Below are 111,638 nucleotides of genomic sequence, written 5' to 3'. Positions count from 1 at the left end.
GCTTGGCGGCTGGGAGCAAAACTGGCTGGGCGATCCGGCGCTGGCGCTCTATTCCGTGGCCTTCACCCAGGTCTGGATGTTCACCGGCTTCACCTGTGCCATCTTTCTGGCCGGCTTTGCCGGCATTCCCGAAGAGATCAACGAAGCCGGGCGGCTCGAGGGCGCATCCTCATAGCAGCGCTTTCGGTATCTCGAGCTGCCGCTGCTGGGGCCGTCGATCACCGTCTCGGTGATGCTGACAACCATCGGCACGCTCAAGACCTTCGAACTGCCGTTCATCCTGACCAAGGGCGGGCCGGATGGTGCCACTCGGCTGTTGTCCATCGACATCATCGACAACCTCTTTGGCCAGTACAAGTTCGGCTTTGCCAGCGCGCTGTCGATCGTCATGCTGGTGATCGTGCTGGCGGTGGCCTTCCTTCAGAACAAGATCCTGCGGGATCGGGAGCACGCGCAATGAGCATGACAGATGTACACAGCGCGCCGCGCGCAAACCATGGTGCGGACTGGGACCAAATCCGGCGCAGGGCGAAATCCATCCTCGTGCATGGTATCGTGCTGGCCCTTGTCGGTCTTATGCTGCTGCCGCTGGTCTACATGGTGATGATGTCCTTCAAGACCTCGACCGAGATCGCGCAGGACCCGCTGGGCCTGCCTGACAGCCTTTACTGGGGCAATTACATGGCGGCGCTCAGCTCGATGGGCTATCTTCGGTCGGTGCTGAACTCCCTGGGCATCACGCTTTCGGTGATCGTCGTGGTGGTCTTTGCCGGCGCCATGGCCGCCTATCCGCTGGCACGCCTGGAAAACCGCATCAGCCGCGTGATCGTCATGGTCATGGCGCTGGGGCTGGCGACGCCGAATTTTGTCACCATCACCCCGATCTACGTGATCTTCCGCGATCTCGGGCTTCTCGACAGCTATCTCGGCATCGTGCTGGCCTTTGCCGCGCTGAAACTGCCGCTGGCGGTATTCTTCTACACCAGCTTCATCGCCGCCATTCCGATCGAGCTGGAAGAGGCCGCGCGGCTCGACAATTGCAATAACTGGCAGATCTTCTGGCACGTGATCCGGCCCTTGCTGGCGCCGGTGACGGCCACACTGTCGCTTTTCGTGATGATCATGGTGTGGAACGATTTCATCTATCCGCTGCTGCTGCTGACCGACAAGGACAAGCTGACGGTGATGATCGCGGTCTACAAGTTCGTCGGCAACACCGGGATAGACCCGACCAAGCTGTTTCCGGCCGCAGTTCTCGGCTCGCTGCCGCTGCTGATCATGTTTGCCCTGTTCCAACGCAAGATCATGGCCGGGGCCACGGCGGGAGCGGTGAAATGAACCTCGACGGCAAGCACATCATCGTCACCGGCGCGGGGGCGGGCATCGGCCTGGGCATTGCCCGCGCCTGCCGGGCGGCCGGGGCCGAGGTGACCGGTTTCGATGTAAATGTCGCGGGCCGGGACAGGCTGGAGGCACTCGGCGCGCGTTTCATGCAGGTCGATGTCACCGACCTCGACGGGTTCGAGGCTGCGATTTCCGAGGCCCATTCCCGTGAAGGCCGGCTCGACGGCATGGTCAACAACGCCGGTGTCACCATCAAGGTGCCATTCCTCGACATGACCCGCGCGCAGATGGAAACGCTCTGGACGGTCAACCAGCGTTCGGTGCTGGTCGGCTGCCAGGCGGCGGGGCGGATCATGACCGGGGCCGGGGGCGGGGCGATCGTCAACCTGTCTTCGGTCCACGCCCGCGCCACCAACCCCGGGCACGAGGCCTATGCCGCCACCAAGGCCGCCATTGCCGCGATGACCCGCGCCATGGCCTGGTCGCTGGGTCCGCAGGGCGTGCGCGTCAATGCGATCTGCCCGGCGCTGGTGCGCACCGAGATCGTCGATGCGGCGATGCAAGACCCGACCCTGGCGGCGCAGTTCCGGCGTTACAACCCCGAAGGCACCGTCACCACGGTGGACGAGATCGGTGCGTTGGCGGTGTTCCTGCTGTCGGATGCGGGCGCGGCGCTGAACGGGTCTGAGGTGATGGCCGACCGCGCCATGTCGGCGCTTCTGGATGTATTCGATGTGAGGAGGGATTGAGATGGCCGAACTGGCGCTCAACAACGCGATCAAGCGCTACGGCGCGACACAGGTCATCCACGGGGTGGATTTGCAGGTCGAGGATGGCGATTTCTGCGTCTTTGTCGGCCCCTCGGGTTGTGGCAAGTCCACGCTCTTGCGGATGATCGCCGGGCTCGAGGACACCACCGAGGGCCGCATGACCATCGGCACCCGCGATGTCACCCATGCCGATCCGGCCCGGCGCGGCGTTTCCATGGTGTTTCAGACCTACGCGCTCTATCCGCATATGACGGTGCGGGAGAACATGAGCTTCGGGCTCAAGATCGGCGGCACGCCCAAGGCAGAGATCACCCGCAAGGTCGATGAAGCGGCGCAGATTCTCAAGCTGACCGACTATATGGACCGCAGGCCCAAGGCATTGTCCGGCGGCCAGCGCCAGCGGGTCGCCATCGGCCGTGCCATCGTGCGCCAGCCCGATGTGTTTCTGTTCGACGAACCCCTGTCGAACCTCGATGCGGAACTGCGCGTGGAAATGCGGGTCGAGATCGCCAAGCTGCACAAGCAATTGGGCGCGACGATGATCTATGTCACCCATGATCAGGTCGAGGCGATGACAATGGCCGACAAGATCGTGGTGCTGCGCGATGGGCGGATCGAACAGGCCGGGCCGCCGGCCCGGCTTTACGAAGACCCCGACAATCTCTTTGTGGCGGGGTTCATCGGATCGCCGCGGATGAATTTCTTTGAGGGCGTGGTGGAGCGGACCGAGAGCGGCCAGGCGCTGGTCTCCTTGCCATGTCTTGGCGGCGTGGCCGTGCCGGTCGCCGTCACAGCGGCGTTGCGGCCGGGGCAGGCGGTGAAAATCGGCCTGCGGCCCGAGCATTTCGAGCCCGGCGGCCAGATACAGGTCGATCTGAACATCGAGGTGATCGAGAATCTTGGCGGCGTGTCTTATGCCTATGCGGCCGGCGCGCAGGACACCCATCCGGTGATCGTCGAGATGCGCGGCACGTCCAGGCCGACCGAGGGCGGCGCGCTGACCATGGGCTTCGATCCCGCCGTCGCCCTGCTGTTCGACAGCGAGACCGGGCTGCGCCTGCGCTAGCCTGCCGGTCTCAGCCCGGCCAGTGCGCGCGGTAGGGCGCCGTGCCGGGCACCGCCATCTCCACCGCGAACAGCCCGCCGGCCTGGGGGTTGGCGGCTTTCTCAGCCGCGCTCATGCTGAAGGTGCCGGTGGTGATGTAGAGCGTGCGCAGATCGTCGCCGCCAAAGCAGCAATTGGTGACGATTTCACAGGGCAGGTCGATCCGGGCCGTGATCTCGCCGTCGGGTGTCAGGCCCAGCACCTGGCCGCGGTCGCAGATCGCCACCCAAAGGGTGCCCCGCGCATCCACCGCCATGCCATCCGGTTTGCCGGTGAGCGCGTCAAAGGCCCGCAGGACTCGCCAGGCGCCGTTTTCCAGCACATGCATCACACCAGGTACGCTGTCGACAAAGTAGAGCCGGCTGCCGTCCGGGCTCCACCCGAGGCCGTTCGAGATCGTCGTGCCCGTCATCATCGCGCGCGGCCGGCCGGCGTCATAGCGATAGAGGCTGCCGGTCGGGCCTCTGGCGCCCTCGGACATGCTGCCCACCCACAGCGCCCCGTCCGGCCCGGCGATCATGTCGTTCAGCCGGTTTCCCCGGCTCTCGGGTTCGGGATCATGCAGGAGGGCAATCTCGCCCGTCGCCGGATCGACCCGGCCCAGCCCGCGGGCCGTGGCGATCAGCAGGCCGTCATTCTGGTCCAGCGCCAGGGCGCTGATCAGCCAGGGCAGGGCGATGCGCCTGGCGCGACCGGTGGCCGGTTCGTAGCAATGCAATGCCTCGCCCGAGATGTCGACCCACCACAGGCAACCTCGCGTGACGTCCCAAAGCGCGCCTTCGCCGCATCCGGCCTTGGCCGCGTCCACGCATCTGGGTACGGGCATTCCGATATCCTTCTTGAAATAATGTACGAAAAGTTATACTTCATGCGTAAACTGGCGAAAAGCCTTGGCGTCAAATTTTCCTCGATCTGCGGATTCTCATGAGCAACACCGGTCCCATAGCAATTGCCGCAGAAAAGGAGGGCACCGGCACGTCCTCTTCCTCGATCTACGACGCGATCCGGCACGACATCCTGTCAGGCGCGCTGGAGGCGAATGCGCGCCTCAAGGTGTCCGAACTGGCCAGAACGCACAACACCTCGACCAACCCGGTGCGCGAAGCGCTGCAACAGCTGCGGGGGGAAGGGCTGGTGCTGATCACGCCGAACCAGGGCGCGCGGGTGCGGCCGATCGACATGGAGTTCGTGCGCGACGTGGCCGAGGTCGGCTATCAGCTCGAGCCCTATCTGCTGCGGTTCTTTGTCGAAACCGCCAGCGCCGAGGACATCGCCGAGCTCGAGCGCATCCAGTCCGAGATCGAGGCGCTGAACTTTTCCGACAAGGCGCGGCATACCGAACTCAACCATCAGTTTCACGAAACGATGTATGACCGGCATTACAACCGCGTCGCCTTTGGCGTCTGGAGGCAGCATCGCGAAATCCTCGGCTCGATCAGCACGCGGATCCCGATCGCCATTGGCCGGCAGGAGGCGATCATCACCGAACACCGGGCCCTGATCGCGGCGATCAAGGCGCAGGATGTGGCGGCAGCGGTGACCGTGCTGGATCAGCACATTCAGGATGCCGGGCGCCATGTGGTGGACCAACTGCGCATCGCCGAGGCCCGGGCGTCGCACAGACGTATCGGGTGACGGTGCGGCCATCTGCGCGGCGGGCCGGAATGCACCTGCCAGCGCTGCGGTAAATGGCCGGTGGCGCTGTCGCAATCGCGGCCCGACAGCCGGTTCTGGCAGGACGATCCCGAGGCGGCGGCGAAATTCGTCGATGCGGTCTACAAGGCCAATGAATTCATCCGAGACAATCCGGACAAGGCGGTCGACCTCGCGCCGCTATATTACGCCGACACCGGCATCGAGGGCGACAAGGAAACCGCCGCCTATGCCTTCAGCCTGCGCGATTTCCAGACCCTCGACGAAGCCATCGCCGACATGCAGTCGGGCGCCACGATAGACACGCTGATCGCCGGGGCCAAAGTGCTGGTGGCGGCGGGCGCCTATGACGATGTGCCCGATCTCGAATCCATGCAGCCGGTCGCGCTCGAGGTGCTGATGGCTGCCAAGTCCCTGCGAAACTAAGGCCTCAGGCCCAACCAAGGAAAGACATGATGAGCATCACGAGCGATACGGTGACCGAAGATTTCAAGGGCCAGATCGGCCGGGCCTACCGGGGCTCAACCCCCTGGTGGCCCTAGGTCAAGCGGGCCCGGCCTGACAGTCCCAATGTCCTCGTGATCCTCTTCGACGATCTCGGGTTCGGCAGCCGCGCCTACAGCGATGCGGTGATCTCGGCGCTGGCGCTTGACGGGCTGCGGCATCTGCTACCGCCGATTGTCGATGGCAGTGAGACCGCGCATTCGCTGGGGGCCGCTGCGGCGGCCGAGACCGGGTTGCCCGAGGGCCTTACGGTCTGCCTCGGCTATATGGACATCGTGACCTCGGGGATCGCTTCGGGGCTGTGTGACCCGCATACCCGGCCGGGGCTGTCGATCCTCGGTTCGACCGGGGTGCACACCCGGTTTGCCGCCGGCGCCGATGAGATCGTGCTGAACCCGGACCGGACCGGTTATACCGTGGCGCTGGCCGGCGACGCCTTTGGCCAGGTACAGACCAACATGGCGGCGGCGATCAACATCGACTGGATCGCCGGCATCGCGCGCGATGTGCTGCACGCCGGCGGTCGGCCGGGCGACAGCGCCGAGATCCTCGCCGGCTTTGACGAACTGGTCGCCGGCGCGCGGCCGGGCGCGGTCACCTATCATCCCTACATCGCGACGACGGGTGAACGCGGGCCGTTTTCCGATCCCTGCGCGAGGGCCAGCTTTACCGGGCTCGACCGCAGCGTCGGCTGGGCCGAGCTGCTGCGCGGCGTCTATGAGGGGCTGGCGATGGCGGCGCGCGATTGTTACGCCGCCATGGGCGAAACGCCGGCAGAGATCCGGGTGGCCGGTGGCGCGGCGCGCTCGGCGCAACTGGTGCATATCCTGGCCGCGACGCTGAACCGCCCGGTGCGCGCGGTGGCGCGGGACGAGGCCGGCGCCGCCGGGGCGGCGATGATCGCGGCGGTGCAATCGGGGGTCTTTGCCTCGCTGGCCGAGGCAGATGCCGCCTGGGTCAGGCCGCTGCTGCGCGCGCCGGTCCGGCCCGATCCCGATCTCGGCCCGCTATACGACAGGCTTTACCCGGCCTTCCGCGAGGGGCGGGCCCTCATGCAGCCGCTTTGGCACAGCCAGGCCAGGAACAGCCAATCCAGCACAAGGAAACACATCACATGACGACGCAAGTGGCGATCATCGACGACCGGTTCATGCTGTCGGAAACCTTCGAAGAGCACATCCTGTCGGCCTGCGGCGACCGGGTTTCGGTGCGCCGGATGGATTACGACTGGCCAGACGCGCCGCTGGAACAGGGCTATCAGGGCTCGCGCATCGCGGGCATCCTCGAATTTCAGGGCGACCCCGACGAGGTGGTTGCCCATATCGGCGGCGCCGAAGTGGCGGTGATCCGGATTCGACAGCGGTGTTCCGAATGTCGTCTCTCCGGTTTATCGCCGTCTTCAGGCCCGCACCGGCTTGCCCGAGAGCTTGCCCGCCGCGACCAGCGATTGCACCTCGGTCATGATGACGTCGTGCACCACCTTGGTGGCCGGCGCCAGATCCCGGACCGGCCGGTGGCAGAGCGAATGCACCCGCGAAACGCCGGGCTCGGTCACCAGCCGCGCCGAGACCTGGCCCGAGGCGATCCGGTCCAGCCAATGGGTCATCGGCACGATGCTGGCCACCATGCCGCGTTCGACCATGGCATCGATCACGTTGATGCTGCCGGTTTGGTATTTCACGTTCAGCGTCACGCCGATGCTGCCGGCGGCCTCCTCGATGCGACGGCGCAGGTCGTGGCTGCGGAACGGCAGCACAAGCGGATGTTCGGCCGCTTCCGACAGCCGGATCGTGCGGGCCGGGGCGCGTGGCGTGGCCTTGGTGAGAAAGTGAAAGCTTTCCTCGAACAGCGGCCGTGAACGGAGCTGCGGGAATTCCGTTGCGGCGTTCGGCATGACGGCCAGATCGGCCTCTTCGTTCAGCAGGGCCTGGCCGGCGCGTTCCGAAGGGAAATCGACGATATGCAGTGAGATGCCGGGATATTCCTGCTCCAGCCGCGGATAAAGCTCGGTCGCGAGGGTGGGGGCGAGCGAGGAAATGACGGCCACCACCACCTTGCCGGTCACATCTTCCGCTTCGGTGTGGATCGCCTGCCGGATCGCCTCCATCCGCCGGATCAGCTCGGCCGCCTCCTGCCGCAGCTTCTCGCCCGCGCGCGTCAGCGTCACACCGCGCGAATGGCGCTGGAAAAGCTGCGCATCCAGCTCATGCTCGAGCTGCGACATCTGCTTGCTGAGCGCCGGTTGCGCGATCCCCAGCTCCCGTGCCGCACCCGACATCGTGCCGTGACGACAGATGGCGAGAAATTGTCTGAGAAGGCGAGGGCGCATGGCGGGCTATAACCAGTTTGGCATACCTAACATAAGTAACTAATATTTCCGTGTCTATGAAGGCTGTTTTATGGTGTTTCCATTCGACACTGTCGAACTTTGGGAGGACACATGAAAACGCTCGTCACCACCGCCGCCGCGGTGTTTCTTTCCGCATCCGCCGCCATCGCCGACTGGGCGCCGACCGGGCCGGTCAAGGTCCTGATCGGCTTTGCCGCCGGCGGCGGCGCGGATTCGCTCGCCCGCCTGATCGCCGAGGACATCGAGGCCGAATACGGCTGGACGCTGATCCCCGAGAACCTGCCGGGTTCGGGCGGGGCGGTCATGGCCCGCGCCGTCAAGGACGCCGCGCCGGACGGTCAGACCATCGGCGTCGGCATCACCGACACCTTTGCCTATGGGGTTCTGGCCGCGCGCGATCCCGGCTATACCACCGGCGATTTCACCTACCTCAGCACCATCGCCGGCACCCAGATGGGCATCGTCGCCAAATCCGAGCGCGGCTGGACCACGATGTCGGAGGTGATCGAGGCCGCCAGATCGGGCGCGAGTATTTCCTTTGGCACCATGACCCCGCGCCTTGCCGATGCGGCGTACTACATCGGCAAGGTCAATAACGTCGAGTTCAACATCGTCTCGGGCTACAAGGGGGGCCGTGCGGTGCTGAACGCGATCACCGCCGATGACGTGGATATCGGCTGGGTCGCCGGCCCGCAGAAGGCCGGGGTCGAATCCGGCGATCTGCGCAATCTCGCCAATGGCGAGGATCAGCCGTTGGCCGTTTCGCCCGACGCGCAGGAGCTGAGCGAGATCGGGGTCGATTTTGCCTTTGGCGCCACCTTCGTGGCCATTGCCCCGGCGGGTCTCTCCGAGGCGGCGCAAGGCGCCTTGTCAGAGGCCATCGCCACCGTGATCGGCTCCGAGGGCACCAAGTCCAACGCCTTCATCACCCGGGTCTTTGCCTTGAAGGTGAAAACCGGCGAGGCGGCGCGCGGCTTTGTCGAACAGGAGCTGGCCGACGCCGAAGCCCTGCTTGACGCCACCGCAGAATAAGCCATCGCAGCCAGACCGGGAGCATCGCCATGACACCTAGAGGACACCTCCGCAACCTCGCGGTCGCCCTGACGGGCTGCGGCTTTGCCCTGCTGGCGCTGGCCGTCTGGATCCCGCTCGACGTCGACACCGGCGTGATCGACGTCTGGCGCCGCAATGTGCGGATCGGCGATGCCATGCTGCCGGTGTTCTCGGCGGCGGGCATGGCGCTGGCGGGGGCGGTGATCGGGGTGCGCAGCCTGCTGCGCGATGCCGAACCGGCGGCCGGCCGCATCGATCCGCGCTTTCTTGCTTGGCTCGCCGCCACCCTGGCGGCGGGGCTGGCGCTGATGCTGCTGACCGGGCCGATCCTGGCCTGGATCGTCACCGGCGGCGAGACCCCGTACCGGGTGCTGCGCGCCACGGCGCCGTGGAAATACCTGGGCTTCGCGCTGGGCGGCACGGTGATGACCTTCGGCCTCATCGCGCTTTCGCAGCATCGCCCAAGCTGGCGATTGGCCGCCTTGGCCTTCGTCGCGACGCTGGTGATCGCGCTGCTTTATGACCTGCCGTTCGACAATCTTCTGCTGCCGCCGAACGGTGATTTCTGATGGGTGTGTTCGACTATATCCTCGCCGGGGTCTTCGAGGCCTTCACCGCCAACCCGGCCCTGGTGCTCGGACCGCTTGTCCTGTCGTGGCCGGTGATCCTCGTGGCGCTGGGCTTTTTCACCGGCGTGCTGATCGGCGCGACGCCGGGGCTCTCCGGGCCTTTCGTCATGGCTCTGGCGCTGCCGATCCTGATCTCGATCTTCGGCTTCACCCCGGATGCGCTTCTGCCGGTGCTGGGCTTTCTCGTCGGCGTCATGAAGGGCGCGACGCTGGGCGGCGCGGTGCCGGCGATCCTGTTCAACACGCCGGGCACGCCCGATGCCTTCATGACCACGCTCGACGGCCACCCGATGGCCAGAAACGGCCAGGGCGGCAAGGCGCTGCGGGTGGCGCATTTCGCCTCGGTCAGCGGCGACAGCTTTTCCGATATCGTGCTCTTTGTCTGCGCGCCCTTCCTGGCGATCAGCATCGAGGCCTTTCTCGGCCTGCCCGAAAAGGCCGCGCTGATGATCCTGTCGCTCTCCTTTGTCGCCGTGGTGGTGGGCAAGGACACCTGGAAAGGCCTGCTGGCCGCCTGTTTCGGGCTCTTCGTGGCGTCGATCGGCACCGGCACCGACAGTTATCCGCGGCTGTCGCTGGGCAGCGACGTACTGGCGCCGGGCCTGCCGACCATCGCGGTGGTGATCGGCGTGCTCGTGGTGGGCGAGATCCTTGTCTCGCTGCAAGAGATGTACCTGTCGAAACGCGCCCGCCGGGCGGCAGCCGAACAGCTCGCGCCGGGTGACAGCGCGCTGAGCCTTGCCGAGCGCCGCAGGCTCTTGCCCTTCATCGGCGTCTCGATGAGCATCGGCACGATGATCGGCGCGCTGCCCGGAATCGGCACGACGCTGGCCGCCGCCATGGGCTATACCGCCGGCCGCAAGATGCACCGCGGCACGCCCGCTTTCGGCCAGGGCGCGCCGGAGGGGATTGCCGCCACCGAGGCCGCCAATTCCGCCGTCTCGGGCGCCAACCTGATCCCGGCGCTGTCGCTCGGCATTCCCGGCAATGTCGCCGCCGTCTTCATTATCCTCGCCGCCGACACCATCGGCGGGTTCAATCCCGGGCCCGCAGTATTCCGCTTTTCCGCCGAGGAGGTGAACCCCGAACTGGTCGTGGCCTTTGCACTCTTTACGCTGATGGTGGTGGCCAATCTGCTGAACTGGCTGACCGGCGCATGGTTCATGCGGCTGCTGGGCGGGCTGATCCGCATTCCCAAGCAGGTGCTCCTGCCGATCGTGCTGCTGCTGACGCTTACCTCGGTCTATGTCGAAGGCAGCGCGATGAGCGATGTCTACATCCTGCTGGGCTTTGGCGTCCTCGGCTACCTGATGCGCCAGTCCGGGGTGCCGATCCTGCCCTTCGTCATCGCCTATATCCTCGCAGGCCCGCTGGAAACCGCGATCCGAAACGCCTTCGAGGCATCGGGCAGCGACCCCTGGTTCCTGTTTTCCAGCCCCGTTTCGCTGCTGTTCCTGGCCCTGTCCGCCGCCATCGTGCTGGGCGCCGGCTGGCTGCGCGGTACGCCAACCCCCGATTGCTGATCCCCCGTTAGGAGACCCCATGACCGAAGAAAAGCCCCGCCCGAACATCCTCTTCATCACCTCCGATCAGCAGCGCGGCGATTGCTACGGCTTCCGCGGCCGCAAGGTGCAGACACCGCATCTCGACCTGCTTGCCAGCGAGGGCACCAGCCTCGAGACCGTGGTGACGCCCTGCGTCGTCTGTCAGCCCGCGCGCGCCTCGATCCTGACCGGACTTCTGCCGCGCACCCATGGGGTGCATGACAACGGCATCGATCTTGACCCGGAGCTCGGTGAAAAGGGCTTTGCCGGCTCGCTTTCGGCCGCGGGCTATCACACCGCCAAGATCGGCAAGGCGCATTTCGCCACCTATCACGTCTTTGGCGACAGCGACACGGTCGAGTCGATCCCGGGGTCGGCCCGCGTGCCCGCGGGCTGGCGCGGGCCCTACATGGGGTTCGACCATGCCGAGCTGGTCCATATCGGCCACAACTGGTGGCTGCCCGAAGAGCCGCCCGCCGGGCTGGCCTATGAGGAATGGTATTACGGCGACGGCCGCGGCGCCTGGAAGAACAAGCTGCTGTGGGAAAGCACACGCGATCACAAGGGGGCGCCGCAGACCTGGTCGTCGAAGCTGCCGGTGGCCTGGCACAACTCGACCTGGATCGCCGACCGCGCCGTCGATTTTCTCAGGCAGGACCATGGCAAGCCCTTCTGCCTCTGGGTCTCCTTTCCCGATCCGCACCACCCGTTCGACTGCCCCGAGCCCTGGGCCTCGCTGCACCGGCCCGAGGATGTCGACCTGCCCGAGCATCGGACCCGCGATTTCGAGGGGCGCCCGTGGTGGCACCAGGCGGCGGTGGAAACCGAGATCCCGGCGGAGCACGCCGAGATCCGGGCGAAATATTCCCGTCTGGCGGAAATGTCCGACGCGCATCTGCGCGAGGTCATCGCCAACACCTATGGCCAGCTTGCGCTGATCGACCATTCGGTCGGCCGGATCCTCGCCGAGCTCGAGGCGCAGGGTTTGGCCGACAACACCTATATCGTCTACACCGCCGATCACGGCGACTGGCTGGGCGACCATGGGCTGGTGCTGAAAGGGCCGATGCCCTTCGAGGGGTTGCTCAACGTCAAGGCCATCATCAAGGGGCCGGATGTGCCGGTGGGCCGCGTCAGTCACGAGCCGTTGTCGACGCTCGATCTGGGCGCCACCTTCATGGATTGGGCCGGCGCCGACAGCCTGATGGACACCCACGGCCGGTCGATGCGCGACGTGATCTCGGGCGAGGGCACCCGCGGCGGCGCGCTCAGCGAATGGGAACTGCTGCCGGGGCGGGTGGGCGTCGGCCTCAGCCTGCGCACGGTGCGCTCGAAGACTGCCAAACTGACCATGGATCTGCAATCCGGCGCCGGCGAGATGTATGACTTGGCGGCCGATCCGCAGGAATTGTACAATCTGTTCGACAACCCGGATCATGCGCGGCTGCAATCCGACCTGACCGATATCCTGATGTCGCGCCCCGACGACATCCAGCCCAACCGCGTCCCCGTGGGCATGGCGTGAGGCGCCCGGCATGACAATCACCTGCACCGAGGATTTCCGCCAGCTCTACAAGGCCCGCGTGCCGAAGATGTTCTATGACTACGCCGAAAGCGGCTCTTATTCCGAGAGCACTTTCCGCCGCAACGAGAGCGATTTCGCCCGGCTCAACATCCGCCAGCGCGTGGGCGTCGATATTTCCGAGATCGACACATCGGCGCGGATGGCGGGCGAGGCGGCGGCGTTGCCGGTGGCCTTTGCGCCGGTCGGCATGCTGGGCATCCAGAACATCGGCGGCGAGATCAAGGTAGCCAAGGCCGCACAGCAATTCGGCGTGCCCTTCATCCTGTCAACCATGTCCATCGCCTCGGTCGAAGAGGTGGCCGAGGCCACCGGCGCGCCGTTCTGGTTTCAGCTCTACGTGGTCAAGGACCGCGAGTTCGTGCACGACCTGATCCACCGCGCCAAGGCGGCGGGCTGTTCGCAACTGGTGGTGACGATGGACCTCGCGATGCTGGGGCAGCGGCACAAGGACGTCAAGAACGGGTTGTCGATCAAGCCCGGCCTGAAGAACCTGATCAATATCGCCACCAAACCCCGCTGGGCCTATGACATGGTGACCGGGCCGAAGCTGAGCTTCGGCAATGTGGTCGGCCATGCCAAGGGGGTCGACGATCTGGCCAGCCTGCTGACCTGGGCGGCGGAAATGGTCGATCCGGCGCTGGACTGGGACGACGTGGCCTGGATCTGCAAGGAATGGGGCGGGCCGGTGATCCTCAAGGGGGTCATGGACGTCGAAGACGCCCGCATTGCCGCCGACATGGGGATCGAGACCATCGTGGTGTCGAACCACGGCGGCCGGCAACTCGACGGGGCGGGCAGCTCCATCTCCTGGCTGCCGCAGATCGCCGATGCGGTGGGCGACCGGGTCGAGCTGATACTCGATTCAGGTGTCCGCACCGGCATGGATATCTTTCGTGCCCGCGCCCTGGGCGCATCGGGCGTTCTTCTGGGCCGGGCCATGGTCTATGCGCTGGGGGCGATGGGGCAGCCGGGGATCGAAAAGCTCCTGACCCTGCTGGAGAAGGAACTGCGCACCACCATGGGCCTCGCCGGCAAGACGCGGGCCGGCGACATCGGACGCAGCGACGTCTATCGGGCATAGATCATCCGCGGCGGCAGGAGGCATGGCTCCCGCCCGAAGGCCCGCCACCTGCTTTCAGCCGGCGGGCCGCCGTCTCCGGCTCAGGCGCGGTGCCATTCCCGGTCGCCCTTTGCATCCTTGACCCGGGTGGGCAGGCCGATCCGGTCCAGCAGGGCAAAAAGCGGCTTGGGGGCAAGCTCTTCGACATTCATCATGGCGCCGTGGTCATAAGTGCCATCGGCCACCAGCATCGCCATCGCCACCGGCGGCACCCCGGCGGTGTAAGAGATGCCCTGGCTGCCGACCTCGGCATAGGCCTTTTCGTGGTCGGAGACATTGTAGACAAAGACTTCGACCTCTTCGCCGTCCCTGGTGCCCTTGACCAGATCGCCGATACAGGTCTTGCCGGTGTAATTCGGCGCCAGCGTCGAAGGATCGGGCAGCACCGCCTTGACCACCTTGAGCGGCACCACCTCGAGCCCCTCGGCGGTGGTCACCGGCTGTTCCGACAGCAGCCCGAGGTTTTGCAGCACGGTAAAGACATTGATGTAGTGATCGCCGAAGCCCATCCAGAACCGCACATCCGCCTGCGGATAGTTCACCGCCAGCGAATGCACCTCGTCATGGCCAGACATATAGGCCCTTTGCGTGCCGACCACCGGCAGTTCCCAGTCGCGGCCGACTTCGAACATCTTGTTGCTCTGCCAGGCGCCGTCCTGCCAGCTGTAGACCGTGCCGGTGAATTCGCGGAAATTGATCTCGGGGTCGAAGTTGGTCGAGAAATACTTGCCGTGATCGCCGGCGTTGATGTCGACGATGTCGATCGATGTCACCTCGTCCATGAATTCGTCGATGGCAAAGCGGGCAAAGGCATTGACCATGCCGGGATCGAAGCCGGCGCCGAGCAGCGCGGTCACCCCGGCCTTGGCGCAATCCTCGCGGCGCTTCCATTCGTAGTTGGCATACCACGGCGGGGTTTCGCAGATCTTGGCCGGGTCTTCATGGATCGCGGTGTCGATATAGGCGGCCCCGGTGCGGATGCAGGCCTCGAGCACGGTCATGTTGACGAAGGCCGAGCCGACATTGATCACGATCTGCGCGCCGGTCTTGTCCAGAACCGCCGCGACCGCATCGCTGTCCATGGCGTCGACCGCATGGGCCTCGAACACGCCGTCCTGTTTCATCGCCTGTTTGTCATGCACGCTCTGTATGATCGCGTGGCATTTCGAAACCGTGCGGCTGGCGATATGCAGATCGCCCAGCACATCGTTGTTCTGCGCGCATTTATGCGCCACGACCTGTGCGACGCCGCCGGCACCGATGATTAGAACATTGCGTTTCATGTGTTCAACAGACCTCATGTATTTGCCAGAAGGGGTTTCCCGTCTCAGGAAAGCGCGGACCGGAAATCCGCGTAATCGAAGTTGCGCACCCTGGTGAGGCTGCCGTCGAGTTCACGGATCGCGATGCCGGGCATCTTTACGCCGTTGAACCAGTTTTTCTTGACCATCGTGTAACCGGCGGCATCCTGAAACGAAATCCGGTCGCCAGGCGCGAGCGGCGCGTCGAAACGGAATTCGCCGAAGATATCGCCCGCAAGGCAGGATTTGCCGCAGATCATCCATTCATGCGGGCCGGTGTCGGGCGCGACTTTGGCGTTCTCGCGGTAGATCAGCAGATCGAGCATATGCGCCTCGATCGAACTGTCGACGATGGCCAGGTTCTTGCCGTTGAAGAGCGTGTCGAGCACCGTGACTTCGAGCGTCGCCGCCCCGGTGATCGCCGCCTCGCCGGGTTCGAGGTAGACCTGCACGCCGAAGCGCTCGGAGAACTGCCGCAGCCGGGCGGCCAGCCGCTCTAGCGGATAGCCCGCCCCGGTGAAATGGATGCCGCCGCCGAGGCTGACCCACGCCATCCGGTGCAGGGTCTCGCCAAAGCGCTCTTCGATCAGGGTCAGCATCGCGTCGAAGCGGTCGAAATCCGCGTTCTCGCAATTGTTGTGGAACATCAGCCCGCTGATCCGGTCGGCCACGGCGGCGATGCGCGCCGGGTCATGTTCGCCCAGGCGGCTGAACGGACGCGCCGGATCGGCCAGATCGAAATCCGAGGTCGAGACGCCGGGATTGACCCGCAGGCCACGAACCCGGCCTTCCGAGGCCGTGTCAAACCGGTCGAGCTGGCCGATGGAGTTGAAGATGATCTTGTCGCAATGCGCCAGCACCTCGTCGATCTCGTCATCGGCGTAGGCCACGGAATAGGCATGGGTCTCGCCGCCGAATTTTTCGTGGCCCAGCTTCACTTCGTAGAGCGAGGACGAGGTCGATCCGTCCATGTACCCGGCCATGAAATCGAACACAGACCAGGTGGCGAAACATTTCAGCGCCAGAAGCGACTTGGCCCCCGAGGCCTCGCGCAGCCAGGCGATCTTTTTCAGGTTCGACAGCAGGCAGGACTTGTCGATCAGATAAAAGGGGGTTTGCAAGGCAAAATCCTTTCCGTGGGCCGATCCCTCTGGCGGGGAGTCCCGATTAGAGCATGTCGCCGGACAACGCAAAGCCCTTGATCGCCAACCGCCGCAGCGGAGCGCGGGCCCGCCGGAACGGCCGGGCTTTCTCGGGCGGTCCGGGGTGGTCCTGGTGGGGAGGGGACCTGCGCAATGAAGCCCGCCAATTCGGCCTCCTCGGGCGGCCCGCGGCGGCGGGCAGCCTGCTGCGCGGTGATCCTGTCAAAATGTTCCTTCTTCACGGTCATGAAGAAGAAGTCGGCTCGTGTGCGACGAATTTTGTTCCGGGTTCGAATGCCGCTGTCCTCGGTTCGGTCCGAGCGCGAAGGGAGGTGCCTCATGGGGCTGTCCGCGCAACATGAAGTCGCGGTGTCCTGTCGGCGCCGGTGTGCTACACGGTGGCAATCCAGAATCGAAATCCCCGGAAACCCGCGCAGAACGTGCTACATGTGGCTCACCCGGTGTTGAGGTTAAGACGTTGAAACGTAATGTTGAAAATGCTGCCCGCCTGTCCGTCGCCCCGATGATGGACTGGACCGACCGCCATTGTCGCTACCTTCACCGCCTGCTCAGCCGTGAGAGCCTGCTTTATACCGAGATGGTGACGGCGCCGGCGCTGGTGAGGGGCGGGGCGGTGCATCTGCTCGACTTCTCGCCCGAAGAACATCCCGTCGCGCTGCAACTGGGCGGGTCGGATCCGGCAGAACTGGCCGCGGCCGCGCGGCTGGGAGCCGAGGCGGGGTATGACGAGATCAACCTCAATGTCGGCTGCCCCTCGGACCGGGTGCAATCGGGCACCTTCGGCGCGGTGCTGATGAAGCAGCCCGAGCTGGTGGCCGAGTGCTGCTCCGCGATGCGCGCCGCGGTGGATGTCGAGGTGACGGTGAAATGCCGCATCGGTGTCGATGACCAGGAGCCGCGCGAGGTGCTGCCGGCGTTTCTCGAGACGGTGGCGGCGGCCGGGGTGGGCCGCTTTGCGATTCACGCCCGCAAGGCCTGGTTGCAGGGGCTGTCGCCCAAGGAAAACCGCGATATCCCGCCGCTGGACTACCCGCTGGTGCAGGAGATGAAGGCGGCGTTTCCGCAGCTGCATCTTTCGGTCAATGGCGGCATCGCCTCACTGGCGCAGGCGCGGGCGTTTCTCGATGCCGGGCTCGACGGGGTGATGATCGGGCGCGCCGCCTATCACCAGCCCTGGGATGTCCTCGGCACGGCCGACGCGGCGATCTTTGGTCAGGCCGACGGGCTTGCGGGGCCGGATGCAGCGGTGCGCGCCATGCTGCCCTATATCGAGGCGCATCTGGGGGCGGGCGGCCGGTTGCACCAGATCACCCGGCACATGCTCGGGCTGTTCGCCGGGCGGCCGGGGGCGCGGCAGTGGCGGCGGGTGCTTTCGGAAGGGGCCTCGCAAAAGGGCGCGGGGCCTGAACTTGTCCTGCGCGCATTGGCCGAGGTCGAGGGAGTGGCGGCCGCGGGCTGAGCGGCTTTTCCTTTGCCGCCCAACGGTGTATGGCCAGCCGACCCTTTAGGAGACAGGCCATGCCCGACACGATGCTGCTGATCCAGATGTTTGTTCTGCTGACCGTGATCGGCGGCTTTGCCGGCGTGCTGGCCGGGCTGCTTGGCGTCGGTGGCGGTATCGTGCTGGTGCCGGCGTTTTTCTACGCCTTTCAGACGCTTGGCTATGACGGGCCGCAGCTGATGCAGATGTGCCTGGCGACCTCGCTGGCGACGATCATCGTCACCTCGATGCGTTCGGTGCTGAGTCACAACCGCAAGGGCGCGGTGGATTGGGGCATTCTGCGGACCTGGGCGCCGGGCATCGCCATCGGCGCGGTGCTCGGGGTGCTGGCGGCGGCGTCCTTGCGGTCGGTGACCTTGCAGGCGCTGTTTGGCGTCCTGGGCATCGTGATCGGGCTCTACCTGGGCTTTGGCCGTGCCCATTGGCGGCTGGGGGATGCCATGCCGGGCGGGCTGCGGCGGGCGGTGATGTCGCCGGCGATGGGCTTTCTCTCGGTGCTGATGGGGATTGGCGGCGGCAGCTTTGGCGTGCCCTTGATGAGCCTGTACAACGTGTCGATCCACCGGGCGGTGGCGACGGCGGCGGGCTTTGGCGTGATCATCGCGGTGCCCTCTGTGGCGGGGTTCCTGTTCCTCGAGATCGCGCCGGACAACCGGCCGCCGCTGACTTTTGGCGCGGTCAACCTGGTGGCCTTCGGCATTGTCATCGCCATGACCCTGATCACCGCGCCGCTGGGCGTGCGGATTGCCCATGCGATGGATCCCAAGCCGCTGAAACGGGTGTTTGCCGCCTTCCTGATCCTGGTGGCGCTCAACATGCTGCGCAAGGCGATCTGGGGCTGACCGGCCGGCAAGCCCGGCGGCGCATTTCTGCCATATCCTGAACCGAAACAATCTCATTTCCGTCCAATTCGTCCCCAATTGCCTGCCTAATTTGGCGCAGAGGCAAAAGGAGAGACCCATGCTGGAAATGCTTATGCTGTTGGGAACCGGGCTGGCCGCGGCAGGTATCGCCGGCATGACCGGCATCGGAAGTCAGTCGGAGGATTCGGCGGCGGAACCTGCATCGGCCGCGGCCAAGGATTACGATCTCGGCGAGGATTACGAAGGCGGCGAGGGCGAAGACCTGTTGAGCCAGGTGCGCCGGATGGGCGCCTCGCTCGATCTGGCCAAATTCATGCCGGGTTCGGCTGGCGCCGATTCCGCTGGCGGCGATGACGCCGCCGGGGAGACGGCCGCAGACGCGGACAACGCGCCGGAAGAAGACGAGACGTCGGTCGACTGGGAGGCGCTAATGGTGCCGCCCGAAGGCCTCGACGCTGACGATTATCCGCAAGAGATCGCGGAAGACGTGGCCCAGGACGATGCAGCCGTGCAGCCGACCCTCGATGAAGACGCGGCGTCAGAGCCCGAGAGCGACACCGTGGCGCCAGAGCCCGAGAGCGACACCGTGACGGAGGAGGCCGAGAGTGTTGCCGAGCCGGCCGAGGACGACGACGTGCCGGTGATCTCCGATTTCGCCGCCGGGGCCGAGCAGCTTCTGCTGATGCTGCCGGAGGGCATGGGCGAGGATACCAAGGTCAGTATCGAACCCAGCGGCAGCGAAGGCATGGATGCCGCCGTTGTGCTCGAAGACGACCAGGGCGGGTTGACCGCCGTCTTCGTCGCCGGCGCCTACGGCACCTTGAACGCTGCGGATGTGGTGCTCGAACGCGACGGCTGACCGACGCTCAGCCCTTGCGCCCTTGACGTGCCGCGCGCCCGCCGCGACGCTTTTTCAGGTGGCCGCGCCGGTTGGGCAGCTCGTCCATGATGGCGCGGCGTTCCTCCGAGTGCATTTTTGACCAGCGGGTGATTTCCTCGACCGAACGCAGGCAGCCGGCGCAGATTCGCGCCTCGGGATGGATGACACAGATCTGCACGCAGGGGCTTTCGATCTCGTCGCGTTTCCAGATCTCGTCCTTCATCCGATCTCCTCTTGTCATGCGCCCCCCAAATGGCGCATCCGGTCCAGCACCCCTTGCAGGATATAAGAGGCGGCGACGTGATCGATCACCTCGGCGCGACGTTTCCGAGACGTATCCGCCTCGAGCAGCGCCCGTTCGGCGGCGACGGTCGAAAGGCGTTCATCCCAGAATCCGATCGGCCCGTCCCAGAGCCGCGAAAAATTGCGCGCAAAGGCGCGAGTGGATTGGCAACGCGGCCCTTCGGAGCCGTCCATGTTGCGCGGCAGCCCCAGGATCACCCCGCCAATGCCGCGCGCGGCAAGGATCTCTTGCAGCCGGGCGGCATCCAGCCCGAATTTCTTGCGCCGGATGGTTTCCAGCGGCGTCGCCACCGAGCGGAAGCTGTCGGACACGGCCACCCCGATGGTCTTGTCGCCCAGGTCAAGCCCGGCAATCGCCGTCATCGGCGGCAGGGCTTTGGCGAAATCTGCGATATCTTCCACGATCATACACCCCTCTAACGCGCCGGGCGGGCAGGGGAAAAGCCTGTAGGGCCCACCATGTCGTGATTGATCGGCATTGTGGCGGATTTGATAGGCGGGCAGACTGGCCTAGTCTTCTAGAACCACCACAGAGAGAGCCCCGACAGGCACAATTGGGATTCGAGCCAGATGAAGCGATATTCAGCCTTTGCCGTCGCCCGCGAAGCCGCGCGCTATCACCTTGGATGGGAGCGCGCCTGGGCCTCACCGGAGCCGAAGAAACACTATGATGTGGTCATCGTCGGCGCCGGCGGACACGGGCTGGCGACCGCCTATTACCTTGGCAAGAATTTCGGCATCACCAATGTTGCGGTGATCGAAAAGGGCTGGCTCGGCGGCGGCAACACCGGCCGCAACACCACGATCATCCGCTCGAACTACCTGCAAGATCCCTCGGCCGCGATCTACGAAAAGGCGCGGTCGCTCTATGAGACAATGAGCCAGGACCTGAACTACAACGTGATGTTCAGCCCGCGCGGCGTGATGATGCTGGCCCAGACCCAGCACGAGATCCGCGGCTATCAGCGCACCGCCCATGCCAATGCCCTTCAAGGGGTGCAGACGGAGTGGATCTCGCCCGCCCGTGTCAAGGAACTGGTGCCGATCATCGAGCTCAAGGGGCCACGCTATCCGGTGCTCGGCGCGCTTTGGCAGGCCCGGGGCGGCACCGCGCGCCACGATGCGGTGGCCTGGGGCTATGCCCGTGCCTGTTCGGCCATGGGCATGCACATCATCCAGCAATGCGAAGTCACCGGCGTGCGCCAGCAGGACGGACGGGTCACCGGCGTGACCACCTCGAAGGGCGAGATCGCCTGCGACAAACTCGGCCTGGTGGTTGCCGGCCATTCCGGCGTGCTGGCCGAGATGGCGGGGTTCCGGCTGCCGGTGGAATCGGTGGCGCTTCAGGCGCTGGTCAGCGAGCCGATCAAGCCCTGCATGGATGTCGTCGTGATGGCCAATACCGTGCATGGCTACATGAGCCAGTCCGACAAGGGCGAGATGGTGATCGGCGGCGGCGCCGACGGCTACAACAACTACACCCAGCGCGGCAGTTTTCATCACATCGAGGAAACCGTGCGCGCGCTGATCGAAACTTTCCCGATGATCTCGCGGCTCAAGATGCTGCGGCAATGGGGCGGCATCGTCGACATGACCGGCGACCGTTCTCCGATCCTGTCGAAAACCCCGCTCGAGGGCTGTTTCATCAATTGCGGCTGGGGCACCGGCGGCTTCAAGGCGATCCCCGGCTCGGGCTGGGGCATGGCCGAGCTGATGGCCAAGGGCCATTCGCCGCTGACCGAGGCCTTCTCGCTCGATCGCTTCCGCGAAGGGAGGTTCATCGACGAAAGCGTCGCGGCGGGGGTGGCGCATTGATCGCATCGGCGGAGTTCCGCACTGCGGCGCGATTTCGTCGGGCCGCCGGGAACCCCGGGCACCGGCCTGACGTTTGCCCTGTGAACGAACGCTTCACAGGAGACCTGACATGGTTGACCACACCGACCGCGAACGCCTTAACACCACGACGACAACCACCACGAACAGCTCGGGCGGCAACAGCGGCCTGGCCTTTATCGTCGGCATCCTGGTCGTTGTCGTGGCGATCATCGCCTGGTTCCTCTTTGCCGGCGGCGACGTGCCCGGCCCGGCCGGCGGCACCAATGACGTCAATGTCACCATCGAAGGCGCCGGCGAGGCCATCGAAGGTGCGGGCGAGGCCGTCGAAGACGCCGCCGAAGGCCAGTAACGCCTGGCGCAGTACGGCGAAAGGCCCGGCGGCGCTGCCGTCACCGGGCCTTTCGGCGTGGGGTCAGCGGGTGGACGCCCGAGGCGCTGGGACGGTCCCGGGGCCGCAAACCGGCATGGCTTCGGCCAAAGCCGGCCTATTTTTCGGGTGCGCATCCGCGAAATCCGGCTCATCGCCCGCCAGGACCGCGCGCCTCCCTGTCCGGCCCCCCCTGGGCGACCTATCTTTTGCAGTGCGAAAGGAGGATTTCCCATGCCTGACCCGATCCCTCGGACCGACCCGCTGCGCACCCGCGCACCGCGCGGCCGCCCTTGGATGTGGATTGTCGCTGCCTTGCTGGTGCTGCTGCTCATCCTCTGGGTGGCTTTTGCCGGCACCGGTGGCAACATCACCGGCGCCGAGGCCGTCGATGCGCCTGCGGCCACAACAGAGCCGCTGGCCGATGATGCCGCGCCCGTCGCGGCCGACTGACCCGATCCAGATCCACCAAGCTGCAAGGCGGGCGTCGCTTGGCGCCCGCCTTTTGCTGCGCCAAGACCGGAGCCTGCCATGCTGACCCTGCATTGCCCCTATTGCGACGTCCAGACCGATGAAACCGAGCTGACCCCCGGCGGCGAGGCCCATCTCACCCGCCACGGCCCCGGCTCGGATGACGACGCCTTTCACGACTACCTGTTTTCCCGCGCCAACCCGCGCGGCGTGCATTTCGAACGCTGGCGCCATGGCTATGGCTGCGGCAAGTGGTTCCTCGCGGCGCGCGACACCCGGACACTCGAGGTTTTCGGCACCTACGAAGCGCAGACCACCGAGCCGCCCGACCACATCCTTGCCGCCATCCGCGACAAGCGCCCGGGCTGGACCCGCGCCTCCTGATGCCTTCACTTCTCGTCAATACGCATGTCAGCGGCCAGCCCCGCACGAAAGGGTCCGACACATGAGCACACGCCTCGCCACCGGCGGCCGGTTGATCGACCGCTCGAAACAGCAGAGCTTCACCTTCAACGGCAAGCGCCTGACCGGCCATGCCGGCGACACCCTCGCCTCGGCGCTGCTCGCCAATGACCAGATGCTGGTGGGCCGCTCGTTCAAATACCACCGTCCGCGCGGCATCGTGGCCTCGGGCGGCGAAGAGCCCAATGCGCTGATGGGGCTGGGCGAGGGGCACCGGTTCGAGCCCAACCAGCGCGCCACCACCACCGAGCTTTTCGACGGGCTGAGCGCGCAGAGCCAGAACCACTGGCCCAGCCTGGAAACCGATATCGGCGCGGTCAATGCCGCCTTTTCGGCCTTTCTGCCGGCGGGGTTCTATTACAAGACCTTCATGAAGCCGCGCGCCTTCTGGAAACACGTCTACGAGCCGTTCATCCGCAAATCCGCCGGTCTGGGGCGCGCGCCGGATGCCGAGGCCCGCGATCCCGACACCTACGAGCATTTCCATGCCCATGTCGATACGCTGGTGGTGGGCGGCGGCCTCGCCGGGCTCGAGGCGGCGAAACGCGCGGGCGCGGCCGGCGGCCGGGTGCTGCTGGTCGAGCAATCCGCCCATTGGGGCGGGCGCGCGCCGGTGGATGGCGGCGAGATCGACGGCCATTCGACCGAGGCCCATGTGGCCCGGCTGCTGGCCGATCTCGAAGCGATGGAGAATGTCACCCTGCGCAGTCGCTGCATGGGGGCAGGGGTCTATGACCATGGCTATGTGCTGGCCTACGAGCGTCTGAGCGATCATGCACCGCAGGCCAAGGGCCCGCGCCACCGGCTCTGGCGGATCCGCGCCGGGCAGGTCATCACCGCCACCGGAGCCATCGAACGGCCGCTGCCCTTTGCCGGCAACGACATTCCCGGCGTGATGCTGGCCTCGGCGGTGCGCGACTATGTGGTCAACTGGGCGGTCAGCCCCGGCGACCGCACCGTCGTGGTCACCAACAACGACGATGCCTATCGCACCGCTCTGGCCCTGCGTCGCGCCGGGCTCGCCGTGCCGGCGATCATCGATGCCCGTGTCCTGCCGAAAGACAGCCCGCTGATGGCCGAGGCCCGCGCCAAGGGCATCCGCATCCTGCAAGGCCATGCCATCGACCATGTGATCGGCGGCAAGCGGGTGCGCGGCGTGGCGATTTGCAGCCATGCCGGCGAAGGCGGTGCGGTGATCGAGGAAATCGCCTGCGAGGCCGTGGCCATGTCGGGCGGCTGGTCGCCGGTGGTGCACCTCTGGTCGCATTGCGGCGGCAAGCTGATCTGGGACGAGAGCCGCGTCATGTTCCGGCCCGATCCCGACCAGCCGCCAACCGGTGAGAAGGGCCGGCCGATGGTCACCGTTGTCGGCGCCGCCAATGGCGCGTTGAGCCTGCAAGAGGTACTCGACGATGCCGCGCGCCTTGGCGATGAGCCGGCGCCGCAGGCCAGCGCCGAGGCGGAAGCGCCGCTGGCGCCGGTCTGGATGATGCCGCAGGGTGCCAGCATCAAGCACCGGATGAAGGCCTGGCTGGATTATCAGAACGACGTCAAGGTTTCTGACGTTCAACTGGCTGCCCGCGAGGGATTCGAGAGCGTCGAACACGCCAAGCGCTATACCACGCTGGGCATGGCCACGGATCAGGGCAAGCTGAGCAATATCAACGGGCTGGCGACGCTTTCGGGTGCGCTTGGCGCGACGATACCCGAGGTCGGCACCACCACTTTCCGCCCGCCTTACACGCCGATCTCCATGGGCGCGATCGCCGGTCAGGCCCGGGCCGAAATTTTTCAGCCGGTGCGCGAAACCCCGATCCACGGCTGGCTTGACGCCAATGGCGCCGAATGGGAGCCGGTGGGCCAGTGGCGCCGGCCCTACGCCATCCTGCGTCCCGGAGAGAGCACGCACGACGCGGTCATGCGAGAAGTGACCAACACCCGCGAAAACCTCGGGCTGCTCGACGCCTCGACCCTGGGCAAGATCGTCGTCAAGGGACCGGATGCCGGAAAATTCCTCGACATGCTCTACACCAACATGATGTCGACGCTGAAACCCGGCAAATGCCGCTATGGGCTGATGTGCAACGAAAACGGCTTTCTGATCGATGACGGGGTCGTGGCGCGGATCGATGATGAAACCTTCCTCTGCCACACCACCTCGGGCGGCGCCGATCACATCCACGCGCAGATGGAGGATTGGCTGCAATGCGAATGGTGGGACTGGCTGGTCTATACCGCCAATGTCACCGAGCAATTCGGCCAGATCGCCGTGGTCGGCCCCAAGGCGCGCAAGCTGCTCGAGGCGATCGGCGGCATGGACGTCAGTCAGGAGACACTGCCCTTCATGGGCTGGGCCGAGGGCGAGTTGGGCGGCATTCCGGTGCGGATCTACCGCATCTCGTTTTCCGGTGAGCTGAGCTTCGAGATCGCGGTCAAGGCGGGCTATGCGCGCCAGCTCTGGGATCTGCTGATGACCGTTGGGCGGCAGTTCGACGTCATGCCCTATGGCACCGAGGCGCTGCACATCATGCGCGCCGAAAAGGGCTTCATCATGATCGGCGACGAGACCGACGGCACGGTGATCCCGCAGGATCTCGGGCTGGACTGGGCGATTTCCAAGAAGAAAACCGACTATCTCGGCAAACGCGCGCAGCAACGACCCGACATGACCCGCGACGACCGCTGGAAGCTGGTCGGGCTCGAGACTGTCGACGGCTCGGTGCTGCCCGATGGCGCCTATGCGGTGGACGAGGGCGAAAACGCCAATGGCCAGCGTAACGTGCAGGGGCGGGTGACTTCATCCTATCATTCGCCGACCCTGGGTCGCGGCATCGCCATGGGGCTGGTGCGGCACGGGCCCGACCGGATGGGCGAGGTGATCCGCTTTGCCAAATCCGACGGCACAACCATGATCGAGGCGCGGATCGTGGATCCGGTCTTCTACGACAAGGACGGGGAGAAACAGAATGTCTGAGGCGCTGGCAACACCGGTCACCGCCCTTGGCGGGGCACAGTTCGACGGTCTGGTCTCGGTCCGGGAAATGCCGGCGCAGGGCATGATCTCATTGCGCGGCGATCTGGCCATGCCGCCGCTCAAGAACGCCGCGACCGGCGTCGCCGGGGTCGACATGCCGGCCCAGCGCGCGGCCGAATGCGAAGGGGCGCGCGGCCTGTTGTGGATGGCGCCCGACGAGCTGCTGGTGCTCTGCCCCTATGACGAGACGGCCGAGGCCGTCGCCTCGATGGACAAGCTGCTTTACAGCTACCATGCGCTGGTAACCGACGTTTCCGATGCCCGCGCGATGTTCGAACTGCGTGGCGGCGGGTTGCGTGACGTGCTGGCCAAGCTGACGCCGGCGGATATGTCGGTCGCCGTCCTGCCGCCGGGCGAGCTGCGCCGCTCGCGGCTGGCGCAGGTGCCGGCGGCCTTCTGGCTGAGGAGCGAAACCGCGGCGCAGGTGATCTGCTTCCGCTCGGTCGCGCGCTATGTTTTCGACCTTTTGAAGACCGCGGCGCAGCCGGGATCGGCGGTCGGATTCCACTAGGCTGACCACGGGGCAGGCGCGGCCGACCCGGCGCGCCGCTTCTTCGGACGGCGAAGGGCGTCAACCCGCTCGGCAGGGGTTGACCTCTCCGCCGCACGCGCTCACTTATACCGGGAACGCGACCATCAAGAAAAAGGGGTGTACCCATGGCTTTCGAACTTCCCGATCTTCCCTATGCGCACGATGCCCTTGCCGGCCAAGGCATGAGCAAGGAAACGCTCGAGTACCACCACGACATCCACCACAAGGCCTATGTCGACAACGGCAACAAGCTGATCTCGGGCACCGAGTGGGAAGGCAAGACGCTCGAAGAGATCGTCAAGGGCACCTATGACGCCAACGCCGTGGCGCAATCGGGCATCTTCAACAATGCGTCGCAGCACTGGAACCACATGCAGTTCTGGGAAATGATGGGCCCGAACAGCGCCAGCCTGCCGGGCGAGCTGGAAAGCCGCCTGAAGGATGGCTTCGGCTCGGTCGACGAGTTCAAGAAGCAATTTGCCGCCGCCGGCGCCGGTCAGTTCGGCTCGGGCTGGGCCTGGCTGGTTGTCGATACCGACGGCTCGCTGAAAGTCACCAAGACCGAAAACGGCGTCAACCCGCTGTGCTTCAACCAGACCGCGCTGTTGGGCTGCGACGTCTGGGAGCACTCCTATTACATCGATTTCCGCAACAAGCGCCCGGCGTATCTCGACAACTTCCTCGACAACCTGGTGAACTGGGAAAATGTCGCGGAACGTCTCGCAAGCGCCTGATATTGCTTCTGAACGCTGAATTTTGGCCCGCCCGTTTCCCACGGGCGGGCCTTTTCGTTGCAGCTGTCCGGGCCAAAGCCGGACGGGATCAGCGCCCCAGCGCGGTGCGCAGCTTGGCCACGCAATCGGCGACGTTTTCGGCCGGTTCCCAGAAGGCGCGCAGCGAGGCTTCGGCAAAGCCCTGATCGATCACGTGATCGAGCAGCGCCAGCAACGGGTTCCAATAGCCCGCCACGTTCAGCAGGATCACCGGCTTGTCATGCAGGCCAAGCTGCGCCCATGTCAGCACCTCGAAGAATTCGTCGAGCGATCCGGCGCCGCCGGGCAGCAGGATGACCGCATTGGCGTTCATCAGCATGACCTTCTTGCGCTCGTGCATGGTTTCGGTGACGACAAAGGTCGAGAGATCGCGCTTGCCGACTTCGACATCCAGCAGGTGTTTGGGGATCACGCCAAAGGTCTCGCCGCCGCTATCCTGCGCGCTGCGCGCCACGCGCCCCATGAGGCCGACGTCACCGGCACCGTAGACCAGCCGCCAGCTCTCGTCGGCCAGCGCCCGGCCCAGCGTTTCGGCGGCCTCGGCATAGGCCGGATCTGAGCCATCACGCGAGCCGCAGTAAACGCACACAGAGATGTCGGTCATTGTCACTCGCTCCTGCCTCGGTCGTCCTGTAATCTCTGGACATGTTGCGCGTGCAGCATGGGAAGTCAACGCACCCGGCCGGTCCTGCGGCGCGCGCAGGCCGCTGCGGGGCGGAGGGTGTCCGAAAATGTCGCCGGAAATCCACATTTTGACCGTGATGACCGCCCCTGCTAGTGTTTTGTACGTTTTTTCCCAGTGGTTTCACGGTTAATTGAGGACATCTGCCGGGAATTAGGGGGCCGCGCGCTCCGGACTGCCCAATGCGCGCAAAGGGGACCAAAATGGCGAAATGGATCGGATATCTGGGCGGAGGCGCGGCCGGCGCGGCTGTGGCCATTGCGGGGTATGTGGTCATGACGCTCTATGGCGATCCCGAGACGCCTCGCGAGACCCCGGCGGCACTGATCACGCCCGAGCCCGCGAATACGCCGAAGCCCGAGAGCGACGCGGCGCAAGACGAGGCGCAAGACTCGGGGCCCGCGCCGGTCGTCGAGAGCGTTGACAGCGACCCGGCGCCGGAGGCCGAGCCTGCCAAAAAGCCGGACCGCGACCCCGCACCGGAAGCCGAGCTTGCCGAGCTGCCCGACAGCGACCCCGTGCCGGAGGCCGAGCTAACCGAGGTGCCGGATAATGGCCCGGCGCCGGAGGCCGAGAGCGCCGAGATGCCGGACGACGAGCCAACGCCGGAGGCCGAGATCGCCGAGCTGCCGGAGGAGGAGCCTGCGCCGGTGGCCGCGCCAGAGCCTGCACCGGACGCCGGCGCCGCGCCGGAAAACGCGGGCGCAATCGCCTCTGACCCCGACCCGGCACCGGACGCCGAAAGGGCCGAGGCCCCTGAGGCCGTGCCAGAGGCCGAAACTGCCGAACTGCCCGACAGCGACCCCACACCGGATCCTGCAACCGCAGAGCCGACGCCGCCAGAACCCGAGCCCGTGGACAAGGCCGCGCCGCCGCTTGTGCCGCCGACCTTCGATCTGGTGCGGATCGAGCCCGACGGCTCGGCGATCGTGGCGGGCGAAGGCGCGGCCCGGGCGCCGGTGCGGATCTTTCTCGATGGCGGCGAGATCGGCGAAACCACCTTGGGCAGCGACGGCCGTTTCGTCAGCCTGCTGCGCATCCCGCCCAGCCGCCAGCCCCGGCTGATGACCCTCGCCACGGGGCTGGCCGACACGGAGGTCTTTTCCAAGACCGAGATCATCGTCGCGCCCTTTGGCGCGGTGGACAAAGCCGCGCCCGATGAAGCGGCCCCGGCGCCCGAGGCCGTGGCCGAGAAGACACCGGTGGAATCCGAACCGCGTGACCGCGCCGCTCTGCCCGACGCGGAGGGCGCCGAAACGGCAGCGGATGCGGAAATCGCGCCCGCCGGCGACATCGCGGAAGTCGTAGAACCGCAACCTGCCGGTTCCGATGGCGGCGCAGCGGCGGACGCAGGGGAGACCCCGAGCGCAGAAGTGGTGGCCGAGCGCCCTGTTGCCGGGGCAGCAGACGAAAGCCCCGAGCCGGAACGCACGACAGAGGCCGTGGCCGCGCTGGACGTGCCCGAGGGCGCCGCCGCCAGCCCGGAGCAGATCGACCCCCCGGTGCAGACCCCCGCCGCGCCCGAGCCCGTGGCGACAGCGGCCGTAACGGAACCGGCTCCGGACGAGGCAGACCCCGCAGTGCCGGATCGCCCCGCCGCGGTGGACACTTCGGCGCCGGCATCCGCCGGCGCGGACCGGTCCGAAGACATCGCCGCCGCGGATACCTCCGAGCCGCCCGCCGGGGTCGGCGCCGCCCCGGTGCTGGTTGCGCCCGCGCCCGCGGCAACCGCGGCCGATCCGGTGGCCGAAGTGGCCGCGACGGTCAGCCGCGACACCGACCCGCTGCGCGCGGTGCCGGAGGCGGTGGAGATCCCGGCGGCGCCGGAACCCGAGACGCCACCGACCTTGCTGGCCTCGGACAATGAAGGAGTGCGGGTGCTGACCGGGCCGGAGGTGCTGGACCGGGTGGCAATCGACACGATCAGCTATGACAACGCCGGCGATGTTGCGCTTGCCGGGCGCGGCACCGGCGGCGAGGCCGGCGGATTTGTCCGGGTCTACCTGGACAACACGCCGATCACCACGTCGCGGGTCCGCGCCGATGGCTCCTGGCGGGTGACGCTGCCACAGGTCGACAAGGGGGTCTATACCCTGCGCGTCGACGAGGTGGACGGGGCGGGCGAGGTCACCTCGCGCGCCGAAACACCATTCCTGCGCGAGGACCGCGAGGCGCTGGACAAGGCGTCAAACGCCACCGAGGGCGACGGGCCGGTCAGGATCGTCACCGTTCAGCCGGGCAATACCCTCTGGCAGATCGCCCGCGACCGCTATGGCGAGGGCATCCTTTATGTGCGGGTCTTCGATGCCAACCGGGGGCAGATCCGCGATCCCGACCTGATCTATCCGGGGCAGGTGTTCGACCTTCCGGCAGAGGAGGCGGCGGAGTAGGCGCGCCGCCCACGTAAACGCTTCTCGGCCCAAGTGGCCGGGGCCTCAGGCGGCGTCGGCTTCCGCCTGTTGCCGCCGCCAGAGGCTGGCATAGCGGCCGTCGCGCGCCAGCAGGTCGGCATGGGTGCCGCGTTCGACGATCTCGCCGTCCTGCAACACGATGATCTGATCGGCCTCGGCCACGGTCGAGAGCCGGTGCGCGATCATCAGCACCGTGCGCCCCTCGGCGGCGCGATCCAGCGCGCCCTGGATTTCCTGTTCGGTCTCGCTGTCGAGCGCCGAGGTGGCCTCGTCCAACAGCAGGATCGGCGGGTTCTTGAGCAGGGTGCGGGCGATGCCGACGCGCTGTTTCTCGCCGCCCGAGAGCTTGAGCCCGCGTTCGCCGACCATGGTGTCATAGCCTTCGGGCAGGCTCTTGATGAAGTCGTGGATCTGCGCGGATTTCGCGGCGGCGATGATCTCGTCGCGGCTGGCCCCCTCGCGGCCATATTCGATGTTGTAATAGATCGAGTCGTTGAACAGCACCGTGTCCTGCGGCACCACGCCGATGGCGTCATGCAGACTGTCCTGGGTCACGTCGCGCACGTCCTGGCCGTCGATGGTGAGCGACCCGTCGGTGACGTCGTAGAACCGGAACAGCAGCCGGCCGATGGTGCTCTTGCCAGAGCCCGAGGGGCCGACGATGGCCACCTTTTGGCCCGCCTGCGCGGTGACCGATACCCCCTTGAGAATGGGCCGGGCCGGATCATAGCCGAAATGCACGTCATTTAGCGCCACCGTGCCGCCGGCAACATGCAGCGCCGGCGCGCCGGGCTTGTCAGCGATCTCGGCCGGTTGTTCGAGCAGGCCGAACATCTCGCCCATATCGACCAGGCTCTGGCGGATCTCGCGGTAGACGGTGCCGAGAAAGTTCAACGGCATGGTGATCTGGATCATGTAGGCGTTGACCATGACGAAATCGCCCACCGTCAGATCGCCGTTCTGCACCCCGAGCGCCGCCATCACCATGACCCCCACCAGCCCGGCGGTGATCAGGAAGGACTGGCCGAAATTGAGGAAGGCCAGTGAATAGGAGGTCTTGAGGGCCGCGCGTTCGTACCCTGCCATGGCCTGGTCATAGCGCGCCGCCTCGCGGGCTTCGGCGCCGAAATACTTGACCGTTTCGAAGTTGAGCAGGCTGTCGATCGCCTTCTGATTGGCGTCGGTGTCCTGATCGTTCATCTGGCGGCGCAGTTTGACCCGCCATTCGGTGACCTTGAAGGTGAACCAGACATAAAGCGCGATGGTCACCGCCACCACGGCCAGGTACCAGACGTCGAACAGGAAAAACAGCACCACGGCGATCAGCAGCAGTTCCAGCACCAGAGGCCCGACCGAGAACAGCATGAAGCGCAGCAGGAACTCGACGCCCTTGACCCCGCGTTCGATGATGCGGCTCAGCCCGCCGGTCTTGCGGGTGATGTGATAGCGCATCGACAACCGGTGGATATGGGTAAAGGTCTCGAGCGCCAATTGCCGCAGGGCACGCTGGCCGACCGCCGCAAAGAGCGCGTCGCGCAGCTGCTGAAAGCCGTTGGTCATCAGCCGCGCCATGCCATAGGCCACGGTGAGCCCCACCGCGCCGAGCAGCAGGGTCGAGCCTTCGCCTCCGAGGGTGTCGACCGCCGCCTTGTAAAGCATCGGCGTGCCGACGGCGATCAGCTTGGCCAGCACCAGCACCGCCATGGCGGCGATGACGCGTTTCTTGACCCAGGGGTGATCGTCGGGCCAGAGGTAGGGGGCGACGCGGTTGATGGTGCGCCAGCCGGAACGGCGTTCCTCCCGGGCGATGGCGGCGTTGGCGTCCTCGGCGGGCTGCGCGTCGGTGGCTGTCATTTGCAAGTCTTTCGGTCGTCTGATGGGGCGGCGCAGGATATGTCGGCGGATCCTGCCTGAATTCCTGAGAATTCAGGGCCGGATTCTTCGAGGCTCCGGCCCTCCGCTCATTCCGCCGCGCGCAGCGGCAATTCGGGTTGCGTCTCGGCCGGCGCGGGCGCGGGCGGCGCGGGATCGTCGACCCAGAGGATTTCCGGGTGCTTGATCCGCCGCGCCTTGCGGTTCAGTGCCCAGTCGCGGGCGGCCCGGCTCGACCGGCCCTGACCCAGCCGCGCCAGCAGACGGGCGAACCAGAACACATAGGTCCAGAACCAGACCCGCATCGCCAGCATGGCGGGGGTGAACACCAGCGTCAGCACCGTGGCGATGCCAAGGCCAAAGACCACGGCAGTGGCCAGCTGTTTCCACCAGAGCGCGGTGGGGCTGTCGATGGAATAGCCGCCGGCCCAGAAATCCAGGCTGAGCCCGAACATCATCGGTGCCAGGCCCGCCATGGTGGTGATCGTGGTCAGGAGCACCGGGCGGATGCGGTCCTCGGCGGTGCGCACGATGGCCTCGATCCGCGGCATGTAGCGCGAATATTCCATATAGGTGTCGATCAGAACAATGTTGTTGTTCACCACGATGCCGGCGAGGGCGACGATGCCGGTGCCGGTCATGATGATCGAGAAGGTCTGATCCATTACCAGCATGCCGATCAGCACGCCGGTGGTCGAGAGCACCACGGCCAAGAGCACCAGCACCGAATTGTAGAAGCTGTTGAACTGCGCCAGCAGGATGATGAACATCAGCCCCAGCGCCCCGGCAAAGGCGGACATCAGGAATTGCTGGCTTTCCTCCTGATCCTCCTGATCGCCGGTCCATTCGGTCTCGATGCCAGGCCCCAGCGGCGCGGTCCCGAGCCAGTCTGTAAGCTGCGCGATACGCTCATTGGCGGTCAGCGGCACGGCGCGCAGATCGGCGGTCTTCAGCGTCTCGAGCGTCTGGCCGTCGCCATAGCCCTCGATCAGATAATCGGTGGCACCGACGGTCAGGTCGCCGGTCTCGCCCTCCGGGACGGCCCGGCCATGGGCGAGGATCCGGGCGGATTCGCCGTCGCCGGTGACAAAGGTGGTCAGCCCGGGCCGTACGGCGGCCTTGACGTCGAAATAACGTTTCTGGTCAACACGCGCGATCTCGGCCAGTTTGGCGACCGGCTGGCGGGTGACGAAATTCGACAGCGGCACCAGGCCATCGGCGGTGCGGACCTTGAGCGTATCGAGCGTCGACAGCACGCGGTCGGCTTCGGGCAGGCGGACGCGAATGTCGATCTCTTCGTCCGAGCTGTCCACCCGCATGGTGTCGAGCAGGATGCCGCGGGTCACGAGCTGCACCATGGCGCCGACGGTAGCCACATCGGCGCCGAAGCGGCCGGCCTTTTCGACATCGACGTCGATCTGCCAGTCGATGCCGGGCAGGGGCAGCGTGTCTTCGACCAGGTGCAGCCCCGGGGTCGCCTCGAACCGCGCGCGGGCGGTTTCGGTGGCGGCGATCAGGTCTTCCCAATTGTCGCCCTTGAGACGCAGATGCACCGGCTTGGCGCTGGCCGGGCCGCGCGCCTGGGCCAGGATCTCGATGCGCACGCCGGGGATTTGCTCGAGCTCGGCCTGCAATTCCTCGAGGATGATATCGCCGTCGAGATCGGGGCGGTCGGTGCGGTCTTCCCAGGGGATGGTCTCGAGCTGGACCTGGCCGATGGTTTCCTTTGGCGGCTCGGCGCCGCCGGTGTTGGAATTCAGCCCGCCGTCCCCGGCAAAGGCAAAGGCATTATCGACCCCGGGATGGGCCAGCACGATGTCCTCGGCCTGGCGGACGATGGCATCCTTTTCCTCGAGCGAGAGATTGCCGCGCGCCAGCACATAGACGATGGCCTGTTCCGGCTCGCTTTCGACAAAGAATTCGACGCCCCTGTTGTTCTCGCCGAAGTAGCCAAAGACCGACATCACAAAACCCAGCACCGCCGCGGCGGTGACGATGGGCATGATCGGGTTGCCGGCGATCAGCTTGATGAACCAGCCAAAGAGCGTGCGGCGGCGGCCGGCGCGGATACGCTTGCGCTGCCAGTGAAACTCGACCGCGCCCAGCGTGACCGAGGCCATGAAGGCGCCGGCGAGAAAGATCGCCGCACCGGGCAGCACCGCCAGCGCGCCTTGCAGCGGCGTGGCGAAGAGATAGGCGGGGTTGAGCACCTGCATGGCACCGACAAAGATCACCATCAGCGAGACCGGCACCAGCGCGGCGCGGACGATCCACGGGAAACGCCGCTCGAGCCAGTCGGACGAGCGGGCGAACATCCGGCTCATCCGCCCGGTCACGCCGCCCATCACCGGCAGGTAGATCAGCGCCACGATCAGCGAGGCCGAGAGCACGAAGATCAGGGTGACCGGCAGCATGCCCATGAACTCGCCGGGAATGCCGGGCCAGAACAACATCGGCAGGAAGGCACAGAGCGTCGTGGCGGTGGACGACACGATCGGCCAGAACATCCGCTTGGCCGCCTCGACATAGGCATGCATCGGGCCGACGCCGTCGCGGATGCGCTTGTCGGCATATTCGACCACCACGATGGCGCCATCGACGAGCATGCCGACGGCAAGGATCAGCCCGAACATGACGATGTTCGAAATCGTGATGCCCATCACGCCCAGAAGCACGAAGCAGAGCAGGAACGATGTGGGAATGGCAAATCCGACCAGCAGCGCCGGCCGTGTACCGAGCGCCGCCAGCACCACGATCATCACCAGCGCGATGGCGGTCAGCACCGAGCCCTCGAGCTGGCTGACCATCGATGCGACAACCCGGCTCTGGTCATTCGAGGTGCCCACTTCGACGGCGGCGCGCAATTCGTCCGGCCAGTCGGCCTGCGCGGCGGCGACCTCTTCCTTTACCTGAGCTGCGGTGTCGATCAGGTTGAAACCCTTGCGCTTTACCACCTGAAGGGCCACCGTCTCCTCGCCGTTGAAACGGGCGGTGCCAAGCCGGTCTTCGAAGGTGAGCTGGATCTGCGCCAGATCGCCCAGCGTCACCACGCGGTCGCCGTTTGTCTTGACCGGCAGATTGAAGATGTCCTGCGGCTCGTCAAAGGAGGAGGGGATCTTGACCGCGAAGGTGCCCTGCGCGGTTTCGACCTCGCCGGCGGCAATCAACTGGTTGTTGTTCTGCACCACGCCGATCAGCTCGCCGGCCGTGACGTTGTAGGCCTCGAGCCGCAGCGGATCGATCACCACCTCGAGCATCTCGTCGCGCTTGCCGGCGATCCCGGCCTCGAGCACGCTGTCGAGCCCCTCGATCCGGTCCTGCAAATCCTCGGCGACGCGTGCCATGGTGCGTTCGGGCACGGCGCCGGTCAGGTTGACGATGACGATGGGAAATTCGGAAAAGTTGATCTCGTTGATGGTGTATTGCTCGGCGCCATCGGGAAAATTCGCCTCGGCCGATTTCATCGCATCGCGGACGTCGGCCATGACCTTGGTCTTGTCCCAGCCGAACTCGAACTCCAGCGCCACGCCGGCATAACCCTCGGCGGCGGTGCCGGAGAGCGTCTCCAGCCCGTCGAGATCGGAAAGCTCGGTTTCCATCGGTTTGACCAGCAGCGTCTCGGCATCGGCGGCGGAAATCCCGGGGAAGGGGACCGAGACAAAGAGCGCCGGGATCTCGATATCCGGCTCACCCTCTTTCGGCAGCCCCACATAGGCAAAGCCCCCCGCCAGAAGCGAGAGGGCAATGAAGGCCAGAACCATCCGCGCGCGGTCAGCCGCCCAATCGACCATGCCGGTCATTGGCTGACCTCCGCGGTTGCCTCGCGATAGGTGGGGATCACCCTGACACCGTTTTCGACATATTCCTGCCCCAGGGTGATGACATCGACCGTTTCGGGCAGCCCGGCCAGCCAGACGCCCTCGCGCGTGTCGCGCAGCAAAGTGACCGGCAGAAAGGCGGCGGTGCTGTCCGAGGTGACGCTGCGGATGCCGAGGGTGCCGTCATCGTTCAGCGTCAAGACCGAGGCGGGCAGGAGATGCGCGGCAACGCCGGCGGTGGAAATGGCGATCTCGGCGGTCTGACCGTCACGGATCTTCAGATCGGGATTGGCGGCGGTGATCTCGACCCGGAAGGTGCGGGTGGTGGGATCGGCCGAGCGTGACAGGAAAGTGACCTGGCCGGCCACGTCGCGGCCTTCGGCCAGTTCGGCCCCGGCCAGGGCGCCAAGCTCGACGCGGGCAACTTCGGTTTCCGGGACATAGGCCACCAGCTTGATCGGATCGAGCTGGATGATCGTGGCGCAGAGCGCGCCGGGCTGCATCAGCGTGCCAAGCTCGGCCGCGTCCGATTCCAGCAGGCCAGCGAACGGCGCCCTGACCTCGAGCCGGTCGATTTCCTTGCGGGCGGCGGCGACGGCGGCCTCGGCGGTGCGGATCGAGGCCTGCGCGCCCTTGAGGCCGGATTTCGCGATCTCGAGCCCGGCACGGGCCGCGCTGACCGAGGCTTCGGCGCTGCGCACGGCGGCGGCGGTCGCGGCGACGCGGGTGTCGGTGGAAAAACCGTCTTCCTTGAGCGCCTTGGCGGCGCGGGCATTGATTTCGGCCTCGTCGAGACGGGCCAGCGCCTCTTGCAGCCGGGCTTCGGCCTCGGGCACCCCGGCCTCGATGCCGGGCACCCGCGCCTCGGCCTCTTCCAGCCGCGCCAGCGCCTCGTCGAGCGAGGCGCCGCGGGTGCCGGGATCAAGCTCGCACAAAAGCTGGCCCTGTTCGACAAAGGCGCCCTTGCGCAGTGGGTCCGAGACAACAAGACCGCTGGTTTCGGCCATCACGTTGACTTCGCGGGCGGCCTCGGTCTGGCCGCGCAGGATCACGGCGGTATCAACCACCTCGGCCTGCGAATGCCGCGCGACCACGCGCACGCCCTGCGGTGCCGGCGTTTCCGGGACGGGCTCCGGCTCTGCCTCCGGCTCGGACGCGGCGGCCTCGTCCTCAGGGGCATCGCCCAGCACCAGCGCCAGGTGATTTTCGCGCGCGAAATCGAACAGGGCGTCGCGTTGCAACACGGCAACCACCAGAAAAGCTGACACGGCAATTGCCGTCAAAAGTGGGATAAGTCGCATACCATGCTTTCTTCGAGTCTCACACACCGCAAAATCCGGCGCAGCAGATCACTCTCCTGCGCTTACCGAGGTCATATAAGGATGATACGCTGAACAGACCAGTTCAGTTTATACTTTTCCTTGCCAGGCTGCAATAAAGCCGCAGCGCCGCCGGGATTCGAAGCGGTTGCCCGGCCCTTGGCACTTGCACCGGGCCGGGGTAAGAGGGGCGGGATCGACCCGCTCGCCGCACCATCGGCGCAAGACATGAGGCAGTGACGTGAGCCAGACCGACAGTTTCATCGAAGAAGTGACCGAAGAGGTCCGCCGCGACCGGCTTTTCCTGCTGCTCAAGCGGTACGGCTGGATCGGCGTGCTGCTGGTGCTGCTGATCGTCGGCGGCGCGGCATGGCGGGAATATTCCCGCGCACAAGAGCAAGCCGAGGCCGAGGCGCTTGGCGATTCGATGCTGGCCGCGCTCGAGACCGAAGAACCCGAGGCCCGGATTGCCGCCCTTGGCGAGGTCGCGCCCGGCTCTGCCGGTGGCACGGCGCTTCTGGCCCTGCTGACCGCTGCCGAACAGGCGAGTGCCGAGCAGGAGGCCGCCGCCGCCGAAACCCTTGCCGCGATTGCCGCCAATGGCGAGGTGCCGCAGATCTATCGGGACATCGCGGCTTTTCGCATGCTGCTGCTGCAATCCGACAGCCGCGAGGCCAGCGAACGTCGCACTTCTTTCGAGGCGCTGGCCCGGGCCGGCAGCCCGCTGAGGCTGCTGGCGGAAGAGCAGATCGCGCTGATCGAGGTGGAAACCGGTGACACCGAAGCCGCAATCGCGCGGTTTCAGTCCATCCTCGCCGATGCCGAGGTGACGGCGGGCTTGCGCCAGCGGGTCTCTCAGGTGATTGTCGCCTTGGGCGGAGAGCTTGACGCCGCCTGAAGCGTGTGAGGTCAATGGTTTGGCCGACGAAAGGCCGACCGGTAAAAGAATGACGGGGACGGGTTTGGTGAAAACGGCAAGGAACAGGACGGTGTTGGGCGTGGCTGCGCTTTGCTTGGTTGCGGCCTGTACGCAGAACGAGGTGATCCTGCCCGGCGAGCGCGAGCCGATCCGCGCCGAAGAGGCTTCGCTTGCGCCCGAGACGGCGCCTGCGGACGCGCTGGCGCTGCCGGCGGTACAACGCAATGCATCCTGGCTTCAGGGCCATGGCACACCCGCCACCCGCACCGATCATCCGGCCTTCGGCTCTGCGCCGCGCACGCTCTGGACCGCGCCGATCGGCAAGGGCGACACTCGCAAATTGCGCATCACCGCAGATCCGGTGATCGCCGACGGCCGCATCTTCACCCTCGACAGCGAAGCGCTGGTCAGCGCCACGTCGACGGCCGGCAAAACCCTCTGGACGCGCAATCTCGCACCGGCACGCGATGGCGCCGGGCAGGGCTCGGGTGGCGGGCTGGCGATTGGCGGCGGGCGGCTTTATGTCACCTCCGGCTACGGCACGGTCACCGCGCTCGATCCGGCCAGCGGCGCCGAGATCTGGAGCCAGAAGTTGCAGGCCAGCGGCACCGCCGCGCCAAGCTATGACGGCGAGATCGTCTATCTGGTGGCCGGCGACCGCACCGCCTGGGCGCTCGAGGCCGACACCGGCCGCATCCGCTGGCAGATCGACGGGCTGGAAGATGTCAACAACGTGCACGGCGGCCCGGCGCCGGCGGTGACCGATCAGTTCGTGATCTTCGGCTATGGCTCGGGTGACGTGCAGGGCGCCTTCAAGAAGGGCGGTCTGCGGATGTGGAACGCCACGCTGGCGGGCAACCGCAACGGTTTTGCCATCAACCGGGTCAGCGACATCACCGGCGATCCGGTGGTGGTGGGCGATACGGTCTATGTCTCGAACCACAGCGGCCGGCTGGTGGCGCTCAACGCGGTCTCCGGCTCGCGCAAGTGGACGGTGCGCGATGCAGCGCTGCAACCGGTCTGGGTGTCCGGTGGCGCGGTGTTCTTCATCTCCGACCGAAATGCGCTCAAGCGGGTCAACGTTTCGGACGGAGCCGAGGTCTGGTCTGTCGAACTGCCCGGCTATACCACCCAGCGGCCGCGCAAACGCGACGAGATCCATGGCAACTACGGGCCGATCCTGGCCGGCGGGCGGCTTTACGTGGCCGGCGGCGACGGGCGCCTCCGGGCCTTTGATCCTGACAGTGGCGCGCTGCTCGGCACCGCCGGAATCCCCGGCGGCGCGACCACCAATCCGGTGGTGGCGGGCGGTGTCATGTATATCGTGACGAAAAACGGCCAGTTGCAGGCCTTGGGCGGCTGATGTATCGGGGCGTCTGATATGTTCCGGAGCCGTGTAGACAGATGTCCTTTACCCTCGCCATCGTGGGCCGCCCCAATGTGGGCAAATCCACGCTGTTCAACCGCCTTGTGGGCAAGCGCCTGGCGCTTGTCGACGACCAGCCGGGCGTGACCCGGGATCTGCGCGAAGGCGAGGCGCGGCTGGCCGACCTGCGGTTTACCGTGATCGACACCGCCGGGCTCGAGGATGCCACCGACGACAGCCTTCAGGGCCGGATGCGGCGGCTGACCGAGCGTGCCGTCGACATGGCCGATGTCTGCCTGTTCATGATCGACGCCCGGACCGGGCTGACACCGGTGGACGAGATGTTCGCCGAGATCCTGCGCAAGCGTGCCAAGCACATCCTTGTCGCCGCCAACAAGGGCGAGGGCGCCGCCGCCGATGCCGGTGTGATCGAGGCCTGGAACCTCGGGCTGGGCGAGCCGATCCGGCTGTCTGCCGAACATGGCGAAGGGCTCAATGATCTCTACACCGCGCTGCTGCCGATCACGGAAGAACTGGCGCTGACCCGGGTCGAGGATGCGCCCGACACCGATGTGGCGGTGGATGTCGACGCCGAGGCGGCGCCGGACCATGCGCCGACCAAAAGCAAACCCTTGCAGATCGCGGTGGTCGGCCGGCCGAATGCGGGCAAATCGACGCTGATCAACCAGATTCTCGGCGAAGATCGCCTGCTGACCGGCCCCGAAGCCGGGATCACCCGCGACGCCATTTCGCTTCAGATCGACTGGAACGGCACGCCCTGCCGGATTTTCGACACCGCCGGCATGCGCAAGAAGGCGCGGGTGCAGGAAAAGCTCGAGAAACTCTCGGTCTCGGACGGGCTGCGCGCGGTCAAATTCGCCGAGGTGGTGGTGGTTCTGCTCGACGCCGCCATCCCGTTCGAACAGCAGGACCTGCGGATTGCCGATCTGGCCGAACGCGAGGGCCGGGCCGTTGTGGTCGCGGTCAACAAGTGGGATGTGGAGCCGGAGAAGCAGCAGAAGCTGCGCGATCTCAAGGAGGCCTTCACCCGGCTGCTGCCGCAGCTCAAGGGCGCGCCTCTGATCACGGTTTCGGCCAAGACCGGCAAGGGGCTAGACCGGCTGCACGCCGCGATTGCCCGGGCGCATGACATCTGGAACCGCCGCGTCACCACCGCCCAGCTCAACCGCTGGCTCGAAGGCATGGTCGCCGCGCATCCGCCGCCGGCACCTCAGGGCCGCCGGATCAAGCTGAAATATATGACTCAGGCCAAGACCCGGCCGCCGGGCTTCGTGGTGATGTGCTCGCACCCCGACAAGATGCCGGAAAGCTACACCCGCTATCTGGTCAACGGGTTGCGCGAGACATTCGACATGCCCGGCACGCCGATCCGGCTGACGCTGCGCGGGCAGGGCGACAAGAATCCCTACAAGGGCCGCAAGAAACCCGGCCCCTCGAAGCTGCGCAAGCACCTTGGCAAGGGCCGGGCCGACGACCGGTAGCGGCTTTCGACACCTCGATTTTGACGGCTGAAACCCGCCGGAACCGCGCCTCGGTTCCGGCGGTCTCTTTTTGCGCGGGGACCGGCCGATTTGGGTGGCGGAGGCTTGCCGCCGGCCCGGTGTATCGCAACCCAAAGGCGATTTTTCGCGCAGATTTTCGGCCGAAACTTGCCACCGTATGGCAAGGCTTTGCCAGTCGAGAGTTTTCCGATTTTCTTGGGTAAACAGAGGGTTGTGGGTCAAAGTGAAGGTAGCCAGATTGACCGGGACAGCGCAGATCGCTGTCTGTTAGTGAAACCACAGGAGTACCATTATGACCACCAAATCCCTCACTCTCGCAGCCTTTGTCCTCGCCGCAGCAAGCCCTGCGCTGGCCCAGGTGACGGTCGAAGACACCGACGCGGATGGCAGCTTCTCGATGCAGGAGTTGCAGGCCGCCTATCCCGAGATGACGGTCGAGGTGTTCGCCCAGATCGACGTCGATCAGAGCGGTGATGTCAGCGAAGATGAGTTGTCGGTGGCGCTCGAGGCCGGGCTGCTCACGGAATGACCCGGACACCGGTTTCGGGTGGGGGCCTGTGCCGGCCGTCGATGACGGCGGGCGCAGGTCGGGCCCTCGGGTCCTGACCGAAACCGGGGGGCGGCGCCTTCGTCATGAAGGGCGTCGCCCCATGTTACCCCGTCGGCTGCGCCCGGCGCAGCACCGCCAGACCGGCAAGGGCGAGAGCCCCGATGATGACCACCACCAGAACCGCGACCGGCCCATCCTGCCAATTGGCCACCAGCACGCCGATCAACGCCCAGATCACCGCGATCGGAAAGCCCGGCGCATCCGGCCGGTGCAGGATCACGCCTCCGGCCAGCACCACCGCCAGAGGGAGCGTCAGCAGCGCCGCCAGCAGCGCATCGGTGACGCCGTAGCCCGCCAGCAGCAGCGCCAGAGAGACGCAGGAGGCCGCTGTCAGCCACCCGGCATAGAGCCCCACCGGCCAATGCCCGAACGCGCCGTCCCGGACTGGCGCACGCAGCAGCGCCAGCACCGCGCCGCCCCACATCACCCAGATCAGCAGGGTTGCCCAGAGCGGGCTGACCTGCGCCACCGCGAGCCAGGGCGCGCCGACCACCAGCGAGACGATGAGCGGCAGGCGCATCGGTGCCCAATCCGGTGCATCGTGGCGCCTGAGAAGCTGAAACCCGGCGCCGAGGATGAGCCAGACATAGATCGGCCCCCAGATCGCAAAGGCGTAGCCCGCCGGCTGGGCCGGCGGATTTTCCTGCGGAACGGGGAATTGGCCGGCGTCAAAACCGTTGAAGCCGGGCGCGGCGAACGGACCAAGCGCAAAGGCGATGGCGGCGGCAAACAGCAAGATGGCAAGGGCACGTGTCATGCCCTAACCATTTAAGTCAGGCTTTTGATCAGACCAGTGCGCCGTCGGCAGAAAGTGTCGTCTTGCCACGAAGGTAGGGGTGCAGCACCTCCGGTAACGTCACCGAGCCGTCGGCCTGCTGGCCGTTCTCGAGCACCGCGATCAGCGTCCGGCCCACCGCAAGCCCCGAGCCGTTGAGCGTGTGCAGGAACTCGGGCTTGCCGCCGTCCGCCGGCTTCATCCGGGCGTTCATCCGCCGCGCCTGGAAATCGCCGCAGACCGAGACAGAGCTGATCTCGCGATAGCTGTCCTGACCGGGCAGCCAGACCTCGATGTCATGGGTCCGCCGCGCGCCAAAGCCCATGTCGCCGGTGCAGAGCACCACGGTGCGATAGGGCAGGCCCAGCCGCTCGAGAATGCCCTGGGCGCAGCCGGTCATCCGGTCGAGCTCGTCGCGGCTCTTTTCGGGGTGGGTGACCGAAACCATCTCGACCTTTTCGAACTGATGCTGGCGCAGCATGCCGGCGGTGTCACGCCCGGCGCTGCCCGCCTCGGAGCGGAAGCACTGCGAATGCGCCACGTAGCGGCGGGGCAGATAACTTTCGGCCACCGTCATGCCGTTGACGATATTGGTCAGGGTCACTTCCGAGGTCGGCACCAGCCACCAGCCATTGGTGGTCTGATAGCTGTCTTCGCCGAACTTGGGCAGCTGGCCGGTGCCATACATCATCTCTTCCTTGACCAGCACCGGTGTCCAGGTTTCGGTCAGGCCGTTTTCCTCGACATGGGTGTCGACCATGAACTGCGCCAACGCCCGGTGGATGCGGGCGACCGCCCCCGAAAGCACCACGAAGCGGCTGCCCGACAGTTTGGCGGCGGTCTCGAAATCCATGCCGTCGGCGACGCCCGCGAGGTCGTAATGCTCCTTCGGGGTGAAATCGAAGCTGCGCGGCGTGCCCCAGCGGCGGATTTCGACGTTGTCGTCCTCGTCGGCGCCCTCGGGCACATCGTCATACGGCAGGTTGGGGATCGACATCAGCGCATCGGTGAGCTGCTGGTCCAGTTCCTTGGCGCGGGCCTGCATGTCGGAGACCTCGGCCTTCTTTTCGCCGACCAGCGCGCGCAGCCGTTCGAATTCGGCCTCGTCGCCCTTGGCCTTGGCGGCGCCCACCTGCTTGGCGGCGGCCTTCTGATCGGCCTGCGCGGTCTCTGCCGCATGGATGGCGGCGCGACGCGCCTCGTCGATCTCGAGCAGGGACGACGAAGCGTTTTCCACTCCACGGCGGGCCATGGCGGCATCAAAAGCAGCCGGATTTTCGCGGATGGCGCGGATGTCGTGCATCTCTTCGTCCTCTGTTTGGTGTGAGTCGCGCCGAGGTTATGCAACACCTGAGCGCAAAGCGGTAGGGGCCGCCTCAGTCCAGCAGCGGCGCGCCCGAGACTACGGCCAGCGCGATCACCACATAGGCGATCCGGCGATAGGCCGTTTCATAGGCCGGGTCGAACAGACGCTGGCCGATCAGTGCGGTCGCCACGTAAGGCACCCCCAGCGCCACGGCCACGGCGATCATCGCCGGGTTCGACAGGCCGGCGAGGATCAGGTTGGCAAAAACCACCACGTCGAGCAGCGCCAGATAGAGGATGGTATTGGCCCGCACCACCCGCGCGGCCTTGAGCCCGGCGAGGTAAAAGAGGATCACCACCGGACCGGTGAGCCCGGTCATGCCGCCGATCAGCCCGGCCGCCAGCCCGATCATCCCCAGCCCGACGCGCCCCAGCGTGCCGCGAAAGCGCCAGCCGGTCATCAAGGCCAACAGCGTGCCGCCCGAGATCGCGGTGACCACCCAGCGGATCGAGGTCTCCGGCAGCGCCTGCATCGCCTGTACGCCCAGCGGCACCGTCAGCACGGCACAGAGCGCCATCAGTCCGACCTCGGCCTTGTCGGCATCCTTCCAGGCGCGCGGCAGCAGTGCCACGGTCGAGCCGACGCCGGTGAGAGTGATGAGCAGGATGACATCGGCCGGCGGCAGGAACTGGCCGGCCACCGGCACGAAGATCAGCGCTGTTCCGAAGCCGGTAAAGCCGCGGACGACGCCCGCGGCCGCGATGGTAAAGACCATCCAGCCCAGCCCCGGCACGGCAAGCACCGGAGCGAGCCAGTCAGGCATCCACGTTGCCGAACTGGTTGCCGGTGGTGTCCTGCGATTTGCTCCAGTCGCGCTTGACGCCCAGCATCAGCAGCACGGTCGAGGCCACGAAGATCGAGGAATAGGTGCCGACCACGACGCCCCAGATCATCGCAAAGACAAAGCCCCGGATCACGTCGCCGCCCAGCACGAAGAGCGCGATCAGCGCAAGCAGCGTGGTCAGCGAGGTCATGAAGGTCCGGCTCAGGGTCTCGTTGATCGAGAGGTTCAGCACCTCGCGCAGCGGACGTTTCTTGAACTTCATCAGGTTCTCGCGCACCCGGTCAAAGACCACCACGGTATCGTTCAGCGAATAGCCGACGATGGTGAGCAGGGCGGCGATGATGGCGAGGTCGAACTTGATCTGAAGCTCGGAAAACACCCCGATCGTCAGGATCACGTCATGCACCAGCGCCGCCACCGCGCCAAGCGCGAACTGCCACTCGAAGCGCAGCCAGATGTAGACCAGCACCGCCGCGATGGCGAGCACCACGGCAATCGCCGCCGTCTGGATCAGCTCGCCCGAGACCTTGGGCCCGACCGATTCCACCGAGACGAAGCGGATGTCGGATGCCACGGACTGAAGCGCGGCTTCGACCTGGGCCACGACCTCGGCGGTCACGCTTTCCTGGCCTTCCTGCGCCTGGATGCGGACCATGGCGACATTCTGATCGGCATCGAAGGTCGGATCGAAGACCTCCGAGATCACCACATCCCCCAGCTCGAGCGGCGTCAGCGCATCGCGATAGGCGCCGACATCCACCGGCTGGGCGCTTTCGGTGCGGATCGTCGTGCCGCCACGAAAATCGATGCCATAGTTCAGCCCGCGCAGGCCGAAGGAGACAAAGGCCAGCACGATCAGCACGACAGAGATGCCAAGCCAGAGCTTGGGACGGGAAAAGAAATCCCAGTTGGTCTCTTGCGGAACTAGTTTCAGACGCATGGGCCTATACCTCGATGGTTTTGGGGCGGCGGCGTTCGAACCACATCACGATGATCAGCCGCGTCACGAAGATCGCGGTGAAGACCGAGGTGAGAATACCCAGACCCAGCGTGATGGAAAAGCCCCGCACCGGGCCGGAGCCCACGGCAAACAGGATCACGGCGGTGATGAAGGTGGTGATATTGGCGTCGACAATCGCCGAGAGTGCCTTTTCATAGCCCAGCTCGATCGCCCGGGCCGGGCCACGCGCGGTCTTGAGCTCTTCGCGGATGCGTTCGAAGATCAGCACGTTGGCGTCCACCGCCATGCCCACCGTCAGCACGATGCCGGCAATGCCCGGCAGGGTCAGCGTGGCTCCGATCAGGCTGAGCAGGCCAAAGATCAGCGCGATGTTCAGGATCAGCGCGACATTGGCGAAAATGCCGAAGAGACCATAGCTCAGCGCCATGAAGACCAGGACGGCGGCAAAGGCCACGATTGTGGCGATCTTGCCGGCCTCGATGCTGTCGGCCCCCAGTTCCGGCCCGATGGTCCGTTCCTCGAGGAAGTCGAGCCCGGCAGGCAGGGCGCCGGCGCGCAACAGCACGGCGAGGTTGGTCGATTCCTCGACGGTGAAATTGCCGGTGATGATGCCCGAGCCGCCGGGAATGTGGCTCTGGATCACCGGGGCGCTGATCACCTCGTCATCGAGCACGATGGCAAAGGGATTGCCGATGTTCTCGGCGGTGTAATCGCCGAACTTGCGCGCGCCCGACGGGTTGAAGCGGAAGTTGACGGCCGGGCGGCCGTTCTGATCGAAGGACGGTTGGGCATCGGTCAGCTCTTCGCCGGTGACCACCGGGTTTTCCTCGAGCACATAGAACACGCCGCTTTCATCCAGCGACGGCAGAACCTCCTCGCCGATGCCGGCGTCGGTGCTGCCATCGGTTGTGCGGCTGATGACCGGCTGAAAGGTCAGCTGGGCGGTGGTGCCGATGATGTCCTTGAGCTCCTGCGCCGAGCCGAGGCCCGGCACCTGGATCAGGATGCGGTCGCTGCCCTGGCGCTGGATGGTGGGTTCGCGGGTGCCGACCTCGTCGATCCGGCGGCGGATGATTTCCAGCGATTGCTGCACCGTGCGCTCGTCGGTGGCGAGCTTTTCGGCGTCCGAGAGGCTCACGATCAGCACGTCGTCCTGGCCGCGGACCGTCAAATCCTGTTCGCCGGCCGCGGTTAGCGAGACCACCGGCTGCGCCAGTGCCCGCACGGCGGCCATGGCCGCCTGCATGCCGGCGGGGTTGCCGATCTTGACGTGCAGCTCGTCGGCTGGCGCGTTCTGCCGGCGGATGGTGCCGACCTCGCTGCGCAGCGGCCGCAGGGTGTCGCGCACCTCGGGCCAGAGCGCGGTGATCCGGGCCTCGTAGACCTCGTCGACGCGCACTTCGGCCAGCAGATGGGCGCCACCGCGCAGGTCGAGCCCGAGGTTGACCAGAGAGGCCGGCAGGAACGACGGCCAGCCTGCGGCCTGGTCGGTCAGTTCGGCGGTTGCGCCCTGAAGCTCGATGGCGGCGCGGGCGTCATTGACGCCTTCCACCCGGCTGTAAAACGCATTCGGCAGGGCCATGAAAAGCCCCGCCGCACAGAGCGCCCAGATGAGCACCCGTTTCCAAAGATCGATTTGAAGCATTCGCCGCTCCCCTTTCAGAGGTCAGGAATTGGCAGGCTCGGTCTTGTTGAGCACCTGGGCGATGGTGTTCTGAACCACGCGCACCTTGACGCCATCGGCGATTTCGACCTCGATTTCGTTGCCGTCATCCTTGACCTTGGTCACCTTGCCGATCAGCCCGCCCTGGGTGACCACCTGGTCGCCGCGGCGCAGGGCGCTGACCATGTTCTGATGCTGCTTCATCTTTTTCTGCTGCGGGCGGATGAGCAGGAAATACATGATCGCAAAGATCAGGATCAGCGGGATGAATTGCGCGATCGCATTGCCTTCCATGGAGGCGTCCTTTCAAGATGAGGGGCGACAGGGAGAGCCCCCGCCGAATTTTGCCGGAACCTATGCGCGGCAGGGGCGGTTTGCAAGCGAAGCGGCGGGAGAAAGTCGCGGATTTGCCGCCGGTCCGGGGCTCCGCTCAGCCAGGCCGCGTGACGATGACCGGCGCGCTGCGGGTGGCCACGACCGTGTGCTCGTATTGCACGGTTGCGGCACGGGGTTGGCTGAACAGCGTCCAGCCATCGTGACCCTGGGTGGCCATATGCCCGCCCCGCGACAGGAACGGCTCCACCGTCAGCACCAGGCCGTGATGCATGCGGCGCCGGTCGCGGTTCGGCCAGGTGGCGATTTCCTCGGGATATTCGTGCAGAGCCCGCCCGACCCCGTGGCTGGCGAGATTGCGGATCAGCGTATAGCCCTTGGCGGCGGCAAACCGGCCAATCGCCGCTCCGATGCCTGCGAGAGGCTTGTCATGGCCGAGCTGCGCGATGCCCCGTTGCATGGCGCGCCGCCACCCTATCAGCGCGGTGCGGCGTTGTCCCGCAAACCTGCCGCGTCCCCCTGCCGCTCGGGCCCTGCGGAATTTTCCGCGGATCTTTTCTTTGCCTGCCGATACCGCTATCTCTTGCCCATGCGACTGAACGAGATCTCCTACACCGACGCCGAACCCGTCGATGGCTATGGCCCCGGCTTCTTCCGCATCGGCGGCAAGGTCCATCGGGGCCATGTGATCACCGCCGCCTCCGGCACCCGCCTCTGGCAGGGGCTCGACGATGCTGCGCCGCTGCTGGCCCTGGCCGGGCAGACCGATGTGCTCTTCATCGGCACCGGCGCCGAAATCGCGCATCTGCCGGCCGACTTGCGCCAGCAACTTGAAGCGGCCGGGATGGGCGTCGAGTGCATGGCCTCGCCCGCCGCCTGCCGCACCTACAACGTTTTGCTGTCTGAAGGCCGGCGTGTGGCCTTGGCAGCCTTGCTGGTGGCAGCGGCAGAGTGACGCCGGCGCGCGTCTGCGCTTGCTGGCGGCCGATCTTTTCGGCAAGTCTCGCGCCATGATCTTGCAGGCCGATACGCTGACCGTCACCCGTGGCGGCATTCCTGTGCTCGAAGAGGTGAGCTTTGACCTGCCGCCCGAGCGCGCGCTGGTGCTGCGCGGGCCCAATGGCATCGGCAAGACGACGCTGCTGCGGACCGTCGCCGGGCTGCAACCGCCGCTCAAGGGCACGCTGACCGGCGCCGAGGACCGCGTGGCCTATGCCGCCCATGCCGACGGGCTGAAATCGACCCTGACGGTGGCCGAGAACCTGACCTTCTGGGCGCGGGTCTTTGGCCGGGACGAGATCGCACCGGCGCTCTCTGCCTATGAGCTCGACGCCTTGCAGACCCGCGCAGCGGGGCAGCTTTCGGCCGGACAGAAGCGGCGGCTGGGGCTGGCCCGTCTGATGGTGACCGGACGTCCGGTCTGGGTGCTCGACGAGCCCACGGTGTCGCTCGACCGCGACGCCGTGGGCCTTTTTGCCGCGGCGGTGCGGGCGCATCTGGCCGCCGGTGGCGCGGCGCTGATCGCCACCCATATCGATCTGGGGCTCGACGGCGATGCGCTGGATGTCAGCCAGTTTCGCGCCCGGCCGCAGGCGCATGACGATTTCGACGAGGTCTTTTTGTGATCCCACTCCTGAAACGCGACCTGGCGCTCGCGGTGCGGGCGGGGGGCGGCTTTGGCCTGGGCCTGGCCTTTTTCCTGATCGTGGTCACTCTGGTGCCCTTCGCGGTCGGGCCGCAATCGGAGCTTCTGGGCCGGATCGCGCCGGGCATCCTCTGGCTCGGCGCGCTTCTGGCCTGCCTGTTGTCACTCGATCGCATTCTCGCGCTCGACTGGGAGGATGGCTCGCTCGACCTGCTGGCCACGGCGCCGCTGCCGATGGAGGGCATCGTCTCGGTCAAGGCCCTGGCGCACTGGCTGACCACGGGTCTGCCGCTGGTGATCGCCGCGCCGGTCTTTGGCGTGTTGCTGAACCTGGCAGCGCCCGGGTTTTTCTGGCTCACCCTGTCGCTGCTTCTGGGCACGCCGGCGCTGTCGGTGATCGGCACCTTCGGCGCGGCGCTAACCGTGGGGCTGAAGCGCGGCGGGCTGCTGCTGTCGCTCCTGGTGCTGCCGCTCTATGTGCCGACACTGATCTTTGGCGCCGAGGTGGCGCGGCGGGGGGCCGAGGGCATGGGCGTCGAGACCCCCTTGATGATGCTGGCGGGGATCTCGCTGGCGGTGATTGCACTCTTGCCCTTTGCCTCGGCGGCGGTGCTGCGGGTGAACTTGCGGTGAGATGCCTTGGGGTGAACTCCCGCGCTTGGGCAGGGGCGGCAATCGGCGCTCGTCGGGGCGGGGGGCTACGAAATTGTCACTGGCGCCCACACACATTCACGAATAGGTATGCGTCATGACCTCGATCTGGGAATATGCGAACCCGAAAAAATTCATCGACACCAGCGACCGGGTGATCCCGGCGCTCTGGGTGCTGTCGCTGGGCACGCTGGCCATCGGGCTGATCTGGGGGTTCTTCTTCACCCCGGATGACTACCGCCAGGGCTCGACCGTCAAGATTTTCTACCTGCATGTGCCGGCGGCGCTGATGGCGATCAATGCCTGGTTCATGATGCTGGTGGCCTCGCTGATCTGGATCATCCGCAGGCATCACGTCAGCGCTCTGGCGGCCCGGGCGGCGGCGCCGGTGGGTATGGTGATGACGCTGATTGCGCTGCTGACCGGGGCGATCTGGGGCCAGCCGATGTGGGGCACCTGGTGGGCCTGGGATCCGCGGCTGACCTCGTTCCTGATCCTGTTCCTGTTCTACCTCGGCTATATCGCGCTCTGGGCGGCAATCGAGAACGATGACACCGCCGCCGATCTGACCTCGGTGCTCTGCCTCGTGGGGTCGGTCTTTGCGGTGCTGTCGCGCTATGCGGTGAATTTCTGGAACCAGGGACTGCACCAGGGCGCGTCGATGTCGCTGGATGCCGAGGAAAACGTCGCCGATGTCTTCTGGTGGCCGGCGCTGGTGGCGATGGCAGGCTTTGTGCTGCTGTTCCTGTTGCTGGTGCTGATCCGCACCCAGACGGAAATCCGCGCGCGCCGGATGCGCGCTCTGCTGGCACGGGAGCGGATGCAATGATCCCTGAACTTGGCAAATATGCGGGCGCCGTGCTCTCGGCTTACGGGGTCAGCTTTGTGCTGCTGGCGCTGATCGTGGGGGCCAGTGTCTGGCGGGCACGGAACATCCGCGCCCAGCTCAAGGATATCGAGGACCGGTTGAAAGCTCAGCGCTCGCAATAGGCGCCGGGCTGATTGACCGGGCAGGAGGCGCGCTGGCTGTCATCGCCCTGCGCCCCGATCACGGCGAGCATCAAAAGGATTGCCGCCTGTACTGCTACCAAAACCATTCTCATCTTGTGACTTCCATGTTTTGCCTCTTGCGCCCAATTCTACGTGGGCTGAGGGCAGATAAACGGGGAAAGCCCGACCTGTCGCCTCACGAATACGCGATGGGCGGGCGGGTGCGCAAATTTCCGGCAGGACTTGCGGAAAACCGTCAAATGCCGCCGCCGCGCGCATTTCGTGTGACGGCCGGAGGGCACTTCCCGACGGGCGGCCCTCCTGCCTGGCGGCCCGCTGGGCCGGCCGCGCAACGGGGCAGCGAAGAGGGGGCGATCATCCGGCCAGGCTGTTGGGCGGCGCTGGCGCCCGGCTGCCAAGCAGCGCCTTGATCGCTCCGGGCACCAGCCGCCCGGCGCTGATCCGCGGCAGGGGCATCTCGTGGATCACCCGTTCGGCGCCATAAAGGTCGAGGTATTCCTGGTAATTGTCGAAGCCGCACCGGTCGAGGTAGTCGATGAAGGTTTCGGCCGCGGCCCCTTCGGCGAGGATGACATCGTGGTTCTCGGTCTCGACGTGGTAATAGGTGACGCTGTCGTCCAGCTCGGCCAGCGGCACCCAATTGATCGTGGTGCCGTTGACCAGCGCCGCGGCATTGATCACCAGCCCCTCGAACACCAGGCCATGCTCGCCGGTGACCGTCAGATCGCGGTGCGGCAGGCCGTCGCCCAGGGCACCGGCCTGGATGCGCACGGGCTGGATGCGGGTGCCGTTGAGAAACTTGCGGAGCGTCTGGCGCCCGAGCCATTTGACCGCGACGGTCTTGCCGTCCGCCGTGAGAACCGCGTCGCCGATGCTCAGATTTTCCACCGGCTGCGCGCCGGAGGGTGTGGCGATCAGCGTGCCGGCGGCAAAGCAATAGGTGTAGGGCGCCGAGTTCGGGGTGACCGGATCGGACTCTCGCGTGCCGTCGTTCGACAGGACGAAACGCACGCCGGAATCGAAATCCTCGACAATCGGTTCGTTGTTCTGGGTCAGGGCGATGTAGGTGAACGGCCCGGTAAAGCCCGAGGACGACCAGTCGATCTCGTCCCCCGGAGAGGTGCTGCCATCGATGCCGCCGGTGTCCGACGCAAGCTCGACCAGGGTGGTGGATATGCTCTGGGCCGGTCCATGGGTGGCACCCGGGGCCATGCCCTGGACTTCGTAAAAGAAGGCAAAGGTTTCTTGAGCCATGTTAATATCCCTCGGAGACTATGGAATCTGTCGCAATTGCTGCCCGTAAAGCCGTTGACCGGAAAAAAATATTCCGGCCGGCACAGGCGATAAAGACCATCAGGCTAGCGCGGCTTCGGTCATCAGACAAGGTCTGGTTTCGGCGGCCTCCGGTTCCGCCTTGCGGCGGAGCGATGGCGCGCGGATACTTGCCGCAAGTTGCCGCGTCGCGGTGTCGGCGGCGCGGAAGGCCCGATGGAGCGCGTGTTGGACGTTTTGATTTTTGGCGACGGGCCGGCCGCGCGGCTGGCGGCGATCGCGCTTTCGGGGCTTGGCCTGCGGGTGGTGCGGGCCTTGCCGCGTCCGGGCCTCGGGCCACCGCCCACCGCGCGGCATTCGCATATCCTGGCGACGACGATGGGACCGGCCGCAGCGGTGCTGGACCGGTCCCTGGCGCAGGAGATCGCGGCGCGGACGGAGCCGCAGTGCCGCTGGCGCAGCTTTTCCGGCCCGGATTGCGCGGAGTATACCGCGCCGCGCCTGTCCCGCGCGGCGGTCGATGCGGCCCTGGACATCTGTATCGGCCGGCGCCCGTTCGAGACCTGGCGGGACGTGCAGATCACCGGCCGCGAAGGCGCGCGGCTCTGCGCCGGCAGCCGGCAGGGGCAGGGGTGCTTCGATCTGGTGATCGACGCCACCGGGGCGCATCGGGCAACGCTGCCGATGCTGGCCCGGCTGGGCCTGAAGATCGGATACGAGGACACCGGCAGGGTAAAGCTCTACCAGACGCTGGAGCTGGCGCTGCTCGAAGCGCGGCCGGGCGTGCAATGGTCCGGTCCGGCACTCGATGGCCCCTGCGGCGCGCTCTATGGCGAAATTCGCGGCCATCGCCTGCGGATCACGGCGTCGCGCGGGCGCGGTGGGGCACGGCCGATCACCGCGGTGAGCGACATCGCGCAGGTTTTTCCGGAACGGATCGCCGCGCTGGTGCCGTCGGGGGCGCGGCTGGTGCGCCGCACCTCGACCATCGCGCCGCAGTACCGCCGCCTGCGCCTGCCAGAGCGCGATATGGTGAACTGGATCGCCTTGGGCGATGCCCGCGCGCAATGGCCGCCGCGGCTGGGCACCGGGCTGAACGCGATCTTCCGGCAGTGCCGCGTGCTGCACAGGACGCTGGCAGAGGGCGGCGGCCCGGTCGAGGTGCGGCGCGCGCTCGACGGGGTGATCGACGAGATCTGGGCCGGGCGCGCCACGGATCTGGCCTTGCGCCAATAGGTGCGGCGGCCCGGGACAGGCGGCGAAGAAACAGAAACGGGCGCCGATTGGCGCCCGTTCCGATTGCGTCTGAAAGCCTGTCTCAGGCCGATTTTGCCAGGTTGCGCAGCACGTAATGCAGCACGCCGCCGTTTTCGATGTACTCGATCTCGACCGCGGTATCGATGCGGCACTTCAGGGTGATCTCCTTGCTGCTGCCATCGGCGAACGTGATGGTGCAGGGCACCATCTTGCCCGGCGTCACATCGTCGAGCCCGTGGATCGCGACCTCTTCATCACCGGTCAGACCCAGCGTCTTGCGGGTATCGCCATCGGTGAACTCGAAGGGGATGACGCCCATGCCGACGAGGTTGGAGCGGTGGATACGCTCGAAGCTCTCGGCGATCACGGCCTTCACCCCCAGCAGCGCGGTGCCCTTTGCAGCCCAGTCGCGCGACGACCCGGCGCCATATTGCTCGCCACCGAAGATCACCAGCGGTGTGCCCGCCTCCTGATGCGCCATTGCCGCGTCAAAGATCGAGGTCTGTTCGCCGTCGGGGCCCTTGGTATAGCCGCCTTCGACGCCGTCCAGCATCTCGTTCTTGATGCGGATGTTGGCGAATGTGCCGCGCATCATGACTTCGTGGTTGCCTCGACGCGAGCCGTAGGAGTTGAACTCACGCACCGGCACCTGACGTTCGATCAGGTACTGACCGGCGGGGGTGGTGTCCTTGAACGACCCGGCCGGCGAGATGTGGTCGGTGGTGATCATGTCGCCGAGCAGCGCCAGAACCTTGGCGCCTTCGATGTTCTCGATCTGCTTGGTGTCCATGGTGATGCCCTGGAAGTAAGGCGGGTTCTGGACATAGGTCGAGGCGGCGGGCCAGTCGTAGGTCTTGGCGTCGGTGGTTTCCACGCCCTGCCATTTCTCGTCGCCCTTGAAGACATCGGCGTATTTCGACTGGAAGGCCTCGCGGGTCACGGTCTGTTCCACCAGATCGGAAACTTCCTTGGCCGAGGGCCAGATGTCCTTGAGATAGACGTCGTTGCCGTCCTTGTCCTGGCCGAGCGGATCGGAGGTGATGTCGATATTCATGTCACCCACCAGCGCATAGGCCACCACCAGCGGCGGCGAAGCCAGGTAGTTGGCGCGGACGTCCGGCGAAATCCGACCTTCGAAGTTACGGTTGCCCGAGAGCACCGAGGTCGCCACCAGGTCGTAATCGTTGACCGCCTTGGAAATCGGCGCTTCCAGCGGGCCGGAGTTGCCGATGCAGGTGGTGCAGCCATAGCCCACGAGGTTGAAGCCGATGGCGTCGAGGTCGTCTTGCAGGCCGGCGGCTTCGAGGTAGTGCGACACCACCTGCGAGCCCGGTGCCAGCGAGGTCTTGACCCAGGGCTTGCGGGTCAGGCCCAGCTCGCGCGCCTTGCGGGCGACGAGACCGGCGCCGATCATCACATAGGGGTTCGAGGTGTTGGTGCAGGAGGTGATCGAGGCGATCACGATCGAGCCGTCATGCAGCTGATAGGCGCCGTCGTCGGTCTTGTACCAGCCTTTGTTGTGATGGCCTTCGTCGCCGGGGATGTCCTGCGGCTCGGGCGCGCCGCCTTCGCCTTCCCAGCGCACTTCCGAAGTCGGAGTGGTGTCTTTCGCGTCGCGCAGGCCCTTGATGTATTTGGCAAATTCGGTCGAAGCGGAATCGAGCGCAATGTAGTCCTGCGGCCGTTTCGGGCCCGAGATCGCCGGCACGATGGTGCCCATGTCAAGCTCGAGCGTGTCGGTGTAGACCGGGTCGTAACTCTCGTCGCGCCACATGCCGTTTTCCTTGGCATAGGCTTCGACAAGCGCCACGCGGGCCTCGTCGCGGCCGGTGTTGGTCAGGTAGCGCAGGGTCTCGTTGTCGATCGGGAAGAAGCCGCAGGTGGCGCCATATTCCGGCGCCATGTTGGCGATGGTCGCCCGGTCGGCCAGCGGCAGCTTGTCGAGGCCGTCGCCGTAGAATTCGACGAACTTGCCGACAACACCCTTGGCGCGCAGCATTTCCACAACCTTCAGAACGAGGTCGGTGCCGGTGGTGCCTTCGACCATGGCGCCGGTCAGCTTGAAGCCCACGACCTCGGGGATCAGCATCGAGATCGGCTGGCCCAGCATCGCGGCCTCGGCCTCGATCCCGCCCACGCCCCAGCCCAGGACGGCGGCGCCGTTGACCATGGTGGTGTGGCTGTCGGTGCCCACCAGCGTGTCGGGATAGGCCACTTCCTCGCCGTTCTGGTCAACATCGGTCCAGATGGTCTGCGACAGGTATTCCAGGTTCACCTGGTGGCAGATGCCGGTGCCCGGCGGCACGACGCGGAAGTTGTTGAACGCCGACTGGCCCCATTTCAGGAAGGTGTAGCGCTCCATGTTGCGCTCATACTCTCGGTCGACGTTCATCTGGAAGGCGCGCGGGTTGCCGAATTCGTCGATCATCACCGAGTGGTCGATGACCAGATCGACCGGGTTCAGCGGGTTGATCTTTTCCGGGTCGCCGCCCAGGGCCACGATGCCGTCACGCATGGCGGCGAGGTCGACCACGGCGGGAACGCCGGTGAAATCCTGCATCAGCACGCGGGCCGGGCGATAGGCCAGCTCGCGGGTGCCCTTGCCGCCGTCCTTGGCCCAGTCGCCAAAGGCCTTGATGTCGTCGGTGGTGACGGTCTTGCCGTCCTCGAAGCGGAGCATGTTCTCCAGCACCACTTTCAGCGCGGCGGGCAGCTTGGAGAAATCACCAAGCCCGGCCTCCTGCGCGGCGGGGATGGAATAAAAGGACAGGCTCTTGCCGCCCGCCGAGATCGACTTGCGGGTCTTCGAGCTGTCATGACCGACTGTAATGGGCATGGAATGGCTCCCTTCCGATGATGCCAAGGGGTTTCGCTGTGTGTGCAATAGACCTGTCGGGGGTGTGCAATCAAGGGGGGTGCGGCACTTTGTATGCGATTGTATGCAACTATTTCGACACGGGCCGCGGCCCTGACCATCGCGGAGATATCGCAAAACCTTGATTGGTTATTTCAACTGCCTGCCTTTAGGTAGACATATGCGACGAAACGGGGAAATTGAATGCGGTTGAACTTGATCCTTGGCGCTGCGGCCTTTGGGGTGGCAGGGGTTCTGAGCACGGGACAGGCGCGGGCGCAGTCCGAGGCCGAACCCGGAACGCCGGTGGTGGTCGAGCTATTCACGTCGCAGGGATGTTCCGCCTGTCCGCCCGCGGATGAGTTGCTGCATAAACTCGCGGCGCGCGACGATGTCATCGCGCTGGCGTTGCATGTGGATTACTGGGATTACATCGGCTGGAAAGACCGCTTTGCCCTGCCCGGGCACACTCGGCGCCAGAAGGGCTATGCCAAGGCGGCGGGGCGGCGGATGATCTATACGCCGCAGATGATCATCAACGGCGTCGATCACGTGGTCGGCAACCATCCGATGGATGTTAGCGATCTGATCGCGTTGCACGAGGCGCGGTCGCGGCCTGTGGCGCTCGAGCTCGAGACGGCGGGGGGCAAGACCATTCTGACCCTGCGCGCCACCGGTGAGGTGAGCGGCGAGATCCAGGTGATGCTGGTGGATTACGATCCCGAGGCGACGGTCGAGATCACCCGGGGCGAGAATGCCGGGCGCACGATCAGCTATGCCAATATCGTCGAGAGCTGGCAGGAACTGGGTGTCTGGGACGGCAGCGCCGAATTCCGCACCGAGCTTCCCGAGGTGAGCTCTGCCGCGATCCTGGTGCAAAAGGCGGGTTACGGCCCGATGCTGGCGGCCCGCAACCTGCCGTGATCACGCCGGTTTGGCGTGGGTCTCGCGATACCAGACGTAAATTCCCGACACTACGATGATCGAGGCGCCCAGGATGGTGGCCCTGTCCGGATATTCGCCAAAGATCAGCGCACCCCAGAGGGTGGCAAATAGCAGACCGCAATAGGTGAAAGGCGCCAGGGTTCCGGCCTCGGCGATCTGAAGCGCGCGGATCAGCAGAAGCTGGCCGGCGGCGGCAATCCCGCCGATCACCGCGATCAGCCCGAAGGACGTGGCGTCGCTGGGCATTTCGCCGACAACCGGCAGCAGACCCGTCATCACCACGCCGCCGAAGGCCGCGGTATACAGCAGCGAGGTCCAGGCATCCTCGTCGCGGCCGACAAACCGGGTGAGCAGGGCATAGGCCGAGAAGAACAGCGCCGCGCCCAGCGGAAAGATCGCGGCCGGGCTGAAGACATCGGTGCCGGGGCGGATGATGATCAGCGCGCCGATCAGCGCGGCGCCGATGCCCAGGGCGCGGCGCAGCCCGATCTTTTCGCCCAGAAACAGCGCGCCGCCCAGGGTGATCAGCACCGGGTTCAGATCCATGATTGCTGTGTTTTCGGCCAGGCCGATACGGGCCAGGCCGTTGAAAAAGCAGAAAGTCGCGGCAAAGAGGCAGATCGAGCGCAAAAGCTGGAGCAGCGGATACCGGGTGCGCAGCGTCGCGCCCAGCCGGGGCAGGACCAGAAGAAAGACGATCATCGTCTGCCCGGCATAACGCGCCCAGAGCGTGGTCGGCACGCCGACCCGGGTGGTCAGCTCCTTGGCGCAGGCATCCAGGATGGAAAACAGCAGCATGGTGCCGATCATCAAGAGGATGCCGCGCGCGGCGTCCGTGCGGGGACGGGGGATCTGTGCGAAAGCCATGCGTCAGGCTTACGGCGCTTTTCCCGGGGTGTCCATTGGCGCTGACGCCGTTTGGTATCAGGCCTCTTCCTCGTCGGTGATCAGGGTGATGGTGCCGGCATCGGCCTGCCGCCGGATCACGGCCACCACCGCATTCATCGCCGCCTCCGCCGCCTTGGGTTTCTGATCGCCCACCTCGTTCATTTCGTCGCGCAGGCTTTCGGCCATGCGTTTCGACATGTTGCCGAGCAGGAATTCGACGATCTTCTCGAGCCCACCGGCGCTGGCGGCGGCCAGCGCGGCGGCCAGGGTCTCGGCATCGACCTCGCGCATGATGACGGGAACATCGCCGGGACGGACCCGGTCGCCGATGTTCTCGAAGGTAAAGATCGCCTTGCGCACCTGCCCGGCGAAAGTCTCGTCCTGTTCCTCGAGCCCGCTGAGCAGGGCGTCGCGGGTGGCGGCGGGCGAGGAGTTGAGGATGGCGCCGACCCGGGCCACCGGCGCCGCCTTGAAAGCGCGCACCGGATCACGGTCGAGCTGGCTGGCCAGCGACAGCCCGATCCGGTCCACCGCCTCGGGCGTCACATTGGCGGTGCGCGAGACCGCATAGGTGATCCGCCGCGCCTCTGGCCCCGCCATCTGCGACAGGATGTCCGCCGCCATCGCGGTGTCGAGCTTCGACAGCAGGACCGCCGCGACCTCGGTGCTTTCGCTGGTGATGAAGTCGAGCAGGCGCGGCGCGGGCAGGGCGCGGATGCGCATCCAGGGATCGCCGGTCTGGCGCACCCCGGCCTCCTTGCGCAGGCGGGCGGCGGTCTGAGGCGAGATCTTGCCGTCGAGCGCCGACAGCGCCCCGGCGATGCCGCCGGCGAAATGCAGGCCGATCGATTCCAGCTCGTCGGCGAATTCGCTGACCACATCGGCCAGGGTCGCCCGGTCGACATAGCGCATGGCGCCCATCTGCTGGGTCAGATCCTCCTGCAAGCCTTCGGGCAGTTCGGACAGCGGCACCTCGGTGCCCTCGTTGACCAGCAGTCGCACAATGATCGCGGCCTTCTGCTTGCGCGACAGGCTGGTGGCGCGCGAGCGACCGGCATTGGCCCCGACCGTGGCGCCGCGGACCGATGGCAGATTGTTCGTGGTGGCGAGTTCGCTCATCCCTGGGTCTCCGGCAGAATCTGGGGTTCAGATAGCCGGAGAAGGGTGAAGAAATGCTGAAGCCGCACCGATGGCGGCGCGGCTTGCTGTCAGCTTGTCGTCCGTTCGACGCAGGCGCCGGCTGCCTGATCCCAGACGGTGCCTTCGGCGCAGGACATCGCCTGATGGCCACCAAAGCAACTGGCATAGCCGATCACCGGAAGCGCGGTCAGAAACACGGCACAGATTACGGATTTGAACATCGAAACTCTCCCTGGGTGCGGGCGGAGCGGGCTCCGCCGTTCCCCAAGGGTAACATGGACTGGGATTCGCTCAAAATCCCCGGGCGCATCAGCCTTCGCCGAAGACCCGCTTGAAGATCGTGTCGACATGTTTGGTGTGATATCCCATGTCGAATTTCTCCTTGATGCCGTCCTCGCCCAGCGCCTCGACGACCGCATCGTCGGCCAGAAGCTGTTCCTGGAAATCGACGCGCTCTTCCCAGACCTTGAGCGCATTGCGCTGCACCATGGCATAGGCATCCTCGCGCGAGACGCCGGCCTGGGTCAGCGCCAGAAGCACCCGCTGGCTCATCACCAGGCCGGGGAACTTGTTCATGTTGTCGAGCATGTTGTCGGGGAAGATCAGCATCTTCTCGACCACGCCGGCCAGCCGGTGCAGGGCAAAGTCAAGCGTGATCGTGGCATCCGGGCCGATGGCGCGTTCGACCGAGGAATGCGAGATGTCGCGTTCGTGCCAGAGCGCCACGTTTTCCATTGCCGGGATCACCGCCATGCGCACCAGACGCGCCAGGCCGGTCAGGTTCTCGGTCAGCACCGGGTTCTTCTTGTGCGGCATCGCCGAAGAGCCCTTCTGGCCCATCGAGAAGAATTCCGCGCCCTCCAGCACCTCGGTGCGCTGCATGTGGCGGATTTCCACCGCGATGTTTTCGATCGACGAGGCGATGACGCCGAGCACGGCAAAGAACATGGCGTGGCGGTCGCGCGGGATCACCTGCGTGCTGATCGGCTCGGGCGAGAGACCCATCTGCGCGCAGACATGTTCCTCGACCGCCGGGTCGATATTGGCGAAGGTGCCGACGGCGCCCGAGATCGCGCCGGTGGCGATCTCTTCACGCGCTGCCACCAGGCGGGCGCGGTTGCGGTCCATCTCGGCATAGAAGCGTGCGAAGGTCAGCCCCATGGTGGTGGGCTCGGCATGGATGCCGTGGCTGCGGCCGACGCGCACGGTGTCCTTGTGCTCCAGCGCGCGGGTCTTGAGCGCGGCCAGAAGCCGGTCCATGCCTTTGAGCAGCAGGTCGGAGGCGCGCACAAGCTGCACGTTCAGCGTGGTGTCGAGCACATCCGACGAGGTCATGCCCTGATGCACGAACCGCGCCTCTTCGCTGCCCACGTGTTCGGCCAGATGGGTGAGAAAGGCGATGACGTCATGTTTGGTGACCGCCTCGATCTCGTCGATCCGGGCGACGTCGAATTCCACGTCCTTGGCCTTCCACACCGCATCGGCGTTCTCCTGCGGGATCACGCCGAGCTTGGCCTGCGCGTCGCAGGCATGGGCCTCGATCTCGAACCAGATGCGGAACTTGGTGGCGGGCTCCCAGATCGCGGTCATCTCGGGGCGGGAATAGCGGGGGATCATCTGGTCGTCCTCTCGGGCTGGTCACGGGCGTTTGCGCGGCGTCATACGCCCAAGCTGACGGGGGGACAAGAGGACGTGGCATTGCTGCAAGTTTCGGGGAATTTTCCCCAAAGCGGCGACGGCCGGCCCCATTTTCGCCCCATTGTTGCGGAAATGAAGTCAGTGACCGCAAAAAAGGCGAAGAGGATAAGGGCATGTCCGACGCAACGCTCACCGCAGGCCATGAGACCGGGGCCATCGTGGCCCGCGATCAGCAGAGGTATTCCGCCAAACACGAATACAACAAGACCGAGCTGATCGCCCATGCGGCGCGGGCCTCGGGGCGCGGCGCCTTCGGTATCGGCATGGAAGCGGCCAAGTTCCGCAAGGGGCGGCAGAAGATCGAGCTCGACGAATACGTCAAGTTCCGGCTCTACGATGCCGAGGCCCACAGCGAGCAGGAGCGCGGCGAATTCATCTCATGGCTGTTGCAGAACGCCATCATCCACGAAGTCAACGACTTGCACTGGTTTGCGGTGACCGAGGACAAGTGGCTTTCGGCCAAGCTGCTGGAGGCCGACGGGCTGCCGGTGCCGCAGACCCTGGGGGTGATCGACCGGACCGGCCGCGCCTATCACGGCAGCGCGCCACTATCCGGCCCGCAGACATTGCGCGCGGCAATTGGCGGCGGGCTCGATGGTCCGCTGTTCGGCAAGAACATGCGGGGGCTGGGCTCGGTCGGCGTCTTCACCATCCTGTCGGCCGACTGCGAAGGGCTGATGCTGCGCGACCACGGTCCGATGTCCTACGAGCATTTCTTTGCCAGCATCATCGGCGAAAACGCCTTCATCTTGCAGAAATTTGTCAGCAATTGCGGCTTTCTGCGCGAGTATACCGATACCACCGCCACGGTGCGGGTGGTCAACATGGTGGATGGCGACGGCGTCTTCGTGCCGGCGGCGGTGCTCAAGTTGCCGTCGCAGCGCAACCAGGCCGACAATTTCTGGCGCGACGGCAACATGCTCTGCGATATCGACCCGGAGACTGGTGAAATCCGCACGCTGGTGCAATCCGAAGGGCCGGAACTGCGCCATCTCGAAGCCCACCCCGAAACCGGCAAGGCGATCCTCGGCCAGCGCCTGCCGCATTGGGAGGCGCTGCGCAAGGTCAACGAACGGGTGGCGCGCCTGCATGCGCCGCTGCGCTATCAGAGCACCGACATCGCGCTGACCGATGCCGGCCCGGTGGTGATCGAGGTCAACGCCGGCTCGTCCTTCACCCTGCCACAATATGCCAAGGGCAAGGGCTTCATGACGCCGAAGGTGCGCCAGCTGTTCCGCAGCTGGGGCAGCAAGATCGTCTGGGAATAGGGCGCCGGGGTTTCCGGGGGCGACCCGATCCGTCAATGGCTCAGTGCCGATCTGTCGACGGATCGGCCGGCGGTCACTCCGCCGCCTCGGTGATCACCACCGAGGTCCGCTCCAGGGTCCGGTGCACCGGGCATTTGTCGGCGATCTCTAGCAGCTTGGCGCGTTGCTCCGCGCTCAGGTCACCCTCCAGCCGGATCAGCCGCTTGAAGTGATCGGCCTTGGTGTCGCTGCGGGACTGCGCGTCCTGTGCATGCACCTTGTCATGACAGACATCGACGCTGACATGGGTCAGCGGCCAGCCCTTGCGGCGGGCATACATGCGGATCGTCATCGAGGTGCAGGCGCCGAGACCGGCCGAGAGAAAGCCGTAAGGCGACATGCCGCGATTGGTGCCGCCATAGGCCTCGGGCTCATCCGCCAGAACGTGGTGGAACGGGCCGTCGTTGACGTCTTGAAGAAAGCCATCGGCATCGGCCTCCGCAACCCGCACGATGCCCTCGGGCGCGCCGGGGGGCGGGGCGGGCGGCTTGAGGTCGAGATAACGCCCGGTCCAGGCGGCGATCACCTCGGCGGCATATTCCGCGTCACAGGGACGGCTGAGCAGATGGTCGGCATCGTCGAGGGTGACGAAGCTCTTGGGATGTTTCGCGGCCATGAAGATATTGGCGGCATTCTCGATCCCCACCACCTCGTCCCGCGGTGCATGCAGCACCAGAAGCGCCCGGCGCAGCCCGGCGATGGCCGGCGCGAGCGACTGCGCCGAGACATCCTCGACGAAGTCGCGGCCGATCTCGATGCGGTGGCCGCCAAGCGTGACCTCGGCCGCGCCGGAGGCGGCGATCTCGTCCAGGGCGCCGCCGAAATTCTGGGTGACATGGCCGGGGTCGAATGGCGCGCCCAGCGTCGCCACCGCCTTGACCGACGGCAGCCGCTCGGCCGCGCGCAGCACCGCCGCGCCGCCCAGCGAATGGCCGATCAGCAGCGAGGGCGTCAGCCCGCGATCGGACAGCGCGGCACAGGCAGCCTCCAGATCCTCGATATTGCTGGAAAATGTGGTCTCGGCAAAGCTGCCCTCCGACTGGCCCAACCCGGTGAAATCAAACCGCAACACGGCGATGCCCATGGCCGCCAGCCGGCCGGCGATGCGGCGCGCGGCCGGAATGTCCTTGGAGCAGGTGAAGCAATGCGCAAAGAGCGCCGTGGCCAGATGCGGCCCGTCCGGCAGATCGAGCCGCGCGGCCAGAGGCGCGCCGGAGTGACCCGTGAAGGTGAAACGTTCGGTGGGCATGGCGGTCCTTTCCAGGGGGCGATACCCGGAGACTAGGGGGCCGGCGGGCACGGCGCCATGATCATGTCAGTGCTGTCACGAGGGTTTGAGAACGCGCCGAGGAGCCGGGGCGCGATGTGCTAGACTGGGGGTTTCATGGTCGACAGGAGGCACAGCATGATCATGCGCATATTTCAGGTCACCACCCATCCCGGCAAGGAAGCGGAGTTTGCCCGGTTCTTTCATGACACCGCCATTCCGTTGATGCGGGCGACCGACGGCATCGTCGAGGTGCTGCCCGGCGCGCCGCGCGCCGATCATCCGCGAGACTTCGCCTTCGTGATGGTCTGGCGCGATCTCGACGCGCTCAAGGCCTTTGTCGGCGAGAATTACGACAGCCCGCATATCGCCCCGGAAGAGGCCGAGCTGGTGGCGGCGCGCCGTATCGCGCATTACGATCTGGTTCAGGCCTGACGGACGCAGTTGCGGGCCTCCGCGACCCGATACGGAGACTGCCGTCGGGCCTTACCGCCCGCGCCAGATCCAGCCGCCGCCCAGCACCCGTGTGCCGCCGGTTTCGTAGAAAACGCAGGCCTGTCCGGGCGAGACGCCTTCCTCCGGCGTCAGCAGTTCCACCTCGGCCTCGGTCTCCGACAGCGGCCGCAGCAACGCGGCGCGCGGCGGCCGAGTCGAACGCACCTTGACCGAGATCTCGCGCTCTTGCATGTCGGCAAAGCCGCCACCGCCCAGCCAGTTGACCTCGCGCACCGGGATGGTGCGGGTCGAGAGCATCTGCTTGGGGCCGACAACCACCTGCTTGGCCTCGACATCGAGCCTGACCACGTAAAGCGGCTCGCTCAGCCCGCCGATGCCCAGGCCGCGACGCTGGCCGATGGTGTAATGGATCACCCCGGCATGGTCGCCCAGCACCCGGCCATCGGCATGCACGATCTGCCCCGGTTCGGCCGCGCCGGGGCGCAGTTTTTCGATAACCGATGCGTAGTTGCCGTCTGGCACGAAGCAGATGTCCTGACTGTCGGGTTTGTCGGCCACCGGCAGCCCGTGTTTGGCCGCCAGCCTGCGGGTGTCTTCCTTGCTCTCCAGATGGCCCAGCGGAAAGCGCAGGTAATCGAGCTGTTCCTGGGTGGTGGAGAACAGGAAATAGCTCTGATCGCGCACCGTATCGGCGGCGCAATGCAGCTCGGCGCCAGCCGCGCCCATCTTGCGCTGGATGTAATGGCCGGTGGCCATGCAATCGGCATCGAGATCGCGCGCGGTTTCCAGCAGATCCTTGAACTTGACCCGCTCGTTGCAGCGGATGCAGGGCACCGGGGTGGCGCCGCCCAGGTAGCTGTCGGCAAACTCGTCCATCACCGCATCGCGAAAGACGTTCTCGTAATCCAGCACGTAATGCGGAAAGCCCATTTCCTCGGCCACCCGGCGGGCATCGTGGATGTCGCGGCCGGCGCAGCAGGCGCCTTTCTTGGCCAGGGCCGCGCCGTGATCGTAGAGTTGCAGGGTGATGCCCACCACGTCATAGCCCTCGCGCGCCAGCTCGGCGGCGACGACAGAGCTGTCGACCCCGCCCGACATCGCCACGACGACGCGGGTCTGCGAGGGGGGCTTGGCAAAGCCGAGGGAATTGAGCGTCTCGGTGGCAAGGGCGGACATGCGAATCTCCATTTCGGAAGTCCGCGAGAATATAGGAAAATCCGAGACACTCTCAAGACCGGCTTTCACCGGCGGTTAAACACCTCCGCCCATGCTCGGGACAAATGAGCTGGACGAGAACGCCATGTACCTGAAGAAAGTCGATGGTCCCCGTGCCGTCACCTTGCCCGATGGCACGGTGATGACGCGCGCCGATCTGCCCGCGGCACAGACCCGCCGCTGGGTCGCTTCGCGCAAGGCGGCGGTGGTGCGCGGGGTGATCTACGGGCTGATTTCGCAGGAAGAGGCACAGAAACGCTATGCAATCTCGGCCGAGGAATTTAGAGAATGGGTAACGGCCGTCACACAGTTCGGCGAAGACGCTTTGAAAGCAACCGCTGTGCAGAAATACAGACAACCGTGAGTTGTGCTATGCATGTTCTCCTGCTACGGTAACGGTCGGTTAACCTTTCTGCCACAGGTTATGATGATAACCGGGCTGTTGATTGGAGACAAGAAAATGCGAGTGTTGCTGGTTGAGGACGATCCAACGACGGCCAAGAGCATCGAATTGATGTTGACCCATGCCAATCTCAATGTCTATTGCACCGATCTCGGGGAAGAGGGGATCGATCTTGCCAAGCTCTACGACTACGATCTGATCCTCCTCGATCTGGGGCTGCCGGACATGAACGGCCATGAGGTGCTGCGCCAGCTGCGCCTGGCGCGGGTGGAAACGCCGATCCTGATCCTTTCGGGCGCCGACGATACCGACAACAAGCTCAAGGGGTTCGGCTTTGGCGCCGACGATTACCTGACCAAGCCGTTTCACCGCGAAGAGCTTGTGGCCCGCATCCACGCCATCATCCGCCGGTCCAAGGGGCATTCGCAATCGGTCATCCACACCGGCCAGGTCTCGGTCGACCTCGATGCCAAGACGGTGGAGGTGGCGGGGCGGCCGGTGCATCTGACCGGCAAGGAATACCAGATGCTCGAATTGCTCAGCCTGCGCAAAGGCACGACCCTGACCAAGGAAATGTTTCTCAACCATCTTTATGGTGGAATGGATGAACCGGAGTTGAAAATCATCGACGTTTTCATTTGCAAACTTCGCAAGAAACTCAGCAATGCCACCGGTGGCGACAATTACATCGAGACCGTCTGGGGCCGGGGCTATGTGCTGCGCGATCCCAGCCCGAGCGAGCTTGACGGCGGCGACCGTCTTGCCATCGGCGCCTGACCGGATACCGCGCAAACCGACTGGACCCTGTGCCGCCCGCGCCCTATCACTTGGGAAGCTTTGCGGGGGGTTAGATGACGCGCGAGATTGCAGTTTCCGAATTGACCGAAGATCAGGCACGCGAGGAACTCGCGGCGCTGGCCGAGGCGCTGACTGCGGCCAATCTGGCCTATCACGGCGCCGATGCGCCGGAGATCACCGACGCCGATTACGATGCGCTCAAACGCCGCAACGCCGAGATCGAGACGCGATTCCCGGAATTGAAACGGGCCGACAGCCCCTCTGATCAGGTCGGTGCCGCCCCGGCCGAAGGCTTTGCCAAGGTCCGCCACCAGGTGCGGATGATGAGCCTCGGCAATGCCTTCGACGATGCCGACGTGCTGGAATTCGACGCCAGCATCCGCCGCTATCTGAACTGGCCCGCCGATGCCCAGCTGGCCTATACCGCCGAACCCAAGATCGACGGCCTCTCGCTCTCGCTGCGCTATGAAAACGGCACGTTGGTCACTGCCGCCACCCGAGGCGATGGCGAGACGGGCGAGAATGTCACCGTCAATGCCCGCACCATCGACACCATCCCCGAGGTGCTCACCGGCGCGCCCGAGGTGCTCGAGGTGCGCGGCGAGGTGTACATGCGCCACGCCGATTTCGAGGCGCTCAACAAGCGCCAGGTCGAACGCGGCGGCAAGACCTTTGCCAATCCGCGCAATGCCGCCGCCGGCTCGCTGCGTCAGCTCGACCCCGAGATCACCCGCGACCGGCCGCTGGCCTTTTTCGCCTACAGCTGGGGCGTGCTCTCGAACCCGCTGGCCGAAACGCAATCGGGCGCCATCGAAAGGCTGGCGGAGCTGGGGTTTCAGACCAATGCGCTCACCCGCCGCTGCGACACCCCGGCAGAGATGATCGCCCTCTACCGCGAGATCGAGGAACAGCGCGCGACGCTGGGCTATGACATCGACGGTGTGGTCTACAAGATCGACCGGCTCGACCTGCAAGAGCGGCTGGGGTTCCGCTCGACCACGCCGCGCTGGGCCATCGCGCATAAATTCCCTGCCGAACTGGCCTGGACGCGGCTCGAGGCGATCGACATCCAGGTCGGTCGTACCGGCGCGCTCAGCCCGGTGGCGCGGCTGACGCCGGTAACGGTGGGCGGTGTCGTCGTCTCCAACGCGACGCTGCACAACGAGGATTACATCGCCGGGCGCGACAGCCGCGGCGGCGAAATCCGCGGCGGCAAGGACATCCGGATCGGCGACTGGGTGCAAATCTATCGCGCCGGCGACGTGATCCCCAAGGTGGCCGATGTCGACCTGTCCAAACGCCCCGAGGACACCGCCCCCTATGTCTTTCCGGAGACGTGCCCGGAATGCGGATCGGAGGCCGTGCGCGAAGAAGGCGACGCCGTGCGCCGATGTACCGGCGGGTTGATCTGCCCGGCGCAACAGATTGAAAAGCTGAAGCATTTCGTTTCGCGCTCGGCATTCGACATCGACGGTCTCGGCGCTAAACAGGTCGAGCAATTCTATCGCGACGGCTGGATCGCCGAGCCGGCCGATATCTTCACCCTGCGCGCGCGTTTTGGCCAGGGCATGCAGCAGCTGAAAAATCGCGAGGGCTGGGGCGAGAAATCGGCGCAGAAGCTGTTCGATGCCATCGACGAGCGGCGCAAGATTGCGCTGGGCCGGGTGATCTTCGGCCTTGGCATCCGCCATGTCGGCGAACAATCGGCCAATCTCCTGGCCAGCCATTATGGCGCCTGGGCCAGCTTTGACCGCGCGATGACCGAGGCGCAGCCGATGGAGGGCCCGGCCTGGGACGATCTGCTCGGCGTCGATGGCGTGGGCCAGGTCATGGCTGCCTCGCTGGTCGCCGCCTTCGGGCAAGAGGCCGAGCGCGCGGCAATCGACAGGCTGGTGGCGCAGCTTGATATCCAGGACGCGGCCAGGCCCGCGGTCGAGGGCAGCCCGGTGGCCGGCATGACCATCGTCTTTACTGGCAGCCTCGAAAAGATGACCCGCGCCGAGGCCAAGGCCCGGGCCGAGGCCCTGGGCGCCAAGGTCTCGGGGTCGGTGTCGAAAAAGACCGATCTGGTGGTCGCCGGGCCGGGGGCCGGATCGAAGGGCAAGAAAGCCGCCGAACTGGGGATCGACATGCTCGACGAAGACGGGTGGCTGGCCCTGATCGGCGCATGAGCAGCCGGCCCGAGCCGCTTTTTCCGCTGTTTGCGGATCTCGAGACGCTGCCCGGTGTCGGCCCCAAGATCGCCAAGTCGCTGGCCGGGCTGGCGATCGAGGCCCCGCGCGACCTGTTGTTCACCCTGCCGCATTCCGGCATCGACCGGCGCAAGCGCGACACGGTGCAGGGCGCCGATCTGCCCGGCGTGGTCACCGTCGAGGTCGAGATCGGCCGCCATGCCGCGCCGCGCAGCCGTTCCGGCGCCTATCGGATCACGGTGCAGGACGCGCAGACCTCGTTCCAGCTCGTCTTTTTCCATGCGCGGGGCGATTATCTGCGTAAAATTCTCCCCAGTGGCGCGCGCCGCGTAGTCTCGGGCAAGGTCGAATTGTTCGACGGCATCGCCCAGATGGTGCACCCCGATCACATCCTGCCGGTGGAAGAGGCGCATGACATCCCCGATTTCGAGCCGGTCTATCCGCTGACCGCCGGGGTGACGCAGAAGGTGATGCACAAGGCGGCGCAGGGGGCGCTGGCCCGGGCGCCCGAGCTGGCGGAATGGATCGAGCCCTCGCTTCTCGGGAAAGAGGGCTGGCCTTCCTGGGGCGAGGCGCTGAGCCAGGCGCATGCCCCGACGGATGCGGCGACGCTTTCACCGGGGCATCCGGCGCGGGTGCGTCTGGCCTATGACGAGCTTTTCGCCCATCAGATGACCCTGGCACTGGCCCGGCAGAACCGCCGAAAAGCGGCCGGGCGGGCCAGTTCCGGAACCGGGGGCTTGCAGGGCAAAGTATTGAAATCCTTACCTTATGCGCCCACCGGAGCACAGACCCGGGCGATTGCGGATATCGCCGGCGATATGGCGCGCGACAAGCGGATGAACCGGCTGTTGCAGGGGGATGTGGGCGCCGGCAAGACCCTGGTCGCCTTCATGGCGCTGCTGATCGCGGTCGAGGCGGGCGGGCAGGGCGTGATGATGGCGCCGACCGAAATCCTGGCTCGGCAGCATCTCGAGGGGTTGCAACCCTTGGCGGCAAGCGCCGGTGTGGTGCTCGAGCTGCTGACCGGGCGGGACAAGGGCGCCGAGCGGGCGGCCAAGCTGGAGGCGTTGAAAAACGGGAAAATTCAGGTGCTTGTCGGCACCCACGCGGTGTTTCAGGAGGATGTGGCCTTTTGCGATCTGCGCCTGGCCGTCATCGATGAACAGCACCGCTTCGGCGTACGGCAGCGGCTGGCGCTGGGGGCCAAGGGCATTCTGGCGGATGTGCTGGTGATGACGGCGACGCCGATCCCGCGCAGCCTCGCGCTGGCGCAATATGGTGACATGGATGTCTCGGTGCTTGACGAAAAACCGCCCGGGCGCAAGCCGATCACCACTGCGCTGATCTCGACCGAACGGCTGGAGGAGGTGGTGGGCCGCATTCGGGCGGCGGCAGACGACGGGCGGCAGGTCTATTGGGTCTGCCCGCTGGTCGAGGAAAGCGAAACCTCGGACATGACCGCCGCCGAAGAGCGGTTCAAACGGCTGCGCGCGGCGCTCGGCGAGGCCCGGGTCGGGCTGGTGCACGGCCAGATGCCGCCGGCCGAGAAAGACGCGGCAATGGCACGGTTCCAGGCCGGCGAAACCTCGGTGCTGGTGGCGACCACGGTGATCGAGGTCGGCGTGAACGTGCCCAATGCCACCATCATGGTGATCGAACGCGCCGAGACCTTTGGCCTGGCGCAACTGCACCAGCTGCGCGGCCGGGTGGGCCGTGGCGATCAGGCCTCGACCTGCCTGCTGCTCTACCAGGCGCCGCTTGGCGAAGGCGGGCGCAAGCGGTTGGAAACGTTGCGCAATACCGAGGACGGTTTCATCATCGCCGAAACCGATCTGGAGATGCGCGGGGCCGGTGACGTGATTGGCACGGCGCAATCCGGTCTGCCGCGGTTTCGGGTGGCGGATGTGGAAAGCCAGACCGGTCTGATGGCCACGGCCCAGACCGACGCCCGCGCCTTGCTGACCACCGATCCGACGCTCGAGAGCGGCCGGGGACGGGCGGCGCGCGTTCTGCTCTGGCTGATGCGGCAGGATGAAGCCATTCGTTTGATATCAGTGGGTTAGCGTCTCCATTAGCGGTTTGTTCTCGGATGTTCTCAAAAAGTTCTTTACAGACCGTTGTCCATATGAGAACAAAGAGACAACACCGCAACGGAGACACGCCATGCACAAGAAAGTGACCAAGAGCCGCCGTCGTTTCGATCACAGCTTTCTGCACGACGCCATGGGCGCCGTTTCGCTTGTGTTTCTGTTGGTTGCGGGCCTGCATCTGCCGGCCTTTATCTGAAGGAATTTCCCTGCCTGCGCTCGCGTTCCGCGCGCCTGTCCGATCCGCGCGAACCTGCCTCTTCCCAATCCCCATGGGAGCTCGGGGTCTGCCTCAACACCCCCATTAGGACGCGAGCGCTTGCCTTGGCCGCCTTCTTCGGAAGGCGGCCTTTTTTTGTGCAATCAAAACCTGGATCGACGAGAGATCAGGCGGACACGGCCAGCGCCTCACGCGCGGCTTCGGCGGTGGCCTCGAGCGCCAGCAGGATCGAGGCGTGGCGGTTCTTGTACTCGCGCGCGGGCTCCAGCACCTCGAAACCGTCGAAGGGGGCGGCGGGGATAGGGCCGCCCTCTTTCAGCATGGCGCGCAGTTCCGCCTGGGCCTTTTCCAGTTCTTCGGGGCTGCGCCCGATCACCACCGAGCCCAGCACCGAGGCCGCCGATTGCCCCAGCGCACAGGCCTTGACGTCCTGGCCGAAGTCGGCGACGCGGCCCTCCTTCATCACCACGTCCACCGTCACCGTCGAGCCGCAGAGCGGCGAGCGTTTCTTGACCGTGGCCTCGGGCGCCGCCAGCCGTTCGCTGTGGGGGATATCCGAGGCCAGCGCCAGAATGCGGGCGGAGTAGAGCTTGATCAGATCGGTTTCGGCCATGAGGCTTTCTCTTTTGTCCTGCGTTTCTTAAATAGGCGTCCAGAGCGCTCTTGCAAAAGGTTTTTCGCCCATGTCCTTTGATCCTTCGACCTTGGTCTACAACGATGCCGGGCTGATTCCGGCGATTGCCCAGGACGCCACCAGCGGCGAAGTGCTGATGATGGCCTGGATGAACCAGGAGGCGGTGGCACGAACGTTGGCGACCGGCCGGGTGACTTATTGGTCGCGGTCGCGACAGAGCTTCTGGGTCAAGGGCGAGACCTCGGGCCATGTGCAGGAGCTGGTGAACCTGCGGATCGACTGTGATCGCGATTGCCTGCTGCTGACGGTGAACCAGACCGGGGCCGCCTGCCACACCGGGCGCCGCACCTGTTTCTATACCGAGGTGCGCAGCGGCGCCGAGGTCGAGCTGATGCAGCCGGAGCGCTGAGGGGGCTTTGCGCCCGTCCGCCAGGGCGGGTTCCCCAACGGTATTTTCAAACAGAAGCAGAGGCGGGCGGAAGGCCGACCATGGCGCGGAGGTCGGCCGGGCGCTTGCCCTCGCTGCGATAGAGCGCGATGGCGCGGGCGTCGTCGCGCTTGGCAAGGCGCTTGCCAGAGGCGTCGCGGATCAGCCGGTGATGGTGATAGCGCGGGGTCGGAAAGTCGAGCAGATGTTGCAGGACCACATGGATCGCGGTGGCATCAAAGAGATCCTGGCCGCGGATCACATGGCTGATTTCCTGATCCGCGTCGTCGACGACGATGGCCAGGTGATAGGCGGCGCCCATGTCGCGGCGGGCCAGAACCACATCGCCGACGCTGTCGATCATCTGCCGGGCTGTGACGGCGCGCGGGCCGGGGTAATAGGTTTCTTCGTGAAAAGCCGCCTCTCCAATGGCTTGCATGGCTTTCTTCATGTCGAGCCTGAGCGCCTGATCCTGCGGCATCGGGCCGCTGCGGGGCCGGTTCCGGCAGGTGCCGGGATAGATCAGCCCGTCGGGGCCAAAGCGCGGCGCGCCCTCCTGCGGGGCGTTGGCGGCGGCCTGAATGTCGCGCCGGGTGCAGGTGCAGGGATAGAGCAGCCCGCGGCGCCAGAGGCGCTCCAGTGCGGCGCGGTAGCGCGGGAGGCGGTCGGACTGGCGCCAGACCGGCGCGGGCCAGCTTAGCCCCAGCCAGTGCAGGTCGTCGCAGATCTGCGCCGCCCATTCCGGGCGGGCGCGGCTCTGATCGATGTCGTCGAGACGCAAGTGGAAGCTGCCGCCGGCCGCCTGCGCCGCGTCATAGGCCGTCAGCGCCGAGAAGGCGTGGCCCAGATGCAGCGGCCCGGTCGGCGAGGGGGCGAAGCGGGTGCGAAAGGCCACGGGGGTCAGGCGGCGCTGGCCATCGCGCCGAGCCAGTCCTGCCAGGCCGCTTTGGCGCGGTCGGTATAGGCCTTGTAGCGGTCCTTGCGGCCGCGGCGCCCGCCCTTGAGCCCGTCGACCGGGCGGAACAGCCCGAAGTTGACGTTCATCGGCTGAAAGGTCTTGGCCTCGGCGCCGCCGGTGATGTGGTGGATCAGCGCGCCCATGGCGCTGTCCTGCGGCACCTCGGGCAGCGGCCGGCCAAGGATTTCGGCGGCGGCCATGCGTCCCGCCAACAGCCCCATGGCGGCGCTCTCGACATAGCCCTCGACACCGGTGATCTGGCCGGCAAAGCGGATGTTGGGCCGCGATTTCAGCCGCATCTGCGCATCCAGCAGGGTCGGCGAGTTGAGGAAGGTGTTGCGGTGGATGCCGCCGAGCCGGGCAAAGCGCGCTTCTTCCAACCCGGGGATCATCCGCAGCACCTCGGTCTGGGCGCCGTATTTCATCTTGGTCTGGAAGCCGACGATATTGTAGAGCGTGCCCAGCGCGTTATCCCGGCGCAACTGGACGACCGCATGGGCCTTGACGTCGGGCTGATGCGGGTTGGTCAGGCCCACGGGCTTCATCGGGCCATGGCGCAGGGTCTCGCGGCCGCGTTCGGCCATGACCTCGATCGGCAGGCAGCCGTCGAAATAGCCGGCCGTCTCGCCGTCGTGGAACTCGGTCTTGTCGGCGGCGAGCAGGGCGTCGATGAAGGCCTCGTATTGGGCGCGGTCCATCGGGCAGTTGAGATAGGCCTTGCGCTCTTCCTCGGTCTCGCCCTTGTCGTAGCGCGACTGCATCCAAGCCTTGGACATGTCGATGCTCTCGGCATAGACGATCGGCGCGATGGCGTCGAAGAAGGCGAGCGCATCGGCGCCGGTCTCGGCGGCGATGGCCTGGCCCAGCGCCGAAGAGGTCAGCGGGCCAGTGGCGATGATCCACTGGCCGTCGCGCGGCAGCTCGGTGATCTCGCCATACTCCACCCGAACGTTGGGCAGCGCCTTGAGCGCCGCGGTCACATCCTCGGCAAAGGGGTCGCGGTCGACCGCCAGGGCACCGCCGGCGGGCAGGCGGTGACGGTCGGCGGTGGCCATGATGAGGCCGTCTGCCGCGCGCATTTCCCAATGCAGCAGGCCGACGGCGTTCTGTTCGTCGTCATCCGAACGGAAGGAATTGGAACAGACCATCTCGGCCAGATTGCCGGTGCGATGGGCAAAGGTTTCGACCTTGGGGCGCATCTCGTGGATCACCACATTGACGCCCAGTTGCGCGGCCTGCCAGGCGGCCTCGGATCCGGCCATGCCGCCGCCGACGATATGAAGCTCTTGTGTCATGCGCGCTCACATACGCCTTTTGGCGGGGCTGTCAAAGGGTCACTGCCGCCAGCTGGCGGGACGTTTATCCAGAAAGGCGCTGATGCCCTCGGTGGTATCGCGGTCGAGCATGTTCTCGACCATGACCTGGCCGGTATAGGCATAGGCCGCGTCGAGCCCCATCTCGGCCTGGGCGTAGAAGGCCTGTTTGCCGATGCGCACCGCCGTACCCAGCTTTTCGGCGACTTGTTCGGCCAGCGCCCGGGCCTCGGCCTCGAGCGCCTCGGCGGGCACGACGCGGTTGACGAGGCCCAGGGTCTCGGCTTCGTCGGCTTCGATGAACTGGCCGGTGGTGAGCATTTCAAAGGCCTTCTTGCGCGGGATATTGCGGGTCAGCGCCACCATCGGCGTCGAGCAGAACAACCCGATGTTGACGCCGTTGACGCCAAACCGCGTGCCCTCGGCCGCGACCGCCATGTCGCAGCTTGCCACCATCTGGCAACCGGCGGCGGTGGCGATGCCATGCACCTGGGCGATCACCGGCTGGGGCAGGCGGGTCAGCCCGGTCATCACGCTGGCGCAGCGGTCGAAGAGATCGGCGAAATAGGCCTTGCCACCATCTTCGGCCTGTCGCCCCCGGGTCATCTGCTTGAGGTCGTGACCGGCGCAGAACGCCTTGCCGGCGCCGGAGATCACCACCGCGCGAACGCTGGTGTCCGCGCGCAGGGCATCGATCTGGGCCTGGAGCTCGGCCAGCATTTCGTCGGACAGCGCGTTCAGCCGCTCGGGCGCGTTCATCCGCAAATGGGCCACGGCCCCGGTGTCGCAACGTTCCAAAATCGCCATCTTGCCCTCCCTTGGCCTGGGCGGCAGCCTAGCGTCACACAGCGCAAGAGGGAAGAATGACAATCGTCGTGAACGCCGAAGAGATGACAGAGTTTCTGAGCGAGGTCTTTCCGCAGGTCGAGGGGATGTTCTCCATCGACCGGCTCGACGAGGAGGTACTGGTGATGCGGCTGCATGCCTCGGAGCGGCACCTGCGGCCCGGCGGCACGGTCTCGGGCCCGGCAATGTTCGCGCTGGCCGATGTCGGCGCCTATGTTGCGACGATGTCGCGGATCGGGCGCCAGGCGCTGGCGGTGACAACCAATTGCTCGATCGATTTCATGCGCAAGCCTGCGGCGGGGGCGGATGTGCTGGGGCAGTTCCGGTTGTTGAAGATCGGCCGGGCGCTGAGCGTGGTGGATTGCCTGCTCTATTCCGAAGGCCAGGCGTCGCCGGTCGCCCGGGCGAACCTGACCTATTCGATCCCGCCCGGGCGCTGAGGCGCGCCCGGACCTGCGTCGGGGCTCTGGGCAAGGGACCACGAGGTCCCGGGGCGGGGCCCGGGACGGGGGCCTCACCTGGCGGCGGCAGAAAAAAGGCCCGGAGGCATCGCCCCGGGCCCAGGAAGAGGTCTGTCAGGAGAGGGATCTACCCCTGCCAGAACGGGCGAGCGGCCTCTCGTTCGGCCAGATCGCGCGTCACGCCGATGTCCCTGAGCAGGTGATCATCGAGATGTTTCAGCTTGGTGCGGGTGCGGTGGTGGGCCTCCCACTTGGCAATCGCCACGACCGCCTTGAGCGCCACCGATGCGATCGGGGTCAGGGGACGGCCGTCAAGAAAGCCTGCTGCCTGCGCTGGGGTCTGCTGGAGATGTGCCATGGGAGATCCTTTCGTGAATTGTATTGACACAATGCGGCGAATTGCCGTAGATAATTGATACATTGAACATGTGTAATGATCCATGGAAATATTGTGATGGATACAATTTCAATCGGTGATATTTCCGGCATGGACGGTCCGAAATATCGTGCCGTGGCCGAGTTGATCGGCAGCGCCATCGCCGAGGGCAAGCTTGCCCGGGGTGACAAGCTGCCGCCGGTGCGGGATCTCGCATGGGAGCTGAAAATAACCCCGGGCACGGTGGCGCGGGCCTATTCGGTTCTGACGGACAAGGGCGTGTTGCGGGCCGAGGTGGGGCGCGGCACCTTTGTGGCGGGGCAGGACGACAGGGCGGCGCCGGAGCCGCGCCTGCTGATCCGCAATCCGCCGCGCGAAACCGGGATTGTATCGCTTTTCAGCCCGCAATTGCCCGATGTCGGCCAGGTCGACGCGATCCGCCGCACCCTGCGCGAGGTGGCCGAGAGCGATGCGACCGATCTGCTCAACTATCCCTCCGCCGGCGCCTCCGACAGCGCGCGCCAGGCGGCGGCGCGCTGGCTCTCGACCGCGCGGCTGGGGCCGGTCGATCCCGACCGGCTGGTCTTTACCCATGGCGGACAGAATGCGGTGTCCTTGGTGATGCAATGCGTTCTGCGCGGGCGGCGGCCGGTTATTCTGGTCGAAGAGCTGTCTTATCCGGGTTTCCGCCGTGCCGCCGAACTGTTGCGCGCCGAGGTGGTGCCGGTGCCGATGGACGCCAGGGGGGTGATCCCGGAAGAGCTCGACCGGTTGGCGCGCACCCATGCGGCGCAGCTTTTCTGCACCTCGCCCGAGGTGCAGAGCCCGACCTGCCTGCACACCCCGCTCGACCGCCGCGAAGCCATTGCCGAGGTGGCGCGGGCGCGCGGGCTGAACATTCTGGAGGACGATTGTTACCGCCTGTCCGAAACGCGACTGCCCGGCTATCGCATGCTGCTGCCGGATCAGACCTGGTACATCGCTTCGATCTCCAAGCTGCTGACCCCGGCGCTGCGGGTCGGCTTTGCTGTGGCGCCGCGAGGCAGCGACACCACCCTGCGCCGCGCCGCCGAATACGGCTTTTTCGGCCTCTCGACCCCGCTGGCCGAGATGATCGGGCGTTTGCTCGGCGCGGCGTCGGCCGACAGGCTGGTGGCCGAGGTTCGCACCGAGGTGGAGCGTTACATTCGCGTCGGGGTGAATACCCTGGGCAGCTACGATCTGACTTGGAACCCCGATGTGCCCTTTTTCTGGCTGCGTCTGCCCGAGGGCTGGCGGGTCTCGGCCTTCTGCCAGGCAGCCGAGGCGCAGGGCCTCAAGATCCGCAGCGCCGAGGATTTCGCCATGCGCGACGCGAGGGTGCCCCACGCGGTACGCATCGCCGTCAATGCCGAGGTGACGCTGGCCTCTTTCGAGGATGCGATGCTGCGCCTGCGCCGGTTGCTGGACAAGCCGCCGGAAAATATCGGTGTCTGAATGGGGTATTTAGATACCTAATTTACAAGTATTTGAAATAGCTATATTAATTCGCGCTAACGCATCTTGACTGTGTCTTTGCAGTCTTTATAACCCGCCCATCGAATTTGGCGCCGGGGTCTCCCCGAGGCGTCGGAACTCAAGACCCAAGGGTAGACCCGATATGAAAACCTTCTCTGCGACTCCGGCAGACATCGAGAAGAAATGGATCGTCATCGACGCCGAAGGCGTGGTGCTCGGCCGTCTCGCCTCGATCGTCGCCACCCGCCTGCGCGGCAAGCACAAGCCTTCCTTCACGCCCCACATGGACTGTGGTGACAATGTCATCATCGTCAATGCCGACAAGGTTCAGCTGACCGGCAAGAAGCGCGAAGAAAACCACTATTGGCACACCGGCCACCCGGGCGGCATCAAGTCGCGCACCAAACAGCAGATCCTCGAGGGCGCCCACCCCGAGCGCGTCGTGACCCTGGCGGTCAAGCGCATGCTGCCGGGCAACCGTCTGGCGCGCCAGCAGATGACCAACCTGCGCGTCTATGCCGGCACCGAGCACCCCCACGAGGCGCAGTCGCCCGAAGTGCTCGACGTCAAGAACATGAACTCGAAAAACACCCGGGTGGCGAAATAATGGCTGAGCAAGTGAATTCCCTGGAAGACCTGAACGCCGTCACCGGCGGTGTCGAAGCCGTGACCGAGGTGGAAACCCCGCGCGAACCCGTCCGTGACGAGCTCGGCCGGGCCTATGCCACCGGCAAGCGGAAAGACGCGGTTGCCCGTGTCTGGATCAAGCCGGGCTCCGGCAAGGTCTCGGTCAATGGCCGCGAGCTGAACACCTATTTCGCGCGTCCCGTGCTGCAAATGATCCTGCGCCAGCCCTTTACCGTGGCCGGTGTCGAAGACCAGTTCGACGTGCAGGCAACCGTCAAGGGCGGTGGTCTCTCGGGTCAGGCCGGTGCGGTCAAGCACGGCATCTCCAAGGCGCTGCAACTTTACGATCCCTCGCTGCGCGGCGCGCTGAAAGCCGCCGGCTTCCTGACCCGCGACAGCCGGGTTGTGGAACGGAAGAAATACGGCCGCCGCAAGGCCCGCCGGAGCTTCCAGTTCTCCAAGCGTTAAGCTTTACGGACATGTATCGGAAAAGGCCGCCTTTCGGGGCGGCCTTTTTCATGCGCGGGGCGAGGGGGCTTGACGCGCGGCCCGCAACATCCGAAGGCACTGCCATGAGCGCATACGGAATAGAAGACGCGGGCCGATTGGCGCGGGTGGTAAGCGGGCAGGTGGATGCCGGCAAGCTGACGCTGTTTTCCACCATGAAGAACGAGATGGGCTTCCTGCCGGCCTTCCTGGCGCATCATCGGGCCATCGGCTTCGAGCAATTCCTGATCTTCGACGATGCCTCGGACGACGGCACCAGCGCCTATCTCGCGGCGCAATCGGATTGCGTGGTCATGCAATCCGATCTCAGCTTTGGCGATGAGATCACCTATCGCGACCCCGACGGCGAAAGCCGCAGGGAACGCGCCGGCACCTATTTCAAGATCGCCCTGCCGCATCTGTTTTTCGACGGCGCCTATGTCGCCTATGTCGATGCCGACGAATTCCTGCTGCTGCCGCCCGGGGTCAGTTCGATCTCCAAGGTGGTGACACGGCTTGCGGCCGAAGGCGCGCCCTCGGCGATTGCCACGGTGGTGGAATTCTTTCCGGAAAACGTTGCCGGGCTCTCGGGCGATCTGCCGAAAAGCTTTGACGGGCTGCTCGAGGCCTACCCGTATTTCCAGGCCGAAGCGCTTGTCGATCTGGTGCCGGGGCGCCAGCCGGAGCTCTTGGGGAAATCGAAAACAGCGCGTCTTTTCAAGCAATTCGATATCGAACCCAAGGTGGAGCGCCGGGGGCTTCAACGGCTTTACATGTCCTCCAGGGCGAAAAAGGCACAACAGTTCCAGAAGTCGCCGCGCCACAAGACGCCGCTGGTGTTGCGCAACGCCGAAAGCCGGCTGACCGGATCGCATTACGCCAATCTCGCGCCCAGCAGCACGGTGCTGCTGACCGTGGCGCATTTTGTCTTTACCGCGCAGTTCGCCGACAAGATCGCCCGCGCCAGGGCCTGGGGGGCGCATGCCAATGGCGCCTCGAAATACCGCTATTACGCCGAGCTTCTGGCTCGGATGCAGGCCCGCAAGGGCAGCTTTCTCGACGAGAACTCGCTGCGTTACGAGGGGCCGCAGCAGTTGATCGACGCCGGGCTCATGCGCTGGTGAGAAACCGCGCGCTGGGCCAGACCCGGGCGATCTGCGGCAGACGCCGGGCGACGGCGGCATAGACCGGGGCGTAATGCCGGGCGATTTCGGCGGTCAGGTCGTCAGAGATGCCACCGGCCGAGCCGCGGGCATTGACCTTTTGTCCCCCGGCCTCGGCCTCGGCCGGAACGCCGGCAAACGCCGCCAGATCGGCGATGCCCTCATGCGTGAACAGTTCTTCGAAAAGGCAGATGAACCGGTCTTGCGGTGCAAAGACCGTCTCCATCGCCTCGAGCGTCATGTCATAGCGCGTCCGCGCCGCGGCCTCTGCGCTGGCATAAAAGCCGCGCAGCCCGGCCTCGAAATCCGCCGGTTCCGGCGCCGTGCCCTTGTCGATGTCCATCCGGTAATGCGACCGGATGCGGGACACCGGGTCGCGCATCGAGAACAGGCATTTCACTGATATTCCGGGGCCTTCGAAGCCATCCTTGATCTTTTGCAGCAGCGGCGCGGGCAGGGCGGCATAGCTGGGGGTGATGTCGCCGGTCATTGTCACGCCGGGCCGGTTCAGCAACTGTTCGAAATAGGCGAAATACTGTTGCCGGTCGTGCTGCATCCGCCAGCGCAGATGGTCGGCCGGCTCGGTCATGCCCAGCCGCCGCTTGGCCTCGGCGCGCAGCATCTGAAAGCCCGAGGGCGCGGCCAGCCGGTAGCGGGCAAAGACCGAACCGAGGTCACTCTCCCAGATCTGATATTCACCGAGACGGCCGAAATCGGCGCCTTGCTGGCGGTTCAGATACGCCTGAATCCAGCTCGATCCGCATTTCTGGCCACCGAGGCCGAGGAAGAAGGTCTTGTCGCTCATGCGCCTGCCTTACGCGTCCGGTGGGATCAGGCCAAGACCCCTGAGGTAAATCCCGATGCCGGCCTCAAGCAGTTCTTCGGGCGGATAGGGGCTGCGGGTGCCGGGCGAGCCGCGGGCGAAAAGCTCGACCACCCCGTGGCTCAGGGCCCAGATATGCGCCGAGAACATCGCGGCGGGCGGGCGCTTGTCGGCGGGGATATGCTGCGACAGACCCTCGGCGGCCTTTTCCAGCACGCCGCGCGCCCGCGCCGAGGCGGCAGCCAGATCCGGTGTCTTGTTGACCGAGACGCCGCTTTCGAACATCGCGATGTAATGGCCGGGGTGCTTGCGGGCAAAGGCCAGATAGGCCCGGCCCGTGGCCTCGAAAGCGGCTAGCGCCGAGGGTTTGCCGCTGTCATAGGCGTAATCCATGACATCGGCGAAAATCTCGTAGCCCTGAAGCGCGGCTTCGGCAATCAGGTCCTCGCGCCCCTCGAAATGGCGATAGACCGCAGCCGGGGTGACGCCCGCCTGTTTTGCCGCCTCGGAGAGCGTGAAGCCCGTGGGCCCCCGGTCTTCGATCAGCTTCAGGGCGGCGTCGATCAGCGCCTGCCGCAGGTTGCCGTGGTGATAGCCGCGTTTAGGCATCTTGTGCGCGGGCCTGCCAGAGATCCGGCCCGCCGGCGATCAGCGGATCCACCGCCCCGATGGCGGCCGCGTCCTTGTTCGCATAATCGATCCGGTGCAGCACGGCGCGGATGGCATTGATCCGGGCGCGCCGCTTGTCGTCGCTGCGCACCACGGTCCAGGGCGCAATCCCGGTATGGCTGCGCTCGAAGGTTTCGGCGATGGCCGCGGTATAGGCATCCCAGCGCTTGAGCCCCTCGACGTCGATCCAGCTCAGTTTCCAATGCTTGAGCGGGTCGCTCTCGCGGCTGAGAAAGCGCCGCAATTGCTCGGCGCGGCCGACGTTGAGCCAGAGCTTGATCAGGATGATGCCGTCATCCAACAGCATCTTTTCGAAGTCGGGCACCTGCTGAAAGAAATGCGCGCGCTGCGCCTCGGTGCAGAAATCGAACACCTTTTCCACCACCGCGCGGTTGTACCACGACCGGTCGAACAGCACGATCTCGCCGGCGGTGGGCAGGCGGGTGACGTAGCGCTGAAAATACCATTGTCCGGCTTCCCGGTCCGAAGGTTTCGACAGTGCCACGACCTGGGCGACCCGGGGGTTCAGGTTCTCGCGAAAGCGCTTGATCGTGCCGCCCTTGCCGGCGGCGTCGCGGCCTTCAAAAACCACGGCCACCCGCGCGCCGCTGTCCTTGGCCCAGGCCTGAAGCTTGACCAGCTCGATTTGCAGCGCCTTCATCGCCTTGTCATAGGCCTTGCGCGGCATGCGGTCGGAATAAGGGTAGCCCTCCGACAGCATCTCGCCTTTCTCAGCGCGCCGGATGGCATCACGGATCGGCTTGGGGGCCTCGTTTTCGAAGTAGGTACTGATTGCACCGTCAAAAGGTTGTGCCATGGGGCCTCGCATATTTTCACGTAAATATGGCGTCTTAGGCCAGGTGTTGCAATGTTAATGCCCTTCACGAAGCCCGGCGCGGGCGGCGGCGCGGTGCACCGCCTGGATCACGGCATGCGGATCGGCGTGATGCGGCATGTGGCCGACACCGGGCATCCGCAGCAGGTCGGCATCGGGCGCCTGGCGGCTCAGCGGTTCGGAGTGGATCTCCAGCGGCACGATGGTATCGGCCTCACCGTGCAGGATCTCCAGCGGCATCTCGAGCCGGTGATATTGCTCCGACATCTCCACCACCTGCGGCCGCAGCCGGGTGATCTGGCGGGCATTGGCGCGCAGGCTGTCGCGGCGCATTGTCAGCCCGGCGCCGATGTGGCGGGCATAGCCCACAGGCACGCGTTGCGGCTTGAAAATCGCCTCGAGCGCGGCATGAACCCGGTCGAGCGGCGCGAAGGCGGTAATCAGCGGCACTACCAATGCACTGCCCAGGCGCGAGGAATTGACGTGGTACAGCGTGTCGAGCCCACCGGGCCAGGGATTTGATACCGCGCCCAGCAAGATCAGCCCGGCGGTCTCTTCGGGGCGTTCCAGCGCCCAGGCCAGCGCCACCGCGCCGCCGAAGGAATGGCCCAGCACCAGCGGCCTCGTCACGCCCAGCCGGTCGGCGGCCTTCTGTAACAGACGGGCCTGTTCGCCGGGGGTCTCACCCCGGTCGTGCAGCCGATCGGTCCAGCCCAGCCCCGGCCGGTCCAGGGCGATCACCCGGTAATGCTGCGCCAGAGGTTCGATCAGATCGAAGCTGAAATCGCGCAGATTGCCCGAGGCCCCATGGATCAGCACCAGATCGGGGCCGGCGCCGGTGACCAGCGCATGCACCGTGGTGCCGTCGATGTCGATCAGCTTGCCCGAGGGGCCAAACTGCGCCTCGGCTTCGGCCTCTCGCAGATCCGCCCGCCGGTCGATCAGGAACACGCCGCCGGCCAAGAGCGCCACGGTCAGCAGGGCGAAGGCGAGGTTGGCGATCATCTCAGCCCCGGAGGTCGGTCGACTTGGAACCGATTTCGGCCATGTCGAAGGGCGTCGTCAGATAGAGTTCGCTGATCCAGTTGCCGTAGAGCAGATGGGCATGACTGCGCCAGCGGTTCTGCGGCTTTTTGCTGGGATCATCGCCGGGGTAGTAGTTGCGCGGCACGTTGATCGCGGTGCCATTGGCAACGTCACGGTCGTATTCTTCCTTCAGCGTGCCGCTGTCATATTCGAAGTGATTGAAGATATAGAGCGCCCGGCGCTTCGGATCCTCGACCAGGCAGGGCCCGACTTCGTCGCTGCCCAACAGGGTACGCAGCCCGTTGGCGGCATCGATCTCGGGCTGGCGCATTTCGGTCCAGCGGCTGACCGGGATGACGAACTCGTCGGAAAAGCCGCGCAGGTAGGGCGAGGCGGGGTCGAGGTTTGTATGGCGGAAGCAGCCGAAGGCCTTGTGATCGAGGATATGTTTCTGCACCCCGTGGAAATAGTTGATCATCGCCATCCCGCCCCAGCAGACGCCAAAGGTGGAATGCACGTTGGTCTGGGTCCAGTCGAAGATCTGCGTGAGCTCTTCCCAATAGGTCACATCCTCGAACGGCAGATGCTCGATCGGCGCCCCGGTGATGATAAGCCCGTCGAATTTCCAGTCCTTCACCTCTCGGAACGGGTGGTAAAAGCTCTCCATATGCTCGGCCGAGGTGGTCTTGGTCTCGTGCTCGCTCATCCGGATCAGCGTTAACTCGATCTGCAAGGGCGAGGCGCCGATCAGCCGGGCGAATTGGGTCTCGGTGGCGATCTTCTTGGGCATCAGGTTGAGCAACCCGATGCGCAGCGGCCGGATGTCCTGATGCTCGGCCTGTTTCTCTGCCATGACCATCACACCCTCGCGCGAGAGCACGTCGAAGGCGGGCAGATCACTGGGCAGTTTCAGGGGCATCGGGTGTCCTTTCCTGTGGCGTCAGAGAAATAGGCCAGAGCGGCGCGCGCCACAAGCGGTCAGCTGCGCCGTGCTGACCGGGTGATCGCGCCGGCGATCAGATCGGTGAAATCGGCCTGATCGCGCACCTGGGCGATCTCGTCGGCGGTCACCGTCACACCCCAGTTCCGCGCCATCGCGGCATAAAGCGGCTGGCGGTGCGCCAGCGCCCGGCCATAGGTCCAGCGGATGAAGGCATCGGGGTTCACCTCGCCTTCGCAACAGCCCTCGACCTCGAGATATTCCTGCCAGCAGCGGGCGAGGAAGGCGGGCTGGTAGGCCATCGGTTTGGGGGCGCGGTTGAACCGGCGGATCAGCTCCTGGGTATGCGCCTCGGAGCCTTGGATCCAGATCATCAGTGTGCGCTCGGACAGCGCCGAAAGCACCGGATCGGCGGGGTCTTCGGGATCGACCCATTCGCAGATTGAGCCGCCGGTGTCACAGATGAAATGCGGGTAATCATAAAGCGCCTGCGCCCGGTCGATGAAATAACCGGTGTCCAGCAGCGCGTTGATCTCGGCCTGGCGAAACTGATCCTGCCGCCGGGTGTATTCGGCCATCGGCAGACCGCCCTGATCGGGGTTGCCCGGCTTGCCCAGATAGGCCGAGACCGGGGTCAGGTTGTGGAACGAGATATTGGAGCCGATGTAGATGCTGTCCGACAGCAGCAGATCGCGTAGGAACGGCACCTGCATGGCATGCGCCTTGGCGTTGTCGGCGATGTATTCGCCCATGTAGCGCGTGCCGATGCGGTAATCGATGGAATAGTGGAACCATGCGCCATTGTCGCGCAACATGTTGGAAACATGGGTCTTTCCAAGGCCCGACATGCCAAAGAACAGCACCCGTTTCTTGGGCGCCTGGCGCCAGTCTTCGGCAGTTGAATAGAGCATCTTCTTGGTCCCGCTGAACGTTCGCTTCGCCTAGCACACCCGCCCGCCACGAAAAAGCCCCGCCGCGATGCACGCAGGCGAGGCCAATCCGTGAGCGGATTTTATATCGGCGTCAGAATGCGAAGCCGACAGAGATGCCAAAGCCGGTGGCGGTGTTGTCCGAGAAATCGGTCGGCGTGCCCGATTCCGCATCGCCCAGCCAGGCATGTTCGACACCTGCGGTGATCTTGGCCTTGCCCATGGTGTAGCTGCCGCCGACACCGATCGAGGTATAGCCGTCAGTGGGCGACAGGCGCGAGCTTTCGCCGCCTTTCTTGGATTCATAGCCGGCGCGGGCGAAGACCGAGAATTGGTCCGAGAGCTGACGGCCGACACCCAGTTGATAGGTGAAGGTGTCATTGTCGAAACTGGTGATCTCGCCGCCGGTTTCCGATTCATAGGCGCCGGGCTTGACCTGCCATTTCGACCATTCGGTCCATTTGACCGAGCCGAAGACCAGCGTCTTGGGGGCCACGCCCGACTGGAAATCCAGGGTCACCGATTGCGGCATGATGACCGGCGTGTCGGTGGTGGTCGACACCGGCGAGAAGGTCGGAACGCCGCCCGGCAGGCTGAGCTGGGTATAGGTCTCGCGCGCGTCGAATTCATGTTCGATCTCGGAGCGATAGGTTAGCGCCACGCGCATGGCGAAATCGGGGATTTCATAGGCCGTGCCAAGAATGAAGCCGAGGTCGGTCTCTTTCGAGCTGGAGGCCGAATAATCGCTGACGATCGAGCCCGGCAGCGGGCCGCCGCCCAGCAGGGCCGGGCCGTCGGGGTCGGAGGCGATATTGCCCAGCGCCACCGGAATGGTGATGTCGGCCGAAGAGGTCAGCAGGCTCGCGCCGCCATAGACCGACAAGCGGTCGGACATGTTGTATTTCACGATGGCATCGACGGCGGTGCTGTTCCACCTGGCGGTCAGCCCCTCGTAGAAGCCCTGGCCATAGGCCGCGTCGGCCGCATAGGGCTGCGACATCAGAAGGGCGAAATCGAGCCGGTCGTTGATCGCCATCTTGAGGCCGAACCCAATGTGCCGGGTGGCGTCCGACATGTCGCCGGTGCTGCCGCCGCCGACAAAGGCCGGATAGTCGCCCGACACGTCGGCATCGGTCTGCGAAAACGAGAACTGTACGTAATTGCCCTGCTCGAAAAGGATCGCCTCGGCGGGGCGCGCACGCTCGAGGCCGCCGGCCTGAGCAATGCCTGCAAAAAGGCAGGCCGCAGAAGCGGCACTTGCTACATGTTTCATCTGGATTTTCCTGTCTCTTCCCTGGCTGAACGCTAATTCCTGAGACAGATTTCGGTCAATTCCTGACCCAACGTCACACTTTAGGTTGTTCCGTGACGTTACTTTTCTGTTACGTCAACTCCGCGCACCGGCCCGCGAACCCGTGATGCGGACCAGATATTGAGGTAATTCCCGCCGAAGATGACCAGCGCGCCCAGCAGGACCAAGAGGTCCAGCGGTTCGGAGTAGAACCACATGCCGACCAGCGCGATCACCGGAAGCCGGGCGAAATCGATCGGCATGACGACCGCCGCCGGCGCCAGCTTGAGCGCCGTCGTCAGGCAGAAATGCGCCACCAGCCCGGCAAAGGCGATCAGCACGACCCAAGGCAGGTTGGCCGCCGTGGGCAGTGCGATATCGCCATCGAACCCGGCGCAGATGACGCCGAAAATCGCTTGCATTACAGTCAGGTAGAACAGGATGCAGGTGATCGTTTCGGTCCGGGTCAACAGCCGGGTGAACACCGCCGATCCGGCAAAGCCGATGGCCGCAATTGCCGCCGTGAGCTGACCGAATTCCAATGTCTCGGGGTTGGGCCGGGTGACGATCAGGATGCCGACGAAACCGATACTCGCCGCCAGCACCCGCACCCGTGTCAGCCGCTCGCCGAGGATCAGCGGCGACAGCACGATGACCCAGAGCGGCGAGGTGAACTCGAGCGCGAAGACCTGCGCCAATGGAATCGCAGTGATCGAATAGAACCACAGGTTCTGGCCCGCGAAATGGCTGAGGTTGCGGATTGTGTGCACGCCCAGGTTGCGTCGTGTCACCTGGCCCAGAGTGCCGGTGGCGCGGGCCACGGTGATCACGATGACGAAGCCGATCAGGCTGCGGTACATCATGATCTCGAAGGTATCGAGATCGAGGCTCACCGCCCGGCCGGCAATCGCCATCGCGGTAAAGGACACGATGGCGCCGATCATCCAGAACGCCGCCTTGACGGTCTCGCTCATTTCGCCACCACGGCACAGGCGCGCGTCAGATCACGCGCCACAATGGGCGCCGCTGAGAACAGGGGAGACAGGGTCGCGAAACGAAACATGGCGCGACAGGACCATATGGCGGCGGGAATGGAAAGGGGGCAACTCCGCTTTCGCGGGTTAATGCGATCCCGCTTCCAGCGGCAGCTGGCAGCAGCCGTCAAACAGGATCCGGTCCTTGCCGGCCTCGATCATCAGACTGACCGCATAGGGGTAATCGCGGTCGCTCATGCCGTCCGAGCAGAGCTGTGCACGGATCACCGCGGTCGAGGTCGCGTCGCCGGTGCCATGACGCAGAAGCGCCGGAAAGCCCGTTCGACCGGCGGCGGTGAGCAGATCGGTCAGCGGCAAGGTCGCGGAATTGTTGTTGAAATCCGAATAGAGCGCGGTGTCGCCGGTGTAGCGGATCGACCAGAACGGCTCTGTGCCGCTGCACAACAGCCCCTGCGGCAGGCGGCTTTGGCCGATCATCGCGATGTCGTCGGGCTCCAGAAACCGCATCGCCACCCAGCCGTGGCTCTCTTCCCAGACGATCCGGCCCCAATCGCCGCTTTCGTCGGTGTCGATCACCTCGACGGCGGTCTGATCATGGGCCAGATCGCCGATGTCTTCGCTGTGCGCATCCGGCAGGGCGCGGACATTGAGCGTGTCGTCCGAGGCAACATCGGTGACCCGGAAATAGCCCGGCTCGGCCAGGGCTGTACCGGCAAGCAGGCTGGCGAACAGGGCAAGACGCAACATGGCAATGGCTCCGATTCCAAAGGGGACGAAGCTGAGTATAGCGCGAAATCCGGGCGCGGCATGCGATCCCTTGGCTTATTGCGTGCGCAGGTATTCCATCACCGCATCGCGCACCGATTCCGCGCCGCGCTTGCGTTCGGCATTGATCACCTCGCGCAGCTCGTCGAGGTTGGTGCGCCGCAGCAGATGCTTGACCGGCCCGATCGAGGCCGGACGCATCGACAGGGTCCGCAGACCCATCGCCGCCATGCAGATCGCCTCGATCGGGCGGCCCGCATCCTCGCCGCAGAAGCTGACCTGCGTGCCGGTGCTGTCGCACCGCGCGATGATCATCTCCAGCAGGCTCAGGAACGAGGTGTTGAGCGTGTCGTAGCGGCGCCGCACCCGCTCGTTTTCGCGGTCGGCGGCAAAGAAGAACTGCTTGAGATCATTGCCGCCGATCGAGAGGAATTCCACTTCCTCGAAAAACGCGTTCGGCGCAAAGGCCAGCGACGGCGTCTCGAGCATGGCGCCGACCTCGAGCTTGGAGGGCAGGGGGTGGCCGAGAATCTTTTCGCGCTCGATCGCCTTGTCCATCTCGGCGCGGGCCTGCTTGTATTCGCTGTATTGCGCGATGAAAGGGAACATCACCGACAGCGGCCGGCCATTGGCCGCGCGCAGCAGCGCCTGCAATTGCATCCGCATCACGCCGGGACGGTCAAGCGCCACCCGGATCGCCCGCCAGCCCAGCGCCGGGTTCGGCTCGTCGGTGGCCTTCATGTAGGGCAGCACCTTGTCCGAGCCGATGTCGAGCGTGCGGAACACCACGCGCTTGCCCTTGGCGGCATCGAGCACGCCGGAATAGATCTGCGCCAGCTCTGTCCGCTTGGGCATCTGGTTGCGGATCAGGAACTGCAATTCGGTGCGGAACAGGCCGACGCCTTCAGCCGCCGAACTTTCCAGCGAAGGCAGATCGGCCATCAGCCCGGCGTTCATGTGCAACGAGATCGTCTTTCCGCAAAGCGTCTCGGCCGGCTTGTCGCGGATCGAGGAATAGCGCTCCTGCGCCTTGTGCAGCATCGCCATCTTGTCGCGAAAGGCGGTGACGACATTGTCGTCGGGACGCAGGTGCACCACCCCCTGATCGCCATCGACCATGATGTGATTGCCGTTCAGCGCCTCGGTGGTGATGCGGCTGGCCTGAAGCACCAGCGGGATCGCCAGCGCCCGCGCGACAATGGCGGCATGGCTGCCGACCGCGCCTTCCTCGAGCACGATACCCTTGAGCTGACGGCCGTATTCCAAGAGCTCGCCGGGCCCGATGTTGCGGGCGATCAGGATCGGATCATCGGGCATCTCGGCACCGGTGGCGCTGCCCTGACCGGTCAGAATGCGCAACAGTCGGTTCGACAGGTCGTCGAGGTCGTGCAGCCGTTCGCGCAGATAGGCGTCGGGCACCTGGCCCAACCGGGTGCGGGCGGCGGATTGCTCTTTCTCGACGGCAGCCTCGGCCGAAAGACCGCGCGAGATGTCTTCCTCCATGCGGCGCATCCAGCTTCGCGAATTGGCGAACATGCGATAGGCCTGAAGCACTTCGAGCTGTTCGGCATCGCCGCCCATGGCGCCGGCCAGCATCTGGTCGACGCCGACGCGCAGCTCGTCGACCGCCTCTTTCAGCCGCTCCAGCTCGCGGTGCGGATCGTCGGCGATAGGATTGGTGACCACCACCCGCGGCTCGTGCAGCCAGACATAACCTTCGGCCGCGCCTTCCTGTCCGGTGATGCCGCGGATCAGATGCGGCTGGGTGTGGCGCGCCGAAAGCGCCGCACCCTCGCCGACAAAGACGCCCAGCTCGGCCATCTCGGCCAGCACCATGGCGACGACCTCGAGCGCATAGACCTCGTCGGCGGTGAATTCGCGCGCCTCTTTCGACTGCACCACCAGCACGCCGAGCATCTCGCCCAGCCGCTGGATCGGCACGCCGAGGAAGCTGGAATAAATCTCCTCGCCGGTCTCGGCCATGTAGCGGAATCCGGGCGCCTGCGGCGCATTGGCGGTGTTGACGATATTGCCCTGCCGCGCCACCCGGCCGACAAGGCCTTCGCCGACACGCAGCCGGGTCTGGTGCACCGCTTCCGCCTTCAGACCCTCGGTGGCACAAAGCTCGAGCGTGTCCTCGTCGCGGAACAGATAGACCGAACAGACCTCGGTCTTCATCGAATCCGCGGTCAGATGGGTGATCTTGTCGAGCCTTTCCTGACCGGCGGCTTCCTCCGCCATGAGGTCGCGCAAGCGTCTGAGAAGCTTGCGGCTTTCGCTTTCCGTACCTTCTGGCATATGTCGATGTCCCCTTATTCGGACCGAAGTGTCATGGGCGGGTGTCACGCCGCGGTGTGGCCCTTGTGTCTAACCGCAAACCGCGGCCCTGTCGCGCATCGCCGCCGGCCGGTCCAGCCGCGTCAGCAGGTTTTCGATAAAGGCGAGCCGGTGCGGCACCTGCCGGCGCAGCCGTTCCGTCAGCGCCGCGGGCAGCCGTTCGGGATGGCGCAGCGCCGCATAGGCGATCAGCAGGGTCTCGGCCAGATCCTCGCCGTCCGGGTTTTCGGCGCCATATCCGGTGAGAAATCCGCCATCGGCCTGCTGCGCCGCGCGCCAGGCCTCTGAGGCGGCATGCGGCTGGTCGAGCGTGGCATGGACGCTTTCGTGAAACACCGTTTCCTCCAGATCATGACTGGCGATGCGGCGGGCGAGGTTTTCGGCATAGACCACAAAGAACCGCCCGCGATCCTCGGCAAAGGCGCTTTCGTCGCCGTCGAGCAGCACCACATGATCGAGCTTGGCGCGCATGAACCCCGGCAGCTTGCCGATTGCATGGGCCAGCGGCGTCACCGTCGCCAGAGCCGCGTCGCGGTCGCCCAGCCGGGGATGCGCCCAGATCGGCACCATCGCGCCATCGAGATAGCGCGCATCAAAAAGATGCACGCCCTCGGCCATCAGCGGGCCGCCGCGCTTGTCCGGCATTTCGCGCCGGCCATCGCCGCGGTCGACAAGGCAGGCCAGCGCATCGGGGTCATCGGTCAGGATATAATCGATGTCATTCGAGGTGACCGAGGAAAAGAACAGTGGCTCCGCCGCCGCCGAAAGCGGCAGGCAGGCACCCAAAGCGACGGCAAAAGCCGCGTGTCGCATCACCGATCTCCCCGTTCGGACCCGACTTGCCTAGGCCCGTCGCAGGGCTTTGGCGTCAGGCCGCCTTTTCCAGTTCGAAGGCATCATGAAGCGCTTGCACGGCGAGTTCCATATATTTCCGGTCGATCAGCACGGAAATTTTTATCTCGGAAGTTGTAATGACCTTGATGTTGATCCCCTCATCCGAGAGTACCTTGAACATCTTGGCTGCCACACCGGCATGGCTGCGCATGCCGATCCCCACCACCGAGACCTTGGCGACACCGGTGTCGGCGACGATATCGTGGAAATTGATCGCGCCCGCGGCCTTGGCGTCGGCCATCGCCTTTTCCGCCCGTTTCACCTGATCGGTGGGGCAGGAGAAGGTCATGTCGGTGCGGCCCTCTTCCGAGATGTTCTGCACGATCATGTCGACATTGACGCCGGCCTCGGACAGCGGGCCAAAGATCGCGGCGGCGATGCCGGGGCGGTCGGCCACCGAGATCAGGGTCATCTTGGCCTCGTCACGGGAATAGGCCACGCCAGAGACGACATTGAGTTCCATGATTTCATCCTCATCGCAGACGAGCGTTCCGGCCGCGTCGTCCATTTCCTCGAAGCTCGAAAGCACCCGCAGTTTGACGTTATAGCGCATTGCCAGTTCGACGGAACGGGTTTGCAGCACCTTGGCGCCCAGGGAGGCCAGTTCCAGCATCTCCTCAAAGGCGATCTTGTCGAGTTTGCGGGCCTTTTCGCAGATGCGCGGGTCGGTGGTATAGACGCCGTCCACATCGGTATAGATATCGCAGCGCTCGGCGCCGAAGGCGGCTGCAAAAGCCACCGCCGTGGTGTCCGAGCCGCCCCGGCCCAGGGTGGTGACGCGGCCGTCGGGGCCGATGCCCTGAAACCCTGCGACCACGGCCACCTGCATGCCCTCGGCGAATTTCGCCGAGATGTTGTCGGTCGGGATCTCGACGATCCGCGCCGCGGCATGGGCGTTGGTGGTCTTGAGCGGCACTTGCCAGCCCTGCCAGCTGCGCGCCGGCACGTCCATTTCCTGAAGCGTCAGCGCCATCAGCCCGGCGGTCACATTCTCGCCGGACGACACGATCGCATCGTATTCGCGCGCATCAAAGAGCGGCGAGGTCTCGTTGACCAGACCGACAAGCTTGTTGGTCTCGCCCGCCATGGCCGAGACGATGACGATCACGTCATAGCCCTTGGCCACTTCCACGCCCACCCGTTTGGCGGCGCGGCGGATACGGTCGAGCGTGGCGACGGAGGTGCCGCCGAATTTCATCACCAGAAGGGGCATGGGATCGTCCTGCCTGAAGTCGTCCGGCGCGGTTTACGCAGATGGATGAAAAAGGGCAAGAGCGCCGATTGGCCGCGCCGGCAGGGTATTGCCCGGCGGCGGTGAGGCCGGGCGAAAGATCGGGACGGCGGCTCAGGCGTAGAGCGGTTGCACCCCCATCTGAAGATGCAGCATGTTCACCGTCTGCTGATCGAGGCCGAGTTCCGAGGCCAGGGTGTCGAGATATTGCGCCTCGGCCTCGGTATCCACGCGGATCGGCATCAGCGACATCGAATAGACCTGCATCTTCTGCGCGTCCGGCGTGTCGCGGGCCAGAGCCTCGGGGTCGACCTCGGCGGAGAGCTGTTTCTTGACGAAAGCCAGGCTCTCGGCGTCGGCATCCTCGCCCACGGTTTCGAGGATCTTCTTCTTTTCCGCCGCGTCGATCCCGCCATCGGACTTGGCCGCCTGGATCATCGCCCGCAGCATCAGCCCGGCGGCGGCTTCCGCCTCGGGCGCGCCGGGGGTGTCGGAAACCTGGTCGAGCATCGCGCCCACGCCCTTGCCCTGGGCCGCCGCGGCGCCGCCGGCCATCGAGAGCAGCCCGGCCAGCCCCGCGCCGCCGGCGCCCGAGAGCAACCCGCTGCCCTTGGCGTCCGCGCTCTGGCCGCCGCCCATCATGTTGCCCATCATCTCTTGCAGGTTCATCCCGGCGCCGCCGCCGGCCCCCACCATCCTGGCAAACATGTCCTGCGCCTGCGTCATGCTCTGGGCGCCGCTCTCGCGCATCTGGGCCATCATGCCGCGCATCTGCTCCATGCCGGGCATCTGGCCCAAGGCCTCGGCGGTCGGGTTCTGGCGCGCCTTTGCCGCGCCCGAGGGCACCTGCGCGCCGCCCAGCATGCCGCCGAGCCCCTGGTTCCTGCTCAGGTGATCCACCCCGCGTGCGGCGGCGTACCCCAGCGCAACCTTGGCCAAAGTGCCCATCAATCCCATGTCATATCCTCCCGTTGAAATGGATTGCTGCCACTCTGGCAGGTTTTGCCGCGCAAGTAAGGGGGGAATCCCGCCGGCGTCAGATCAGCCGCAACAGGCGCAGCGCCAGCAGCACCAGGATCACCGAACCGGCCATGCCGAAACAGACGATGGCAAAGCCCCAGGCCGTGTCGGTAAAGGGCAGCCCGCCGACGTTCATGCCGAACAGCCCGGTGACAAACCCCAGCGGCAGAAAGATCGCCGCCACCACCGACAGCCCGTAGCCGTTGCGCGAGAGCTGATCGGCCTTCTGGGCATATTGGTGATCGGCCAGCGCCCCCAGCCGCTGGTGCACTGCGTCCAGTTCCTCGAGCGCGCGCTGCGCCCGGTTGGCGCTCTCGCGGATCTCGTCATGGGGCAGGGCGAGGCCGTCCGGTGGCCGGGCCTCGAGCCGGCGCAGGGTCTCGCTCTGCGGCCGCAGGTAGCGCAGCAGGCGGATCGAGGCGCGGCGCAGTTCGGGCAGCGGCGCAAGCACATCGGGTGGGCAATCGGGATCGAGGATCGCCTCTTCCAGCGCATCGACCTGATCGTCAAGCTTGAGCGAGACCTGTTCGATCCGGTCGACCAACCGCTCGGTCAGTTCGGCCACCAGTTCGCCGGGGCCGCCGGGCAGGCAATGGCCGGCCTCGAGATCGGCCTGCAATTCGCGCACGGCAAAGATCGGCCGGTGCCGCAGGGTGACCACCAGGTCGCGGCCGGCCCAGAGCCGCAGCGAGACCATGTCATCGGCCTGCTGCCCCGGGTTGAAGTTCGCCCCCCGCAGGATCAGGATCAGCGACTCGCCCAGGCCCAGATAGCGCGGCCGGGTTTCCGGCTGCACAAGCACCTCGGCCGCCTCTTCGGAAACCAGCTGGCCGACCCGCGCCACCGTGCCCGGCGCCGCCAGGTCGAAATGCACCCAGCGCCAGTGCCCCCGGGCAGCCTCCTGATCCAGCGCGCCGGCCTGGGCCCGTCCATCGGCGTCGATATCGAAGACAAAGAGCGCCATCAGACGAGGTCCGGCTCGCGGCCCAGCCGGTTGGCCAGTCGGGTCACGCTAAGGCCCTGAACGATGATCGAGAAGATCACCACCACATAGGTCGCCGTCAGGATCACCGGTTTCCATTCCCCTTCGGGCAGCGACAGCGCCAGCGCGACCGAGATGCCGCCCTTGAGCCCGCCCCAGGTCATGATCGGGATCACGTCGCGCGGAAAGCTGCGGAACGGGCGCAGCACCAGCACCGGCACCGCCACCGCCAGCAGCCGCGCCACCAGCGCCAGCGCGATCGACATCACCCCGATCATCAGGTCGCCGACGTCGAAGGCCAGGGCGAAGACCTCGAAACCGATCATCAGAAACAGCACGGCGTTGAGGATCTCGTCGATCAGCTTCCAGAAGGCATCGACATAGTTGCGGGTCTCTTCAGTCATGCCGTGCTTGGCACCGATATCGCCGATCAGCAGCCCGGCGCAGACCGCCATGATCGGCGCCGAGACATGGAGATAGACCGCCAGCTCATAGCCGCCGAAGGCCAGCCCCAGCGTCAGCAGCACCTCGAGCGAATAATCGTCGATCCGCCGCATCAGCCGGAAGGTGAGCCAGCCCAGCACGATCCCCAGCACCGCGCCGCCAAGCGCCTCTTGAACAAACAGCAGCGCCGCCGCCTCGAGCCCGGCGTCATGGGCGCCGCCGACAGGAAAGGCGAGGCCGACCAGCACCAGAAAGACCACATAGCCGACACCGTCATTGAACAGCGACTCGCCGGCGATCTTGGTTTCCAGCTCCTTGCGCAGATTGGCCTCGCGCAGCACCCCGAGCACCGCCACCGGATCGGTGGGCGAGATCAGCGCGCCGAAGACCAGCGCCACCAGCAGCGGCATGCCGGTGATCCAGAAAAAGCCGAAGCCCGCGATCACCGTAGACAGGCCCACACCCAGCGTCGCCATCAGAAAGACGATCCGCCATTGCGCCCGCAGATCCGAGAGCTTCACATGCAGCGCCCCGGCAAAGAGCAGCAGCCCCAGCATGCCTTCGAGCAGCGCGTCGGAGAACTCCAGCCCCTGCACGGTGGCCCGCACCGTATCGGCCAGCCCCAGCGCCGGCAGCGCCAGATCGAGCGCCATGATCCCGAAAGAGGCCAGCAGCGCCACGACCAGAATGCCGATCGCGGCGGGCAGCTTCAGGACAAGATAGTTGATCGCGCCAAAGAGCCCCGCCAGAACAATCAGCAGGGATGTGATTTGCAGAAAATTCATCGTGCTACCTGCCTTGGCCCCGGTGTCTTCAGCGGTAGCACGCGGCCCGCCACAGAGCCAGAGCCTACAGTTTGAGCGACATCAGGGAGTAGCCGTCCCGCAGCTCGAAATGCGCCTTGCGATAGAGCCGCTGGGCGGATTTGTCCTCGCGCTTCACCTCCAGATGCAGCGCCTTGAGCCCGGCATCGCGCAGCGCCCGCGGCAGGGAATAGAGCACATCGGTCGCCATGCCGCGGCCACGCACGGCGGGGCGGATGTAGAGCTCGTCGACAAAGCCGTCCATGCCGCCAAACTCCAGCGACCAGCCGAAGCTGAGGATGATATAGCCCACCGGCGCCTTCTGCGGCCCGATCAGATAGACTGCGCCATGCGGCGAGCCTTCGAGCAGTGGCAGAACGGCGGCGCGGCGCCGGTCGTCATCGGTCTCGAGGCCGGTCTCGGCGCAGAATGCGGCGGTCAGCGGCATCAGCCGTTCGATGTCATCCGGTCCGGCGAGGTGCAATCTGGTGCTCATAGGCGGGCCAGCCTTTCCGTCAGCAGGGCAAAGAAGCCGTCGCCATCCACATCGCCGATGAACAGCGCATTGGCCGGCCGGTCGGTCACCCCCCACCAATCCGCCACGGTCATGCCGAGCGTCAGTTCAGAGCCGGTCTCGATCTCGACATTGATCTTGCGACCGGAAAACAGCTCGGGCTTGAGCAGCCAGGCGATCACGCAGGGGTCATGCAGCGGCGCGCCGTCAGAGCCGTATTTCTCCTTGTCGAAACGTTCGAAGAAATCGGTCATCTCGGCCACCGCCACGCCGACCGGCGTTGCCAGAGCACGGAACGCGTCGTTGCGCGCCTTGGTGACCAGCGCCTTATGGGTCACGTCCAGCGGCATCACCGTGATCGGTGCGCCGGATTTGAACACGATATCAGCGGCTTCCGGGTCGACGTAAATGTTGAACTCGGCGGCGGGCGTGATGTTGCCCACCTCGAAATAGGCGCCGCCCATCAACACGATCTCGCGCACCCGCGCGGCCACGTCGGGGGCCCGTTCAAAGGCCGTGGCGATATTGGTCAGCGGGCCCAGCGGGCAAAGCGTGACCGTGCCCTCGGGCTCGGATCGCAGGGTCTCGATGATGAAATCCACGGCGTGCATTTCCTGCAAATCCATCGTCGGATCGGACAGCACCGGCCCGTCGAGCCCGGTCTTGCCGTGCACATGTTCGGCCGTCACCAGCCGCCGTTTCATCGGGCTGTCACAGCCGGCAAAGACCGGGGTTTCCGGCTTGCCGGCCAGTTCGCAGACGATGCGGGCGTTCTTGGCGGTCAGCGCCAGAGGCACGTTGCCGGCCACGGCGGTGATGCCCAGCACCTCGATCTCTTCGGGGCTGGCCAGAGCGAGAAGGATCGCCACCGCGTCGTCCTGTCCGGGGTCGGTGTCGATGATGATCTTGCGTTGGGTCATGGGACCTCGTTCAGGGCAGGGCTGTTTGCGCGCCAACTTGTCAATCGCGGCGCCGAGAGTCCATAAGCGGTTTGCCGCCAGAATGTGTCAGGCGGCGCGCGGACGGATCATTCCGCGGCCCGCCGTTCGGCCGCCTTGGCGGCGTCCCAGAGCGCATCCATCTCGTCCAGGTCCGAGTCGGCCGTTGATCTGCCCTGCGCTGCAAGTGCGGCCTCTATCGATTTGAAACGGCGCGTGAATTTTGCATTGGCCCGGCGCAGCGCGGCCTCGGGGTCGACCGCCAGATGCCGTGCGAGATTGGCCATGACAAAGAGCAGATCGCCCATCTCCTCTTCGACCTTGTCCTGCGGCAGGCTCTCGCGCGCCTCGACCAGCTCGCGCGCCTCTTCGGCGATCTTGTCGAGCACCTGTTCGGTCTCGGGCCAGTCAAACCCCACCCGCGCCGCGCGTTTTTGCAACTTGAACGCGCGGAGCAGTGCCGGCAGCCCGACCGCGACGCCATCGAGCGCGCCTTTCTGCGCCTTTTCCGCCCGTTCCGCGGCCTTGATCGCCTCCCAGTCGCGGGTCTGCTGCTCGGGGCTCTTCTCGCGGCTCTCGGCGCCGAACACATGCGGATGCCGCGCCACCATCTTGTCGGACATGGTGTTGGCCACGTCGTCAAAGTCGAACAGCCCGGCCTCCTGCGCCATCTGCGCATGGAACACCGACTGGAACAGCAGATCGCCCAATTCGCCTTTCAGTTCGCCCCAATCCTGCCGTTCGATGGCATCGGCGACCTCATAGGCCTCTTCGATGGTGTAGGGCGCGATGGTGCTGAAATCCTGTTCGATATCCCAGGGGCAGCCGGTTTCGGGATCGCGCAGCCGCCGCATGATTTCGAGCAGCCGCGGCATGCCACCCTGCGGATCCTGGATCAAAGCGTCGTCAGCCATTGCAGCCCCCGGTCATTTGCGATTGTCTGCACCCTGTCGCGGGGCGGGCACGAAGTCCAGACACCGGCCGATCCGAAGGGGAATGACCATGGCGCTGGAAGACGCAAAAACCAAGGTAGACGAGGCGTTTACGCGGGAAAGTTACACCGGGCTCGGCTTTGAGAACACCTTTGGCGGCGCCACCTCCTTTCTGCGCCGGCGCTACAGCAAGGATCTCTCCGGCGTCGACCTGGCGGTGACCGGCGTGCCCTTCGATCAGGCGGTGACCAATCGCCCCGGCAGCCGTTTCGGCCCGCGCGCCATTCGCGAGGCCAGCGCCCTGCAAAGCCCTGACGCGCCCTATGGTTGGGGATATAACCCCATGGAAGAGCTCAAGATTGTCGATTACGGCGATCTTGCCTTCGATTATGCCAAGGTCTCCGAATTTCCCGAAACGCTGCAACGCCATATTTCCGGCATCCTGGCCAAGGGCGTCGGCACGGTGACGCTGGGCGGCGATCACTTCATCACATTGCCGATCCTCAAGGCCTATGCCGAGGTCTTCGGTCCGCTTTCGGTGATCCAGTTCGACGCCCATTCCGACACCTGGACCGATGACGATCTCGACCGCATCGACCACGGCACCTTTCTTTACAAGGCGATCAAGCTGGGGCTGGTCGATCCCTCGCGCTCGGTGCATGTGGGCATCCGCACCGACAACCCGGATCGCCACGGGATGCACCTTATCGATGCGCGGGATGTGCATGAAAACGGGGCGAAAAACACCGCCGCCAGGGTGCGTGAGATCGTCGGCGACAGCCCGACCTACCTGACCTTTGACATCGATTGCCTCGATCCCGCCTATGCGCCCGGCACCGGCACGCCGGTCTGGGGCGGGCTGACCACCGCGCAGGCCGCCGTCGCTTTGCGCGCGCTGGCCGGCATCAACATGGTCGGCGGCGATATCGTCGAGGTCTCACCACCCTTTGACACCACCGGCGCCACCGCCATCGCCGGCGCCCATGTGGCGACAGAGCTGATCTGTCTCTGGGGCTGGAACCACCTGAAGAAAGGCGCGTAACTACATGAAGATCATATATATTGCCCTCCTGTTTCTGGACGGCGCGGTGGTGGCCGGGGCGGTTTGGGTGCGCTTCGCGCCCGACGACCCGGCGCGCTGGCATGTCACCTCGAGCCTCACCGATCCGGGCCACCACGGTGGCGCCAACAGCCATGTCTACCGGGAACCGCTGGCCGAGGGCGGGCAAGAGCGGTTCGCCGCATTCGATGCCGTCATTCGCGCCACCCCCCGCACCGAGGTGCTGGCCGGTTCGCTCGAAGAGGGACGGATCACCTATGTCACGCGCAGCAAGCTGATGGGGTATCCCGATTACACCACCCTCAGTCTGACCGAGACGCCGCAGGGCGCGCAGCTCGAGGTGTTCAGCCGGGCGCGATACGGCAAGTCAGATCTTGGCGTCAACCGCGCCCGCATCGAGGGTTGGCTCGCCGCTCTGTGAGGCGCCGAGACAGCCCTGCGCCACCTCGCGCCACATCGGCACGTTGAGCGACATCTGACACTGCGCCATGAACATGCGGCCATCGACCTGAAGACAGATGGTCTGGCCCAGCTCCACGCGGGCGCCGTTTCGGTCGGTGCAGTAACAATCGACGGTGCGTCCGCCCGGGCCGGTCACATCGGCCAGGGCAGGCGCCGCAAGCAGCCACAAAAGGGTACTTCCTCTCACCATGAGAGCAGTTTATCACGAAACTCCCAAACCTGACAATTCTGACCGGCAGAAGCCTCCCCGCATGATTCCCGAAGACCGCCTGCGCCAGATCGAAGACCGTTTCCAATATCTGGAGGCCCGGATGAACGCCGGCGCCGATGCTGGCGAGATCGCGGCGCTGGCCAAGGAATATTCCGATCTCAAGCCGGTGGTCGACCAGATCGCCGCCTGGCGCCAGCTCCTGGAAGACATGGCCGAGGCTGAGGCGCTGCTCGCCGATCCCGACATGCGCGAGCTGGCGGAAGAGGAGCTGCCGGTGCTGAAAAAGCGCCTGCCCGAGGCAGAGCACGCGCTGCAACTGGCGCTTCTGCCACGCGACGAGGCCGATGCCCGGCCCGCCATCGTCGAAATCCGGCCCGGCACCGGCGGCGAAGAGGCGGCGCTTTTTGCCGGCGATCTGCTGCGCATGTACCAGCGCTATGCCGAGGCCCGGGGCTGGAATTTCGAGATCATCGAGGAAAACGCCACCGAGCTGGGCGGCATCAAGGAAGTGGTGGCGCATGTGAAAGGCGAGGGCGTCTTTGCCCGGCTGAAATACGAATCCGGCGTGCACCGCGTCCAGCGCGTGCCCACCACCGAAAGCGGCGGCCGCATCCATACCTCGGCCGCCACCGTGGCGGTGCTGCCAGAGGCCGAGGATGTGGATATCCAGATCGACGCCGGCGATATCCGCATAGACACCATGCGCGCCTCGGGCGCCGGCGGCCAGCACGTCAACACCACCGATTCGGCCGTGCGGATCACCCATGTCCCCACCGGCATCGTCGTCACCAGCTCCGAGAAGAGCCAGCACCGCAACCGCGAGATTGCCATGCAGGTGCTCAAGACGCGGCTTTACGACCTCGAGCGCAGCCGGGTCGACAGCGAACGCAGCGCCGACCGCAAATCCCAGGTCGGCTCCGGTGACCGCAGCGAACGTATCCGTACCTATAATTTCCCGCAGGGCCGAATGACCGATCATCGCATCAACCTCACGCTCTACAAACTCGACCAGGTGATGCAGGGCGATCTCGACGAGATCGTCGATGCGCTGACGGCCGATGCCCAGGCGACCCAGTTGGCGGCGATGGAATGACCGGCTCGGAACTGCTGGCGCGCGGCACGCGCGCGCTCAAGACCGCCGGGATAGACGGCGCCGGCAACGATGCCCGCCGGCTTCTGGCACATGCGCTGGGGCAAGAGGCCGGGCGGCTGACGCTGGTGCTACCGGAGCCGGTCGATCCCGAAGCGGCGGCGCGGTTCGACAATCTGATCACGCGCCGGGCGGCCCGGGAACCTGTCTCGCATCTCACTGGAAAGCGGATGTTTTACGGCCGCGAATTCGCGGTCACGCCGGATGTGCTCGACCCCCGGCCGGAAACCGAAACCCTGATCGAGGCGGCGCTGGCCCAGCCGTTCGAACGGCTGCTCGATCTCGGCACCGGCACGGGCTGTATCCTGCTGACGCTGCTGGCCGAAAGCCAGGGCGCCTGGGGGCTGGGGGTCGATGTCTCGCCCGCCGCGCTTGATGTGGCGGCGCGCAACCGGGCGATGCTGGGCCTGTCGGAATGCGCGCTCCTGCGCCAGAGCGACTGGTTCGCCGAGGTCGACGGCAGCTTTGATCTGATCGTCTCGAACCCGCCATACATCGCCGATCACGAAATGACGGCGCTGGCGCCGGAGCTGGCGCATGAGCCGCGCCTGGCGCTGACCGACGAGGCCGACGGCCTCTCGGCCTATCGCGCCATTGCCGCCAGCGCCGGCCAGTTTCTCGAACCCGGCGGCCGGCTGCTGGTCGAGATCGGCTGGCAGCAGGCCTTTCCCGTGGCGGTGCTGATGCGCGAGGGCGGGCTGTCGGATGTGGTGGTGATCCAGGATCTCGATGGCCGCGACCGGGCCGTTAGCGCTCGCAAGATTCAGTGAATTTCGCTCGAAATCGGTGCAAATCTGCCGCTTTTGGCGGTTTCGGGCGGGGAATGCGACAATTACCCCCTTGTAAGGCCGGGCTTGTCGTGGTTAGTGCTTGGGTGTCGTCGCAGATGGGTCGCGTATTGCGCCCCGCGAGACACTCGCCGCACAAGAGCATGATTGCCGAATGCACCGCGCCATAGCATCGCGTTTGGCACACCGGCTAGAGACTATCCAAAAACGGGCTGGATAACAGTATAATGAGATCATCCAAGTCACGGTCGCGGTCGCGATCGAACCGCAACAAGCCTTCTGGTGGCAATATCATCAACCGGGTCTTCGACAGCTCCGGGCCCGAAGGCAAGGTGCGCGGTACGCCGCAGCAGATCATCGACAAATACAACCAGCTGGCACGCGATGCCCAGTTGGCCGGTGACCGGGTGGCGACCGAAAATTTCCAGCAGCACGCCGAGCATTACCTGAGGCTTCTGGGCGAGGCGCAGAAGGAACAGGACGCCAAGCGCGAGGAGCAGGAGCGCCAGAACCGCGAGCGGCAGGCGCAGCGCGATCGCGAGCGGGCCGAACGGCAGGAGCGCGAATCCTCGAACGGCAACGGCAACGGCAATGGCAATCCGCAGCCCTCCGAGGCCGCCGATCCGAGCGAGGCACCGCAGCCCGATGTGCTCGATGTTTCCGACACCGACGCCGACAGCACGCTGGTCGAGACGCCAGAGAGCAAGGTCGAGGAAGACAAGCCCAAGCGCAGCCGCCGCAAGCCGGCGCGCAAGAAGCCCGAGGGAGAGGCGGGCGGCGAGGCGCCGGCCAAGGATGCCTCTGCCAAGGACGCCTCGGCCAAGGATACCCCGGCCAAGGATACCCCGGCCAAGCGGCCAACGCGCCGCGCCGCTGCCAAGGACACCCCGGCCAAGGACACCCCGGCCAAGGACAGCTCGGCCAAGGACGCTTCCGCCGATGCCCCGGCCAAGGACGAGCCGTCGCAGGCGGCCGAATAACCTCGGCGGCGCCTGACACATGACATTGCACAGGGTCGCTCCGAGGAGCGGCCCTTTGCTTTTGCGCCCCCGGGATCCCACGCGCCCCGGATCGGGGTCCGGGGCCTCATGGCAGATGGGCGATACGGCGGCGAGGTCCCGGATCGGGGTCCGGGACGGGGAGCAAGAACGGCCGGGCTCAGCGCCGTGCGGCTTCCACCTCGCGGGCCAGCGCGCAGAAGGCCTCGAGCGAGACCTGCTCGGCCCGCTCGGTGGGTTTGATCCCGGCGGCGCGCAGCAGATCCTCGATGCCGGGATGCAGCCCCTTGAGGCTTGCCCGTAGCATCTTGCGCCGCTGGTTGAAGCCGCGCGCCACCACCTCTTGCAGGATCCTGGCATCGGCCGGAAAGCGCGGCGCGGGCAGGGCGGTCAGATGCACCACCGCCGAAGACACCTTGGGCGGCGGCGAAAAGGCCTCGGGCGGCAGATGCAGCACGATGCGCGGATCGGCGCGCCATTGCGACAGGATTGCCAGGCGGCCATAGGTTTTCGATCCCGGTTCGGCCACTATGCGCTGTGCCACCTCGCGCTGGAACATCAGCGTCAGCGACTGCCAGAACGGCGGCCACTCCGGCGGCGTCAGCCAACGCACCAGAAGCTCGGTGCCGACGTTGTAAGGCAGATTGGCGGCAATTCGGATCGGCGGCATCAGGTATTGCCCGGGGTCGATCTCCAGCGCATCGCCGTTGATCACCTCGAGCTGGCCGGGATAGCGCGCCCCGATCTCGGCCAGCGCGGGCAGGCAGCGCGCGTCCTTTTCGATCGCCAGCACCTTGCGCGCCCCCTCGGCCAGCAGGCCCCGGGTCAGCCCGCCGGGGCCGGGGCCGATCTCGAGCACGTCGCAGCCCGACAGCTCGCCGGCCAGCCGCGCGATCTTGGCGGTAAGGTTGAGGTCGAGCAGGAAGTTCTGCCCCAGCGCCTTTTTTGCCACCAGCCCGTGATCGGTGATCACCTCGCGCAGCGGCGGCAGGTCGTCAATCGTGGCCATCAGGCTTCTTCTCTTTCAAAAATACGCATCACGACGCCGGCGGCGCCGCCGCGCCCGCCATTTCAAGTGCCGCGATCAGCGACGCCGGGTTGGCCAGGCCTTGGCCGGCGATGTCGAAGGCGGTGCCGTGATCGGGAGAGGTGCGCAGGAAAGGCAGGCCGAGCGTCACATTGACCCCCCGGTCGAAATCCAGCGTCTTGATCGGGATCAGCGCCTGGTCGTGATACATGCAGACCGCCACGTCATAGCGCGCGCGGGCTGCCGGGTGGAACATCGTGTCGGCCGACAGCGGTCCGGTGATGTCGAACCCTTCGGCCCGCAGCCGGTCGAGCACCGGGGCGAGGGTGGTGATCTCCTCGCGCCCCATCCGCCCGCCTTCTCCGGCATGGGGGTTGAGGCCGGCCACCGCGATCCGCGGGGCGCTCAGGCCGAAGCGCCGGCGCAGCCCGTCATGGGTGATGCGCAGGGTCTCTTCCAGCAGGGCGGGCGTCAGCGCCCCGGTCACCTCGGCCAGTGCCATGTGGATCGTCACCGGCACCACCCGCAGCGCCGGGGCGGCCAGCATCATCACCACCCGCCGCACGCCGGCCAGTGCGGCCAGGTATTCGGTGTGGCCGGGATAGGCGAACCCCGCCCCCTCGGCCAGCGCCTGCTTGTGGATCGGCGCGGTGCAGAGCGCCCGGGCGCGGCCGGCCATCACCAGCGCAACACCTTCGGCGATCGCATCGATCACCGGCTGCGCATGGGCGGCTTGGGGCTGGCCCGGCGTCACCGGCGGGCCGAAATCACGGTGCAGCACCGGCAGGCCGCGCGCCATCGCCGCCGGCGCCTCGCCCGGGTCGGCGATGCGCACATGCGGCGCGCCCTGGCCAAGATGGCCGGCGTCCCCGATCAGAAAGAACGGCACCCGGTCGCGCAACGCCTCCCAGGCGCGCAGCGCAAGTTCCGGGCCGACGCCCGCCGGCTCGCCGCAGCTCAGCGCAACGGGCAGGGCCGGGCTCATTCCAGTTCCACGATCCGCGCATCGGCGCGCAGCTGTTCCAGAAAGCTCTCGGACAGGGTGCCGACGCGGCGGTTGCGCAGGCCGGTGGTCACGGCCTCGCGGTCGGGCGCCTCTTCGACCGCCGGGCTGCGGCCGCAGAGCATCAGAAGCACCAGGGTCTCGCCCCCCGCGCGGGTCAGCGCGGTCGAGGTTTCGCCGGGGTCGAGCTTGGCCAGTTCGATGGCAATGTCGTCGGGGATCTGATCGGGCGGCAGGGTGCTGCGGTCGAGCACCTCTTCGGGCTGCCCCTTGGCCACGCCATAAAGATCGTCGCAGGTGTCGATCCGGGCCGTGATCCCGACGGCCTGGGCCAGGGTCTGCTCGCTGCGCCCGCCGGCCATGTAATAGGCGGCGTATTCCACAGCCGAATAGCTCGGCGGGGCATATTCGGTCTCTTCCAGCGCGCGCAGCTGGAACAGCGCGACGGCATTGGGAATGGCCAGCGGATCGGTCACTTCACCGGGCGAGAGCTCCAGCACCAGCGGCCGCAGCACCGGCGGCAGATCCTCGATCTGCTGCCAGGGCAGCTTGCCGCCCGAACGGGCGGTGGCGGTGGCGGAATACTGCCGTGCGGCGGCGGCGAACTCGGCCTCCGAGGTGGTTCGCGCGATCCGCTGCGCCCGGGCCATCACCGCCTCGGCTTCGGCGGGCGGGGCCGGCATGATGATCTCGGCCAGCAGCACCCGCACCGAAGAGCCGCCCCCGGCGGCGTTCAGGGCGCGGTCGATCTCGGCCTCGCTGACCTGCGCCGATCCGGCAAACCGCGCCCGCACCACCTCGCGCCAGGCCACCCCGGCCCGGACGAAATCGCGAAAGGTCTCGGCCGAGACGCCCAGCCCCGACAGCTCGGCGATCAGCTGATCGGCGGTCAGATTGGCGCGGCCGGCGAATTCCTCCATTCCGGCGGCGATCTGCTCGGGCGAAACGGTGATGCCCAGCGCCTCGGCCTCGCGCAGCTTGAGGCGGTCCTCGATCAGCTGTTCACGGGCGAGATCACGCGGGTTGCCGGGCGCGCGCAGCACTTCGAGAAAGGCCATGCGCTGATTGATCTCGTAATTGGTGATCACCATTTCATCGACCTTGATGGCCGGCGAGAACAGCCCCTGGGCCGGAACGGGCAGGGGCGTCAGCGGCGCGATCAGAAGCGCCGCGGCCGCGGTCCGGAAAAATCGTGAAATCATTGTTTGCATGTCCTGCTGTAGCTTCCGGCGTCGCCGCCGGTGCTGAACCCTTTTAGCGTTACAGTTAGACCATAAGTGGTGAAAGGGTCCAGATTGGATGAATCGGCAAAGGTCCGGTCGGCGGTGAACGCCGCCTCGATGCATTCGTTGCGATAGGCGAGGCCGAGGCCGGCCTCGACAGCGCGGTTGTCGGCGATGTCGTATTGCGCATCGCCGGAGACGGTCCAGTGGCGGTTGAACCGGTAAGAGCCGTCAAAGGTCCATTCCGCCACCTTTTCGTCCCGATCCTCGTCGGTGTCGGCGGGCAGCAGGATGAACGAGGCGCCAAGATCGATCCGGTCGTTCGCCCAGGCGCCGCGGGCGGCGGATTTGCTGACTTCGCCCTGCTCGTCCCAGAGCGTTCGCGACTGGATGTAAAGCCCGTCGGTGTTGCGGAAATGGGTGGCGAAGAGCCAGTCCGAGGCGGCATTGTCGAGCCCCGAGGTGGCGGTGAAGTCATCGTTCTGCGTGCTGCGATAGACCCGGCCCACCGCCAGCCCCGCTTCCCATCCGCTGGCCGCCTTGTGCAGGAAGCGCAGCCCCAGCACCGAAGCCAGGCCGCGCTCGCGCCGGTCTTCGGCGGGAAAGCGCGACAGCGACAGCAGATTGCCTTCGTCAAGCTCCTGCCGGGTGCTTTCGTCGTTGGCCACATCGGCATCGCGGCCGCCGACCCAGCCGATCTGGGCCACCGGTTCGAGCAATTGGCGCGCGCCGCCGCCAGCGCTGCGCAGAAACGGATAGCGAAAGGTCAGGGCGGCCGAGGGGGTGACCGAGTTGTCGACATCGGTGACGGTGGTGTCGTCCCCGGTGGAGAATTGATCCAGCGCCAGGCCGGCCTGCGCCGCCATCTGGAGACCGGTGCCGAAGGTCCACTGGTTGAGCCATGTCGCCTCGGCTCCGGCGCGGCTCACGTCGCGGCCGCGCACGTCGGATTCGGAATAGCGGATGTGGCTATGGCCCAGCAGCCCGAGCCGCAGCTCGCCACCGAGGCCGTTGGCCATCTGGTAGCGGCGCTCGTAGCGCAGATCCGGGATGATGGTCGGCTGGGTCGAGTTCAGCTCGTTGTCGCGCAGCGTGTTGTAATGCACCAGCTCGGCCAGCAGGTTGGTGTTGCGGGTGGTGCGGCTGAGAGAAACCTCGCTGTCGAGCCGGTCCTTGCCGGAATAATCATATTCCGAAAGATAGGATTCGTCGGACGTCACCTCGAAGTTGAAACTCAGATCATACCGGTTGCCGAGATCGAAGACCCCTTCGCCAAAGAGATAGGCGCGTGTCTCGTCAGGCAGGACGGTGTCGCGGGTCAGCGCACCGTTCAGTTCGATGTCGCCGTTGACGAAGGCCTGCCGGTAGCGCAGCTCGAGTGTGCGCGTCTCCTGCGACAGATAGGGCGTCACCGTCAGGTCGGCGTGATCGCCGAGCGGAATGAAATATGGCAGCTTGATGCCGCTGCCCAGCTCGGTCGTGGTGCGGATCGAGGGAAACAGGAAGCCGCGCGCGCGCTCGAGCGTCGGATCGGGCAGCCGCAGCCGCGGGATGTACATCACCGGCACGTCGAGCACCCGAAAGGTGGCGCCATCGAAATAGAGCTGCTGCGCCTCTTCGTCGTGGATCGCCCGCCGCGCCCGGATCGACCAGAGCGGCACGCCTTTCGGCCCGCAGATCTGGCAGGAGGTGACGGTGACCTTGGAAAGCTGGGTATACCGTCCCTCGACCCGCGCCAGCTGCACCGCGGCAAGCTGAAGCTGCTGATCGAGCACCATGCGCGCGCCGCCGAGCAGCCCGTTTTCCAGATCGGAATCCAGCTCGGCGGCATCGGCGAGGATGACGACGCTTTCGCCGTCGTCGATGCGGATCGGGCCTTCGATGATCAGGCTGTCGGTCTCGCTGACATAGGTGATCCGCCGCGCCCAGATGCGGGTGCCGTCGTAAAGCGCCTCGACATTGCCTTCGGCGATCAGCCGTTCGTCGGGCGTCACCACCACCGTATCGGCCACCAGCAGCGCCGGGTCGGGCTCTGCCTCCTGCGCGTGCAGGGCCAGGGGCGTCAGCGCAAGACACAGCGCGAAAGTCAGGCGGCGCAGCATCAGCCGTCCTCCATGTGAAGTATGAGGCCGAGGCCGATCAGCACCGCCGCCACCGGAGGCGCCCAGGCGGCGAGAATGGCGGGAACCTGGCCATTTTCGCCAAGGATCTGCGCGAAGTTGCGCAGGTAGTAGAGCCCGAAGCCCAGCAGCAGCGCCGTCAGCACCGCCAGGCCGGTGCCGCCAAAGCGGGCGTGGCGCATGGTAAAGGCGGCGCCGAGCAGCACCATCGAGACCAGAAAGACCGGTCGTGCCAGCTCCATCTGGAGCCAGACGGCGTGACGCCGGGCCGAGAATCCGGCGTTTTCGAGCTGGGCGATGAACTCGGGCAAATCCCAGATCGACACCGCCGAGGGCTTGCCGAAACTGTCGCGGATGCGCTCTTGCGTCAGGGTCGAGGGCAGGCGCAGCTCGTCATGCACGGCGGCGTTGGTCTCGGGGTTGAGCCCGGCCACCAACGGCCAGACCTTGGCGTTCTTCAGCACCCATTGCGCGGTGGCCAATGCCGCCTCGTCCGCCGCGATGCGCCGCACCGGGCCGCCGTCGGCTGCATAGGCGATGAAGGTCACGTCATGCAGCACCGTCGCCGTCGGATTGGAGCGCGCGGCATGGATCACCGTCTGGCCCATGACGTCGCCCTGCCGGAGCCAGAGCCCCTCGCGCCCGATCGACAGCGTCGAGGTGCCGCCGCTGTCATAGAGTTCGCGCAGGTCGTGATAGCGTTGCGAGGTGGCGGCGACGATCGGGTTGAAGACGGCCACCGCGAGGCCGCCGATCAGCACCGCGACAATCACCGGCCCGGTCAGCGCCGAGAGGCCCGAGCGGCCGGCGGCGCGGCTGACCACCAGCTCCGACGACCGCGCCAGCGCCAGGCAGAGCGCAATCGCCGAGAGGATCATCACCAGCGGCAGCATCTGATAGAGACCTTCGGGGGTGTTGAGCAGGGTGACTTGCAACACCTGCGCAAAGCCCACATCCTCGTCGAACCGGCGCAGTTGCTCGACCAGGTCAAGCAGCATGACGAAGAGAAAGAAGATCGCCAGCATGCCGCAGAAGATGGTGGCGAAGCGGCGCGCGAAATAGGTGTGAAGCGTCATGCCGCGCCCTCCGCCGCCGGCGCGTTCGGCCGCCTGCGCCGAAACGCCGCCGGATGATCGGCGCGCCAATAGAGCGCCAGGGCGATCACCAGCCCGATCGCCACATGCACATAGGCCAGGGGCCAGAGCGTCATGTCACCGCGGACCGGCTCGGTCATCGCGCCTTCGACCAGTTGCACCACCACCAGCAGGAACACCGCCAGAACGATCTGCCGGGTGACGCCGAAGCGGCTGAACCCGCCGGCCAGAAGCGCCGAATGACCGATCAGCGCCGCCACGATGGTGACCAGCGCCTGGGAAATCCGCTGATGACCCTCGAGCAGCACCTCGCCCGGCGGATCGTTGACCTCTTCGGCTACCGCCAGCGTGTCGAACAGCGTCTCCCAGGTCGGCACATAGCGCAGCTTGCGCGGACCCTGGCCGTTCTGGGCGATCAGGCCGCTGATATCGCGCGAGAACTGGGCGAAATTGGTGGTCGAGAGCTGGCCGGTGTCGGGTGTGAGTACCTGGGCCATGCCGTCGCGCATGATCAGCTTGGGGCCGTCGTCGTCGCGCAGCAGATAGGCCTTTTCGGCGGTATAGGTGATGTGGCGGTTGGCGTTGCGCACATCCGACAGAAAGACATCGGCAAGCTCGCCCTCGGGCGAGATCTCGCGGATGTAGAACGTCACCCCTTCGGCCGGGTGCAGAAAGGTGCCTTCGCGCAGCAGCCGGGCGCTGATCGATCCGGCGATCTCGCGCTCGCGCTCTTTCAGCCTCTCGAGGCTGGCGGGGATCAGCAGATGGGTCAGCACCGACATCATCAGCGCCAGCAGCAGCCCGTAGATCAGCACCGGCCGCGCCAGCCGCCAGGGCGAATAGCCGGTCGCTTGCATTACCGTCAGCTCGCTGTCTGCCGACAGGCGGTTGGTGACATAGATCGCCGCCGCGAAGGTCGCCATCGGCAGAACCATGCCGATCACCTGCGGCAGCGACAGGGCGGTAAATTCGAGAAAGACAAAGGCCGAGTGCCCGTCGGCGATCAGCTGGTCGAACAGGATCACCGCCCGGTTGACCCAGTAGACCGCGACCAGAACCAGCGCGAAAAAGCCGAAAAGCATGAAGAGCTGCGACAGCATGTATCTGTCGAATCTGGCCAACAGGTCCCCCAACCTTTTTTCATTTTCCGTGACCCTAAAAGATTTCTCCCCTAGGGAAAACTGGATATTGGCAGCGCGCACACATAAAGGGGTGGTTCAGCGGGGGTCCGCGCACTAGGACTAGTGGCACTCACCGTAATGTTAATGTTCTCCGGAGACCTGACCATGACCAGCCCCGCCAAGATCACCTTTGCCGAGACCGACCTCGACCTTGTGGCCACCGCGCCCGGGCGGGTGGCCGTGATCCTGGACGAGGAGGGCCGGCTCGATCCCGGCGCGCGGCGGGTCAACCGGCTGATGCGGCAGGCGCTGAACCGCTTTGCCGAAAGCCGCGCCTTTGCCGACATGAAGCCCGGCGATCTCAAGTCGCTGGCGTCGCCCACCGGGATGGAGGCCGAAGCGGTCGATGTGATCAAGCTGCCGCGTCGCCCCGACGTGGCCACCGCGCGCAAGGCCGGGGCGGCGCTGGCCCGGGCGCGCGGCGAGGCCGATCTTCTGCTTCTTGCCGGGGGCCGGGCCAAGATGGCCGATCTGGCCATGGGCCTGGCGTTGCGCGGCTATGACTTCGCCGATCACAAGACCGGCAAGGACGCCCCGCGCGAAGCCAGCCTGACCGTCATGTGTTCGAAATCGGACGAGCTGGAGGGGGAGTTCACCCCGATGGCGGCGGTGGCCGAGGGGGTCTTCTTTACCCGCGATCTGGTGAGCGAGCCGGCCAATGTGCTGACCACCACCGAGTTCGCCACGAGGCTCGAGGCGTTGCGCGGTCTGGGGGTCGAGGTCGAGGTGCTCGACGAGGACCGGCTGGCCGAGCTGGGCATGGGCGCGCTCCTGGCCGTTGGGCAGGGCTCCGACAGCCCCTCCAAGGTGGTGGTGATGAAATGGATGGGCGGCGCGCAGGACACGGCGCCTTTGGCCCTGGTCGGCAAGGGCGTGGTCTTTGACACCGGCGGCATCTCGTTGAAACCGGCGGCCGGCATGGAAGACATGACGATGGACATGGGCGGCGCCGGCGTCGTCTCCGGCGTGATGAAGGCCCTGGCGCTGCGCAAGGCGCCGGCCAATGTGGTGGGTCTGGTGGGGCTCGTCGAGAACATGCCTTCAGGCAATGCCACCCGGCCGGGCGATATCGTCAAGAGCATGAAGGGCGACACCGTCGAGGTGATCAACACCGACGCCGAGGGCCGTTTGGTGCTCTGCGACGTGATGTGGTACGCGCAGGAAACCTTCCAGCCGGCCGGGATGATCGATCTGGCGACCCTGACCGGGGCGGTGATCATCGCGCTGGGCCATGACAATGCCGGGGTGTTCTCGAACAACGACAGCCTGTGCAACGACTTCCTGAAATCGGCCGAGGCGGAATGCGAGGGC

At 65.8% G+C, this 111,638-nt stretch carries 109 protein-coding genes and 1 pseudogene (2 of these 110 cut by a window edge); 54 read left to right on the top strand and 56 right to left on the bottom strand.

The window, feature by feature from the left end; all coding sequences use genetic code 11:
* The 5 genes in view from BMW90_RS04055 to BMW90_RS04040 are tightly spaced (at most 57 nt apart) and all read left to right on the top strand, a layout consistent with a single transcriptional unit that may run on beyond the window.
* Positions 1 to 175, top strand: the final stretch of a protein-coding gene (locus tag BMW90_RS04055; RefSeq protein ID WP_083415941.1) for a carbohydrate ABC transporter permease. 410 nt of this gene lie to the left of the window's left edge; 175 of the gene's 585 nt are visible here — the last part of the coding sequence; its start codon lies off the left edge, out of view; its stop codon occupies positions 173 to 175.
* Between the two features lie 57 nt (positions 176 to 232).
* Complete coding sequence (locus BMW90_RS26090; RefSeq protein WP_083415940.1) at positions 233 to 460, top strand: carbohydrate ABC transporter permease; 228 nt, start codon at positions 233 to 235, stop codon at positions 458 to 460.
* Positions 457 to 1,338, top strand: coding sequence for a carbohydrate ABC transporter permease (locus BMW90_RS04050; RefSeq protein ID WP_211568850.1), 882 nt, complete (start codon positions 457 to 459; stop codon positions 1,336 to 1,338). The genes BMW90_RS26090 and BMW90_RS04050 overlap by 4 nt, the downstream gene beginning before the upstream one ends.
* Positions 1,335 to 2,093, top strand: coding sequence for an SDR family oxidoreductase (locus BMW90_RS04045; RefSeq protein WP_074835119.1), 759 nt, complete (start codon positions 1,335 to 1,337; stop codon positions 2,091 to 2,093). Before BMW90_RS04050 ends, BMW90_RS04045 begins: the two co-directional genes overlap by 4 nt.
* Before the next feature lies 1 nt (position 2,094).
* A complete protein-coding gene (locus BMW90_RS04040; protein WP_074835117.1) occupies positions 2,095 to 3,180 on the top strand; it encodes an ABC transporter ATP-binding protein in 1,086 nt (361 codons plus the stop codon).
* Positions 3,181 to 3,190: 10 nt separating this feature from the next.
* On the opposite strand, the gene BMW90_RS04035 is transcribed toward BMW90_RS04040, so the two are convergent.
* The gene (locus BMW90_RS04035; protein ID WP_074835114.1) at positions 3,191 to 4,045 is read right to left on the bottom strand and encodes an SMP-30/gluconolactonase/LRE family protein; all 855 of its coding nucleotides are present in this window, start codon (positions 4,043 to 4,045) and stop codon (positions 3,191 to 3,193) included.
* Positions 4,046 to 4,143: 98 nt separating this feature from the next.
* Between BMW90_RS04035 and BMW90_RS04030 the strand changes: the two genes are divergently transcribed.
* The 3 genes from BMW90_RS04030 (at position 4,144) to BMW90_RS04020 (ending at position 6,494) form a co-directional block, all read left to right on the top strand.
* The gene (locus tag BMW90_RS04030) at positions 4,144 to 4,854 is read left to right on the top strand and encodes a GntR family transcriptional regulator (protein WP_074835112.1); all 711 of its coding nucleotides are present in this window, start codon (positions 4,144 to 4,146) and stop codon (positions 4,852 to 4,854) included.
* A 60-nt stretch (positions 4,855 to 4,914) separates the two neighbouring features.
* Positions 4,915 to 5,298: a substrate-binding domain-containing protein gene (locus BMW90_RS04025; protein ID WP_074835111.1), complete on the top strand. Its 384-nt coding sequence runs from the start codon at positions 4,915 to 4,917 to the stop codon at positions 5,296 to 5,298.
* 152 nt (positions 5,299 to 5,450) lie between these two features.
* Positions 5,451 to 6,494 (top strand): FGGY-family carbohydrate kinase, encoded by a 1,044-nt coding sequence (locus tag BMW90_RS04020; RefSeq protein WP_074835109.1) that lies wholly within the window; start codon positions 5,451 to 5,453, stop codon positions 6,492 to 6,494.
* Positions 6,495 to 6,775: 281 nt separating this feature from the next.
* On the opposite strand, the gene BMW90_RS04015 is transcribed toward BMW90_RS04020, so the two are convergent.
* Entirely contained in the window at positions 6,776 to 7,705 is a 930-nt protein-coding gene (locus tag BMW90_RS04015; RefSeq protein WP_074835108.1) for a LysR family transcriptional regulator, read from the bottom strand.
* 111 nt (positions 7,706 to 7,816) lie between these two features.
* Here BMW90_RS04015 and BMW90_RS04010 point away from each other — a divergent pair, with 111 nt between their 5' ends.
* The 5 genes from BMW90_RS04010 to BMW90_RS03990 are packed head-to-tail and all read left to right on the top strand — an operon-like array spanning position 7,817 to position 13,618.
* On the top strand, positions 7,817 to 8,758 hold the full coding sequence (locus BMW90_RS04010) for a tripartite tricarboxylate transporter substrate binding protein (RefSeq protein WP_074835106.1): 942 nt from the start codon (positions 7,817 to 7,819) through the stop codon (positions 8,756 to 8,758).
* A 29-nt stretch (positions 8,759 to 8,787) separates the two neighbouring features.
* Positions 8,788 to 9,348, top strand: a complete 561-nt coding sequence (locus BMW90_RS04005) for a hypothetical protein (protein ID WP_074835104.1) — start codon at positions 8,788 to 8,790, stop codon at positions 9,346 to 9,348.
* Positions 9,348 to 10,931, top strand: a complete 1,584-nt coding sequence (locus tag BMW90_RS04000) for a tripartite tricarboxylate transporter permease (protein ID WP_083415939.1) — start codon at positions 9,348 to 9,350, stop codon at positions 10,929 to 10,931. Before BMW90_RS04005 ends, BMW90_RS04000 begins: the two co-directional genes overlap by 1 nt.
* A gap of 19 nt (positions 10,932 to 10,950) precedes the next feature.
* On the top strand, positions 10,951 to 12,477 hold the full coding sequence (locus tag BMW90_RS03995) for a sulfatase-like hydrolase/transferase (RefSeq protein ID WP_074835101.1): 1,527 nt from the start codon (positions 10,951 to 10,953) through the stop codon (positions 12,475 to 12,477).
* 10 nt (positions 12,478 to 12,487) lie between these two features.
* Complete coding sequence (locus BMW90_RS03990) at positions 12,488 to 13,618, top strand: alpha-hydroxy acid oxidase (protein ID WP_074835100.1); 1,131 nt, start codon at positions 12,488 to 12,490, stop codon at positions 13,616 to 13,618.
* A gap of 80 nt (positions 13,619 to 13,698) precedes the next feature.
* Here the strand turns inward: BMW90_RS03990 and BMW90_RS03985 are convergent, their stop codons facing one another.
* On the bottom strand, positions 13,699 to 14,940 hold the full coding sequence (locus BMW90_RS03985; protein ID WP_074835098.1) for a saccharopine dehydrogenase family protein: 1,242 nt from the start codon (positions 14,938 to 14,940) through the stop codon (positions 13,699 to 13,701).
* Between the two features lie 44 nt (positions 14,941 to 14,984).
* Positions 14,985 to 16,079: a carboxynorspermidine decarboxylase gene (locus BMW90_RS03980; protein ID WP_074835097.1), complete on the bottom strand. Its 1,095-nt coding sequence runs from the start codon at positions 16,077 to 16,079 to the stop codon at positions 14,985 to 14,987.
* Positions 16,080 to 16,578: 499 nt separating this feature from the next.
* Between BMW90_RS03980 and dusA the strand changes: the two genes are divergently transcribed.
* The 3 genes from dusA to BMW90_RS03965 all read left to right on the top strand — a co-directional run bounded on the left by dusA (position 16,579) and on the right by BMW90_RS03965 (position 19,344).
* Entirely contained in the window at positions 16,579 to 17,580 is a 1,002-nt protein-coding gene (gene dusA, locus BMW90_RS03975) for a tRNA dihydrouridine(20/20a) synthase DusA (RefSeq protein WP_074835095.1), read from the top strand.
* Positions 17,581 to 17,639: 59 nt separating this feature from the next.
* On the top strand, positions 17,640 to 18,464 hold the full coding sequence (locus BMW90_RS03970) for a sulfite exporter TauE/SafE family protein (protein ID WP_074835094.1): 825 nt from the start codon (positions 17,640 to 17,642) through the stop codon (positions 18,462 to 18,464).
* A 118-nt stretch (positions 18,465 to 18,582) separates the two neighbouring features.
* Positions 18,583 to 19,344 carry a hypothetical protein gene (locus BMW90_RS03965; protein WP_074835092.1) on the top strand — a complete coding sequence of 254 codons (762 nt, stop codon included), beginning with the start codon at positions 18,583 to 18,585 and terminating at the stop codon, positions 19,342 to 19,344.
* Positions 19,345 to 19,351: 7 nt separating this feature from the next.
* On the opposite strand, the gene BMW90_RS03960 is transcribed toward BMW90_RS03965, so the two are convergent.
* Both BMW90_RS03960 and ruvX read right to left on the bottom strand, forming a co-directional pair.
* Entirely contained in the window at positions 19,352 to 19,588 is a 237-nt protein-coding gene (locus BMW90_RS03960; protein WP_074835091.1) for a DUF1289 domain-containing protein, read from the bottom strand.
* A 14-nt stretch (positions 19,589 to 19,602) separates the two neighbouring features.
* Positions 19,603 to 20,076, bottom strand: a complete 474-nt coding sequence (ruvX, locus tag BMW90_RS03955; RefSeq protein ID WP_048530996.1) for a Holliday junction resolvase RuvX — start codon at positions 20,074 to 20,076, stop codon at positions 19,603 to 19,605.
* Positions 20,077 to 20,238: 162 nt separating this feature from the next.
* On the opposite strand from ruvX, the gene BMW90_RS03950 reads away from it, so the two are divergent.
* The 7 genes from BMW90_RS03950 to BMW90_RS03920 all read left to right on the top strand — a co-directional run bounded on the left by BMW90_RS03950 (position 20,239) and on the right by BMW90_RS03920 (position 27,104).
* Entirely contained in the window at positions 20,239 to 21,483 is a 1,245-nt protein-coding gene (locus BMW90_RS03950) for a sarcosine oxidase subunit beta family protein (protein ID WP_048530998.1), read from the top strand.
* 109 nt (positions 21,484 to 21,592) lie between these two features.
* Complete coding sequence (locus BMW90_RS03945) at positions 21,593 to 21,853, top strand: hypothetical protein (RefSeq protein WP_048531004.1); 261 nt, start codon at positions 21,593 to 21,595, stop codon at positions 21,851 to 21,853.
* A 252-nt stretch (positions 21,854 to 22,105) separates the two neighbouring features.
* The gene (locus tag BMW90_RS03940; RefSeq protein ID WP_074835089.1) at positions 22,106 to 22,324 is read left to right on the top strand and encodes a hypothetical protein; all 219 of its coding nucleotides are present in this window, start codon (positions 22,106 to 22,108) and stop codon (positions 22,322 to 22,324) included.
* Positions 22,325 to 22,402: 78 nt separating this feature from the next.
* Complete coding sequence (locus tag BMW90_RS03935; protein ID WP_074835088.1) at positions 22,403 to 22,726, top strand: sarcosine oxidase subunit delta; 324 nt, start codon at positions 22,403 to 22,405, stop codon at positions 22,724 to 22,726.
* Positions 22,727 to 22,787: 61 nt separating this feature from the next.
* Positions 22,788 to 25,778 carry a sarcosine oxidase subunit alpha family protein gene (locus BMW90_RS03930; protein WP_074835086.1) on the top strand — a complete coding sequence of 997 codons (2,991 nt, stop codon included), beginning with the start codon at positions 22,788 to 22,790 and terminating at the stop codon, positions 25,776 to 25,778.
* Positions 25,771 to 26,349, top strand: a complete 579-nt coding sequence (locus BMW90_RS03925; RefSeq protein ID WP_083415937.1) for a sarcosine oxidase subunit gamma — start codon at positions 25,771 to 25,773, stop codon at positions 26,347 to 26,349. Before BMW90_RS03930 ends, BMW90_RS03925 begins: the two co-directional genes overlap by 8 nt.
* Before the next feature lie 146 nt (positions 26,350 to 26,495).
* The gene (locus BMW90_RS03920; protein WP_048531014.1) at positions 26,496 to 27,104 is read left to right on the top strand and encodes a superoxide dismutase; all 609 of its coding nucleotides are present in this window, start codon (positions 26,496 to 26,498) and stop codon (positions 27,102 to 27,104) included.
* An 88-nt stretch (positions 27,105 to 27,192) separates the two neighbouring features.
* On the opposite strand, the gene BMW90_RS03915 is transcribed toward BMW90_RS03920, so the two are convergent.
* Complete coding sequence (locus tag BMW90_RS03915; protein WP_074835084.1) at positions 27,193 to 27,747, bottom strand: LOG family protein; 555 nt, start codon at positions 27,745 to 27,747, stop codon at positions 27,193 to 27,195.
* A gap of 281 nt (positions 27,748 to 28,028) precedes the next feature.
* Here BMW90_RS03915 and BMW90_RS26940 point away from each other — a divergent pair, with 281 nt between their 5' ends.
* Positions 28,029 to 30,215: a LysM peptidoglycan-binding domain-containing protein gene (locus tag BMW90_RS26940; protein WP_074835083.1), complete on the top strand. Its 2,187-nt coding sequence runs from the start codon at positions 28,029 to 28,031 to the stop codon at positions 30,213 to 30,215.
* 45 nt (positions 30,216 to 30,260) lie between these two features.
* On the opposite strand, the gene BMW90_RS03905 is transcribed toward BMW90_RS26940, so the two are convergent.
* The 3 genes from BMW90_RS03905 to BMW90_RS03895 all read right to left on the bottom strand — a co-directional run bounded on the left by BMW90_RS03905 (position 30,261) and on the right by BMW90_RS03895 (position 37,227).
* Entirely contained in the window at positions 30,261 to 32,090 is a 1,830-nt protein-coding gene (locus BMW90_RS03905) for an ABCB family ABC transporter ATP-binding protein/permease (RefSeq protein ID WP_048531018.1), read from the bottom strand.
* Positions 32,091 to 32,197: 107 nt separating this feature from the next.
* A complete protein-coding gene (locus tag BMW90_RS03900; RefSeq protein WP_074835081.1) occupies positions 32,198 to 35,908 on the bottom strand; it encodes an efflux RND transporter permease subunit in 3,711 nt (1,236 codons plus the stop codon).
* Complete coding sequence (locus BMW90_RS03895; protein WP_074835079.1) at positions 35,905 to 37,227, bottom strand: efflux RND transporter periplasmic adaptor subunit; 1,323 nt, start codon at positions 37,225 to 37,227, stop codon at positions 35,905 to 35,907. Before BMW90_RS03895 ends, BMW90_RS03900 begins: the two co-directional genes overlap by 4 nt.
* Before the next feature lie 259 nt (positions 37,228 to 37,486).
* Here BMW90_RS03895 and BMW90_RS03890 point away from each other — a divergent pair, with 259 nt between their 5' ends.
* From BMW90_RS03890 to BMW90_RS03875, 4 genes are all read left to right on the top strand, one after another.
* Complete coding sequence (locus tag BMW90_RS03890) at positions 37,487 to 38,143, top strand: tetratricopeptide repeat protein (RefSeq protein ID WP_074835078.1); 657 nt, start codon at positions 37,487 to 37,489, stop codon at positions 38,141 to 38,143.
* Positions 38,144 to 38,243: 100 nt separating this feature from the next.
* Positions 38,244 to 39,527: a PQQ-like beta-propeller repeat protein gene (locus BMW90_RS03885; RefSeq protein WP_244526421.1), complete on the top strand. Its 1,284-nt coding sequence runs from the start codon at positions 38,244 to 38,246 to the stop codon at positions 39,525 to 39,527.
* Between the two features lie 41 nt (positions 39,528 to 39,568).
* Positions 39,569 to 41,032: a ribosome biogenesis GTPase Der gene (der, locus tag BMW90_RS03880; protein ID WP_048531029.1), complete on the top strand. Its 1,464-nt coding sequence runs from the start codon at positions 39,569 to 39,571 to the stop codon at positions 41,030 to 41,032.
* 313 nt (positions 41,033 to 41,345) lie between these two features.
* Entirely contained in the window at positions 41,346 to 41,582 is a 237-nt protein-coding gene (locus BMW90_RS03875; RefSeq protein WP_048531031.1) for an EF-hand domain-containing protein, read from the top strand.
* Positions 41,583 to 41,706: 124 nt separating this feature from the next.
* Here the strand turns inward: BMW90_RS03875 and BMW90_RS03870 are convergent, their stop codons facing one another.
* From BMW90_RS03870 to BMW90_RS27160, 7 genes and pseudogenes are all read right to left on the bottom strand, one after another.
* On the bottom strand, positions 41,707 to 42,420 hold the full coding sequence (locus BMW90_RS03870) for a hypothetical protein (protein ID WP_074835075.1): 714 nt from the start codon (positions 42,418 to 42,420) through the stop codon (positions 41,707 to 41,709).
* Positions 42,421 to 42,448: 28 nt separating this feature from the next.
* Complete coding sequence (serS, locus tag BMW90_RS03865) at positions 42,449 to 43,741, bottom strand: serine--tRNA ligase (RefSeq protein ID WP_074835074.1); 1,293 nt, start codon at positions 43,739 to 43,741, stop codon at positions 42,449 to 42,451.
* Positions 43,742 to 43,814: 73 nt separating this feature from the next.
* Positions 43,815 to 44,567, bottom strand: coding sequence for a sulfite exporter TauE/SafE family protein (locus tag BMW90_RS03860; protein ID WP_048531037.1), 753 nt, complete (start codon positions 44,565 to 44,567; stop codon positions 43,815 to 43,817).
* Positions 44,560 to 45,528, bottom strand: coding sequence for a protein translocase subunit SecF (gene secF, locus BMW90_RS03855; RefSeq protein WP_074835072.1), 969 nt, complete (start codon positions 45,526 to 45,528; stop codon positions 44,560 to 44,562). The genes BMW90_RS03860 and secF overlap by 8 nt, the downstream gene beginning before the upstream one ends.
* A 4-nt stretch (positions 45,529 to 45,532) precedes the next feature.
* Positions 45,533 to 47,194 (bottom strand): protein translocase subunit SecD, encoded by a 1,662-nt coding sequence (secD, locus tag BMW90_RS03850; RefSeq protein WP_074835070.1) that lies wholly within the window; start codon positions 47,192 to 47,194, stop codon positions 45,533 to 45,535.
* Positions 47,195 to 47,215: 21 nt separating this feature from the next.
* Positions 47,216 to 47,506, bottom strand: a complete 291-nt coding sequence (gene yajC / locus BMW90_RS03845) for a preprotein translocase subunit YajC (RefSeq protein ID WP_048531042.1) — start codon at positions 47,504 to 47,506, stop codon at positions 47,216 to 47,218.
* A 136-nt stretch (positions 47,507 to 47,642) separates the two neighbouring features.
* Positions 47,643 to 48,155, bottom strand: a pseudogene (locus BMW90_RS27160) (M24 family metallopeptidase); the annotation flags it as partial.
* Here BMW90_RS27160 and BMW90_RS03835 point away from each other — a divergent pair.
* From BMW90_RS03835 to ccmD, 5 genes are all read left to right on the top strand, one after another.
* Complete coding sequence (locus BMW90_RS03835; RefSeq protein ID WP_074835428.1) at positions 48,135 to 48,500, top strand: Mth938-like domain-containing protein; 366 nt, start codon at positions 48,135 to 48,137, stop codon at positions 48,498 to 48,500. The pseudogene BMW90_RS27160 and the gene BMW90_RS03835 overlap by 21 nt on opposite strands.
* 55 nt (positions 48,501 to 48,555) lie before the next feature.
* A complete protein-coding gene (gene ccmA, locus BMW90_RS03830) occupies positions 48,556 to 49,170 on the top strand; it encodes a heme ABC exporter ATP-binding protein CcmA (RefSeq protein ID WP_048533734.1) in 615 nt (204 codons plus the stop codon).
* Positions 49,167 to 49,823 (top strand): heme exporter protein CcmB, encoded by a 657-nt coding sequence (gene ccmB, locus BMW90_RS03825; protein ID WP_048531046.1) that lies wholly within the window; start codon positions 49,167 to 49,169, stop codon positions 49,821 to 49,823. The genes ccmA and ccmB overlap by 4 nt, the downstream gene beginning before the upstream one ends.
* Positions 49,824 to 49,938: 115 nt before the next feature.
* On the top strand, positions 49,939 to 50,670 hold the full coding sequence (locus BMW90_RS03820; RefSeq protein ID WP_048531048.1) for a heme ABC transporter permease: 732 nt from the start codon (positions 49,939 to 49,941) through the stop codon (positions 50,668 to 50,670).
* On the top strand, positions 50,667 to 50,831 hold the full coding sequence (gene ccmD / locus BMW90_RS03815) for a heme exporter protein CcmD (RefSeq protein ID WP_074835069.1): 165 nt from the start codon (positions 50,667 to 50,669) through the stop codon (positions 50,829 to 50,831). The genes BMW90_RS03820 and ccmD overlap by 4 nt, the downstream gene beginning before the upstream one ends.
* On the opposite strand, the gene BMW90_RS27155 is transcribed toward ccmD, so the two are convergent.
* Positions 50,816 to 50,938: a hypothetical protein gene (locus tag BMW90_RS27155; RefSeq protein ID WP_274563004.1), complete on the bottom strand. Its 123-nt coding sequence runs from the start codon at positions 50,936 to 50,938 to the stop codon at positions 50,816 to 50,818. The two genes, ccmD and BMW90_RS27155, sit on opposite strands and share 16 nt — an antisense overlap.
* A 268-nt stretch (positions 50,939 to 51,206) precedes the next feature.
* Positions 51,207 to 52,106 carry a Hint domain-containing protein gene (locus tag BMW90_RS03810; RefSeq protein WP_074835067.1) on the bottom strand — a complete coding sequence of 300 codons (900 nt, stop codon included), beginning with the start codon at positions 52,104 to 52,106 and terminating at the stop codon, positions 51,207 to 51,209.
* A gap of 246 nt (positions 52,107 to 52,352) precedes the next feature.
* Here BMW90_RS03810 and BMW90_RS03805 point away from each other — a divergent pair, with 246 nt between their 5' ends.
* On the top strand, positions 52,353 to 53,360 hold the full coding sequence (locus BMW90_RS03805; RefSeq protein WP_139211199.1) for a hypothetical protein: 1,008 nt from the start codon (positions 52,353 to 52,355) through the stop codon (positions 53,358 to 53,360).
* 82 nt (positions 53,361 to 53,442) lie between these two features.
* Here BMW90_RS03805 and acnA read toward each other — a convergent pair whose 3' ends face one another.
* Complete coding sequence (gene acnA / locus BMW90_RS03800) at positions 53,443 to 56,217, bottom strand: aconitate hydratase AcnA (protein WP_048531054.1); 2,775 nt, start codon at positions 56,215 to 56,217, stop codon at positions 53,443 to 53,445.
* A 222-nt stretch (positions 56,218 to 56,439) separates the two neighbouring features.
* Here acnA and BMW90_RS03795 point away from each other — a divergent pair, with 222 nt between their 5' ends.
* The gene (locus BMW90_RS03795; RefSeq protein ID WP_053083342.1) at positions 56,440 to 57,159 is read left to right on the top strand and encodes a DUF1223 domain-containing protein; all 720 of its coding nucleotides are present in this window, start codon (positions 56,440 to 56,442) and stop codon (positions 57,157 to 57,159) included.
* On the opposite strand, the gene BMW90_RS03790 is transcribed toward BMW90_RS03795, so the two are convergent.
* The 4 genes from BMW90_RS03790 to purB form a co-directional block, all read right to left on the bottom strand.
* Positions 57,160 to 58,047, bottom strand: a complete 888-nt coding sequence (locus tag BMW90_RS03790; protein WP_211568848.1) for a DMT family transporter — start codon at positions 58,045 to 58,047, stop codon at positions 57,160 to 57,162.
* Positions 58,048 to 58,104: 57 nt separating this feature from the next.
* On the bottom strand, positions 58,105 to 59,187 hold the full coding sequence (locus BMW90_RS03785) for a flagellar motor switch protein FliG (protein ID WP_074835063.1): 1,083 nt from the start codon (positions 59,185 to 59,187) through the stop codon (positions 58,105 to 58,107).
* 89 nt (positions 59,188 to 59,276) lie between these two features.
* On the bottom strand, positions 59,277 to 59,429 hold the full coding sequence (locus BMW90_RS26610) for a hypothetical protein (protein ID WP_158499019.1): 153 nt from the start codon (positions 59,427 to 59,429) through the stop codon (positions 59,277 to 59,279).
* Positions 59,430 to 59,517: 88 nt separating this feature from the next.
* On the bottom strand, positions 59,518 to 60,825 hold the full coding sequence (gene purB, locus BMW90_RS03780; RefSeq protein ID WP_074835061.1) for an adenylosuccinate lyase: 1,308 nt from the start codon (positions 60,823 to 60,825) through the stop codon (positions 59,518 to 59,520).
* A 194-nt stretch (positions 60,826 to 61,019) separates the two neighbouring features.
* Between purB and BMW90_RS03775 the strand changes: the two genes are divergently transcribed.
* Entirely contained in the window at positions 61,020 to 62,174 is a 1,155-nt protein-coding gene (locus BMW90_RS03775) for a sugar-transfer associated ATP-grasp domain-containing protein (protein WP_074835059.1), read from the top strand.
* Between the two features lie 73 nt (positions 62,175 to 62,247).
* Here BMW90_RS03775 and BMW90_RS03770 read toward each other — a convergent pair whose 3' ends face one another.
* Positions 62,248 to 63,462: a bifunctional alpha/beta hydrolase/OsmC family protein gene (locus tag BMW90_RS03770; protein ID WP_074835057.1), complete on the bottom strand. Its 1,215-nt coding sequence runs from the start codon at positions 63,460 to 63,462 to the stop codon at positions 62,248 to 62,250.
* A gap of 156 nt (positions 63,463 to 63,618) precedes the next feature.
* On the opposite strand from BMW90_RS03770, the gene BMW90_RS03765 reads away from it, so the two are divergent.
* Positions 63,619 to 63,915, top strand: a complete 297-nt coding sequence (locus BMW90_RS03765; RefSeq protein ID WP_048531062.1) for an antibiotic biosynthesis monooxygenase family protein — start codon at positions 63,619 to 63,621, stop codon at positions 63,913 to 63,915.
* Positions 63,916 to 63,966: 51 nt separating this feature from the next.
* Here the strand turns inward: BMW90_RS03765 and mnmA are convergent, their stop codons facing one another.
* Complete coding sequence (mnmA, locus tag BMW90_RS03760; RefSeq protein ID WP_074835427.1) at positions 63,967 to 65,112, bottom strand: tRNA 2-thiouridine(34) synthase MnmA; 1,146 nt, start codon at positions 65,110 to 65,112, stop codon at positions 63,967 to 63,969.
* A gap of 124 nt (positions 65,113 to 65,236) precedes the next feature.
* Between mnmA and sciP the strand changes: the two genes are divergently transcribed.
* The 5 genes from sciP (at position 65,237) to BMW90_RS27150 (ending at position 70,833) form a co-directional block, all read left to right on the top strand.
* Positions 65,237 to 65,515 carry a CtrA inhibitor SciP gene (sciP, locus tag BMW90_RS03755; protein ID WP_048533738.1) on the top strand — a complete coding sequence of 93 codons (279 nt, stop codon included), beginning with the start codon at positions 65,237 to 65,239 and terminating at the stop codon, positions 65,513 to 65,515.
* A 96-nt stretch (positions 65,516 to 65,611) separates the two neighbouring features.
* Positions 65,612 to 66,331, top strand: coding sequence for a response regulator transcription factor CtrA (gene ctrA, locus BMW90_RS03750; protein WP_048531066.1), 720 nt, complete (start codon positions 65,612 to 65,614; stop codon positions 66,329 to 66,331).
* A 74-nt stretch (positions 66,332 to 66,405) separates the two neighbouring features.
* Complete coding sequence (ligA, locus tag BMW90_RS03745) at positions 66,406 to 68,523, top strand: NAD-dependent DNA ligase LigA (protein WP_074835056.1); 2,118 nt, start codon at positions 66,406 to 66,408, stop codon at positions 68,521 to 68,523.
* Entirely contained in the window at positions 68,520 to 70,610 is a 2,091-nt protein-coding gene (recG, locus tag BMW90_RS03740; RefSeq protein ID WP_074835055.1) for an ATP-dependent DNA helicase RecG, read from the top strand. The genes ligA and recG overlap by 4 nt, the downstream gene beginning before the upstream one ends.
* Before the next feature lie 100 nt (positions 70,611 to 70,710).
* On the top strand, positions 70,711 to 70,833 hold the full coding sequence (locus BMW90_RS27150) for a hypothetical protein (protein ID WP_274563014.1): 123 nt from the start codon (positions 70,711 to 70,713) through the stop codon (positions 70,831 to 70,833).
* Positions 70,834 to 71,020: 187 nt separating this feature from the next.
* Here the strand turns inward: BMW90_RS27150 and BMW90_RS03735 are convergent, their stop codons facing one another.
* Positions 71,021 to 71,467, bottom strand: a complete 447-nt coding sequence (locus tag BMW90_RS03735) for an iron-sulfur cluster assembly scaffold protein (protein ID WP_074835053.1) — start codon at positions 71,465 to 71,467, stop codon at positions 71,021 to 71,023.
* Between the two features lie 70 nt (positions 71,468 to 71,537).
* Between BMW90_RS03735 and hisI the strand changes: the two genes are divergently transcribed.
* Positions 71,538 to 71,897, top strand: coding sequence for a phosphoribosyl-AMP cyclohydrolase (hisI, locus tag BMW90_RS03730; protein ID WP_048531073.1), 360 nt, complete (start codon positions 71,538 to 71,540; stop codon positions 71,895 to 71,897).
* 46 nt (positions 71,898 to 71,943) lie between these two features.
* Here the strand turns inward: hisI and gluQRS are convergent, their stop codons facing one another.
* Genes gluQRS through BMW90_RS03715 form a run of 3 tightly spaced genes read right to left on the bottom strand, consistent with a single transcriptional unit; the run spans position 71,944 to position 74,993 of the window.
* Positions 71,944 to 72,810, bottom strand: a complete 867-nt coding sequence (gene gluQRS, locus BMW90_RS03725) for a tRNA glutamyl-Q(34) synthetase GluQRS (protein ID WP_074835052.1) — start codon at positions 72,808 to 72,810, stop codon at positions 71,944 to 71,946.
* A 5-nt stretch (positions 72,811 to 72,815) separates the two neighbouring features.
* Positions 72,816 to 74,168: a methylenetetrahydrofolate--tRNA-(uracil(54)-C(5))-methyltransferase (FADH(2)-oxidizing) TrmFO gene (gene trmFO, locus BMW90_RS03720; protein WP_074835050.1), complete on the bottom strand. Its 1,353-nt coding sequence runs from the start codon at positions 74,166 to 74,168 to the stop codon at positions 72,816 to 72,818.
* A gap of 39 nt (positions 74,169 to 74,207) precedes the next feature.
* Positions 74,208 to 74,993, bottom strand: coding sequence for an enoyl-CoA hydratase (locus BMW90_RS03715; protein WP_074835049.1), 786 nt, complete (start codon positions 74,991 to 74,993; stop codon positions 74,208 to 74,210).
* 56 nt (positions 74,994 to 75,049) lie between these two features.
* Between BMW90_RS03715 and BMW90_RS03710 the strand changes: the two genes are divergently transcribed.
* Positions 75,050 to 75,472 carry a PaaI family thioesterase gene (locus BMW90_RS03710; protein ID WP_048531079.1) on the top strand — a complete coding sequence of 141 codons (423 nt, stop codon included), beginning with the start codon at positions 75,050 to 75,052 and terminating at the stop codon, positions 75,470 to 75,472.
* A 148-nt stretch (positions 75,473 to 75,620) separates the two neighbouring features.
* Here BMW90_RS03710 and BMW90_RS03705 read toward each other — a convergent pair whose 3' ends face one another.
* Positions 75,621 to 75,851 (bottom strand): DUF1127 domain-containing protein, encoded by a 231-nt coding sequence (locus BMW90_RS03705; protein WP_048531081.1) that lies wholly within the window; start codon positions 75,849 to 75,851, stop codon positions 75,621 to 75,623.
* Positions 75,852 to 75,947: 96 nt separating this feature from the next.
* Here BMW90_RS03705 and BMW90_RS03700 point away from each other — a divergent pair, with 96 nt between their 5' ends.
* The 4 genes from BMW90_RS03700 (at position 75,948) to BMW90_RS03685 (ending at position 79,603) form a co-directional block, all read left to right on the top strand.
* A complete protein-coding gene (locus tag BMW90_RS03700) occupies positions 75,948 to 77,345 on the top strand; it encodes an aminotransferase-like domain-containing protein (RefSeq protein ID WP_048531083.1) in 1,398 nt (465 codons plus the stop codon).
* A 163-nt stretch (positions 77,346 to 77,508) separates the two neighbouring features.
* On the top strand, positions 77,509 to 77,973 hold the full coding sequence (rplM, locus tag BMW90_RS03695) for a 50S ribosomal protein L13 (RefSeq protein WP_048531085.1): 465 nt from the start codon (positions 77,509 to 77,511) through the stop codon (positions 77,971 to 77,973).
* Positions 77,973 to 78,461: a 30S ribosomal protein S9 gene (gene rpsI / locus BMW90_RS03690; RefSeq protein WP_048531087.1), complete on the top strand. Its 489-nt coding sequence runs from the start codon at positions 77,973 to 77,975 to the stop codon at positions 78,459 to 78,461. Before rplM ends, rpsI begins: the two co-directional genes overlap by 1 nt.
* Before the next feature lie 104 nt (positions 78,462 to 78,565).
* Positions 78,566 to 79,603 (top strand): glycosyltransferase family 2 protein, encoded by a 1,038-nt coding sequence (locus BMW90_RS03685; RefSeq protein WP_170850508.1) that lies wholly within the window; start codon positions 78,566 to 78,568, stop codon positions 79,601 to 79,603.
* On the opposite strand, the gene BMW90_RS03680 is transcribed toward BMW90_RS03685, so the two are convergent.
* The 18 genes from BMW90_RS03680 to mazG all read right to left on the bottom strand — a co-directional run bounded on the left by BMW90_RS03680 (position 79,590) and on the right by mazG (position 97,992).
* A complete protein-coding gene (locus BMW90_RS03680) occupies positions 79,590 to 80,447 on the bottom strand; it encodes a hypothetical protein (protein ID WP_074835046.1) in 858 nt (285 codons plus the stop codon). The genes BMW90_RS03685 and BMW90_RS03680 overlap by 14 nt on opposite strands.
* 9 nt (positions 80,448 to 80,456) lie before the next feature.
* On the bottom strand, positions 80,457 to 81,074 hold the full coding sequence (locus BMW90_RS03675; RefSeq protein ID WP_048531093.1) for a TetR/AcrR family transcriptional regulator: 618 nt from the start codon (positions 81,072 to 81,074) through the stop codon (positions 80,457 to 80,459).
* Positions 81,067 to 81,951: a polyphosphate kinase 2 gene (gene ppk2, locus BMW90_RS03670; RefSeq protein ID WP_074835044.1), complete on the bottom strand. Its 885-nt coding sequence runs from the start codon at positions 81,949 to 81,951 to the stop codon at positions 81,067 to 81,069. Before ppk2 ends, BMW90_RS03675 begins: the two co-directional genes overlap by 8 nt.
* A 54-nt stretch (positions 81,952 to 82,005) precedes the next feature.
* Complete coding sequence (locus BMW90_RS03665; protein WP_074835043.1) at positions 82,006 to 82,974, bottom strand: alpha/beta fold hydrolase; 969 nt, start codon at positions 82,972 to 82,974, stop codon at positions 82,006 to 82,008.
* A gap of 1 nt (position 82,975) precedes the next feature.
* Positions 82,976 to 83,914 (bottom strand): homoserine O-acetyltransferase MetA, encoded by a 939-nt coding sequence (metA, locus tag BMW90_RS03660; protein WP_074835041.1) that lies wholly within the window; start codon positions 83,912 to 83,914, stop codon positions 82,976 to 82,978.
* Between the two features lie 59 nt (positions 83,915 to 83,973).
* Positions 83,974 to 84,846 carry a hypothetical protein gene (locus BMW90_RS03655; protein ID WP_048531101.1) on the bottom strand — a complete coding sequence of 291 codons (873 nt, stop codon included), beginning with the start codon at positions 84,844 to 84,846 and terminating at the stop codon, positions 83,974 to 83,976.
* A 112-nt stretch (positions 84,847 to 84,958) separates the two neighbouring features.
* Positions 84,959 to 86,137, bottom strand: a complete 1,179-nt coding sequence (locus BMW90_RS03650) for an OmpP1/FadL family transporter (protein WP_074835040.1) — start codon at positions 86,135 to 86,137, stop codon at positions 84,959 to 84,961.
* Between the two features lie 98 nt (positions 86,138 to 86,235).
* On the bottom strand, positions 86,236 to 87,129 hold the full coding sequence (locus BMW90_RS03645; RefSeq protein ID WP_074835038.1) for a DMT family transporter: 894 nt from the start codon (positions 87,127 to 87,129) through the stop codon (positions 86,236 to 86,238).
* A 147-nt stretch (positions 87,130 to 87,276) separates the two neighbouring features.
* A complete protein-coding gene (locus BMW90_RS03640) occupies positions 87,277 to 87,897 on the bottom strand; it encodes a COG3650 family protein (RefSeq protein ID WP_048531107.1) in 621 nt (206 codons plus the stop codon).
* Positions 87,898 to 87,972: 75 nt separating this feature from the next.
* Complete coding sequence (gene ptsP, locus BMW90_RS03635) at positions 87,973 to 90,213, bottom strand: phosphoenolpyruvate--protein phosphotransferase (protein WP_074835036.1); 2,241 nt, start codon at positions 90,211 to 90,213, stop codon at positions 87,973 to 87,975.
* A 69-nt stretch (positions 90,214 to 90,282) separates the two neighbouring features.
* A complete protein-coding gene (locus BMW90_RS03630) occupies positions 90,283 to 91,065 on the bottom strand; it encodes a hypothetical protein (protein WP_074835035.1) in 783 nt (260 codons plus the stop codon).
* A gap of 55 nt (positions 91,066 to 91,120) precedes the next feature.
* Positions 91,121 to 92,359, bottom strand: a complete 1,239-nt coding sequence (locus tag BMW90_RS03625; protein WP_048531112.1) for an aspartate kinase — start codon at positions 92,357 to 92,359, stop codon at positions 91,121 to 91,123.
* 132 nt (positions 92,360 to 92,491) lie between these two features.
* A complete protein-coding gene (locus BMW90_RS03620; RefSeq protein ID WP_074835033.1) occupies positions 92,492 to 93,334 on the bottom strand; it encodes a tellurite resistance TerB family protein in 843 nt (280 codons plus the stop codon).
* A 79-nt stretch (positions 93,335 to 93,413) separates the two neighbouring features.
* Positions 93,414 to 94,361 (bottom strand): CorA family divalent cation transporter, encoded by a 948-nt coding sequence (locus tag BMW90_RS03615; RefSeq protein WP_074835032.1) that lies wholly within the window; start codon positions 94,359 to 94,361, stop codon positions 93,414 to 93,416.
* The gene (locus tag BMW90_RS03610) at positions 94,361 to 95,608 is read right to left on the bottom strand and encodes a cation:proton antiporter (RefSeq protein WP_074835030.1); all 1,248 of its coding nucleotides are present in this window, start codon (positions 95,606 to 95,608) and stop codon (positions 94,361 to 94,363) included. The genes BMW90_RS03615 and BMW90_RS03610 overlap by 1 nt, the downstream gene beginning before the upstream one ends.
* Positions 95,609 to 95,672: 64 nt before the next feature.
* The gene (locus BMW90_RS03605; RefSeq protein WP_074835028.1) at positions 95,673 to 96,122 is read right to left on the bottom strand and encodes a GNAT family N-acetyltransferase; all 450 of its coding nucleotides are present in this window, start codon (positions 96,120 to 96,122) and stop codon (positions 95,673 to 95,675) included.
* Positions 96,119 to 97,060, bottom strand: a complete 942-nt coding sequence (locus BMW90_RS03600) for a nucleoside hydrolase (RefSeq protein WP_074835027.1) — start codon at positions 97,058 to 97,060, stop codon at positions 96,119 to 96,121. Before BMW90_RS03600 ends, BMW90_RS03605 begins: the two co-directional genes overlap by 4 nt.
* 107 nt (positions 97,061 to 97,167) lie before the next feature.
* Positions 97,168 to 97,992 carry a nucleoside triphosphate pyrophosphohydrolase gene (mazG, locus tag BMW90_RS03595; RefSeq protein ID WP_074835025.1) on the bottom strand — a complete coding sequence of 275 codons (825 nt, stop codon included), beginning with the start codon at positions 97,990 to 97,992 and terminating at the stop codon, positions 97,168 to 97,170.
* A gap of 88 nt (positions 97,993 to 98,080) precedes the next feature.
* On the opposite strand from mazG, the gene speB reads away from it, so the two are divergent.
* Together speB and BMW90_RS03585 are read left to right on the top strand one after the other, a co-directional pair.
* Positions 98,081 to 99,052, top strand: coding sequence for an agmatinase (speB, locus tag BMW90_RS03590; RefSeq protein ID WP_074835023.1), 972 nt, complete (start codon positions 98,081 to 98,083; stop codon positions 99,050 to 99,052).
* A gap of 4 nt (positions 99,053 to 99,056) precedes the next feature.
* Complete coding sequence (locus tag BMW90_RS03585) at positions 99,057 to 99,491, top strand: DUF1499 domain-containing protein (protein ID WP_074835022.1); 435 nt, start codon at positions 99,057 to 99,059, stop codon at positions 99,489 to 99,491.
* Here the strand turns inward: BMW90_RS03585 and BMW90_RS03580 are convergent.
* Positions 99,438 to 99,722 (bottom strand): hypothetical protein, encoded by a 285-nt coding sequence (locus BMW90_RS03580; RefSeq protein ID WP_074835020.1) that lies wholly within the window; start codon positions 99,720 to 99,722, stop codon positions 99,438 to 99,440. The genes BMW90_RS03585 and BMW90_RS03580 overlap by 54 nt on opposite strands.
* Before the next feature lie 61 nt (positions 99,723 to 99,783).
* Here BMW90_RS03580 and prfA point away from each other — a divergent pair, with 61 nt between their 5' ends.
* From prfA to BMW90_RS03565, 3 genes are all read left to right on the top strand, one after another.
* On the top strand, positions 99,784 to 100,836 hold the full coding sequence (prfA, locus tag BMW90_RS03575; protein ID WP_074835019.1) for a peptide chain release factor 1: 1,053 nt from the start codon (positions 99,784 to 99,786) through the stop codon (positions 100,834 to 100,836).
* A complete protein-coding gene (prmC, locus tag BMW90_RS03570; protein WP_074835017.1) occupies positions 100,833 to 101,663 on the top strand; it encodes a peptide chain release factor N(5)-glutamine methyltransferase in 831 nt (276 codons plus the stop codon). Before prfA ends, prmC begins: the two co-directional genes overlap by 4 nt.
* 245 nt (positions 101,664 to 101,908) lie before the next feature.
* Positions 101,909 to 102,661 (top strand): DUF4167 domain-containing protein, encoded by a 753-nt coding sequence (locus tag BMW90_RS03565; protein WP_074835016.1) that lies wholly within the window; start codon positions 101,909 to 101,911, stop codon positions 102,659 to 102,661.
* Positions 102,662 to 102,839: 178 nt separating this feature from the next.
* On the opposite strand, the gene rsmA is transcribed toward BMW90_RS03565, so the two are convergent.
* The 6 genes from rsmA to lptF are packed head-to-tail and all read right to left on the bottom strand — an operon-like array spanning position 102,840 to position 110,267.
* Positions 102,840 to 103,688, bottom strand: a complete 849-nt coding sequence (gene rsmA / locus BMW90_RS03560; RefSeq protein WP_048531134.1) for a 16S rRNA (adenine(1518)-N(6)/adenine(1519)-N(6))-dimethyltransferase RsmA — start codon at positions 103,686 to 103,688, stop codon at positions 102,840 to 102,842.
* 28 nt (positions 103,689 to 103,716) lie between these two features.
* On the bottom strand, positions 103,717 to 104,691 hold the full coding sequence (gene pdxA, locus BMW90_RS03555; protein WP_074835014.1) for a 4-hydroxythreonine-4-phosphate dehydrogenase PdxA: 975 nt from the start codon (positions 104,689 to 104,691) through the stop codon (positions 103,717 to 103,719).
* Entirely contained in the window at positions 104,688 to 105,911 is a 1,224-nt protein-coding gene (locus tag BMW90_RS03550; RefSeq protein ID WP_244526420.1) for a peptidylprolyl isomerase, read from the bottom strand. Before BMW90_RS03550 ends, pdxA begins: the two co-directional genes overlap by 4 nt.
* Positions 105,908 to 108,034 carry an LPS-assembly protein LptD gene (locus BMW90_RS03545; RefSeq protein WP_074835011.1) on the bottom strand — a complete coding sequence of 709 codons (2,127 nt, stop codon included), beginning with the start codon at positions 108,032 to 108,034 and terminating at the stop codon, positions 105,908 to 105,910. The genes BMW90_RS03550 and BMW90_RS03545 overlap by 4 nt, the downstream gene beginning before the upstream one ends.
* Complete coding sequence (gene lptG / locus BMW90_RS03540; protein WP_048531143.1) at positions 108,034 to 109,128, bottom strand: LPS export ABC transporter permease LptG; 1,095 nt, start codon at positions 109,126 to 109,128, stop codon at positions 108,034 to 108,036. The genes BMW90_RS03545 and lptG overlap by 1 nt, the downstream gene beginning before the upstream one ends.
* Positions 109,125 to 110,267 carry an LPS export ABC transporter permease LptF gene (gene lptF, locus BMW90_RS03535; RefSeq protein WP_244526419.1) on the bottom strand — a complete coding sequence of 381 codons (1,143 nt, stop codon included), beginning with the start codon at positions 110,265 to 110,267 and terminating at the stop codon, positions 109,125 to 109,127. Before lptF ends, lptG begins: the two co-directional genes overlap by 4 nt.
* A 165-nt stretch (positions 110,268 to 110,432) precedes the next feature.
* Here lptF and BMW90_RS03530 point away from each other — a divergent pair, with 165 nt between their 5' ends.
* Positions 110,433 to 111,638: the 5' portion of a leucyl aminopeptidase gene (locus BMW90_RS03530; RefSeq protein ID WP_074835009.1), read on the top strand. Its footprint extends 270 nt past the window's final position; only the first 1,206 of its 1,476 coding nucleotides appear in the window; the start codon lies at positions 110,433 to 110,435; its stop codon lies off the right edge, out of view.

It is taken from the genome of Marinovum algicola, from assembly GCF_900109145.1.
Classification (GTDB): Bacteria; Pseudomonadota; Alphaproteobacteria; order Rhodobacterales; family Rhodobacteraceae; genus Marinovum; species Marinovum algicola.
Note: the sequence above shows the minus strand (reverse complement) of the source record. Positions and strands in the feature narration are given on the sequence as shown.

Bases quoted from the DNA above. Each gene is read 5' to 3' on its own strand.
- BMW90_RS03640 (WP_048531107.1), bottom strand. From the start codon at position 87,897: ATGTTGCGTCTTGCCCTGTTCGCCAGCCTGCTTGCCGGTACAGCCCTG.
- BMW90_RS03860 (WP_048531037.1), bottom strand. From the start codon at position 44,567: ATGCCTGACTGGCTCGCTCCGGTGCTTGCCGTGCCGGGGCTGGGCTGG.
- BMW90_RS03995 (WP_074835101.1), top strand. From the start codon at position 10,951: ATGACCGAAGAAAAGCCCCGCCCGAACATCCTCTTCATCACCTCCGAT.
- ruvX (WP_048530996.1), bottom strand. From the start codon at position 20,076: ATGATCGTGGAAGATATCGCAGATTTCGCCAAAGCCCTGCCGCCGATG.
- BMW90_RS03625 (WP_048531112.1), bottom strand. From the start codon at position 92,359: ATGCCCCTTCTGGTGATGAAATTCGGCGGCACCTCCGTCGCCACGCTC.
- mnmA (WP_074835427.1), bottom strand. From the start codon at position 65,112: ATGTCCGCCCTTGCCACCGAGACGCTCAATTCCCTCGGCTTTGCCAAG.
- BMW90_RS03875 (WP_048531031.1), top strand. From the start codon at position 41,346: ATGACCACCAAATCCCTCACTCTCGCAGCCTTTGTCCTCGCCGCAGCA.
- ctrA (WP_048531066.1), top strand. From the start codon at position 65,612: ATGCGAGTGTTGCTGGTTGAGGACGATCCAACGACGGCCAAGAGCATC.
- BMW90_RS03965 (WP_074835092.1), top strand. From the start codon at position 18,583: ATGCTGGAAATGCTTATGCTGTTGGGAACCGGGCTGGCCGCGGCAGGT.
- BMW90_RS03675 (WP_048531093.1), bottom strand. From the start codon at position 81,074: ATGCCTAAACGCGGCTATCACCACGGCAACCTGCGGCAGGCGCTGATC.
- BMW90_RS03970 (WP_074835094.1), top strand. From the start codon at position 17,640: ATGCCCGACACGATGCTGCTGATCCAGATGTTTGTTCTGCTGACCGTG.
- BMW90_RS04045 (WP_074835119.1), top strand. From the start codon at position 1,335: ATGAACCTCGACGGCAAGCACATCATCGTCACCGGCGCGGGGGCGGGC.
- speB (WP_074835023.1), top strand. From the start codon at position 98,081: ATGGCGCTGGAAGACGCAAAAACCAAGGTAGACGAGGCGTTTACGCGG.
- BMW90_RS04010 (WP_074835106.1), top strand. From the start codon at position 7,817: ATGAAAACGCTCGTCACCACCGCCGCCGCGGTGTTTCTTTCCGCATCC.
- BMW90_RS03990 (WP_074835100.1), top strand. From the start codon at position 12,488: ATGACAATCACCTGCACCGAGGATTTCCGCCAGCTCTACAAGGCCCGC.
- BMW90_RS03945 (WP_048531004.1), top strand. From the start codon at position 21,593: ATGGTTGACCACACCGACCGCGAACGCCTTAACACCACGACGACAACC.
- BMW90_RS03835 (WP_074835428.1), top strand. From the start codon at position 48,135: ATGCGACTGAACGAGATCTCCTACACCGACGCCGAACCCGTCGATGGC.
- metA (WP_074835041.1), bottom strand. From the start codon at position 83,914: ATGCCCCTGAAACTGCCCAGTGATCTGCCCGCCTTCGACGTGCTCTCG.
- secD (WP_074835070.1), bottom strand. From the start codon at position 47,194: ATGCTTCAAATCGATCTTTGGAAACGGGTGCTCATCTGGGCGCTCTGT.
- BMW90_RS04040 (WP_074835117.1), top strand. From the start codon at position 2,095: ATGGCCGAACTGGCGCTCAACAACGCGATCAAGCGCTACGGCGCGACA.
- BMW90_RS03905 (WP_048531018.1), bottom strand. From the start codon at position 32,090: ATGACAGCCACCGACGCGCAGCCCGCCGAGGACGCCAACGCCGCCATC.
- prmC (WP_074835017.1), top strand. From the start codon at position 100,833: ATGACCGGCTCGGAACTGCTGGCGCGCGGCACGCGCGCGCTCAAGACC.
- sciP (WP_048533738.1), top strand. From the start codon at position 65,237: ATGTACCTGAAGAAAGTCGATGGTCCCCGTGCCGTCACCTTGCCCGAT.
- BMW90_RS03915 (WP_074835084.1), bottom strand. From the start codon at position 27,747: ATGACCGACATCTCTGTGTGCGTTTACTGCGGCTCGCGTGATGGCTCA.
- BMW90_RS26940 (WP_074835083.1), top strand. From the start codon at position 28,029: ATGGCGAAATGGATCGGATATCTGGGCGGAGGCGCGGCCGGCGCGGCT.
- BMW90_RS03920 (WP_048531014.1), top strand. From the start codon at position 26,496: ATGGCTTTCGAACTTCCCGATCTTCCCTATGCGCACGATGCCCTTGCC.
- BMW90_RS03765 (WP_048531062.1), top strand. From the start codon at position 63,619: ATGATCATGCGCATATTTCAGGTCACCACCCATCCCGGCAAGGAAGCG.
- BMW90_RS03710 (WP_048531079.1), top strand. From the start codon at position 75,050: ATGACAATCGTCGTGAACGCCGAAGAGATGACAGAGTTTCTGAGCGAG.
- BMW90_RS03565 (WP_074835016.1), top strand. From the start codon at position 101,909: ATGAGATCATCCAAGTCACGGTCGCGGTCGCGATCGAACCGCAACAAG.
- BMW90_RS03545 (WP_074835011.1), bottom strand. From the start codon at position 108,034: ATGCTGCGCCGCCTGACTTTCGCGCTGTGTCTTGCGCTGACGCCCCTG.
- BMW90_RS03930 (WP_074835086.1), top strand. From the start codon at position 22,788: ATGAGCACACGCCTCGCCACCGGCGGCCGGTTGATCGACCGCTCGAAA.
- BMW90_RS03940 (WP_074835089.1), top strand. From the start codon at position 22,106: ATGCCTGACCCGATCCCTCGGACCGACCCGCTGCGCACCCGCGCACCG.
- BMW90_RS03960 (WP_074835091.1), bottom strand. From the start codon at position 19,588: ATGAAGGACGAGATCTGGAAACGCGACGAGATCGAAAGCCCCTGCGTG.
- rplM (WP_048531085.1), top strand. From the start codon at position 77,509: ATGAAAACCTTCTCTGCGACTCCGGCAGACATCGAGAAGAAATGGATC.
- BMW90_RS03790 (WP_211568848.1), bottom strand. From the start codon at position 58,047: ATGGCTTTCGCACAGATCCCCCGTCCCCGCACGGACGCCGCGCGCGGC.
- BMW90_RS03810 (WP_074835067.1), bottom strand. From the start codon at position 52,106: ATGGCTCAAGAAACCTTTGCCTTCTTTTACGAAGTCCAGGGCATGGCC.
- lptG (WP_048531143.1), bottom strand. From the start codon at position 109,128: ATGACGCTTCACACCTATTTCGCGCGCCGCTTCGCCACCATCTTCTGC.
- rsmA (WP_048531134.1), bottom strand. From the start codon at position 103,688: ATGGCCACGATTGACGACCTGCCGCCGCTGCGCGAGGTGATCACCGAT.
- BMW90_RS03895 (WP_074835079.1), bottom strand. From the start codon at position 37,227: ATGCGACTTATCCCACTTTTGACGGCAATTGCCGTGTCAGCTTTTCTG.
- BMW90_RS03715 (WP_074835049.1), bottom strand. From the start codon at position 74,993: ATGGCGATTTTGGAACGTTGCGACACCGGGGCCGTGGCCCATTTGCGG.
- BMW90_RS03870 (WP_074835075.1), bottom strand. From the start codon at position 42,420: ATGACACGTGCCCTTGCCATCTTGCTGTTTGCCGCCGCCATCGCCTTT.
- BMW90_RS26610 (WP_158499019.1), bottom strand. From the start codon at position 59,429: ATGTTCAAATCCGTAATCTGTGCCGTGTTTCTGACCGCGCTTCCGGTG.
- BMW90_RS03685 (WP_170850508.1), top strand. From the start codon at position 78,566: ATGAGCGCATACGGAATAGAAGACGCGGGCCGATTGGCGCGGGTGGTA.
- BMW90_RS04050 (WP_211568850.1), top strand. From the start codon at position 457: ATGAGCATGACAGATGTACACAGCGCGCCGCGCGCAAACCATGGTGCG.
- BMW90_RS03620 (WP_074835033.1), bottom strand. From the start codon at position 93,334: ATGGGATTGATGGGCACTTTGGCCAAGGTTGCGCTGGGGTACGCCGCC.
- BMW90_RS04035 (WP_074835114.1), bottom strand. From the start codon at position 4,045: ATGCCCGTACCCAGATGCGTGGACGCGGCCAAGGCCGGATGCGGCGAA.
- BMW90_RS03610 (WP_074835030.1), bottom strand. From the start codon at position 95,608: ATGAATTTTCTGCAAATCACATCCCTGCTGATTGTTCTGGCGGGGCTC.
- BMW90_RS27155 (WP_274563004.1), bottom strand. From the start codon at position 50,938: ATGGTTTTGGTAGCAGTACAGGCGGCAATCCTTTTGATGCTCGCCGTG.
- BMW90_RS03605 (WP_074835028.1), bottom strand. From the start codon at position 96,122: ATGAGCACCAGATTGCACCTCGCCGGACCGGATGACATCGAACGGCTG.
- BMW90_RS03665 (WP_074835043.1), bottom strand. From the start codon at position 82,974: ATGATCGCCAACCTCGCCTTCGCCCTGCTGACCGTGGCGCTCTTGGCC.
- BMW90_RS03820 (WP_048531048.1), top strand. From the start codon at position 49,939: ATGACCTCGATCTGGGAATATGCGAACCCGAAAAAATTCATCGACACC.
- BMW90_RS03925 (WP_083415937.1), top strand. From the start codon at position 25,771: ATGTCTGAGGCGCTGGCAACACCGGTCACCGCCCTTGGCGGGGCACAG.
- ccmA (WP_048533734.1), top strand. From the start codon at position 48,556: ATGATCTTGCAGGCCGATACGCTGACCGTCACCCGTGGCGGCATTCCT.
- BMW90_RS04030 (WP_074835112.1), top strand. From the start codon at position 4,144: ATGAGCAACACCGGTCCCATAGCAATTGCCGCAGAAAAGGAGGGCACC.
- BMW90_RS03580 (WP_074835020.1), bottom strand. From the start codon at position 99,722: ATGGTGAGAGGAAGTACCCTTTTGTGGCTGCTTGCGGCGCCTGCCCTG.
- BMW90_RS03950 (WP_048530998.1), top strand. From the start codon at position 20,239: ATGAAGCGATATTCAGCCTTTGCCGTCGCCCGCGAAGCCGCGCGCTAT.
- ppk2 (WP_074835044.1), bottom strand. From the start codon at position 81,951: ATGGCACAACCTTTTGACGGTGCAATCAGTACCTACTTCGAAAACGAG.
- ccmD (WP_074835069.1), top strand. From the start codon at position 50,667: ATGATCCCTGAACTTGGCAAATATGCGGGCGCCGTGCTCTCGGCTTAC.
- BMW90_RS03735 (WP_074835053.1), bottom strand. From the start codon at position 71,467: ATGGCCGAAACCGATCTGATCAAGCTCTACTCCGCCCGCATTCTGGCG.
- hisI (WP_048531073.1), top strand. From the start codon at position 71,538: ATGTCCTTTGATCCTTCGACCTTGGTCTACAACGATGCCGGGCTGATT.
- BMW90_RS03550 (WP_244526420.1), bottom strand. From the start codon at position 105,911: ATGATTTCACGATTTTTCCGGACCGCGGCCGCGGCGCTTCTGATCGCG.
- der (WP_048531029.1), top strand. From the start codon at position 39,569: ATGTCCTTTACCCTCGCCATCGTGGGCCGCCCCAATGTGGGCAAATCC.
- BMW90_RS03700 (WP_048531083.1), top strand. From the start codon at position 75,948: ATGGATACAATTTCAATCGGTGATATTTCCGGCATGGACGGTCCGAAA.
- recG (WP_074835055.1), top strand. From the start codon at position 68,520: ATGAGCAGCCGGCCCGAGCCGCTTTTTCCGCTGTTTGCGGATCTCGAG.
- BMW90_RS04005 (WP_074835104.1), top strand. From the start codon at position 8,788: ATGACACCTAGAGGACACCTCCGCAACCTCGCGGTCGCCCTGACGGGC.
- mazG (WP_074835025.1), bottom strand. From the start codon at position 97,992: ATGGCTGACGACGCTTTGATCCAGGATCCGCAGGGTGGCATGCCGCGG.
- BMW90_RS03655 (WP_048531101.1), bottom strand. From the start codon at position 84,846: ATGCTCTATTCAACTGCCGAAGACTGGCGCCAGGCGCCCAAGAAACGG.
- rpsI (WP_048531087.1), top strand. From the start codon at position 77,973: ATGGCTGAGCAAGTGAATTCCCTGGAAGACCTGAACGCCGTCACCGGC.
- BMW90_RS03585 (WP_074835022.1), top strand. From the start codon at position 99,057: ATGAAGATCATATATATTGCCCTCCTGTTTCTGGACGGCGCGGTGGTG.
- BMW90_RS03795 (WP_053083342.1), top strand. From the start codon at position 56,440: ATGCGGTTGAACTTGATCCTTGGCGCTGCGGCCTTTGGGGTGGCAGGG.
- BMW90_RS03680 (WP_074835046.1), bottom strand. From the start codon at position 80,447: ATGAGCGACAAGACCTTCTTCCTCGGCCTCGGTGGCCAGAAATGCGGA.
- BMW90_RS03775 (WP_074835059.1), top strand. From the start codon at position 61,020: ATGTCCGACGCAACGCTCACCGCAGGCCATGAGACCGGGGCCATCGTG.
- acnA (WP_048531054.1), bottom strand. From the start codon at position 56,217: ATGCCCATTACAGTCGGTCATGACAGCTCGAAGACCCGCAAGTCGATC.
- serS (WP_074835074.1), bottom strand. From the start codon at position 43,741: ATGCACGACATCCGCGCCATCCGCGAAAATCCGGCTGCTTTTGATGCC.
- BMW90_RS27150 (WP_274563014.1), top strand. From the start codon at position 70,711: ATGCACAAGAAAGTGACCAAGAGCCGCCGTCGTTTCGATCACAGCTTT.
- prfA (WP_074835019.1), top strand. From the start codon at position 99,784: ATGATTCCCGAAGACCGCCTGCGCCAGATCGAAGACCGTTTCCAATAT.
- BMW90_RS03785 (WP_074835063.1), bottom strand. From the start codon at position 59,187: ATGAGCGAACTCGCCACCACGAACAATCTGCCATCGGTCCGCGGCGCC.
- BMW90_RS03600 (WP_074835027.1), bottom strand. From the start codon at position 97,060: ATGACCCAACGCAAGATCATCATCGACACCGACCCCGGACAGGACGAC.
- pdxA (WP_074835014.1), bottom strand. From the start codon at position 104,691: ATGAGCCCGGCCCTGCCCGTTGCGCTGAGCTGCGGCGAGCCGGCGGGC.
- BMW90_RS03630 (WP_074835035.1), bottom strand. From the start codon at position 91,065: ATGCGACACGCGGCTTTTGCCGTCGCTTTGGGTGCCTGCCTGCCGCTT.
- trmFO (WP_074835050.1), bottom strand. From the start codon at position 74,168: ATGACACAAGAGCTTCATATCGTCGGCGGCGGCATGGCCGGATCCGAG.
- BMW90_RS26090 (WP_083415940.1), top strand. From the start codon at position 233: ATGCTGACAACCATCGGCACGCTCAAGACCTTCGAACTGCCGTTCATC.
- BMW90_RS04000 (WP_083415939.1), top strand. From the start codon at position 9,348: ATGGGTGTGTTCGACTATATCCTCGCCGGGGTCTTCGAGGCCTTCACC.
- ptsP (WP_074835036.1), bottom strand. From the start codon at position 90,213: ATGCCAGAAGGTACGGAAAGCGAAAGCCGCAAGCTTCTCAGACGCTTG.
- BMW90_RS03615 (WP_074835032.1), bottom strand. From the start codon at position 94,361: ATGGCGCTCTTTGTCTTCGATATCGACGCCGATGGACGGGCCCAGGCC.
- BMW90_RS04015 (WP_074835108.1), bottom strand. From the start codon at position 7,705: ATGCGCCCTCGCCTTCTCAGACAATTTCTCGCCATCTGTCGTCACGGC.
- purB (WP_074835061.1), bottom strand. From the start codon at position 60,825: ATGATCCCCCGCTATTCCCGCCCCGAGATGACCGCGATCTGGGAGCCC.
- BMW90_RS03645 (WP_074835038.1), bottom strand. From the start codon at position 87,129: ATGAGCGAGACCGTCAAGGCGGCGTTCTGGATGATCGGCGCCATCGTG.
- BMW90_RS03985 (WP_074835098.1), bottom strand. From the start codon at position 14,940: ATGAAACGCAATGTTCTAATCATCGGTGCCGGCGGCGTCGCACAGGTC.
- yajC (WP_048531042.1), bottom strand. From the start codon at position 47,506: ATGGAAGGCAATGCGATCGCGCAATTCATCCCGCTGATCCTGATCTTT.
- secF (WP_074835072.1), bottom strand. From the start codon at position 45,528: ATGCGTCTGAAACTAGTTCCGCAAGAGACCAACTGGGATTTCTTTTCC.
- BMW90_RS03705 (WP_048531081.1), bottom strand. From the start codon at position 75,851: ATGGCACATCTCCAGCAGACCCCAGCGCAGGCAGCAGGCTTTCTTGAC.
- BMW90_RS03935 (WP_074835088.1), top strand. From the start codon at position 22,403: ATGCTGACCCTGCATTGCCCCTATTGCGACGTCCAGACCGATGAAACC.
- BMW90_RS03770 (WP_074835057.1), bottom strand. From the start codon at position 63,462: ATGCCCACCGAACGTTTCACCTTCACGGGTCACTCCGGCGCGCCTCTG.
- ligA (WP_074835056.1), top strand. From the start codon at position 66,406: ATGACGCGCGAGATTGCAGTTTCCGAATTGACCGAAGATCAGGCACGC.
- BMW90_RS03900 (WP_074835081.1), bottom strand. From the start codon at position 35,908: ATGACCGGCATGGTCGATTGGGCGGCTGACCGCGCGCGGATGGTTCTG.
- BMW90_RS03650 (WP_074835040.1), bottom strand. From the start codon at position 86,137: ATGAAACATGTAGCAAGTGCCGCTTCTGCGGCCTGCCTTTTTGCAGGC.